The organism is Pseudoalteromonas sp. R3, from assembly GCF_004014715.1.
GTDB lineage: Bacteria > Pseudomonadota > Gammaproteobacteria > Enterobacterales > Alteromonadaceae > Pseudoalteromonas.
On the sequence record NZ_CP034834.1, the window covers coordinates 1,211,100 to 1,326,442 of the forward strand.

The window sequence follows — 115,343 nt, forward strand, 5'->3', positions numbered from 1 at the left end:
AGAGGAAGGTTCTTTATAAAAACAAAGTGCGCAGCTATATATGTACGAATTCTGTGTTTTATAAAAAGCTGACACAAGAGCCCTCTGTAAAAAGGGTCAATTCCAAGCCTTTTCGGCTAGAAGTAGAGCTGTCGAGTGTGGAGCCTGACCAAGCGATGGGGTTGTTGAGCTTAACCGGGAAAGAGTGTTCAGCCTATCGGTAAAAGGGAAAGGCCACCCGCAATGCGGGTGGCTGCAAAGATTTAGTCTTCTTTGTTGTCGGTTCTGTACTTCTCAAACCAGGCTAGGATATTGCCCACTTTACGTGCCAGGTTGGAGGGTTTAGCGGCAATACCATGATAGGCGCCCTGAATACGCACAAAAGCGCTGTCTACGCCTTGCAGTCGCAGCGCCCCATAATACTGTTCACTTTCGCTCATCGGTGTGCGGACATCTAGCTCGCCAGTCAGTACCATAGTGGGTGTCTTGACATTGCCAACCAGAGAAAGTGGTGAACGGTTCCAGTATTGCTGGTAGTCGTTCCAGGGCAGGTCACTAAACCAGTATTTGGTCATAAAGGTATAGATGTCGGACGCACCTATCATGCTGGTCCAGTTGATAACGGGCTTTGCAACAACCGATGCTTTAAAGCGATCTGTTTTGCCTATGATCCAGGCCGTTAAGGTCCCGCCGCCTGAGCCACCGGTGACAAATAAGTTCTCTTCGTCAACATACCCTTTTGCAATCACGCCATCGACCATATCCATCAGGTCGTTGTAATCTTCTGACGGGTAGTTCTTATCAATCTGGTTGGCAAAGTCAGCCCCCATAGACGTTGACCCTCTTGGGTTACCGTAAACTACGACGTAGCCTGCGGCTGCGAATAACTGGACTTCGGTTGAAAATTCAGGGCCATATGCGGTGTGTGGTCCGCCATGGATTTCCAGGATCAACGGGTACTTTTTGTTCGGATCAAAGTTAGGCGGGGTTACAATCCAGGCTTGCAGGCGTCTGCCATCTACACTGCTATTTACTTCCATCAGCTGGGGTTTATTCAGTGTTTTATGATCGAAAACGTCACTGTTCAGGTCGGTCAGTTGTGTCACTTTACCGCGCTTATTGACGACTGCCAGATCAGCCGGGCGTACACCGGTTGACTGAGTATAAACAATCTGGCCATTGTCGGTCACATCGTAATGACCTGATGTGTAGGGGCGTCCCAGGCTCATGCCGCCCAATGCATCGGTTTTGGTTTTGATTTTGCCAGACAGTGACACATAAGCGACGTGTTTTTTACCATCATTGTCGTGACTAAAATACAGCCCTTTACTGTTATCGGCCCATTTTACATTGCCAACACTGCGGTCCAGGTCGGGAGTGAGTCGCTGGATGTCAGAACCATCCGGGTTCATAACGTACAATTCGACAATCTGATTGGATTTGCCATTGTCCTCAAAGCCCGTGAAGGCCACTTTTTTGCCGTTCGGACTCATCTGAGGACCACTTTCGGGGCCTGACATATCGGTCAGTCTGGTGATCTTTGAACTCAGGATATCAATGGCCATCAAATCGCTATTGAAGACATCAAATTCTGCGTTTTCGCGGGTATTGGCCGACACGATGAGCTGTTTACTGTCGAGTGTCCAGGCCAATGAACCAGCGTAATCATGGGCGCCTGAAGTAATTTGTCTGGGTGCACCACCAATTGCTGGCACCACATACACCTGCATATTGCCAGGGCGTTTCATGCCCGCACCATCGCGCTGGAACAGGGTTTTGTCGATATATTGCGCATTATCAGCCCACTTGGCACCTTTTGGTTTAAAATCCAGGCTAAATAGTGGCGCAGACTTCCCGGGCGTAAACATTGAAAAAGCCAGCTGCTTACCATCAGGCGAGAAACTCATGTTGCTTGGTGTCATATTGACATCTGTGACTCGTGCTGTAAGGCCGGACTCCATGTCGCGTAGGTAGATCTGGACTTTGCCCTCTTTACTGGACAGGTATGCCATCTTGGTACCATCCGGCGAAAATACCGGGCTAAAGTGGTTTTTGGTATCTGATAGCAAAGGTAGGTGCTTTTTACCGTCCAGAGACACGGTCCACAGGTTTCTTCTCAGGCTGTCAGTCATGATATCCATGCTGCGTCGCTCATAGACAACCTGTTTACCATCTGGCATGACCACAGGATTGGCGGCGTATTCAATGTTGAATATATCCTGATAGGTGAGCGTGTTATTTATCTCTTGCTCGCTAGGTCCTTTTGCAAATACCGAACCTGTCAGGGCAAGTGCGATACAAGACGTCAAAATCGAAAGCTTAGTCATTGGCTTAGTACTCTACTCGTTATTGTTGTTGGCCGTTCATACACCTGTGAGCGAGTGAAACAGCCTCTCAGTACAAAGCCTATTTATGATATGTTGTAACACCTTTTGGAATAGATACGCGGTAAGTGGGCGAATTTATCCGATGTTTCACTTAAGTGCCGGGGAATAGGGCATTAAAAAGTTTGATATCTGCAAGTGTGGCAAGGTATCTTTCGCTCTGTTGTTTAGCCTGACGCGGTTTCGGGACGTCAGTGTGTGCAGGTGCATTTCAATTTCAGCTTCGGAGCTTTAAATATCAAAATGATGAATAGGTCATATCAATACACGCTGGCGGGCATCGCTGCGATTGTTTTATGGAGCGCCGTCATGGGGTTGGTACGTGCAGTGACTGAAATGCTGGGTCCGGTAGGTGGTGCAGCTTCTATCTACACCGTCGCGGCTGTATTTTTGGTTCTGGTCATGGGTGTACCAAGATTACGTGACTATTCGCCGCGTTACGTATTGATTGGGGGCAGCCTGTTTGTTGCCTATGAGATTTGCCTGGCGCTGGCACTTGCAATGGCAAACACCCGCCAGCAGGCGCTGGAGATGCTGGTGATCAACTACTTATGGCCTGCACTGACGGTGTTGATGGCGGTCATTACCAGCGGTAAAAAGAGCAGTATCTGGGTATATCTGGGGATCTTGCTGGCCTTTTTTGGAGTTGCCTGGAGTATCACGGGTGAACAAGGTATGACACCTGAACAGCTAATGGCTAATATTGCATCAAATCCAACGACCTATGCAATGGCATTGACCGGTGCATTTCTATGGGCTGTGTATTGTGTTTTAACCAAACGCATTGCCAACGGACAGAATGCGATTACCTTGTTCTTTTGGCTGACGGCGATGAGTTTGTGGGTCAAGTATACAGCCAGCGGTGAAACCCCTATGGTGTTGACCTTGGAATCTGTTGGTTTACTCCTGATATCAGGAGTAGCACTGGGCAGTGGATACGCGTTATGGAACTATGCCATTATTGGTGGCAACATGGTTTTGCTGGCGACCCTATCTTATTTCACCCCGGTACTTTCAACTGCTTTGTCTTCGCTGATCCTTGGGCTGGTACTGACGCAGAGTTTTATGCAGGGGGTGTGCATGGTGACCGCAGGCTCTTTGCTTTGCTGGTGGGTGACCAGAGCACAATTCAATGATTAAGTAACTGGGGCAGCAACAGAGTGTGGCAGTGCCCGCCCCATAAATTAGGGAGAAGTCGATTGCATCAGCTCAACGCATATTTGGTTAATACCTTTACAGAACAAGGCGCAGGAGGAAACCCTGCTGGCGTGGTTTTGCAGGCCGATGGACTGACAGACGAGCAAAAGTTGGCCATCGCACAGTCCGTGGGTTTTTCGGAAACCGCCTTTGTGTCAGCAGCCAGCGACGCTGATTTTACAGTGACTTTCTTTACACCCGCAGCTGAAGTCGATTTTTGTGGTCATGCTACCGTGGCCGCGTTTTCTGTGATGTTGGAGCAGGGCCTGATCACTCAGGGGCATTACGTGCAAAGCACCAAAGCAGGTCAACTTGGTGTAACAATAGAGCCTGATGGGCACATTGTGATGGAGCAAAATTTGCCGCAGTATCTTAAGCGCTTTGACTATGCTGAAATATCAGCCTTAATCGGGCTTGATACGTCTTTATTAGCGTCGACTCAATTACCCATTGAGGCTATTTCAACCGGCTTGGCGGACATTATAGTGCCTGTACCTAGTGGACATCTCGATAAGATCAAGGTCAATGATAAAGCGTTGAGCAACTTTTCTCGCCAGCATAACGTCATTGGCTTACATGCGTTTGAGTTGTGCGATGAAGATGAGACGTTCACGGCACGCTGTCGCAATTTTGCGCCTTTATTTTCGATACCCGAAGAGTCTGCTACCGGAAGTGCCAGTGGCGCTCTGGCGTGCTATCTGACTCAATATGTTTACCCTTTTCAGTCCAATCACTTTACCTTTGAACAAGGCCGTGTGATGGGATACCCCTCGCGCATTACGGCATCGGTTGAGTCAGACGAGCAGGGCATATCTAAAGTATTTGTTGGAGGTAAGGCGCAAATAACAGGTAAAAAAATACTTTCAATATAGCTAGGTTGCCATATTGAGTGTTTTCCAGAATCATTGGCTGTTGTAGCGAGTGTCGCTTATCGCTATCCCTTTTAAGTTTCTGTTTATTTAGGTAGTCTACAGCGGATTCAATTTTGGGAGGTGTGTCGCGATGAAGCGAATTCTTGTATGTGCTGGCCTGGGGCTGGCAGTAACGACCGGTGTTGCCGCCAAAGAGGTGATGACGCCGGAAAAACTCTGGCAGGTAAAACGTGTCAGCGCGTTGGGGCTCAACAAAGATAAAACGCATGTCATTTATAAAGTGACAATGCCCAGTGTCGAGCAGAATAATTTTGCCAGCAAGGTCTATCAGGTGCCGTTAAGAGGGGGCGCTTCTCAGCTTTTAGACGCTTATCAGGGACTGCTGTCAGACGATAAGATCTCTCCCGATGGCAGCAAAAAATTGTTCCACGAAGTGGTCGAAGTGGAGGCCGTGCTGGCAAGCGACAGGCACAAAGAGCTTTCTCAGGCTGATGCTTACGTGTTTGACGATTTGAACTATCGTCACTGGGACACCTGGAAAGATGGTAGCTATAAGCATGTTTTCTATCAGGATTTAAAAACTGAGCAGAAAGTCGACATCATGAAAGGGAAGCCCTTTGACAGTCCGACTTCACCATTTGGCGGTGCTAAGGACTATATCTGGGGTCCTAAAGGCGAAAATATCTATTATGTGAGCAAGAAGCTTACTGGCGCTGAGTATGTTTCCAGCACCAATACCGACATTTATCGTTATAACCTGGCAAGTCAACAGACCACAAACCTGACTAAAGATAACCCAGGCTATGACAAATATCCGGCTTTCTCGCCAAAAGGCCACCTCGCCTGGTTACAGATGACCACACCGGGGTATGAAGCGGATAAAAATGATATCATCGTCAGAGTTAAAAATAGAGATATTAACCTGACCAGACACTGGGATGGCACAGTAAACAGCTTTAAATGGAGTCATGACGGTAAGCATATCTACTTTGTGGCGCCAACCGATGGCACCATTCAGCTATTCCGGGTTTCAGTAACCACCAACCCTAAAGCCAGACCAGCCATTAAACAACTCACCAAAGGTCAGTTCGATGTTAACGGCATTGTAGCGGCACTGGATAAGCAGCTAGTGGTAACGCGCAACAGCATGAATCAAGCGAAAGAAATCTATCGCTTTGATCTGAAAAGCGAAAAGCTAACCGCATTGACCAAAGTGAATGACGCGTTTTATGCGGGTCTGGATCTGCCCACGGTTAAAAAACAAATGGTTAAGACAAAAGATGGCCAGGATATGCTGACCTGGGTTATCTATCCACCAAACTTTGATGAATCCAAGAAATACCCGACTTTACTGTATCTGCAAGGTGGCCCGCAGTCGGCGCTGTCGCAGTTTTACTCTTTCCGCTGGAATTTTCAGGTGATGGCGTCACAAGGTTATATTGTGGTTGCGCCAAACCGCCGTGGCATGCCGGGTCATGGTGTTAAATGGAATGAAGACATCACCCAGGACTGGGGTGGTAAAGTAATGCAGGATTATCTTGATGCCATTGATGAAGTAGCAAAAGCGCCTTATGTAGATAAAAAGCGCATTGCTGCGGTGGGCGCCAGCTTTGGTGGCTACTCGGCATTTTATTTAGCCGGTAATCACGAGGGTCGTTTCAAGTCGTTTATTGCACACTGCGGTATTTTTGATTTGCGCAGCATGTACGGCAGTACTGAAGAAGTGTTCTTCGTTAATCACGAATTTGGAGGGGCATACTGGGATAAAAATGCCGCGACCGACTTAACTTACGGTGCATTTAACCCAATCAGCCATGTAGATAAGTGGGATGCCCCTATGTTTGTTATTCACGGCGGTAAAGACTACCGTGTACCGCTGGAACAAGGGATCCAGGCATTCCAGGCTGCAAAGTTACGTGGTCTGAAAAGTCGTTTCCTCTACTTCCCGGAAGAAAACCATTGGGTCCTGTCACCACAAAATGGCATTGTCTGGCAGCGTGAATTCTTCAAATGGCTGGATGATACACTCTAATTAGTCCCCCTACAGGCCCGTTAATCGGGCCTGTAGAAGATCAAATCGCTTTCAGGATATACCAATTTACTTAATTAAGTGTTCTATTTTGAGGCGAGAAAATATGGTCGATAACACCGCTCCCGCGTCCTGCTATTGCTGAGGCACCTACATCCATATAGGCGAGGCAAAAATTTTGCTATTTAGTTAGTCTAAATGAGAAATTTTTAACACCGTTAGCGTCATATTGGCTCCTTCAAATTGAGCAAGTATTAAGTAAAATTGGTATTAGTTCGCTGCCTGACAGTTCTCAATTCTGCGCACGTTTTGCAGTGCATGATAGAGCTTTCGTTTATCGCTTTTGGTGAGGTTGGCGGTAACCAGCTCGCCATAAAACACAGGCCCCAGTTCCGGGGTGAGGTTGCCATGCCGGGCAAGGTGATGAGTCAGTACTTCAAGTATAGCCGTGCCTAACTGGTTTAGTGTGTTTCTCAGTTGAACCAGATCGGCGCCTTTATCAGGCACACCCTCAGCAAGCCATTGCGCCCGGTATCTGTACTGAATTGCCTTGGCTGCGTCCATTTGTGCCTGGAAAAATGCTTCCACGCTGGCCGTGTCCAGACATTGCTGGCGAGCTTGTTCCAGCGCATTTGAAAGCACCACGGCTTCACGAGATAAATCTTCAATGGGTCTGTGCTTGTGTGCTTTAAACAGTGCCACGCTCTGCATCTGAGCAAGACGCTGGTTGATATGTGAGAACAGCATTTTGGCAGAGTCGGTCCGTGTTTTTATCTGTGTATTGGCCTGCTCAACGACTTGTGCCAAAGCAGTGCGCGCTTGGTCCTCGCTGATTTGCTCAGGCCTTTTTTCCATCTTCATCAGTGCAAATAACGTGTGATTGTCTGCGTTGTCCTGAACACCCACTTCGCGCAGGGTCAGCTCTGGATAAACCGATTTGAGCGCACAACTGCCCACAGCCACGGTACCCTGTTCAAACTGACCTTGTGCCAGCATACGAGCTGCTTCGTTGGTACCCTTGGGCACGGAGATTGTTTGTCGTTGATGCGTGTTAAGCCATTGGCCAATTTGTTTTAGGGCGGCAGGATGAGACGCCACATGTTTGATTGGACTTAGCCGGTCTGCGCCAAAGACGCACATTTCGATAGGCATGCGCACCGCAGCGCTGAGCTCGGTGACCTTGTAGTTGCGCATCGCATTAACAATGGCCGGTACCAGCTGTCCATTGATGGTTGAATTGGCTAACGCACTGAAAGCCCAGGCCGTTTCCTTTACTGCTGCGGCATAGGTATTTTCCGGTGTACCGGAATACAGACGATGGTAAGCATCATTATGACGGCTTTCAAGCAAATCTAAGGCTGCGTGATTAAAGCTCCCGGGCCCTGCCTGAACATAGACAGGGGCGGCTTGACCTGTAAGCGTAAATAGCAGCGTTAATGATGCAGTCAGGCGAGAAACAAATAGCAATTTCAAAGGCTTTTTCCAGTGGTTATGCAGGCAAAGGCAACATCCTAGCAAAACCGTTACTCTCTGTCTCGAAAAGCATGTTTTGGTCTATACCTCACCACCGCTTCAGCACGAGTTAACTTATTGTTGCGATAATGCGCACAATAAAGGTAGGTCAGGAATGAACATGAGAATGAATAAAATACTTCTATGCAGCGCTGCAATAATCGCATTATCGGGATGTGAAATGAACAACACAGGCAAAGGTGCTGCGATAGGTGCTACGGCAGGCGCAGTGCTAGGAAAAGCAACTGGTAATCATAAGGATAAGCGTGTTGTTATTGGTGCAGCCGTGGGGGCCATTGCTGGTGCGGCAATTGGAAACTATATGGACGAACAGGAAGCCGCATTTAACAATGCACTAGAGGGCTCAGGGGTACAGGTGGTTAGAGAAGGCGAGCAAATACGCCTGGTGTTGCCATCAAATATCACCTTTTCTACAGGTCAGTCAGTTATTAACCCCGGGTTTCAAAAAACACTGGCAGGAATTGCTCGGGTAATGCACAAATACGACAAGACCTTGCTATCCATTATTGGTCATACTGACTCAACAGGCGCTGCGGGGTTTAACCAGGTACTCTCTGAACAGCGTGCCAACAGTGTGAAACAGTCGCTACTGCCCCTTCAGATACACCCTGACCGTATATACACTCAAGGTGCAGGGGAGTCTCAACCTATTGCCAGCAATGATACAGAGCAGGGCAGAGCACAAAATCGCAGAGTAGAGATTAACATCATTCCGAATCGAGCGTCATAAAACGGGAAGGGGCTGCGAGCTTTGAGCTATGCGTGACAAGCTTCCATCAGGATTAAGCCCAGCAGCTAGACTGGGCTCAGGTTCATCACATTACTCGAGGGTGTAATCTACCCGGATCACGCCATAGCGGATCCAGAAATCGCCAGTAAAAGGTTCGTGATAGCAAGTTAAAAAGAACGCATTGTGTGGATGGCCATTGTTATATCCTGTTTCAGAGCCCAAGTCTTCGTACACCCAGGCATCTACGATCCCACCGCCTTTTGTCAGTGTCATTGCATTCGTATTTTGTGTTTTGGTTCTTTTCTGACCTAATACGAGTTCGCGCATATAGTTTGTGTTAAAACAGGGGGCTTTTGTGTTAGATTTAGGAACTTTTTGTGATAGTTTATAGAAAGATAGACTTTAAGTAATAAGAAGTTTCAAACCAGGAAAACAGGAAAACTGCATGGAATCAACATTAAAAAAATTACTCCTAGTCACGTTAGCGTCAGCAACATTCAGTGGGGTTGCTGCTAATAAGGAAAAGCAACCACACCAACTGCGCGGTGCAAAGAATGATGTGCGTATCGTTGGCGGTGGAGAAACAACACCATTTGCCTACCCTTTTATGGGCAGTCTGCAGCTTTACGGTGGTCATCATTGCGGCTCCTCTTTAATCGCACCGAATAAAGTGCTGACCGCAGCACACTGTGTTGAGGCTTGGAATATCAGTGACTTTTCGGTCAAATTTGGCGGTCATGACCTCACTGTTGATAGCCAATGGGAGGTTTATCAAGTGACCGATATCGTAATGCATGAGCGGTATCATGATACCTACACATATAACAATGACATTGCGATACTGACCCTAGAGCAGCCAGTTCAGGGGATAGAACCAATCCAGCTTGCAGATCGTGCACTTAAAGACAGTTATGTCGAGGGTGAGAACTTTAAAGTCATGGGGTGGGGAGCATTGTACTCAGGAGGCCCATCGCCAGAGCAATTGCATGAAGTGGACGTGGCTTATATCTCAAACGAGGTCTGTAATGACGCCCAGCACTACAATGGCGATATTTCTGAGAATATGATTTGTGCCGGCTTTGATGAAGGCGGCAAAGACTCTTGTCAGGGGGATAGTGGTGGTCCTCTCATTGTCAATCGAAATAACCAATGGTTTCAGGTGGGAGTTGTCAGCTGGGGAGATGGATGTGCAGCCCCAAATAAGCCTGGTGTATACGCTGATGTAGCCATGCTTAACACTTGGGTAAATTTAAACCAGCATTACGTAGGGTTTGAATTTGCCGAGACAATTATTGCGGATAAACCGGGTGCCACTGTATCGGTTAGCTTAAAAAACAAGTCGCAAGATCCTGTGCAAATCACAGGTTTTCAGCTCACAGATCACGCTGCCGGAATGTTAGTTGGAACAGAAAATTGTACCGAAAAACTGGTAGAGCCAGGCCAGCAATGTAGCGTGTCGATAGTGGCTTCAGACAGTAACAAAGAAGGTCAATTTACCCTGGTCGCAGAGCTGGCCAGCCAGGACATTGCATCGAGAAGCGGGACCTTTAATTATGTGAAAGTACCGGCAAGCGATGCTGATATTAATGCGCATATGTCTTCTGAGCCCACTATACAGTGGTACACTGGCGGTGATGTACCTTGGTTGCTCGGCGAAGGTGTTACTGAGGGTAACGCTAAAATACCACTTTTAATCAGTGGTGATATTTCAGATCAAGCAGAAACCCCCAGCCTGACTGAGTCGTCTCAAAGGTCAATTTTGATTGCTGAAATTGACCATGATTTAGCATTGGGTATTGATTTTGAATACCTATTGTCATCGGAGAATGCCTATGACTTTTTCAGTGTTTATATTAACGGTGACCGAGTCTTAAAGAACTCTGGTGAATACGTCGCGTATGAAAAAGCATCATTTGATCTAAAACCAGGACCCAACAGCGTGGTATTTGAGTACCTTAAAGATTCTTCAGTGAGTGCAGGGACCGATAATGTTGCACTGAAAGCATTCAACGTCAAAATGCGTGAAAACCTGAGCCCGTCTATCAAGCTGGCACAAACCAGCTTCAGGGTGAGAAGTGGGATGAGCATGGACTTTAATGCAACAGGTACAATGGACCCCGAGGGGCACAACTATACTCTGGCCTGGACAGACATGACTGCACCTGAGGTAGTATTGAGTACAGACGAGGTATTTAAAGCTATCGCGCCTGCTGTAAGTGAAACGCAGATTCGTACTTATCAACTAACAGCCACTGACGAATACGGTGCAACTTCTAAACAAAGCATTACTGTCACCATAGACGAAAACAAGCATCCGGTGCTCAAGGTCGCGCAAACGAAATTCGATGTAAGAGGCGGGTTTGAATTTACTTTAGATGCAAGTGCTACCACAGACCCTGAAGGTGATGCCTTATCTTATACCTGGTTGAAACGCACTGGAGGTCAGCCAGTAAACGTTGGTGAAACCGCCATTGTAAAGCTCAAGGCTGATGAAGCCGATATTGGGAAAACTTTTATTTATGAACTCGTTGTAGAAGATGAGCTGGGTGGCGAATCAAGACGCCGGGTTGCCGTCGCGATTGTTGAAAACCAGGCACCTCAGATTACATTAACAGCAGAGTCAACTTCGGTGACATCGGGCGAGAATATTGAACTGAACGCGACTTCAGTCGACCCAGAAGGGGATGCACTAACCTTTAGCTGGGAGCAGCTATCTGGCAAAAGTGTCAGTGTATCGAGTAGTAGCGCTAAACTCAGCGTTGCGGCACCTTCAGTCAATCAGAACGAAGTGCTTGAATTTGCAGTTACTGTGACTGATTCCTTTGGGCATCATCAACGGAAAACATCAAAGTGACAGTGAAACAGCCAGAAAAAGACAGTGGTTCAGTGGGCTCATTTGCGCTTATGTTGATGTCTTTGGTGTTATTCACCCGTCGTATAAAGAAGTAGCCTGTAAGGGAGTATGTTGCTCTCTGCACAGAATGCAAACACCGCCATCATGGATGTGATGGCGGTGTTTTTTGTGGCAGCGCTATGCTGTTTTAAGCTAAATACTGCGCGGGTTGCGCTATATTGGCAGAGCCATGCTCTCACGCTGTTGTCTATCTGAACCTGGTTCTTATTGCGTTAGTAATCCGAATCAATAGTCACTCAACAACTTCAGTCAGCTACACGGTTGGGCTCACAGCCTGCTCCGACGTGATTTGGCAAATATTTTGCAACTTTTCTACAAAGCCTTGGTCTGGTTCATTGATAAAGTAATGCCCGCCTTGTTCTAGTTCAACGACATGATAATCTTCGGTAAATTGCTTCCAGAGTGCAGTGTTGTACAAATAGCCATCAGTCAACGGGTCATCTTTTGCTACTATGTTAAAGACGGGCAAGGTGAATCTGTTATTCAGATAGTGCGAGAGATACACCCTGCGGCACCATTCGGCTAACTGAGCGTCGCGACTAAAGCGCTTGATGATGCTATCCCATTGCTCACTTGTAAACGGGTGTTGATTAGTTTGCAGCCCTGCACTGAGCAGCAGGCTCTTAATGGTGTTGTGATCCAGAGGGAGCCTGCTCTTTGTGTCTGTATCCGTGGCAGGTAAATCTTGTTCTGATAAAGTAAAAGCGTTAATGATCAGCGTATTAACGTCTATGTTCTTTGCTATCAAGCCCTGAGTTAAAAGCATGGCAACAGCACCGCCCAGACAATGCCCCATCACCACAACAGGCAATGATATGCGTGCCTGAATGTCAAGAATACACTGTGCAAAGTAGTCCTGATAGTCTTCACTGGAGACCTCGGGGTAAGACAAGGTGTAAAGGGCTATCGACGGTGGTAGCTGCCCCATCAGCGGCCTGTATATAAGGCCATCAGCACCGGCATAGGGCAAACAGATCAACGCTACTTCAGCTGTGCTATCGCCACTTAACTGATGCAGGTAATCGCTCATCTTGCCGGGGTTGTCTGAGGTTGCCGTTTTTATCAGTTTTGCCATTTTGGATAATGTACTGTTGTTGAATAGCTTCATAACGCTCAGCTCGACCTGAAAAACCTGTCTGATACGGGTGCTGAGTTGGATCAACGAAAGGGAGTTGCCACCCAGAGATAAAAAGTTGTCGGTAAGTCCTACCTGGTCCTGTTCCAAGATTTCCTGCCAAAGTAAAGCCAGTGTGCGCTCTTGCGAGCTGACTGGTGCCACGTAAGAGCTACCTGTATCGCAGTTTGGTTCAGGTAACGCACTCAGATCAACTTTACCATTGATGGTCAGTGGTATGCTTGTTAACTGTGTATAACTATTTGGGATCATGTACCCCGGGAGCGAAGCTTGCATTTTTAGCGCCAACGTTGTTGAACAAAAAGTCTGTCCAGGATTAACAACAACATAGGCCGCCAGTTGAGGATTGTCCGAATTTCCCCAGGTGATGACAACGGCTTGTTTTACTCCTTCGATATCACTTATGCCCCGTTCTATTTCGCCGAGCTCAATACGATGGCCACGAATTTTAAGTTGGCTGTCTTTTCTGTGCAGATAAATTAACTCGCCTGAGGGTAACTGTCTGACCCAGTCTCCTGTTTTATAAAGGCGGGGTGTTACTTTGGCGTCCGGCAAGCCGCTATAAAAGGGGTTCTCGATAAATTGTTGCGTCGTTAACTCAGGTTGTCCCAGGTAACCTCTGGCAAGCCCGGGACCGCTGATGTGTAACTCACCGGGGCTACCAGTGAGCACTCGACGTCCATGACGGTCCAGCACATAAATACTACAATGATCTAGTGGCTTTCCGATATTACCCGGGCAAACTTGATAGTGCTCATCGCATTTGTGTACGCTGGTCCAGACGCTGTTTTCAGTGGGTCCATACTCATTGTATAGTGCAATATGAGGCAGCAGCGTCTGATGTTGTTGGTGGATGTCTCTACTGAGCGCTTCGCCGGCAAGTATAACCGCCTGTATGTGTAAAAGTGGTGCAATTTCGGTGATACTTTCAATAAGGACCTGATAAAGTGACGGTGTCATCAATGTATGTGTAATATGGTGTTCATGCAGCATAGTTTGAACTGTAGCCGGGTTGTGATTAGGGCAAATCACCAGCATGCCTCCACTACACAAAGTTCCAAATATCCCGGCTATGGCACTGTCGAACGCGTACTGGGAGACGAGTAAAAATGCTTTGTACTGACCATACAAGGCAGATCTGTATTGCGTTGAGTACACGATACTGGCATGTTCAATCATAACCCCTTTAGGCTTACCGCTGGTCCCCGAGGTGTATATTACATAAGCGAGATCATTATATTTACTGTGTGCTGGTAGAGGAGCTGCTGAATGTGCTTGCGCGCAATCCGTAGTGAGTATTAACGGTGGCGAAGGGAGCGTCTGGATAGTGTGTGTGAGTTCCTCGTACAACAGGTTGTGCGTAAGTACTAACTTTGATTTTGTATCCTTTATGATATGAATTGAGCGTGTGTGAGGATTCTTTGGTGAAATAGGGACATAGGCGCCGCCGGCCTTCAATACAGCGAGTTTAGCGATGATCATTTCAATACATGGCTCGTAATACAAGGCAACCAGGAAACCAGGCTGAGGGGGCGATTGCGTATATAAGCTCACTTCTTGTCTTATCGCGCGTGCCAGACGATTGGCTTTTTCATTAAGTGCCCGGTAGCTCAGGCTGTCCTGCTGATAAACCACCGCAATTTTGTCTGGGGTGTGCAGGGCCTGTTGCTCAAACAAGTCATGTAGCGTGTATTGATTGTTATTCCGGGCTGGACACAAGGTTTGTATTTCCGCCGGCAGCTCCTGGTCATCAGTTAATTTTTCGAGCAGCTGAGCGGCACTCAGGTAAGGGGCCTGTGTGCCAAATTCCATCAAGGCAAGCAAACGCTCAGAAAACTGTTCCGCTTCTTTTTCTGACATGTACGCTCTGGAATAAATCACTTTAAGGATCAAGTTATCATTAAAGTCGAAGTCTAGCAGGCGTACCGCAAGCGGCTGGGCTTGTTGTTGATTGCTTAATAAAAAGGACTGGGCTTTGGTATTCTGTTCCAGGTTTTCATGGTCATAGTGCTCGTAGCCAATGATGACGTCGGCCAGTCGTTCAGTCGTGAGCTCTAGCAACCGCGCTAGATGGCTCGACGGGTATTTGTGATGTCGAAATGCACTTGCCAGTGTCTGCGAAGCCTGTTCAGCGAGTGCCATAAATGAATATTCGCTGTTTGTCTCACACGTGATACAGGTTGTTTGGGCATACATGCCAACAACTTGTTTTTCGCTTCTTGTGCTACGTCCATGTACAGCAATACCGAGGTCAACGTTTTCGTTCTCAGTCATTTGTGTCAGTAGTATAGAGAGTGCTGCGCTCATTACAGCCAATGGGCTCAGGTTATGGCTTTGAGCTAGCTTCTGTATTTGCTGGTTTAAACCGGGACCTAATGGCAGATTAATTTCACCGTTACCTGATTGTTGATAATAGACTGGTAAGCGCATAACAGCCCTTCCTGAAAATTGCTTTTTCCAGTAGTCCTGATCCTTAGTGTACCTTCGACTGTTGAGATACCTATGAGCATTCAGAACACTACTATGATATTGAGGAATGTCATGTAACCAATCTGTGCTGAGGTTTTGTGTCAGGCAATGATAAAGTTTGTGCCAATATTCTACCAGCCGATAGCCACCCATGCCGTCTATGATGAAGTGATGAAATTGTACGAACAAAAAGTAGTTGTGCTCACCCAGCTTGAGCAGGCAAGCTTCAGAGGTATGGTTATTCATTAACGACATGGGTTGTGCGTTACGTTGGCGGATCCAATCAAGCGCTTGCTGCTCAGGGGATCCCAGGTGAGAAAAATCTTCAAAGGCCAGTGTGACCTGTTTATCATCTGCTATGCGCTGTTTAGGCAGACCGCTCGGTTGTTCAATGATTTCTATTCTAAGTGCATCAAGGTACTGGTGTAGCAGTTGCCAACATAGTTGCATCGTGGAAAAGTCTACGCTATATGTAAGTTTCTGATAACACGCTACATTATAGGATGGTTCATCCGGATAAAGCAGTTGATCGAGGTAAATGTTTTCCTGAGAAGGGTGCAAGGGTAACAGGTTTGTATGGCTGTCCACTGTATAACTCCATTTTGTTCAGTGTTAAAGACGGAGGCTAGCGCCGTCAGTGTATTTATAGGGTACAGACAGGATGTTAAAGTGATGTTGATTGAGCTATTTGGCCCTGAAATTACTACATTTGCAAATGAATAATATTATACAGCTATGAGGTTGTATCTGTTCTTGCGTTTACTAAAGGCGACTGAGCGGTTCAAATACGTAAAGTTTCCTTCTGTAAGTGATACGCACTTGCGCTTAATGACTTGTTTATATGTTGAACTGGTTTCAGCCAGTGAGGAAGGGCTGCTGGTATGCCATTATGCGCAAAATGAACAGTGTGATACTTCGACACAAAAGTTGTTAAGATATCGGCGACTTTAATCAGGCGCTATCACGTCACCTTGATAAAAAGCCGGATTTATCCGGCTTTTTCTTAAAAGCCATTTCAACCAGAACGAGTGTCTGGGCTCAGTTGTGCATCAATCATGTGCATTAGTAACATGGCTTTTTGCCATTGCTGTGTCAGCTGCCACATATCAGACAGGCCATTAATATTGACCACCATATTATCGATTGGCAGGGTCGCATTGGTACCGGCAAGGATCAGATCATCCTTAACGTCGTCATGCAGTTGTTGCAGTTGTCCAAGCTCGGCGTCTAACGTACTTTCGCTCATCGACTCAGCTGTCAGACTGGTTTTCATGAAATGCCCTAGCTGAGACTGATATTCCTGAAGCTGGGCGTGTAATTCAGGATGCTCTGACAGGTGCTTTTGTGGCTGCAGGTGAGCCAGTTTTTCAACGCAATGGCAGCAGGTAAACAGATAGTGCTCAACGCGCATCAGCTTTGCCAGCAGATCGGTAGTTTCCTCTGACAGGGCCGACTGCTCCACGGTGACAATAAAGTTGCCAATATGCTGACAGAGCTGCTGAATGGTTTGGATTTCTTGTTCAATGGCTAAACTATCCAGAGGTTGTAGGGACTTATCGTACTGCGCCAATAGTTTGTCGGCCACCAATTTAGTTTCGAGCAGTAATGCGTTGGTTGCCAGGGCGGGTGTTTGTGCAATGGTTTTATCCAAAAATCGTGGCCGGGAGGCGGTTTCTTCTGCGCTGCAAAAGCGTTTCATTAAAAAGCCTGCCAGGCGGTTATTGAGTCCAAAGATCAGCATCACGCCCAGCACGTTAAACAGAGTATGGAACAGCGCCAGTGACAGCGCCGGATCGGCGGTCAGGTTGAAAAAGCCAGTGATCTCAGTGATCAGATAAAACAGCACAGGTAAAATGGCAAAGGCTACCAAAGCGGTGAGCGCGTTAAATATGACCTGTGCCGCGGCGACGCGCTTAGCGTTGGATGTGGCGCCAATGGCAGCGAGCATTGAGGTAGAGGTAGTGCCAATGTTTGCACCTATCACCATAGCGCCGGCCGCGTACAGGCCAATCATGCCACTGGCTGCTGCCGTAATCGTCAGGGCGATGGACGCGCTGGATGATTGAGTCAATGTGGTCATTACAATGCCAACCAGTAAAAATGTCAGCATTCCGGTCAGTCCTTCGGCAGTGAACTGGCTCAGATCAAAAGTAGCAACTACATGTTCAAAGGCACCTTTAAGAATATCGATACCAATAAAAAATAAGCCAAAGCCAACCAGCGCCAGGCCGGCTGAGGCGAGCCTGGATTGCGGGCGCAATAGTTTCATCAGTGCACCTATACCAATCAACGGCAGGGCAATGGCTTGAATGTTAAATTTAAATCCGACAGCGGCAACCAGCCAGCCTGTGATGGTTGTGCCAACATTAGCGCCATAAACAATGCCCAGCGCCTGGTGCATAGTGATTAGGCCAGCGTTAACAAAGCCCAGTGAGGCAACAGTCACCGCGCTGGACGATTGCACCAGTGCGGTCATACAAAAGCCAGATGCAATGCCGCGCTGTGGTGTTTTGGTCCAGGTGGCCAGCACTTTGCGCAGCGATGATCCTGCGGCAAGTTTCAGACCGTCAGTCATCATGCTTATGGCGACGAGGAAAATTCCCAGGCCTCCGAGAAGGCTACCTATCAGTTGCAGTGTATCCATCATACTCAATCCCATGGCGGTGGCATGTTGCGTAAGGCACGCGCTGGCCACCTAATTTTACCTCCATCAAAAGTACCACGATTGATAAAATGGTCATTGTCGGAGGTCAATTTTTTAAACAGTTACATATATTTAGGGATATAAGCAGAACCGGGTAAAGTCAAGTTACCCGGTTTAAGCTGGTTGTCAGAACAGACTATTGAAAATCATCATGACTCGGGGGCTCCACATCATCATGGTTGCGGCGCCCACACCAATGAGTGTAATGACAGCGGCGAAGCTGATGGCAGCCGTGGCAAGCCATTTGGCTGTGTCTGTACGGCGTTTCTTGGCCCAGAAATAAAGCTCCGCAATAAACATGGGTAACAGGTAACACAGAAACGATAAAGTGATATCTGCCGGGCCATCCAGGCTACGGGTGTTACCGTTGGGACCCTGATTGATAACATACCAGCCCATCAGAAACAGGCGAAACGCCCATACGCCGTTAACCAGAATAAAGCTGTGGACAGCCCAGCGCTGGTGCGCTGCAAATTGTTTGTTTACTGCGCTGCGCCAGGCGAGCAGGATAAATACAGGGATCAACAGGCCATTGAGTGTGACGCCCATAGCACCTATATCACTGAGGCGGATACCCACACCCCAGGAAAGATACAAACCAGTCAGTGCACCACACAAACCGAAGAACAAAAACATTCTGCCATTATAGCGATGAAAACGCGGGTATTTTTTACGCACGCCGGGGGAAAGCTGAAAAATACCACTGATAGCCATAAATGCCGCAGGAATGATGTGGCCAAAAAACATGAAAGAGTTAAAGCTACCTGTACTGTCAAATCCCTGAGTTGGAGATACTTTGTCGGCTTGTTCTGCAGCCCCTATGAGCAAAGGAAGCGCATAAAGGCTGAGAATATAAATGGCAAAGGCCCACTGGCCCACAAGCGCAATCACAATCCAGGTTTTGAGTGCGCCCTGAAGGGTGTTATCTGCCGAAATGGACGGCGAGAAGTGTTCTTTTAATAAGGTTAGCATTGTAGTCACCACAATTTAACTGTTTGATTTAAGTGCTAATGTGGCATGTTATTCGTAAATCGTCGCACCGTATTTGAAAGTCGGCACATGGTTTTGGCTTTTTTGCCGAAGTTTAAATGTGCGCTTTGTAATGTTTTCTTACAACCGTACATTGAAGCAAGTTAGTGAAGTCATTATGATCACCATAGCGCATTACATTGAGTACTTGACTTATGACCCTGGTATCTTTTCATTATCTGGCACTTGCAATCTGCCTGGCTTGCTTGCTGATGCAACTGCGGGTTAAACAAAAACAGACGGCCCATATATTGTTCGCTGTATTTTGTGGTTCGCTGGCGATGATTGCCGCCAGGAAAATTACTGGCCATTCGGTCGGCGCTTATCAATACCTGATCGGTATGGGGGCATGCGCAACATGTAATTGTTACTGGTTATTGGCCCGAAGTATGTTTCGTAAACATCAGCCGATTGCACTGGTCCATATTGCTTTGGCTATCGTGATAGCGCTACTGGTGGTGATTAAACAGGGCTATTTGTTTGCCAATGCGCAATGGTTGTCTGTTGATAACAGTTTCACTGTGCTGACAGGTGTATTGTCTGAGCTCACAACGTTACTCTCATCTTGCGTACTGGTACTGACTTTTTGGGAGGGGTGCAGGGGCTTCAATGATTGCACCAGAACTGAAAAGGCACAGCGTGTGTTATTTTTGGCCACCTTTGGCCTGGCCGTGGGGATCAGCAAATCGATGCAGCCCTATGTTACTCAGTCACCCGAATTAAAAGACTGGACTGTCTCAATCATTACCCTGTTTGTGCTCGTGAGCACGCAAGCTCAGTTGTTGTGGCACTTTGGTTTATCCGGCAAACGCGGTAAATCTGGCTCAGCGCCGGAGTCTCGCGCTATATCTAATACGGAACCAGTCAATTGTAACAGCGATGGTGACCAGCTGCTTGATACGCTTAGCAGGCTTATTCATGAGGAACAGTACTACCTTCAACCCAATCTGAAAGTTGCTGACTTGGCCAGGGCGCTTGATGTGCCAGAATACAGAGTAAGTCGTGCGCTTAAACCACAACTAAAAGAAGCCAATTTTAACCAGTTTATTAACCGCCTGCGAATAGAGCATGCGCAAAAACTGTTACGAGACCCTGAAAATCAGCACTGGCCAGTACTGGTGATCGGGCTGGAAAGTGGATTTGCTTCGGTTGGGCCTTTTACCCGGGCCTTTAAATCCGTGACGGGGACGACTCCAAATCAATACCGTAAGCAGATGCAGGAAAATGAACATGCAGCGGTTATCCAGTAAATAAATGTTTGTATAAATAATTTTGTTCTAGGTGCGACTTGTGTCGCACTTTTTTTGTTGTTAAAGTGCGACACATGTCACACAAAAAGAAAAACAGCACAATATGAAACCCAATACTACTGAATTAGAAATCCTCAAACTGCTATGGCAACAGGAGCCTCGCACCGCCAAAGAAATTCACGATGCGATAGCTGAGCGATTTAATTGGTCCTATTCCTCAACACGCAAAACCCTGGAGCGCATGGGTGATAAAGGCCTGCTGGCCGTCGGAGAGCAAGGCAATAAAAAATCCTACACAGCCAGGGTAGAGAAAGTGCCCACGCTGGCAGCTTATGCGCAGGAGTTTGCCAAAAATGTATTGGAACTGGATGGACCGTTGCCGGTTGCCATGTTTGCCGACAGTCGCCTGATTGAGTCACAGGAGCTAGACGAACTGGAGCATCTGCTGCAATCTCTGTCTGAACAGGATAAACGAGGACAGTAGTATGACTTTGGCAACGTTGTTTGCAGTCTTAGGATCACTGCTACTGTGGTGTATTGTCAGTGCTGCCCTGGTAAAGGTTGGTCGCATGCTGAGTCGTTATCATCCGGCGTCTCCCGCTTTGTGGTGGGCTGTTCTGGCACTGAGTTTTGTGCCCTTTATTCCGTTGCCAGACATGGCGCTAAACGGCTCGATCCCAGTAGTACTTTATGACTTTGTTGAACCGGCGGGAAAGCTTCATTTAAGCACGGAATTATTGCTGGACACCAAGTATGAATGGGACTGGCTGTGGGTGTTCATTGCGCTGACATCGCTGCTTGCTATGCAAAGTATTCGCTATTTGGCGCGCTTACTCAACAAGTTTGCCAGCCTGCGCGCTTTGATGGCAAGTGCCGAGCCTCTGCAGGCAAGCCTTTGTGACTCACTCGTGCCTCTACCTCGTGTGAAAGGTCGGCAGATCCCCGTTTTTGTTTTACCGCTCAATTGCACGGCATTTGCTGCGGGTGTGCGTAAGCCCGTGATTGTCATGCCTCAGTATTTCACTACTTTACCTCAGCCCAAACAGCAGACCTTGCTGTTGCATGAAGTCACGCACCTCGCCCACAAAGATCACATTGCCATTATGGTTTGGCAGGTCGTGAGATGTTTGTTTTGGTTCAACCCGGCGATTGGCAAAATGGAAGCGGCGTTTATCAATGCTATGGAAGCGCGCTGCGATGCGCAAACCATTGAGTACTATGGTATTAACCGCCAGCAATATGCGGCGACCTTGTTGGAAGCGCTGAAACACAGCACATCCCACAAAACGCCCAATGCTGTAGCGGGGTTTGCTTCAGAGGCGCTGTCGCTGGCTGACTATAAAAGCAGACTGATACAGATAATGAAGCCGGTTAAAGCACGGCACCGATTTGTCATTGTGAATGTACTACTGATCGGTCTGTTCAGCGTGTTTATTTCTTACCAGGTAAAGCCTTTGTTAAGTCCTCAGACCCCGAACTGGCAGTGGCCGATGAGTGATTATGAAATCAGTGCTCACTTCGGTCACGTGTCGGCTTTTCGCAATCATAAACCTCACGGCGGACTTGATCTGGTTGCCGCAAAAGGCACCCCACTGGGTGCTCTGGCCACCGGCAAGGTGCTGGTCGCGGATGATACCAGTCTGGCGGCAAACTATGGCAAAACTGTACTGATCCAGCATAGCAATGGCTATCAGAGTTTATACGCTCATCTGGACAGCATTGCTGTGCAACCAGGTGAGTGGGTCTCAGCCGGAGAGGTTGTCGGTACCCTGGGAGACAGTGGCCGTGTTACAGGGGCGCATCTGCACCTGGAAATTCTGGCTGACGGAGAGCGCCTTGACCCGCTGAGCATATTTTCAAAGGATTAAATTATGAAATACCATCTGATGATCGCCATACCTGCGGGTATGGTGCTAAGCACACTTGTGTCTGAGTTACCTGAACAGGCGAGCGAAAAAGTAGAGCCAGCATGTACGTCGGTTATTGCACACGCCAAACCTGGAACACAGCATCTCACCTCTGAGCGAACTGTGTCTTTACAACCCGCTGAACATGAAAGTGCACCAAAGGTTGAACACAAGATCCTGACGCTTACGGCCGGTCAGTCATTTATTGCTTTGCTGAAACCTTTTGGACTAAATGAGCATCAGGCGTTTAAGTTGCAGCAATTGATGGCGCCAGAGATAAATCTGAGCCAGCTACAGGCTGGACAAAAGGTTCAAATCGGACTGACGGCGGAGCAGCTGAGTTCTGTTACATTGGCAACCGGATTTGCGCAGCGTCTGAGTGTTTCTATGGAGGGAGAGTGGCAAAAGCGCCTCTATGAGCTTGATACCCATTCAGCTCAGGCTGTTCATGATGTCGCTATTACTCAGAGCTTATATGAATCATCTGTAAATGATGATGTGCCGTTAGATGTCGTGAATCAGGCGATTACTGTATTTTCCCACTTTGTCGACTTTCAGCGTGAAATACATCATGGTGATGTACTTACGCTAATGTATGACAAGGCTGTGCTGGTTGTCAAAGATGGACTACACCAAAAGCTGGAGCAACCTGGTCAGTTACGCTTTGCCAGGTTGCAGAATCAGGGTGAAGATCTGACGGTATATCATCATGACGGGGGCAATGAACTGAGCGGTTTCTACTTTGCTGACGGTCGGCCTGCGCAGAGTTTTTTACTCAAAACACCATTAAACGGGGCACGTTTATCATCTAAGTTTGGCAGTCGCAAGCACCCTATTCTTGGCTATACCCGTTTGCACGCGGGTCTGGATTTTGGCGCTCCTGTTGGCACTCCTATTTTTGCCGCGGGTAATGGCACCATAAAAAAAGCGGGATGGGGAGGCAGTTTTGGTAATCGAGTGGTGATCCGTCATACCAATGGCTATGACACCCTATACGCACATCTCAAGGGCGTCGCAAAAGACATAAAGCCGGGTACTCGCGTCAAACAGGGAGAGGTGATTGGGTATCTGGGTAACACCGGATTGTCGCAAGCTCGCCACCTGCATTATGAGGTGCACAAAAATGGTAAACCGATTAATCCGTTATCGCTCAGACATGTTGAGCAGCAGCGCCTGAAAGGTGATGACCTGACCCAATTGCAAAAAGCAATTGCAAAGGTTCATAAAAACCCGGAGCTTGGTCAATACGTTACCAATATTTCTGTCACGGATAATTTGTAACTTTCAGAAGAGTAGAGTAGAGCATAGAACATGCTCTACTTTTTGGAACTGATAGATTATTGCTCAACCACGTAATGGCGATTGTTCAGCTCTTGTCTGAGCACGTTATTGTTCAGATAAGAGTAAGTCATCGGGCGGTTGGCTGCATCGACCTGACCGTGGTTCTCGACGGTGTTTTCTTTGATCTGGTTCGGGGTTTGCGTGTTCGTTGCATACAATTTGATGCCATAACTGCCAGGGTGGACTATCAGGTTTTCACTGTATACGTGTGCATCACCACCGGTTATAGTGCTGTCTTGCTGAGCTGGGTTACGAGCAAAAATACCATTTTCTCCGGCATACAGAATGCGGTTGTCATGGATTGTCAGCCCATCACCATCTAGCATCATACCGTTACCACCGCTGCGATAGATCAGGTTACCTGTCACTACGACATGGTCACCGCCAACCTGAATGCCGGTATTCTGATATTTAGGGTCAAACGGGCTGACGCCGGTGCGGTAAATCTTGTTATTGCGGATTGTCGCATCACCTGCCACCGAGTTGAGCTGAATGCCATCGGCACCAATGTTTTCCAGAGTATTGTTGTAAATATCTACATCAGTCAGCTTATGTGGATAGACAGTGGTTACAACACCATCACACTCCAGCTTGCGGCTCTTCCCTGTATAGCCGATGTACATACCTTCGCCTGTTTCAGTGTCATGGATATAGTTATGGTGAACGCGCAGTCCACGCATGGTGAAATTCTCCTGCCAGGTAGCCGGGTCACAGGTTGGATCGGTTTTAATCAACAACCCGGCAAACCGCGCGCGATAAATTTCAATGTTATCTATCTCAATATACTCGCTCAGCCCACCAATCCCGACTGTACCACCAAGGCGCATGCCGTAGCCTGTTTCACCGCGGCTACCAGTAATGCGTAGCTGAGATGATTTCTCAACGGCGATACTATACTCGTATGGACGCGTTGTGACTGTACCGTCTTCATTGCGGATCACCACGGGCTTGCCCGCTTCCCCATGCACATTACGAATGCGCAATGGGCCGCGTTCACCGGCAGCTAAACAAATCGTATCTCCGGCAACAATACCGAGTGTGTCACCATCCACCAAATGATGGCTGGAAGAAATGACGACATCACATTGTGCGCCAGCAAGTGCCTGAGGAATGTTGCACAGCGCCAGTGCGCCCGAGATCAGAGTTAACTTGAAGATTTTCGTGTTATTCATTGCTTCTTCCTTATTGAAGTCATGGTTACACTTATAATTGATTAACGAAGATACCATCATAAAATGCGTTAATATCCTGCCTGTCTGGGGGGGATCTGCCAAAAGCGCGAAATACACCGTTCGACACCTTATTTTTAAACAGGTACTGGTACAATTTACTGTGTCATCGACAGTATTCTACAGCCCAATGCTGACAACGCTATTAAGCAGACGGGTATCATTCGTTAAAATGCATTGTGCTATTAAATGAAATGCTTGTCTATTATTCAGATAATGTTTTGTTACTCATTTTGGATTAGATGATCCAATATTGCTAATTCATTATTGGTATTTATCTGTACCCAAAGTGGAAAGTGATCGCTCAGTTCATAGGTCCACTTACTCTCGGGAATGCCACTATCATCAAATAACGCAGCCATCAGACCGTCGGCGGCAAAGTCAATCACACCACCTTTGTCGGCATAGCTAAAGGCCAATCTGGCACGATGTAAAATCTGATCATAGCGTTTATTTCCTGCGCTTGCGGCGGTGTCATGGATATCGGCCAGAGCCAGCGGCATCTGTAGTCCGCTTGACTGAGTAAGTGCCTGATAGAAGCGGTCGCCAATGCGGGGAATGTTGAAATCGCCGACCACAATGAGATCTTCATCGAATACGCTGTCGGCGTTATCGACCCAGCGACTTTTGATCCACTCAGCAAAGCTTGCCAGCTCTTGCTCCCGGCCGGGGCGTGTACCCCAACGCGCATGCATAGCCAGCATCATAAAATCAAAATTGCCCGCTTTGAAAGAAGCCATATAAGGCGCACGCCACCAGGATTGCTCGCTGATATATTGGCCCTCTATTTTCTGCCTGTCGGGCTGCGCCTCAGCCGCCAGGCCGGTAAATTGCACCATGCGTTTGTCAAAGACAAAGGCGGTGCGCTCCCAGTTGCCACCAAAGTCACTTTGCCAGTCACTGATCACAAATTGCCAGTCGGGTCCTAGCAAACGCATCACCCGTTTAAAATCTGTTAAGTCGTCTCTGAGCTCTGTGATTGCAATTAAATCAAATTGATACAAAGTACGCGCAATAAGTGAAATCGCCAGTTCACTGCGTGGTCGCTTTCCAAAATCACGAATATTCCAGGTTGCGATGTTAAGGGTTTCGTCCAACATTGATGGTGGAATATCGCTCTGCTCAATACGTTCTACAAGCAGTTTGAGCTTTTTTGCGATACCTTTTGAAAGGGTGGTCAGTTCCATGATTTACCTTAAGCGATGATGAATAGATTCATAAAGTTAGACCAATATTGGGTAAATACCAATACATTCAGACCCGAGTGATATTTTTGATAGCGGGTTTGTGCAACAATGGTAAACTCCACAAATACACACGTCTCAGGAAAGATGATGAAAAAAAGACTACTGCTGCTTCCTTTAATTACCTTACTAGGCGCCTGCTCAGACAGTGAAGTCGGCGATGTATCCCTTGGTTTGTTTACGCTCAAAGACATCAAATTACACTCCATGACAGACCCGATTGTTACTGGGGTTACTTGCCACGTCGCCAGTGTTGAAGCCGATCTCAGTCTGTCGGACCCAAGCGACAGCTCCATTGCTTGTCGTCAGACAGGGGAGATTACACCGCAAATGATAGCGCAGATAGATAAGAGCAAATCTGGTGAAGTGGTGTTTAAACAGTCTAAAAGCGTGTTTTTCAAATCCATGAAAGTCAGACGGATATATGATGGCGAGCATCAAACCCTCATGTACTTGTCATATACAACCAAAGAGACCTCCGGGAGTTTTAAACACAGTTTATCGACTGTGCCGTTGTGGGGCACTCAGGCCTATTCAGAAAACCTTGTTGGTCAAAAATAATTAACTGAAATACAATAAGTTGAGTATTATGAAGCAGCTACTTACCACCCTGGCTATCATTGTGATGGTTTGGATTAGCCCCGCCCAGGCATTGGGTGAACGCCCGGATGTTGGCATCATACCTGCACCTGACTGGGTCGAGACGCAAACACTGGCAAAATTACCAGATACCCTGCACAAACCACTTCATTATCGGCTGGTGGACAAGCAGGTGAGTGATGTGACTGAGCAAATGTCTTTTTCTCATAATCGTTATGTATTTACTGACGCTGCAGGTGTTCAGGAAGGGAGCACCGTACGAGTGCGGTTTAACCCTGCGTTTCAGAAGCTGGTGTTTCACAACGTCACGATATTGCGAGAGGGGGAGGCGGTTTATCAGCTAAGTCAGCAAGACATTAAGGTGATCAACGCGGAAGATGATCAGCAAAACAATATGTATTCAGGCTTGTTTGATGCACTGATTTTGCTTCAGGATGTGCGCGTTGGTGACGAACTGGATGTGAGTTATAGTTTGTCTGGTACTAACCCGGTGCTGGGAGAGCGCTTCAGTTACTTTGATAATCTGGGGTGGCGTGTCGCTGTGGATTTACTGACCTTTAAGCTGACGCTGCCCGGAGATAAAAAAGTAGCGTATAAAGTGTTCGGCGACTCAAATGCCCAGGTGCAACACCAACAAAGCGATACCATGCAAACCTACACGGTGCGTGTGGAGAACAGCGTAGCGCATACAGTAGAGCACGAGCTTCCTGGCTGGTTTAGCCCTTTTCCCTATATTCAGTTTACTGAGTTCAATTCCTGGCTTGAAGTACAAGCCTGGGCGGCTGAGCTGTTCAAAGTAGATTCAGAGCTGAGCCCGGCGTTACAGGCGTATATTAATGAACTAAAAGCACTGCCTCAAGATCAGGCCATTGAGCAGGCGATTACGTTTGTTCAGGATGAGATCCGATATCTTGGCTTAGAGCTTGGTGTGAACTCGCATCAGCCTAATATGCCACATCAGGTTTATGAGAAACGCTTTGGTGACTGTAAAGACAAAACACTGTTGCTGAACACCCTGCTTAAGGCACTTGAAATCGAAGCGCAACCTGCATTGGTATCTACCGAAAAGCGAGACTACATCAATGAGTTTTTACCGACGCATAGCGCGTTTAACCATGTCATTACTTATTTTACCCTGGACGGACAGGAGTTTTGGGTAGACCCGACAATTAGCTATCAGGGAAACAGCCTGAACGCTTTATATCAGCCCGATTACGGAAGGGCTTTGTTAGTCGATGCGCAATCTGGTGCTTTGAAAGAAGTTGAGGTTAAAGTGGCACGCCATGGTATCGACATCAATGAAATGATCATTGCCCCTGATTATGTTTCGCCAGTGCAATGGCGTATTGAGTCACAGTATTATGGTTGGCAAGCCGAGCGTCTGCGTTATCAGCTGGCCTCTTCGCAAAAGAAGCAATTTCAGGAACACTCGCTGAATTACTACGCACAGTTTTATCCTGGGGTTCAGGTTAAAACCCCCATTTCCTTTTCGGACAATCGCCGCGACAATGTGATCACGGTTGTTGAGTCTTATTGGGTGCCCGATTTTTGGCAATCAGGAGACGCCGGCTCAGTTGAATTTTATCTTGGTGCTGGCAATGTCGGCCAGTATGTCAAACTACCTCAGACAGTCCGCCGTAAGCAACCGCTGGCAAAAGTATACCCAATGACAACGTCTCAACGGGTTACGTTGCTGATGCCTATGGACGTTGATTTCAGTGCGCTGGCTTATCAAAAGTCTTTCACTGATCCCTATATGCGTATTCACAGTGCAATGGAATATGATCGCCGTCGAGTGACTTTTCACAGTCAGTACGAGGCGCTCGCAGAATATGTGCCGGTTGAAGCGGTGCCCGCTCACCTGAGCAAATTAAAGCAGGCCAGCAAGTTCACCGGATTTGGTGGCTCGGTATCTGAGGTGACGACCAACCCGAACCACACCGTATTCAGAGATTTCGTCGACCAGATGGAACGTACGACTAAGATGAAGTTTGTTGGAGAGTCATTATGATGCGTTTAATTGGAACATTACTGCTGATCTTGATTACGTCCGGATGTGCATCAACCAAAAAAACGGTGCTACTTAACGACACTCAGTCTATTTATGATGCAAATAAAACGCTGGAATACGTGCTAAATGATCCCGACCCCCGCATGCTGTTGGACTTGATAGACAAAGAAGCCAGCGAAACTTATGCCAAAGATGAGATAGGCATTAGCGAGGAAGAGTTTGCACTGAACAGCGCCATTGTCACGATTGCCGCATTGAAAGGTCTGAGTCGTTTCGATCATGTTGTCTACTCACACAGTCGGACACAAGGGAACTACTGGTACAGTCATTATATCTTTTCCAATAACAACGGCAGTTATGCTCTGGTAGATCTGGTTTTGACCAAACAGGGGAAGAAACTGGTGGATGTCCACAATCATGTGTTTCGTTCCAGTGTCGTCAATTATCTGGGCGAATATGAAAAACATATTGAACAAAAAGGATATGATGACGCACTTACAAAAATAGAAGAGCAGATAGAGAATAATGATCCACAGTCGGCACTGGAACATTATCTGGCCTTGCCCGAAGAGGTGCGTATGCTTGGGGTCGTACATGAATCATTGTTTCGATTTATTAAGCGTTGTAGCTCAGAGGCATATCAAGCATTTTGCAACCGCGTTTTATCGGACAGTCAGCATGAGTACCAGGGCCTGCTAAGAGCAAATTTGTACAGCAACCTCAACGAGTATGCCAAGGCATTGTCTGAGTACGAGCAAGTGCCCGAAGCAATACGTAGCAGCGCGCCAATTTTAATGGAAGAGGCCGTTTTACAGGCCCGTCAAGGGAATAAGCGGGAGGGCTTTGCCCTGGCGCTAGATGCCCTATACCGAGCGTCGGGCCACTCCTATGGATACTTGATGTTACTACAGGTTTCTTTGTTCTCAGGTGAGCATGAGTTCTCGGCAGAGCTACTTTCTTTTATTAAGAAGACCTTTGAAATCCAATTTACCGAGCAGGAACTGGCAGATTTTAGTGGTGACAGTGGGTTTATTCAGTCTGATCAATACGCGCAGTTTAAGCTGAGCTATTTTTAACCTAATTGAAAAAGGAGTAGATAATGTGGATTAAGAATACGCCGCTGGAAGGCCAGTACATAAGGCTTGAGCCCCTGGCTCTTGAACATGTTGATGAGCTTAAAGAAGCTGTTGAGGATGGCCAAAGTTGGAAGCTCTGGTATGCAAATGTGCCGTCACCCCAACAGATGCAACAGTATGTCGAAAAAGCGTTAAGTAAGGTTGCAGAGGATCAGGTGACCTTCGTTGTAAGATCGATAGCAAGCGGGCACATTGTTGGTACTACCCGCTATTACGATATTAAGCCCGAGCACAAACGCGCTTCGATTGGTTATACCTGGTATAGCGCAGCGGTCAGGCGAACACCGGTCAACACGGAGGCAAAACTCTTGTTGATGACAAACTTGTTCGAAACGTGTGGTGCGTTGTCACTGGAATTCAAAACGCACTTTTTTAATCACCCGTCACGACAAGCAATCGAGCGTTTAGGGGCTAAATTGGATGGCGTACTCAGAAGTCATCAGATTTTGGCGGATGGCTCTGTTCGTGATACCGCCGTGTATTCCATTCTGGCCTCTGAGTGGCCAGCGGTTCGCAACCATCTTAAAGCAAAACTCACAGCCCGTTAAAACGGGCTGTGAAGCTCAAAGCGATGCCCGCCAATCTGGATGTCCTTAAATCTGGGCTCTACAATCTCAAAGTTACCTGACTTAATGGCATCCAGCAGGTCGTCCGACTGTTCACCATAGACTTTCTGATCCAGATAGCCTGTTTGCCAGCCTTGTACACCATTTACAGTGCCCAGGTAGAACACTCTGAGCTCAACTCTGCGCTGAGTCTTGGCAATGAACAAATATTCAGGCTCAGGTGTATTATCGAGCTCAATGGTGCGCAGCATTAGCTCTGAGGCGTCTTCAAACAAATGCGAGTTGTGTCTGGCAAAAGTCTCCAGAGCGGTCACTAAGTTCTGTGGTAGTGAATGCTTATCGTGCTCTGGCATTTCAATCAGATCCAATAAGGTTTGCGTCGTCAGTGGTTTTGTTTCCAGAGTCAGTGCAGTTTGGATCCGCCGCTTTAGTTGCTCGTCGCTGACTTCATGTTGTAGCGATTCGAGTGCAATCAGCCCTTTTTGTCCCAGCTCATTCACCAGATAGCGAGGGTCGAAGTCCGCAGGCTGGGTAATCCCGGCATTGAGGCGCTTTATCTGAGAGTTAACACTCAGACCTCGAAAATCCAGCAATGGCGTTTGGGTCGTTATCAGCAGCCCAAGCAGACACAAAGTCAGCGGTCGATTAACTGCGCTCAATCGCTTGTGCCAGTCGCGCTTGTGAGCGGCGAGTTGCCACACATAACCAAGACAAACAGCCATGCTAACGCCTGCAATCAGCACCGCCCAAAGTCGTGCCAGGCTTAGGCCGTATTGACCTATTCTGAGGTATAAACCCCAACCGCTGAGTGCCAGGTAGCAGGGCAAAAGGAGCAGACCTATTGCAATGAAATGGCGATACCACCGGCGCTGAGTTAACGCGTCTCCAGACAGGTTTAAGCACAATACGATGGCCCCGACCAGCACAAAGATCAGGCTACTTCCGCCGTTGTGCCAGAGTGTGTCTAACTCACTGAATAACACAGCCACGAAAAACAGCATGGCCACAGCGCTCAATACAGGTAATAACAAGGTGGCAAAGTTTCGACAAATGGCGAATAGCTGATTGGCGAAGTTGCTGCGACTGCGCGCCTGGATAACGCCAATGGCCTGGCTTAATGTAATGGCTGGGTAGAAAAACCAGGGCTCAGAAAACAAATCGGTGAAAAACCCGATTTCAATCACTTCAAACAAACTGGCCCATAACATTAACAACATCAGTACAGACAGCGTAAATAACTGCGCCGCAGCGAAAACCAATAAAAAGCGACCCAGCGAGGCGCTTAGCAAATCGTAGCTGGGCAACCAGTTTGCTCGACTGTTTTGAGTTATCCATGGCACCAGTAATACAGAGGCCAGAAACACGATCAGTGGGTAAGGCCAGGCCTGAGAAGGTAAAGGTGCGCGTTCAGGAAGCAGCTGGCTGCCCAGATAAAAGCCACACAGAGTGAATATCAGTGCATAGAGCCCCAGCTGGATATAAAACGACGCTCTAAGCTGAGCAAAGCTTGAAAAAATCAGGGTTGAGGGCACAAATATAATCAACGAATAGGCGGCAAACAGCCAGTGCGGTGATTGTCCTGGCCAAAACTCGAAGTTGACAGATTGATGCAGGATGATCAGAAAAAAGCTTTGCAGTAGTGCGACCAGTAGCAGTTTACGGCCAGCCAGCAATGGTTCCATAAGTTTCTCACAATATCAGTTCCTTGTTCCTGTCATTTAAACTTAACAGGGCTGAAATGCAAGTAAAAGAAGAACCCCAGTGAGTTAAATCTCTGAATTATGCAACAAAGCGTTTGACATATTATGTCTTGGTGTGGCAGATTGACTGTGTGGTAAACAGACATCATTGATGTTTGAACCTGTCAAATAAGTGCCTGAAGACTCTAGCTTAAATGGTGCGAAAGAATCTTCCCATGGTTAGATATGCTGTTTGTATTTGGGCATATGGTACCCCATTCTCACATGCGGCTATCTGGCGATTTAAAGCGGCGCTTTTTACGTTTGTTTACCAAGCTGGCGTTTAGCAGGTGTTATGATTGCCATTACCACGCTATGCTCCTTTCGTTTTCATAAACGCAACAATTGCCCGTGTAAGGAGGAAATATGGACTTTTTAAACACGGCCTTCACTTTTCCCACAGTGGTCTACTCTACATTACTGCTGATAGTACTACTGTTTTGGCTGATTTCTTTAGCTGGTTTTGCCGACCCCGATATGCTCGATGGCGATGCCGATATCGAAGTTGAGGGGGGGGCTGACGGCGGCTCGTTATGGCAAATGGGCTTTGGCGGCGTACCCTTAACCGTGTCAATCAGCTTAATCGTTGCACTGAGCTGGGTGGTTAGCTTTTACGCTCAAAAACTATTTGCGTATCTGCTGGGCGATGGTGTGATGTTTTACCTGACAGGCGGCGCTTTTATGCTGGGTAGCCTGTTCGTGGCGTTGCCGTTGGCTGCAGCTGCAGTGCGACCCCTGCGTGGCTTATTTGAAAGTCAGCAAACAAGCAGTAAAGATGCGTTAGTCGGACTGGAATGTGTGATTGCCACCGGAAAAGTCACCGCAACATTTGGCCAGGCGCGCGTTTCCTATGAGGGCAGCGAGCAGTTAGTCGAAGTCAGATGTGATGAAGAAAATACGTTTACTCAGGGTGATAAAGCACTGCTGATTGAACACAACGCAACAACCCATAGCTATACAATCGTCACCAACCCCTGGTGATGGCTCAATTTTAAACGGCGCCGGATAAGCGCCCGGGAATAACTTATAAAACTTATCAGGAAGAGATATGGAATTTTTAAATAACCTTGGACCTGTTTTGACTATCGCTGGTTTGGTCATCACCGTTGTTTTTGCAGTCATTATGTTAATTGGTAAATTCTATCGTAAGGTGGAACAAGGCCATGCCCTGATCATCAATAAAACGAAGAATGAGCCAGATGTTACCACCACAGGCGGCATTGTTTATCCGGTGATCCACAAGATGGAAGTGATGGACATTTCGACCAAACGCATGGTGCTGGAGCGCCGCGACAGCAGTGGTTTGATCTGTAAAGACAACATTCGTGCCGACATTGCCATTACCTTTTATATCCGCGTGAATGAAAATAAAGAAGACATACTGCGGGTAGCAAAACAGGTAGGGTGTGCGCGCGCGTCTGAGCCGGAAACACTGCAAGAACTGTTTGAAGCCAAGTTCTCAGAAGCACTGAAAACTGTGGGTAAACAGATGAACTTTGAGGAGCTGTTCACACACCGTAATGAGTTCCGCGACAGCATCAAAGAGGTGATTGGTCAGGACCTGTCGGGCTATACATTAGAAGATGTGGCGATTGACTATCTGGAGCAAACCTCAATCCACAAGCTGGATGCAAGCAATATTCTCGATGCGGAAGGTATTCGCCGTATCACTGAAAAAACCGCAGCGCAAAACGTTGAAACCAACCAGTTAAAGTGTGACGAGCAGGCGCAAATCGAGATCCAGAATCAGGCGGCACTGGAAAAAACGCTGGAAATTGAGCGTCAGAAAGAAGATGCCAAAGCGAAGCAAAAGCGTGAGATTGAAACCGTTCAGGCACGCGAAGAAGCCGAAGCTGAACGCGTCAAGCAAGAAGAGCGCCTGAAGTCTGAACAAGCGCGCCTTAAAGCCGATGAAGCAATCCAGATTGCAGAGCAGAACAGGCAGCGTGAAGTCGATATTGCTGAGCAAAATCGTCTGCGCGTGCTGGCCATTGAAGAAGAAAAAGTCGCCCGTTCGCGTGAAATTGAAGTCATTGAGCGTGAAAAAGAAACCGAGATCCTGCGCATTAACAAAGAAAAAGCGCTGGAAGTGGAGCGTAAAGAGATTGCAGATGTGCAACGTGACCGTGTTGCGGTTGAGAAAACCGTAGCCCAAGAGCAAGAGCGCATTAAAGACGTGCAGACACTGGCGGCTGCCGAGCGTGACAAGCAAGCCATTGTGATCCGTGCCCAGGCTGAAGCAGAGGAAGCTTTAGTGAAAGACATTGAAGCGGCAAAAGCACAAGAGCAGGCAGCAGAATTCAAAGCCCGTGAAATGGAAAAAATGGCTGAAGCTGAGCTGCGTATTGCAAACCAGCAGGCTGAGTCGAAGAAAATTCTGGCAGAGGCAATGCAGGTTGAAGCTGCTGCTTCAGGTCTGGCGGAAGCCGAGGTGATCAAGGCTAAAGCACAAGCCAACGCATTGCAGGGTGAAACAGACGCCAAAGTACTGCAGCAGAAGCTAGAAGCAGAGGCCCACGGTAAGCGCGATATTGGTCTGGCAGATGCCGAAGTACAAACTGCTATGGCAGAAGCCATGGAGAAACAGGGTGAAGCGGAAGCGATTAACCTTGAGCGCAGAATGTCGGCCGAAGCCAAAGGTCTGGAAGAGAAGCTACAGGCCCTTAATGCTATGGATAAAGATGCCCGTGACTATGAAGGCTTTACGCTGCAACTGAACCAGCAAAAAGAGTTGACGCTGGCGCAGCTGGAAGCGAACAAAGAAATTGCAGCTCACCAGGCACAAGTGCTGGCTAAGGCACTGAGCGATGCAGACATTAACTTTATGGGTGGTGACGGCCAGTTCTTCAACCAGTTTATGAACGCCATCACACTGGGTAAATCCATTGATGGTTTGGTTAACGAAAGCCAGACAATGCAGACCGTGTTTAAAGATCACCTTAACGGTGAGCGGAATCTGATGGATGACCTCAAAGGCGTGCTGGCAGGTGCCAATGCTTCGTCTGAGACCCTGAAGAACATCAATATGAGTAAGTTTTTCCAGCAATTGAGCAACACATCAGATGCCGAAAAACAGCAATTGCTTAGCCTGCTTGGCAATTCACTGAACGGTAATTCAGCTAAAAACACAACACAGGAATAAACCCTGCGCCGGGGCGTTGCCCCAATGTTTTTTAAGGTGCGTGATAGCGAACCGGTATTGCGCACCGGATATGATTACAGGAAAGTGATATGACGGAACCAACAAGCCAGGACACTGCATCACACAGCGCGCTGGAGCAGGGCTCCTATCAACTGATAAAGCGCCGTCTGAGTAACTTCGGTAGTGAGCTACGCACTCAGGTGGATGACCTCAATAGCCAGCGTGTTGATGCGTTTGGCAGCACTGAGCTGAAAGTACAGGGTCGTGCCCGGGTTCGCACTGAGCATAATTGTATTCCCAGAGACATAGTACTGATTGGCGACAAACTGATCTTTGCATACAACGTCTTTATGGGCCTCAAGCAAAGCACCCACGTCAGTGATGTATTTAGTGTACAAAAGCTGGTGCAGCAGGATGACCACTATGAGGTTGAACCTTACCCTTCAGAGACCAAGTTTCTGACCGACGCCCGCTTTTTGCGGGACTTTGAAGAGCTTTATACCTATTACAAAGAAACCCGTTTGCAGCACCTGTTTGTGCAAGGTGGCAAGCTGTTTGCGCTGTTCCAGATTGGTGACAGGCTGAGCGATGTCAGGGTATTCCGCTGGCAAATTGCCGCGGACAATACGCTCGACTATATCGACAACCGTGGTGAACGAGACATCTCAGAGCACAGCGGCTTTGATTTTGAATGGATTAAGACGGACCGTGCCCAGCATGAGGAAGGCCGACACCCGCACATTAATGTGCTCGACAAAGTGTTTGTCGAAACCGTTGGTGGCGACCTGACCATCAAAATAGAGAACAATACGGAAACTGGCGAAGGGATTTACAGCGAGCCGGTGGAAGACAGTAATCAGTCATTGGCAGACTGTGAGTTGTATTATGCTCAGGTGGGGGAATTGATCCTGCTCAGGGTATTACCCTATCGCGAAAAGCAGTGGCGTTACTTTATCTATAATTGCCGCAGTCAACAGGTAGTGAGACAGGATGCCATCGGTCAGGCTTGTGTCCAGTTGCCTGAAGACCACGGTATCATTTTCCCGGGTGGATACTATTTGCAATCCGGCCAGACGCGCTATTTTGAAGATAAAATAGAGGATTTGGAGTTTCATCGTCAGCTGAAATCGCCTAATGGTGAAGACGTGCTGTACGTTTTTTATGAGCCTACCGAAGGTCGCTATGCGCTGTTTGCCTACAACATCATCGAAAAGAACCTGCAAAACCCCATTTATTGTCATGGCTATGGCATTTATGAAGACGGTTTAACGCTGACCTTTAAAGCAGAGCAGGAAGAAGCTGAGCGGGTTCATCCCATCCAGATCTGGCAAAGCCCCTTTTGTTCAGCAGAGTTTGCAGCCAATGCGCCGGCACCCACAAGCGGCCTTGGCCGTATAGGCAACCCGGATCTGGTCAGGGCTATCTCTGATTTATACAGTGTCTGTAAGGCCATCAGTGAACAAAACCCCAGTGTCTTTCATTACGAGGATCTGATCTCCCATACCCGCGGAATACTTGACCGTTACCACTGGCTGGCAGAAGCGGATTTCAGCACCATTAATTCGCAGCTGCATGACATCTTTGAAACCTCAGAGCAGGTGCTGGACGAGTTCGAAAAAGTCAGCCAGATCCAGCAAAGTGCCCGACAGGCCGAAGCGGAAATTGAACAGGAAAGCCATCAGGTACTGCGTGAGGTACGCCCCGATAGCTTTAAACTGGCCAGCGAGTTTGTGGCCAGTCTGGATGCGCTGAAACTGCTCAAAGGGAAAGTGATCAGTCTGGAGGAAGTGAAATACATTAATCTGGATGTACTCAGTACCATTCAAAGCAATATTGATGAGCAGACTCGCATACTCAGCCATGCCACGGCGACTTTCCTGCAGCAGGATAAAGCACTGGCGCCGTATCATGAGCAGTTGCAGGAAATTAATGAGAAAAGTGAGCAAAGCGACAGTGTCACTGAGCTCAAAGGGTATCTTGGTTCACTGGAAACGCTGGGCGGCGAGTTGGATCTGCTCAACCACACCATGCTGGATCTGGAGATTGAAGACAGCCGGGTAAGAACCCAAATTCTTGAAGACGTGAGTGGCGTCTATGCGCTGGTTAACCGCGCTAAAGCGGCCGTTGAGATCCGCCGTAAAAGTCTCGGGAGTGTTGAGGCCAAGGCCGAATTTGCCGCGCGCTTTAAGCTGTTCAGTCAGAGTATCACCAGTGCCCTGAGTGCCGCTAAAACGCCTGAACAATGTGACGAGCAGCTCTCTCGGTTGCTTATACAGCTTGAGGAGCTTGAGTCTCAGTTCAGTGAGTACGATGAGTTTCTGAGTGAGATCCTGGCAAAGCGGGATGATGTTTACGAAAGCTTTGAAGCGCATAAGCAGCAGCTGATTGACGAACGCCAACGTCGGGCACTGAATCTGGCAACCGCAGCAGAGCGGATTTTGCAGGGAGTAAGCCGTCGCACCCAAAGCTTTACTGAGCTGGACCAGATAAACAGTTATTTTGCCTCTGACCCTATGATCAGTAAGCTGCGCAGTCTGACTCAGGAACTAAAAGAGCTTGGCGACGAGGTTAAAGCAGATGACATTGCCGCTAAGCTCAAAGCCAGTAAAGATCAGGGGATCCGTTCGCTCAGAGATAAACAGGATATCTATAGCGATGGCGGCAAAACCGTCAAAATCGGCAAGCATGGCTTTAGTGTTAATAAACAGGTGCTGGACCTGACGTTGTTGCCTCGAGATGACGAGTTAATGCTACACCTGACCGGTACCGAGTACTTCGATGTTATTCCCGATCAGCAAGCCCGTTCACAGTTGGCACAGGCCGCGGATTACTGGGCGCAAACCTTGCCTTCCGAAAGTGCAGAGATTTATCGCGGTGAGTTTTTGTCAGCGCAGATCCTGCGTGCGGCGCAACGAGGTGAGTCTGGCTTGTCGATGGAACAGCTCCAGCGTGCACAGCAAGAAGACTCGTTACTGACTTTAGTGCAAGCATTTGCTGAGCCCAGATATCAGGAAGGCTATGAAAAAGGCATTCATGACTTTGATGCAACCCAGATCCTGAGTGCGTTACTGAAACAGAAAAGCGAGCTGGGGTTGCTGATCTATCCCGCCAGCTGCCGGGTGATGGCGCAGCTGTTTGTCTCTGCGTTAGAGCGTGAGAAATTACAACCGTTGCAGCAACAAGCCACTCAGGCGCAATTGATGGCCACGACGCTGAACGATCCGCGCTTTAACCAGTTACTGATTGGTGAGCTAAGTGAACAACTAAACCATTTTGCAGCGCAGCTGGGTGATTACACAGGGAGTCTGGCGCGTTATTCTGCGCCACTGAGCGCTGAATATCTCATTCAGGTGTTGGCAAGCAGTAACGACCAGCCGCAGTTTGAAGTGCAGGCAGACGCACGTAAACTGGCGGAGCAGTTCCAGAGTATGGCTAAAGCCAAAGGCTTCTGGCAGACGCTGCAAGAGACCTTTGCTGAGTTAACCACCTTGTCAGAGAAGTGCCGCCTGGCGTCTGGCTGGCTGAGTGCTTATGGCGAGCAACATGACGCGAGCCTCGACTGTCAGATTGAAGCGGCGAATTACTTGTTGCTGGTTGAGCACAAAGCACTCAGTTATCAGGTGCGGGATGTTCAGACGCAGACGCACGTATCCGGTTTGATGGGGCAACACCTGCGTATTGAAGAGCAGACTCTGGCGCTCGATTATGCTGAGTTTTTGGCCCGGACCAGTGCTTACATTGAGCAGGCTTTACCTGCATATCAGCACTATCAGCAGTTAAAAGCCGATGTGCTGCAGGCGCAAAAAGCGCGTCTGCAACTGGAAGAGTTTAAGCCCAGACCGCTGAGCTCATTTGTGCGTAACCAGCTCATTGATAAGGTCTATTTTCCGATCATTGGCGATAACCTGGCCAAGCAAATCGGTGCCTCAGGCAGTGCTAAGCGCACCGATTTAATGGGCATGTTATTGCTGATCTCGCCGCCGGGATACGGTAAAACCACTTTGATTGAATATGTGGCAAACCGTCTGGGGCTGACCTTTGTTAAAGTGAACTGTCCGTCTATTGGTCATGATCAGGTCTCTTTAGATCCGTCGCAGGCAATCAATGCGACCGCCGCCAAAGAGATAGATAAAATCAACCAGAGCTTCGAAATGGGCAACAACGTAATGCTCTATCTGGATGACATTCAGCATACCAACCCGGAGTTTTTACAAAAGTTTATTTCGTTGTGTGACGGCTCACGACGCATTGACGGGGTATGGAATGGTAAGAGTAAAACCTACGACCTGCGTGGTAAAAAGTTTGCAGTGGTGATGGCGGGTAACCCGTATACCGAATCGGGTGAAAGCTTTAAGATCCCGGACATGCTGGCGAACCGGGCTGACATTTACAACCTGGGCGATACACTGGCCGGGTGTGAGCAAGAGTTTGCCATGAGCTTTGTGGAGAACGCACTTACTTCCAATGCAGTGCTGGCGCCACTGGCAAACCGCAATATGGCTGATTTGTACAAGCTGGTCCGAATTGCGCAGGGGGAAGACATTTCTCTGAACGAGCTGGAATATGGCTACTCTCAGGCACAGGCGAATGAAATTACAGCGGTACTTCAGAAGTTACTGGTCATTCGCGAAACCGTGCTTAAAGTAAACGCCCAATATATTGCCTCAGCAGCGCAGGACGATAATTATCGTACTGAGCCACCATTTAAGTTGCAGGGCAGTTACCGCAACATGAATAAGATGGCCGAAAAGGTAGTCGCCGCCATGAATCAGGCAGAACTGGAAAACCTGATCCGGGATCACTACCGGGGTGAAGCGCAAACACTGAGTAAGGGCAGTGAAGAAAACTTGCTTAAACTGGGTGAATTGCGCGATACCCTGACAGTACAGGAAAACGAGCGCTGGGCTCAGATCAAGGCGGACTATGCGCGCCTTAATCGGGCCAATGACGCAGGAAGTCCGGCATTGCTGGCGGTTGAGCAACTGGCTGAAGTGAGCGGGGCGTTGTCACAGATAGCGTCTCGTCTGGATAAAACGCAGTTAAGTCACAATTACAGTGAGCAGTTTGAAGGATTGCGAGCCATTCTTGGTGAACAGGGCGTGACAGCACAGCTGCAACAACTGACCCGACAAACTGAGCAGCCAGCCATCCTCACGGTGTTGGAGCAACTTGCTGAACAGCACAAGGCGCAAAACCAGCAACTACCGCATTGGCTGGAGACCATCACTGAGACAATAAACTCGGTCGCGCAGAACAGTGACCGCGTCACTCGTCAGGGGCAGGCTGAGCTCAAAGAAGTGCTCGAAGTGCTGGTGGCTTATCAACAGTCAGGGCAAAGCGAGCTGGTTCAGACACTGAGCGAGACGGTTGGTCAGGCGATGGCTCAAAGCGATCAGCTTGCTGCCAGCAATCAGGCAACGCTGCGGTCCGCGCTGGACTCAGTGCTCAGGCAGCAGCAAACCAACATGTCGGCTCAGGCTCAGGATATATCGAATGCACTGGCGCAGTCCGCTGCTGGGTTAGCGCATCATCAGAGCGCGCTGGATAACGTGCTGGCATCGCTGAGCAGTCAGCAACAGTCTGAACAGAGAAAGCAAAGTGATGCCCAGCAAGCACTGATTGGCGAATTAACCGCACAGCTGGCACGCATTCAGTCGGCTAATGTACAGGTAGATAACTACAGTGATGATGCCAGTGCCCAGGCGTTAGCAGCGGTCACTGAGTTACTGAGCCAAATGCATCAGGCGTCGCAGCAGAGTAATGATGCGGGGTTGCGGGCGCAACTCACAGAGATCCTTGATAAGCTTGAGAACTTGCAACTGGCGCCTGCTGATAGCAATGAACCAAGAGGAGAGAATCCTTATATGCTATAAGGCCGCACAGTGCGGCCTTATAAATTCTGCTTACTCCTCGCCTTCCGTGCTATTCGCGGTTGGTGCAGGAGTATCTGCCACTAAGCCCTGACTATCTCGGACGTTCTTTTGAACGGCAATTGCGGCATACAGGCTCATCAAATACGCGATACCATAAAAGCCCTTTTCACTGAGCAGTAGCTCGGCGCGCCACAGGGCAAATACCAGTAGCACTATGGCCAGAAGGGTGGAAGCCAGGCTCAAGACATAATACATGTTTGAGGTTGGGATTTGCTCCTGTCGGTCACGGATACACTTTTGCAGTGATACCGCAGAAAACAGGCCATACAGCAGGGCTATCAGGTAATACCCTTTTTCATTCAGTGCCATTTGCGCATTGAACAGGCCTATCAGGTAGCAGGCAATACCAATAAGCAGGGCAGCAACAGAGGCCAGTCTAAATGCTTTACTCGGTGCATAAGGGGTTGTTGTTGTCATACTGTGTTCTCCTAAAGCGGGTATTTCAGTTCAACCGGGCCATCCGGCGTCAGCACGGTACTGTGTGCCAGCAACTGATTGTTCTTTAGATAGCGGGCTATAGAGGTAAAAGTGGTGGTTTTGACCTTACCCTGGTGATCACTACTGTCTATGCCATCGTTAAAGAAGGAGCCCAGCGCCAGTTTAAAGCGGCTGACATTGAGTGTTTGCGGCTCAAAATAAGCTCGCGTATTCACTTTAAGCTGTGCCATGTCCGTGGTGTTATATAAAGCGGCATTGATCACATTCAGCGTGTGTTCGGTGCAATTTTGCTTCTGGTTGTTAAATGGGTTGGCTACCACTGAATAACGCGGATTATGGACCTTGGCAGGCACTCCCTGCGCAATTGCATCCAGTAACTTTTGTTGCAATGCCCGCGTGGGTATCGCAATGGCCGCTTTGAGGTCATGCACTGACCAGAAAAAGTCCGTCGGGTAATCCACTATCAGCTGGCTGGTGCCGGGGTCGTCGCTCAGTTGATATAAATTGTGAATAGCATAACCCTGCTTTTTCTCGCCATCTGTGGTCGTGAGTTCGGAGTAGACCGCCAGTGCAACATGGGTAAATTCTATGCCCTCAGGTAAGTCATTCTCGGGACGACCGACCCGGCCGATAACAAATACATGCGCGCCTTGTTGTGCGCTGTAGCGCTCAACCTGTTTGGCAAACTGAGCAATCTGGTTAGCTTCAAAGCGGGCTTCACCACTGTTTTGGCTGCCTGCAATCGTATGTGTGCTGGCACATATTGCTGCGGCCACGCACAATCCTTGTATCCAATTCATCATTACAGCTCCTCGTTAAGGGCTTGTGAAGGTGCAGGTCCTGCGATTAATACATCGTCACAAATGGGCAAAGGTTTTGGGTTGGCGGCATCAGATAAGCCTGCTGCGGCCTGGGTACTGGCAATACCTACTGAAATGGCACTGAATCCGATTATTGCGACGGGGATGGCAACAGCAACCATAGACACCGTTGCACCTTCAACGGCGCTTTCACCAACGCTAAGTGCACTGTACTTACTGGCCTGGCTACTATGATGGCTGGCCTGTGATGCATGGCTGTCATTGGCTGCTGCCTGCGTACAAACCATACTTAATAGTGCTGTGCATAAAACTGAACGAAGTAAGTGAGTCATATCTTTCCCTCCTGGTAAGCAAACCATGTGGTTTGCGTTGACTTGCTTTCCAATTTACCGGAGGGATTGAATTTGTATACTCAAAATTAATATGTATAGTAATTAGAGACTATAAGTATAGGAATTTAATACTTTGAGCCAGATCCCATTAATCACTTCAACGCTTAAACAGCTATTGAAGCAACACAAACTGACCTATAAAGAGGTTGCCAATGCACTGGATATGAGCGAGGCCAATGTGAAGCGGGTCTTTGCCAGCGAGCAGTTTAGCTTGCAGCGACTTGAGCAGATCTGTGATCTGATGCAATTGTCTTTGGCTGATTTGTTTGCGCTTGGAGAGCAAAAGCAATCACTTATCAGCCAGCTCACGCAGGCGCAGGAGCAGGAGTTGATGGAGAATCCAAAGCTCTTTTTAGTGGCTGTGTGCGTGCGTGATGGCTGGCAGTTTGAAGACATCATTTCGCAGTATCTGATAGATGAACTGGAGTGTATCCGCTTGCTGGCGCGTTTAGACAGTCTGAACATGATCCAGCTGCTGCCTAATAATCGTTATAAATCGCTGGTTGCTCAAGACTTTCGTTGGATCTCCGGCGGCCCGCTTGAGCGGTTTATCGAACAACAGGTGTTGACCAAGTTTTTACAGGGAGATTTTAACCGTGAGGATAGCTTTCGGTTTTATTTACGCGGAAGCTACAGTGATGCCACCATCAGTGTGGTACGGCGTCGTCTTGAGCAGCTCACCAAAGAAGTTGCTCAGCTTAACCAACAGGATGCACGGTTACCTCTGGACAAGCGTCAGAGTGTGGGGCTATTCATGGCGATGCGCCCCTGGCAACTGGGGTTGTTTAATGATCTCAGGCGGGATGATTAAAAACATATCTCATTAAGCTATGTCGACGAAAGGTTTCTTTGTTGTATTTAAATAGGTACGATGTCGGGTTTTTATTGACGATACAACATAGAACCCGGAGATACCATGATAGATATCAGCTCACTGCCTTTGTTTTTTACGACCATTTTCTTTTTGGTAATCAGCCCGGGCCCTGATCTGATTCTTTTGTCCAGTTACTCTGCTACAAAGGGGTTTCGAGCGGGACTCTTCATTGCGTTGGGTATTTTGTTTGCGGGTGTGATTCAGACAGCGTTGGTGGCTTTTGGCCTCGGGCAGTTAATGCAGACCATGCCGCTTGTGGCTTTGATTATAAAGATGATCGGGGCGGGCTATCTCGCCTACTTGGGTGTGAAGATGTTGCTGCATTGGCACAAGCATAGTGACACAGCGCAGCCAGAGAGGAGCGCTGCTATGACCGATTCAGACCTTAATGGGTTAGAGCTGATCAGGCGTGGATGCTTTAATAACTTACTTAATCCCAAAGCGTTGTTATTCTTCAGTTTGTTTTTACCTCAATTTACCTCTTCAGAGTATGCGATGACTACACAGTTAATTGTACTTGGGCTTCTGCTTAGTCTGTTTGCGTTTTTCATTAACCTGCTATTTGCTGCTGCTTTCAGTAATTTGGCAAAAACTATTGTAACACGGGCAAAAAGCATTAAGCGCTGGGCTGTGCACCTAGACGGAATTTTGGGTACTTTGTTTATTGTGTTATCGGCACGGCTAGTGTTGAGTAAATGAGAATTCATTATATGGTAATAAGCAACAATTAAGGTTGGGGTGTTCCTTAATTAAATACATTTTGTCTACTTTTCCCGGGGCGGTGAATAATATATTTCCTGAATCTAATCGAGAGAATACTTTATGTTTTAGCAAAGGTAACATGAATTTAATTGTAAATGACACGATATCATTGATTAATTTTTTCTAATTATTTAGTATTGCATTCGCTTGGCTCCAAAAGTAGAACAATAATTAAACAATAAAACATTGCCCCGACAATGTGGCTTGACGGACCTATATGGAATTTGAAACAACACTGACGCGCTCTGCGCATTACCTGAAACAGGCTTTGCCGATCATGATCCGTTACCGGATCCCACTGACCCCGTTAAATTATTCGATTTGCTACTGCTATGTTGTGGGGTCGCAGCCTGAATTGAATGTCGAGTTAGATCAAATTTTGGCGCGCTACCAGAGTTGTCCTCCTCATTTAGCCAGAGAGTTGTTTGACAAGTATCTTTCTCAGCAAGATTTGGCGTTGTTTCATGAAATATCTCATTCTTTTCAGGGCACCATAGATCAGGTTCAGAATGAAATTTCGCAAACGCTCGAGACGTCACAGGATTTTTCTGCGTTTTTATCTGAATGCCACTATGGGTTGCACAACTTGAAAAGGCAGGGATCTGAACACGATCCTCGTGCTTACGACGAAGTATTGGATTATGTATCCAGATTGACGCGCGAAGCAGTCATGATGCAGCAAAATGCGCTGGGTTTTCAGAATAAGCTGGAGGTGGCCTATGACGAAATCAAATTACTAAAAGAAGCTCTTTTTGCATCGCAACGAGAGGCCAGCACGGATAAGCTCACCGGCCTGCTGAATCGTGGTAAATTTGACGAAGATATTGTCAATTTCTGTACTCATCCGATGAGCAAGCAAAAGGTCTTGGTGTTTGTTGATATTGATCACTTCAAGCAATTCAATGACGACTTTGGTCATCAAAAAGGTGACGATATTCTTCGTAAAGTGGCCGAAAAGTTGGCGCATCATGCTCAGGGTCGTGGTGATGCATATCGTTATGGTGGTGAAGAGTTTTGCCTGACTTTATCACTCAGCAGTGTAAGTGAAGCGGTCAGTTTTGCTAATATGATCCGTCAGGATATTCGAAAACTTTCAGTAAAAGATAAGAAAACGGGCAATCCTATCAGGCAAATCACCGCCAGTTTTGGTATTGCACTACATAAAGAAGGTGCGCCATGGCAATCGCTTATTGAGCTGGCTGACAGGGCCTTGTATCTGGCCAAATCACATGGCCGTGACAGGGTAGAAGTGGCCGGTTAGTCGGCTACTGACACTGGACCTGCATAACAATTTCTGTCAGCAAAAAGAACCATTAACTTTCCTCATATATATTATTCCCCGAATTACATACGTTAATAAAAGTTTAATTTTCATTCATTTTGTGGTTGATTTTTGATCATATACTCATTAGCTTATTATTCGCTTTACCAAAAGGTCAGACGTCAGATGAGTGTCACATTTGTGCAATTTCGCCAGTAGGTAGTGTCGTGGCATGGCAAATTGCCGACTGATACAAGTTTGAAGGCTGGTCACAGAACACAATGATTTTAATAGGATTAAAGAGGAAATTATGCAGCACAAAATCAAATACTACCTGCGCCTGTCTTGGCTTTTCCTGCTAAGTTCGGTGGCATTTAATACGTTTGCAAGTGGTTACAAAGTTGTACTTATTCACGGTCTTCAGACCAGTCAGGTGACCTCAGGTTACCCAATTGATGTAACGGGCGATGGTGAGTCATACTGGTCAGAATTTTGGGGTCAACATGCTGATGTTCGCATTGACTGGCCTGCACTTGAGCGCATTGAAGGCAAGATAGCCAGTGACTATGTCTGGCCAAAATTAAAGCAAATGTCACAACAGGGAACCTGTCAGCCGGGTTGTATTCTGGTTACGCATTCAACAGGTGATTTAGTTGCCCGTTACTTACTGGATAATCAGGCGAACTGGCTGGAAAATGCAGGTATGACGCCTCTGAATATCGTTGCCACTTTTGACATTGCCGGAGCCGGTGGTGGTAGTGAGCTGGCCGACTTGGCTGTCAGCGTTGCACAGGGAACTGCGGGTCTGAACCCACTTCTTGAAGCGGCGATCAGAGCCTGGCTGGGTGGCTCTGTAGAAGGTCGGTTAGGTGTTTTGAATGATCTGAAAGTGAACAACGCAAGGCAAATAGCAGCGCTACCTGAAGCAAGAACACCAAGACTGCGTTTTGTTGCGGATGGCACACTGTTTCTCGGTGCAACCAAGCTTTTCTTAAAAGGAACAGACGATAGTGTCGTTGCAACACACTCCGCGTGTGGCGCAAGTCGTGCTGACGATTTTGGCAGCTGTAGCACAAGTATCGCTACCAGCGGAAAAATCGCGTCTCAAAGTGATGCTGTTAGTGGGTTCATGCCATATCACTACCCAATGTTGATGAGCGATAACTACGACCATTTCTCTGTGATCAATGACCGTGCAGAAGGCAAAGTGACCGCCGCTCAGACCAGCAAACAGCTGCTTGATGGCAATACCGTTAACTTTAATACTTACAACGAAGAAACGGGTGCCTGGTTCTGGAAAAGTACCTATCGTTATGTTGAAAACTCAGGGAATAACAGCCTGTCTCGTCTAATGCTTAATGCGATGCAATAGGAGAGAAAGGTATGAAGCCCCGGATGTTCATTATTCTGATGTTTGTGGCAATCGGGCTTGGTTACTGGTGGCTCAGCGGTGACGCTGAGCCTGCTCAGGTTCAAACCGAAACTAACAAAAATACGCCAGCGAAAGCGCCACTTGTTAAAAAAGCGAAAGCAGCTGCTGAGGTGGCGCCACAAACAACACCCCTGCAAAAACGAGACAGACATATTCCCGTGCAAATGACGGAAGCCGCAGAACACATTGCTCAGCATTATGAACAGCAATTGCAGTTTGCACCTTATTCACAGCCATTAACAGCGGCAGATGCTGACAGACTCAAGCCTAATCATTTTTATCCCGTCACCATTCCAACGCAGAATATAGACGAGGTATTGACGCTCAAGCTTAGCCAATATCGTTTTGTATACCCAGAGCCGATAGAGTTAGTACTAACGGGCAGCGATATATACAGCGCCACAGTAACGGTCAGCGAAGTCGACAGTAACAAAGTACTGACTACCCAAAGCTTGGTAGAACAAGAAGGCAGCTACACATCGCGTATTAAGGGAAAGAAAACATTTCCCAGGGAGCTACAACTGACTGTTCGCGCTCACGTCAGAGGAGATGAAATTCCCTTGGTGGCGCAGATCCACTATATGAAACCCAGTGCCGAATTACTTAACCTGGAACAGCCGCAGGTACAGGGCAGCGATCTGCTTGTATATGCCAGGCTTAAAGTGCAAGAGGCTGGGATCTATCGAGTCAGGGCTAATCTGTTTTCGGGCGATCAGCCATTGTCTCATGTTGTGGCGAGAAAACGCCTGAGTGAAGGAACGCAAATATTGCCACTTAAAATCCACCAAAGTGTTCTACCGCAGCATGCTTCAGCGCTTAAGTTAACAACCTTTGTGGTAGAACGTATGTCTGGTTCGCCGCAGGAGAAAGCACGCTATGGCCGCAGTAACGTGGATACCTATATGCTCGATGGTGTGGACTTATCTGAACTGAGCAGAGTGCCCTATACACCCACTGAGCAGGAACGACAAAAACTGGCATTTTTGAAACAGTTGGGTGCTCAATAAGCTCAACATTCTCTTGCATGTCCAGTAGAATAAGGCAAACCTGCGGATTGATTTGCTGCGTGACCAGACAATTAAAGGTCAACGCACACCTCAGGTATAAGTCCACGCAGCAGATTTGCCATTTTTCTTATGACTAAGCGCTTTGTAAGTACGTGATGCTCAATCACCGGGTTTGCTTGATCCTTGAGCGATTGTTCGCTAGTGTTTTTGTTCCCAATTTTGTTGATATGTTATAACGATGTAAGGATAGGTATGGTCGTCATCGAAAAGTTATCTCCAGCCCACATGGCTGTTGTTAAAATGATACAGCTTGCACCAGATCAAATTCGTTTTGCCGGCACACCGGACGAGTTTTTAGAAGACCAGTGTGATACTACACACTTACATGTCATCAAGCTCGATGATACTCTGGTTGGTTACTTCAAGCTTGATTTGGCTTATGACAAAAAATATGAATATTGTCCGGCTGGCGCTATTGGGTTACGTGCATTTGTAATTGATAAACAATATCAGGGTAAAGGGCTGGGGACTGAAGCGGTAAAAGCACTGCTGGCTTATTTGTTTGTCCACTATTCGTCGTATCATTGGTTATATTTGGGGGTCAATTGTCAAAATCTGGGCGCTTATACTTGTTATCTAAAAGCAGGGCTGGCAGTTTGTGATGATAAGTATCTGGGTGGCCCTGCGGGTCCGCAATATATTATGTATGGTAAAATCTCCTCCAGTTAATTGGGATGTATGAAAGGAAATCATATGGCCTGACTTATCTCGAGGATGTGTCCTTTCATCGCCTCATGGCTGTGATACGCAATTAACAACAGGGCGAGCGCTTCAACAGACACCCGGGACTGTGTCTCACACCACCGCTGTGCAGCCTTGGTTATATTCAGTTGCATGGAAAGCTTTTCGTTTGAGTGGTCTATACTTATACCATTGTCGGGGTCTGAGAAACTCTTCAGGGATGGGAACTGTATGAGTACCAACTATGTGGTGATTGTATTCAGTGGGCTGGTGGCTGTGTTTTTGAGCCTAATGATACAATTTTATTTCTTCGATGGTAGCCGTGGCCGTGAGGCTACGGTTAACAACATGGAGCTGGTCACTTACTCCACACAATGGGTTGATGCTGCTATTCAGCCGTTGCCACGCCTGGAACAGTATGATGTTGGCTGGGTCCAGCTTGGTAAAGCACTGTTTAAAAGTCCCTTGCTCTCAGCAGACAATACTACCTCATGCGCATCTTGCCATGATTTGTACAATGGAGGAGACGATGGGTTTCCGGTATCCGTTGGTATAAATCAGCAATTGGGCAGCCGAAATGCCCCGAGCGTGATAAACGCCGTGTTTAATTTCCGGCAGTTCTGGGATGGGCGTAGCCCAGACCTGACCAGCCAGTTGCCGTTACCTATTCATAATCCATTAGAAATGGCCAGTAACTGGTCTCAGGTTATTGCCAAGCTGCAGCAGCAGCCTCACTTTGTCAGTAGTTTCAGCGCGGTGTCAGATGAGGGCATCACGCCAGAAAATATCACTAAGGCCATCGTTGCATTCCAGATGTCACTGGTATCTGAAAATACCCCGATTGATGCCTATCTGCTCGGCGAAAAAAACGCCTTAACGGCGCAACAGCAACGCGGCTATCGTAAATTCGTGGAACTGGGGTGTGTGACCTGCCATCAGGGTCGCAATATTGGCGGCAATATCTATCAGAAAATGGGCCGCCTGGAGAGAATGCCCAATGAATTATTGAATGACTTTGGTCGTTATCAGTTAACCCGTAACGAGCAGGACAAGTTTGTATTCAAAGTCCCAAGTCTGCGTAATGTCGCCAATACCGGACCCTATTTCCATAATGGCTCGGTGGCTAGTTTGTCGGATGCAATAAAGCTGATGGCAAGAGGGCAGTTGGGTTTGGAACTCAACGAGGAGGATATCGCTGATCTGGAAGCTTTGCTGCAAGCTTTTTCAGGTGAACTACCGAGGTCATTGAAAGAGTGAAATACATACTTGAAGGGATAATTCTGTTACTGATTTGGTGGCTCGGTTCAAACGCGATTGGTGAATACCATCAGTTACGGGATATGCAGGCTACACTGGCTTTGAAGGAGCGGCTCAACAGAGCCACTAGTGAGTTATCGCTTGAAACTTTGTCAGCTATGGATAGCAATATTTATCATTTTGACAAGCATGCACAAAAGCAGCTTGAATTTGAAAGTATTTATAATGAGCTGGTGTCACAACAGCTGCTGAGTGAAGAGATGAATGTGGCAATATCGCACTTTCACGATGCCATTGATACTTACATGCAGCTCGCCTCTATGCTCAAAACATCATATCGCTATATTGCAAAACAAGAGTTAGAAAGTAGTACATTTTCACCACAAGCACAGTTAATTGTCAGTAGAAGTGCGGCACTGGTATCTAATCTGCAGGTGACAAATTCGCATACGGTCATTGAGCAGGTCCGTCAGCAACTTGCACAGTCTATGGTGACACTTGCTCAGCTTGAGCAGGAAAGACGTTCTTTCAGGGTCATGCGCTTACATATTGAGTTCATACTGGAAAATGCTTTGGCGGCTTCTAATTTACTGGTGCCAATACAAAACAGTAGCTTATCGACTGCTATCCTGGGGGAGACACAACAACTGAGCAATCAAGTCGATAGCGTATACTGGCAGATGATACACTCCGTTTTTTGGTTTCTTTTACTGGTATTTACGCTGATTTTAATCGTCTTATTACGGCTTATGAGCGGTTTGAAGCGTGCCAATGAACAGGCAAATCAGGCTGCTGAAACTAAGTCTTTGTTTCTATCTAATATGTCTCATGAGATCAGAACGCCGATGAATGGCATTATGGGGCTGACGGATATTCTTTTGTCCACCGAATTGACCAGTGTGCAAAGAAATTATCTGGAAAAAGTAAGGTTTTCGGCAAACGCACTGACGACCATAATCAATGATATTCTGGATTTCTCCAAAATTGAGTCAAAGAAACTCAATATTGAACAAATTCCCTTTCAGTTTGAGGAGCTGCTGGATAACTTACGCTCGCTGATCACACCCATCGCCAATACCAAAGGGGTAAAGTTGGTTTTTGATATCGACCCAAACCTCAATGAATGGTATATCGGCGATCCGGTTAGAATTAATCAGATAATGCTTAACTTTGCTTCTAACGCCGCAAAGTTCACTGAAGAGGGCACCATTACTTTAGCGGTGCACAGGCAACCCAAAGATGCCGCCAGTGACTGGCTTGAAATTTCGGTGAGCGATACGGGCATTGGCATAGAGCAGGACAAAGTTGCCGTGCTGTTTGAGCGTTTCACTCAGGCCGAATCCTCGACCACTCGGCGCTATGGAGGAACCGGACTAGGGTTGACCATCTGTAAATTACTCGCTGAGCTGATGGAAGGAGAAATCAGCGTAACCAGCGAGGTTGGCGTTGGCTCAACGTTTATGGTTCGCTTGCCGATGGCAACATTGAGTCATGCCCCAATGCCGAGTGAGAGAGCAGAAAAATCATGCTGGACGGCTCAATACTTATCGTGGAAGACGATCCGGTATATATGGAAGTCAGTGTTAATATAGCGTCTTCAGTTGGGCTGAGCGTAGCGCGTGCCCAGACTGGGGTGGAAGCTGAAGCGCGGCTGTCGGCCGAAACATTTGATATGTTACTGCTAGACTGGGTGTTACCCGATTGCGAGGCCAACGAATTATTAGAACGACTTGATGCCCTGGCGATACTGCCTGCCAAGGTCGTTATTTACACGGCACACACAGAGCAAAGCATAACCCCCAAAGTCGATTATCCTATATTGTATAAGCCCCTGTTAAAACGTGATCTAATCAGTATTTTTATTAAAGATAATCTTAATGAGGGCTCGCCTGTGAATGAGCCGGTGGCATCTACACCAACAGGTGCCACCGCAGAGAACCAAACATTTAGCGTGTTGCTGGTAGAGGATAATGAAATCAACCGCATTGTCGCCACCAAACTCCTTGACCGGTTTAATGTAGAAATAGTAATTGCACAAAATGGTCAGCAAGCGGTTGATGCAATCAAGGCATGTGATGGCGCGTTTGATTTGGTTTTGATGGATATTCAGATGCCGGTAATGGATGGAATGGAGGCCACACGCATTGTGCGAGAAATATACAGTAAGGAAGTGCTTAAGATTATTGCGTTAACTGCCAACGTAATGCAAAGCGAGGTGGATAAATATCTGAGTATTGGTATGAACGATCACCTTGGAAAGCCGTTTAAGACCGACGAGCTGGATAAAATATTGAACAAATATTTGTTCAATATACAATAGCGTCGCGTTTAGTTATGCAAATGTGCCAGAATAACCAATTGGTATAAATAACCACAAGGCCAGCAACTTGGCTCAAAAGAGACCAGAATGCATAATTTGAAACTGAAAGTCAGTTTTGCTGTTTTGGGACACTGATGGTGTTCTATTTTAGAGGCTAACAAAAGAGATAGATACGATGAAAAATGTGTTTTTTATGTTGTTTTTACTGATTTCCTGCGATGCTCTATCGGCAGAGCGGCTTGTGTCAAATGCCTCTGTGACGTCATTGAAGGTATATGAAACAAACGATGACTCTGTACGTGTCTGGATGCACATTAATGGCAGTGGCAGGGTTGGGCCCAATCCCGCAAATCCGGAAGTGACCTGTGAGTTATGGACCAACAGCTCATTAGTGCATGGGTCGGCATTGGCTGCATTAATGGGCAAGAAGAAGGTCAATATTTGGTATGCAGACAGAGGTGATAAATCAAACTGGTGTAAAGTGAAGGTCTTAGAAGTAATTGATAGTTAAATTAGAGCCACCCTGTTTTACGCCAGACTTGGCTGAGTAGCAGTATTTTAGTTAGTGTTACAAAAGCCATCTCTTAAAAAGCCAGTTAACGGATCAATGCAGCAAGACTTTAGTTCACCACCCAGTACATTCTTAGCCATGTTTGATTTCCATTAATTAGATAAGTGGACATTATACGTGTGCGACTGCAATGAAGTTTACTCTGAGTGGAATATGAAGGGCGCTCGATTTAGAGCCTGTACATCGAAGAAAAAAGTCGCATGACTTGGCTCAATTACATGCTACCGCTTTCTTATTTCGTGTTTGCTCCTGTAACTACTGAGCATAATGTTTTATCACGCAGTTTGTTACGCTATTATGCCCGTGACTTAGCTAAATTATGGATATTTTAATAAAGGATGTATCAAAGTGAAAGCCAATGAGTTTTATAGCCTGTCAAAAGAACTAGGCAGTGAGTATCTATTGCCGCTTGGGTTCAAGTTCAATAATGGCGGCTGGTACTTGGCTAACGATAAGTATATGTTGGCCTTTGAGCTAGCTAATATTTCTCATTCCCAAAGCATTTTTCTTAAATATCTGACAGTGGTTTTCTATAACTATGTTAAGCGTGAGGATTTTCAGGCGATGCAGCCGATGCAGCATGCTGATCACTATGGTCCGGTGCAGATAAATCCCATGCAACTTCCTGAGTATAAACAGTGGCAGTATACCAATGCGCACAATAGTCGTGGAGAAACATCAGCTTATTTCCCTCTGTACTATGGCGGACTTATTGAAGCTGAGCCTATAAAACAAGGTTTTTTTGTTAAAAAACAGTGGGAAATGCCAAAGGGGTTACTTCGTGGCTGGATCACTGAGCGTGGTGCCGATATCGTTACTGAAGAAGAAGCCAGAGAGTTGCTGAAAAAGGCGATGATCAACACCGCTGAGTATGTGTTTAAATGGGCTGATACACTAACATCACATGAAATCATCCGCCAGATTGAAGAAAATGGTGATGACTGGTTTGTCGAAAAGGAGTGGGTAAAAGCTTACAAACTGCACCAGGCATCGCAACTTCAAATGAGTCAGAAATGAAAGCTGGTACAAATGGGGTTGTTCAAGTCTTTGTCCAGCTTTGCCGTAACCCAGATATATGAGATCTGATGTGTTACCTAGTCTCACCCTTGCAACAGCAAAAACACGCCAAATAGTGCAATTGCGCCGCCGCATAACATAGCTTTGGTCACTGCTTCTTTGCGGATCAAGCTTAAGGTCATCACCATCAAAGGGGCTGTCGCAAAAATGGTTTGTGCGATTGCAGGGTCCGTGTTATTCACGGATATAAGTTGCAACCACAGGCCGATAAAGGTGCCGAAAAATACCGCGATAAACAACCAACGTTTACCTGATATTTGTTTTAGTGTCAGTGCTTTATTGAGATTGTGGGATTTCAGACAGGCAACCAGACAAGCAACAAATAAGGTGCCGGATGCAAGACGGATCAATGCGGCCCACAAGCTGCTTATTTCCTCGTTGTTTAATGCGCCTTTTGAGAGCACCATACCGGCGGCCTGACATGTTGCTGCCGTCAGCGCAAAGGATACGCCCAGCAGATAATGGGTTTTGTCCGGGAGCGGTTGAGCTTTATTAGGTTTTATCGCCAGAATAACACCAAAAGTTGTCACCGCGATGCCAAGCCAGGCAACAGGTCCGAGGTAAACTCCCAGAATCAGGATATTCAGAATGCCGGCAATGGCGGGGGCCAGGCTTTCAATCACCAAGGTACGTGCCGGGCCAATGTTTCTGAGTGCTGCAAAATAGGCGCTGTCACCAATGGCAATACCCAATACCCCACTGGCTATCAGCCAGGCCCAGCTTGATGATTGCGCTGGATATACTGTATCTTGCGCAACGAGCAGGCATAGTGCCATCAGTACAGATGCAATGACGCCTTTACTGACATTTAACTCGAATGGACTCAGATGGTGGCTAAACCGCTTGTATAAAAGGGTCGAAAATGCCCAAACAAGTGCTGCGCTGATGGCTGCACCTTCGCCTATTCCAATCATCTTATTATTCTTCTGCTGAACTAAAAGCGGCTAGTATACATAAATCACACGAAGGAGGCATGGTAGCAGCCTCAGCTGAATAAGAATCGTAAAAAAGTAACTAAAAAATGATTGACGTCGTGTTGAACTAAGTTTAATTTCGCTGCGATGTTTCAATGAGGGCCATACAGCATTTAGTCAACCCAAAATTAGGCAGAACTTACTCGCCTTGTCAGGCGTGTTTTTGTGTTTATAGAAATTTGGGAAATGGTTATGGCTGAGCCCTGTGCAATTAGCATTATTCCCCCTGTTGTCGTGTTAACACTGGCAATTATTCTTCGTCGTCCAATTTTATCTCTGGTGATTGGGGCTTTGGTTGGCCTGGCTTTAGTGGATATATCGGGCGTACTGGCAAACTTTGCTGCGGTATCGCTTAAAGTGATGGGCGATGAAACCATCGGCTGGCTGATTTTAGTGTGTGGCTCCTTTGGTGCCCTGATTGCGTTGCTGGTGCATACCGGTGGTGCGCTGGCTTTTGGCCGCAGTGCTTTGAAACTGGCCAAAGGACCCAAGTCGTCGCTACTGATGACTTATGTATTGGGCGTTGTGATCTTTATAGACGACTATCTTAATGCCCTGACCGTGGGTGAAACTATGCGCCGGGTGACCGACAAATTTAAAATCTCCCGAGAAATGCTGGCTTATGTTGTGGATTCTACAGCGGCACCTATCTGTGTGCTGGTTCCATTGTCGACATGGGCAGTATTCTTTGGCGGCCTTTTGGTTGATAACGGTGTGGCCCTTGAGGGGCAAGGGATCAGTACGTATATTACGGCTATTCCTTACATGCTGTACGCATGGGTGGCCGTGATTATGGTGCCGCTGGTGGTGCTGGGTGTGATCCCGCTCTTTGGCCCCATGAAAAAAGCAGAGCTGGCGGCGCGTGGCGGAGATCCTGCGTTGGCGCAAGTTGATCTTGAAGAAGTGCAAACCCCGGATCAGTATGCCGCAAAGGCGATAGAGCAGGAGTTTGAACAGGCAGATACCCAAGGTAAATTGTACAATTTCTTGCTGCCTTTGGGTTTGTTGGTAGCCTTTACAGTATATTTTGATATTGACGTGTGGAAAGGTTTGCTGGCGACGCTGGCAGTGACCATGCCGTTTTATCTGGCACAGCGATTGATGCCACTGGCTGATATGCTGGAGCAGATGATTAATGGGTTTAAATGTATGTTACCGGCCATTGGCACTGTGATTGCGGCATTTATTTTTAAGGATGTGTGTGACCAATTACTGTTACCACAGTATGTGATCAACACGCTAAGCCCCTACATGACGGCAGAATTGCTACCGGCAATGGTGTTTTTATCTATGGCTATTTTAGCTTTTGCAACCGGGTCGAGCTGGGGGATTTTTGCTGTAACTATTCCCATTGTATTGCCTTTGGCTGTAGCAGTTGACGCAAACATACCATTGGTGATTGGTGCATTGTTGTCGGCATCATCTTTTGGTAGTCAGGCATGCTTTTACTCAGATTCCACCGTGTTAGCGGCACAAGGCTCAGATTGTAACCTGATAAGCCACGCCATTACTCAGTTACCGTATGCGTTACTGGCAGCAGGCATTGCTTTCGTGGGTTTTTTAATAATTGCATAATAATATTTCAAAGATAAAGAGCGTTGCTGCCTTTCAATAACTGTAGTGGTATGCGTCCTTCTAACAGGGGGAATAAGGCAGTCCACTAAATAGCAAGGCTGAGTGCATTGATAGGTTGTTAAATTACACGTCTGATGGGGACGCTGCGTCTTTATCGGGTCAACGAAAACTCTTCTCAGCCGGATGTGCACTGAGAAGAGTTTTATGTACTGTGAGTGGTTATTTAATGTAATACCATAAAGCGTTTTGTTCCTGAGCACTGAAGCGTTCATCCGCATAGGGCCACACATCGAACTTAACGTCGAACTGGAACAAAGATGCGCCAGAGATCAGATAGCTCTCACCACGCGCACCGTATTTGGTGCCTAAAGCAATGTAAGAGTAGTCAAGCCCACTCAGGCTACAGCCATTTTGTTCATTCTGCCACAATACGTATGTGTCGTAAGGCGCTGCAGGACTCATCAGGTTTGAAGTCTGGCTGAGGTTAGCACAGTTACCATTGTCCAGCTTGGCCTTACTGATCATAGAAACGCGCTGGTGCTCATCTACGAACATCATACCTGTTGTCATGTTATCACGTGCGCTTTGCCACTCAGTAGTGCCGGTTACACCGATAGACTGAGGAACCAAAGGGGTGACGCTGTTAAGTGTATCCAGCCCGTCTTGGTGACTGGCAACCAGCATCCAGCCACCACCCAGGTGATTCATTTCACAATAAGCATCAAAGGCATCGTGACCGCCGTGGCCGTCGGGGTCAACCTGATAAAGGCCTGAAGCGGCGGATGGATTAGCTGCTTTGATGGATTCGCAGGTCGTGCCCTGAGCACTTGCGGGTGGTTCTACAGGATCAGTGATTTCACCTTTGACAAAGCCGCCATAGTATTCAAGTTCACTGATCACATGGTAACGGTGTCCCTGAGTTGAATCGATCTGCAGACGTATGTATTTGCCAACAGCGGGTTTGCTGAGCTTAATGGTTTGATCAAGCGATTTTTCGAGTGTAAAAGACTCATGATCGGTGAAAGTCTGACCGTCATATGAAACTTGCAACGTCACATCTTTAGGTCCCATGCCCGGATCTGATGCTTCTTTATACTGGACAATCCGGAATGAAGTGATGTAGGCAGCTTGGTTAAATGCAACCTGTAGCCAATGTTTTTCGTCGACGGTAGAGATCCAAATCCCCTTAGTCACTTTCCCAGGAGAGTCACTATTGATCAAGGTTCCGCTGTTGTAACCGTCAAATCCGCCTGCGGTTTTGTGATGTGAGTGAGTTCTGCTGGCTGTATATGATGCTTCAGTCAGGCCATTGGTGCCCAACAGAGCGATATTACCAAATTCACCGGTTTGTTCGCCTGGTTCAATAATATAGTCAACCGGCGCCTGATAGCGTAATGACATAGGATCAGAACCGTAGCGAGTGTTGTCTTGCGCGAACAACTGATTGCCAACTGTAAGCAGGCTGGTTAGTTCAAGCAAGTGAGCCGTTTCCTGATCTTTAGATTGCTCTTCCTGGATCAGTAAAGTACCCGGCTCGACACTCAGGCCGTCCTGATTAATGGCTTCCTGGCGCAATGTATAATAAAGGCCGTCAGTGTCCAGTGCGCCGCGCTTTTCCTGGCTAAATACGGCAAGGTAACCGATGGATTCTTCGCCATGTCCGTTACCGTCTTCCTGCTCCTGAAGCGTTACGCCAAAAGTTTGGCTGGAAGCACTTGAAACGCGCAGTGCAAATGCATCGCTTTCATTTTGGGATTGCGCGGTCAGTAATACATGGGGGGTGTGCTCAAAGCTCTCTTTGAAAAATACATGACTGCTACCACTTTGCATCGGGAATTTACCCGCTTCCCACACGCTGCCATCAGCTAGTGTGTGGCGGCCTTTTTCTATAACAAAGAAAGAGACCGACTCTTCACCGTGCACACCATCCAGATAAGGCCATTCTTTAAATTGCACATCGAAGCTGCTTGATGTCACGTTAGAAATGGATATCACACCAGCATCTTTGTCATTCATGGTTGGTACAGATGCAATAATAACCGGATCGGTATAGCCGTGAATGGCAACAGTTATAGGGTCGCTGGAAACTTTAATATCTTCGATGAGGGTAAATGCGTTGGCCATTGACGACATCATCAAACAGCAACTCAGAGCTATTTTTTTCATTGATTCATTCCTTTTATGAGAGTCTAATCGGGCGATTAGACATAAAATATTCTATCGCCATTGCATGGTACAAAACAAGGAACTAAATCAAGTTTGGAGCATAAGTGTTTAACCTTTATGCTGTTTGCGGTATTTTTTTGCCAGAAATTTGGGGTTAAGTGGTTAAAAGTGAGTCTCAGTAATAAGACTCACTGAAGTGGAATGATAGAAGAGCAGCTTATTCAGGTCTTGTCTTGGTAAACGGTGCTGTTATTCCCGAATACTCTGCACTGCCAAGGCGCGCCAGAGGGGCGGCTTTATCAGCCAGGACCTTAAGGCGTTGTTTGTGGTCCAGCTCGGTGACTTTATCGCTCAGATACAAGCTGACTATCTTCACAAACACCAGGTTTTGCGGTGTGTCGCCGATCTCCTGTACTTCATACAGCTCACACCCGTAGGCAATATCGCAGTGGGCGATCCGTGGCAGTGAAAAGCCGTTAAATTCAGCAAGCGCTATGTTGTTTGCAGAGACTTCCGATTCGCCATGGGGCAAAGTTGCGGCGGTTTGCGTCACTAACTCCGCATCCTGCTCAGAGGCAATGTGGATCACACAGCGCCGTGTGGCTTTGATGTTTTTCACTGTGTCTTTGATTTCTCCGCCTGGCTTTTTTCCTGCTGAAAACATCAGCAAAGGCGGGGCGCTGGATACCGCGGTAAAATAAGAAAAGGGCGCCAGGTTATAGTTTTGAGCGCCGGACTCGGTTAACACCCAGGCGATGGGCCTTGGGATCACTGTCTGAGTCATCAGGTGATAAATCTGGGTTGGCGAGAAGTCGGCAAAGTTCAGTTCCATAAAACACAAATATGCAAAGTTAAGGGACAACCATGGTGCCATACTAACCAACAGGAGGAAAGATGGGTTACACTCATGCCATCCGTGTTTTGGTTTGTTTTGGATATGTATATAAATCGCCAACCTTTTAACACCAGGCTGCCTTTGGTGTACCACCCCAACTATTCATTTAGTTTTGACCCGAATCACCGCTTTGTAATGAGTAAATTTGCTAATTTATATCAGCAGGTGAAGGCAATGGGATTGATTGGTGATAATGTGCATCAGCCTCAACTGGGCTCGCCAGAGCCGCTGGAAACGGTCCATTGTGACACCTACCTGTGGGACCTTTGGCGTAACCAGCTTTGTGCAAAGGCCATGCGGCGTATTGGCCTGCCCTGGTCTGAGCAGTTGATGGCAAGGACGTTTACAGCACCGCTGGGGACACTCAAAACGGCTGAACTGGCTTTACAACATGGCGTGGCCTGTCACCTTGCTGGCGGGACTCACCATGCACACTATGATTTTGGCTCCGGTTACTGCATGGTGAACGACCTGGCATTTACTTCTACAACACTGATTGAGCAGGGGAAGGTCGACAATGTGCTGATCTTTGACCTGGATGTCCATCAGGGAGATGGCACGGCAGCTATGTTAAAGCATCACCCTTATGTGTTTACCTGTTCCATCCATTGCGAAAAGAATTTTCCGTTTAGAAAACACAGTAGCGATCTGGATATTGGTCTTACGAACAACCTAAAAGATGCAGAATATCTGCATATTGTAGAAGACACTCTGAAAGGCCTGCTCGAAGACCTAAATCCGGATCTGGTCTTGTACGACGCAGGTGTGGATATTTGGGAACACGATGGTCTGGGCAAATTGGATATCAGCTGGCAGGGTCTGGAACAGCGTGACGCCCTGGTACTGAAAACCTGTCAGCAAGCAGGCGTACCGGTTGCCACTGTGATTGGCGGCGGTTACGACAAAGATCACCTGCGCCTGGCTCAGCGTCATGCTATTGTGGTTGAACAGGCGGCATTGCTTTAAACTCATTTATACGTGATTAAGGCTCAATTGAACAATAATTGGTCTGCACTTGTTAGTGAATAATTATAAAAGGAATAATATGAAGTACTTTTTGGCAATCATCTTACTTGTGATTTCAATGCAAGGCGCTGCACAAACTGAAAACAGGCAGCCATCGTTAGTATGTATGCAGTTGATCCAAATCGTAGATTCTGCATTCTCACACAAAAGCCAGGGGAAAACCAAACAACAAATGCTGGCCCCCTTACCATCAAAAGACGTATTAGCAGGTTATCCAAAGAGTATGTCTGCACAGCGGCTATTGGGTGAGCAGATGCTCGAGGTGGTTGCGGATATATATTCTCATGAAGCGCTGCCTAAAGTGGCATATTCAGCTTACCGCGCAGAGAGTTGTCATCGCAGCACCACAGGTCAGCCTGTCGTTAAAGATTTTGCAAAGGTAACCGCTCAACTATCACAGTGTGGCAGTTTAGAAAAAGAAGCGCAGTACAAATGTGGGTTTGAGCTTGCAAAGCCAGTGCTCTAATTGATACGCCACACTTGTCATCCCGGGCGCTTGCGACCCGGGAACCGCTTGACGCCACTCGGTTCTATAACCGGGAGGGTTTAGTCCAGAGTGATAAGTGCTCTATGCACTTATATCTAGCGGCTGGCGTTGATATCGCTCAACCTCTGACCCGAATCACTTCACCCTGCGCGCTGGCTATCAACCAGTTGTGCAAGCTCACTGCGGCTGTTGATGCCAATCTTGTCGTAAATACGGTACAGATGATTAGACACGGTTGAAGGGGCGACATCCAGTTGCCTGGCTACTTCTTTGAAAGTCAGGCCTTTGCATACCCATTCCACAATTTGTGTTTCGCGCTGACTTAACAGGTCTAATGGGCCCGGTATTCGCAATGTTACTATCATCAGCTCGCCCTGTGCTTTAAAAGAAACCGCCAGGTTATTGATCTGCGTTGTGGAATTGTCTTTGCCAATGGCAAAGGGCAGGGTAACGCCCGAGCGATTGGGAAAATACTCGTTGAGCAAAGTAACAAAGCGAGGCTGGACCTCGTGAAAACACCCGTTTAAGTCGCATATCGCAGATGCAGCGTGCTGCTTTGTGTGGAGTTCATTCCCCGCATGCAAGTGCAAAAAGAAAGCATGAGAGGCGGCATTGACCAGATGAAACACAAGTCGTTCCTGTAATTGACGTTCGCGTTCGGTAAATATCTTTGCTCTGTCAAAGCGGTATAAACTGAGCAGCGAATACAGACCATTGTCCTTGTCAAAATGTCCAGCAGCCAGGATACGTTCGATACCATATGGTTGAAACAATTGTCGGTATAAATGAGATTGATAAAAATCATCGTCAGCAATCACATCCTGCATATTAACCGGCTTACCCAGGTTATTAATCACGGCGTCTTTGATTGGGTTAATGGGCAGTGTTTTTTGCAGGTGACAGGCATAATGTTCATCCAAACCAATGTGGCAAACATAATGAAAGTGAATATCAGCACTGTTGCCACTGCCCCAAAATGCCGCATCAAAGTCGATGACTCGGGATAGCTGTTCTAACGCCCATACACGATATTCATCCGGCGGTATACGCGCGGCTTCACGGTAGAGTTTGCTGATAAAGGCTTCTGGATCCGAGGCGGCAAAATTCAAAGGGGTTGTCATAATGTTATTTTGTCCGTGTTGATAATACCTGTTGTGTTTATCTGTATTTTTACGCCGTTCTGGCAGTAAGCGGGTGGATGGCCATGCAATCGGCGTGTTTTTAGGTTAAATCTACTATTGGCCAACTCCGCTTGGCTGTTCACTATTGGCCGTCATAAATTTGAAGGGCCCAATATGAAACCTAATTATCAGCTCTCACCTGAACTGTTAAACAATCGCACACAGTTTAGTGCGCCATTTTTTCAGCGTTTTACACTTCGCCATGACCGGGCGCCACTGCAATTAAATACCCATATAAGCAAAAATTACTTATTTCCTACGTTTTACGGCGATGTCAGTTGCGCGATTGGGGTGTTCTTGTGTGACTACCAAAAAGCGCAGGCATTGTTGCCACACCCTGAGATGAAACCCGTGGCTATGCCCAAAGGGAGGGCGCTGGTTACGTTCTCATGCTATCAATATAAGCAAGTGTTAGGTATGGCACCTTATAATGAAATTGCTATGACAATTCCGGTGATGGTTGGCGCAGCGGTAAATGTACCTGTATTACCAATGATTGTACCTGGCTTCAAAAAGTTTGGTTTTTACGTGTTTCATATGCCGGTTACCTCAGAAGAGAACCGCATTCGCGGCCAGCAGATCTGGGGGTTGCCTAAAGCTGTTGAAACAGTAGAAATAGCAGAGGATAGTCAGTTCTCCACAACACAGGCCTATGATGGTGAAGACAAGCCATATTTTACGCTGCGGGTGCCGACGCAGGGCAAGGCGACGGCGTTTGATGTTTCGTCCAACCTGTATTCTCTGCGCGATAATCGTTTGTTGCAAAGTCCTACCCATTTTAAAGGCACCTTCAGGGTAAATAAATACCTCAGCCGGCTTTGGCAAAAAGGCGGGGATGATCCCAAAATGCTGATCCTGGGTAAGGGTCCCAGAGCGCAGATGCTTAAGTCGCTGGATATTGATCCGCAGCCGTTTCAGTTTCGCTATGCTGCAACAATGAATGCGTGTTTTGATTTGCCCAATGTGGATTATGTGGCGCCGGTGGGGTTGCGTTGAGGACTTGATATTGTGGCCTGATGAGGCCACTCGGATAACCAGGCCATACAGAGTTGGCCTGGTTGGTCAGCTTATAATGTTGCCAGTTTATTTGACAGTAAAGGTTCGGCTCTTGCCTGAGTAACTCTTTATTTTTCCACCCCAGCCGCTCTTCCAGTGGCCATTGTGTTTAATGCGATAGGTACCTGTGGGCATGGCCGGATTGATAGTCCATTCCAGCTGCGCGAACGAGCAGGCCATACAATCCGCCGCAGTATCGCGGATCCAGGTGAACTTAGTGCTCAGGTCATTATCAGTTAAGACGGTTGACCAGCTACCATTTTCATAGCGCTGCACCTCCATAAAGCTCGACATGGTTTTAAAGTTATTCTGAGGGTGGCCGGAGCGAAACTTCACCTTAACCGTATTACCACGCACGTAACTGCTGTTGGCATCATTCCAGGTTTGTCCGAATGACTCCCACAATCGTTTATCATCGTAAACCACACCAATGGCATAGACTTTTTGTTTGTTGGACCAGTCCAGCGGGCTCGGACCTGTGTCAAGGGTATCGCCGTTTACCAAAGCATTGGCAAGTCCGCTAAAAATTTGCCGATATGCCGCCAGGCTGTACTGACCAAACAAGGTATGTGCACCTTCGTAGTACTGGATCTGATACTCTTCTTTGGTTGTGATATATCCACCATAAGCATTGGCCAGCCCGGCAAAGACCACAGTGGTGATGCCACGAGGGGCAAGTGCTGCCTGTAAATCGCTGCGCAGGCGGCGCGCGGCCATGGTCGTCATTTCCCCCGGGATCCCCACAAGTGCCATATTGCCAATCTGAAAGAGCTGAAAAGGTAAGGTATCTGTATACAGGTGTGCGCCGGAGCCCAGTTGAGTGGGTAAAAAGGTGGGTTTAGGATACTGACATACCTCGTGGGTTTTGCTGCCCAGCACGTTTTTATCAAACCCGAGCAGGCCTGCAAAATCATTGATGAATTTAAACGCACCACCCACAGCACCAATCACCGTACTGCGATCCCAGCTGGTTCCTTCGTTATCCTGTGTCATGCCTTCAAATACACCCGACTGGCCAGAAGGACCATCATAGGTGGCACCCGCAGTCATTGAAAAGCCAATGGCGCCTTCACACAAAGACTGTGCTCCATTGCCCGTGTAGTGCCCCGAGATATTCAGGCCAGGTAACTTAACGTACTGAAAGCGTACGTCTAATGCACCACTGAGCATGTCTGTTGCATTGTTATAAAGGCTCAGCGCTTTGTTATATTGCTTGTTTGCCGATAGCGCAACGTTGGCTTCATTGCTACCCGCACAGCCATTTTCAGGACCGCATACATTGGGCGAAACATCGCCTTCTTCACTGTTGGCAAAGGCGGCAACAAACTGACCAGACAGTGGCCAGTTAGCCCCCTTTTGCTTTTCAAATAGCTGGGCGGCAACGCCTTTGTTGTCTCCGGTGATAAGGCGCTGGCTCTGGTTGCTCGACACATTGTGCACGCCAAACCAGTTGATCATACCAATCTCCTGGCCATTGCTTTTCACCAGCTTTAGCAAGGTCATGGTTTCATTAACTTGAGTGTCGTATTCGTCGGCATCTGGGTTTTGGTTGTAGGCGGTAAGATTGCGGTTCACTGCCGCGCCGGATAATTGCCCCTGATTGATGTGAATACTGCCTAAACCTCTGCTCAGATAGGCGTTACGGATGGACAGGTAGATACCATTGACTATGGTGTTGAAATTATCTTCGTCATAACCCAGCGCACTCATATTCAGCATTATATTGTGATCATAACCACCAGGCCCGACATGAACATGCGTTGCGCTGAGCATCACATTATTCTGGTTAAAAAATGGCGCAATTAGCGGGTCGCTTGCGATTTTTTTGAGCACACCCTGATGTACACCCTGGGTAATGCTTTGCAGATCTGCACTGACAAAGGTAACAAGCTGATTGGAATTTGGTTTGCCAATTACAAATGCACGAGACCAAAGGCGTGTATGTATCCCTTTGGTGGTTTGCCCAACATCGCCATAGCCTACCATGCCCCGATCGGCGGCCGGTCCGGTAATATCATAGATCCCAGAGCCAATGATCCAGTCACTATTTGCTTTTGTACCCAGGCTAACAAGCATCAGCGCTAAGCTGCTGACTCTAATCAGCCAGGTTTTATATCTTGCGTGTAAAGTAGTCATACTAATCCCCCAGCCATACCAGGCAGTACGGCTGTTTTCGTTCATTGTTTAGGATAAGCACCCATTTGGAATGGGTGCTTTTGATACTCGCGAGATTGAGGGACTATTAAATCTTGGTTATCAATGTAACGAAATAGTAATATTAACCTAACAAGCCGATACCGTGAGAGCTGACCATTTACGTTTTACGAGCGAAAATACAGTCACGGAAGCTGCCAGTCTATTTAGACAATAAATAAGCTTTGCCAGAAATCCACAACACTGCATTCCAGGCGGTAATATCATATCCAGTTACAAAACATGTTTTGCTAATAGGAACTGTTACATTGTAAAAAAGAGACGCGCGACGTGTTATGTAGAAGGGCTTTCACGGAACCTCTGTGCATTTACAGGCAGAGGTTATGAGTTAGAGACGTTTTGGAAAAAATATGATGAAGAAAGTAGCTTTTACACTGGTATTACTTATGGCTGTGCTACAAGGCTTTTATGCCATATTCGCCTATATCCAGCCCGTGGGTTTTTCTGACATTAGGGGCACTGCGCTGGCCTCTCCACAAGACCTGGACTGGATACACATATATGCATCTCGCACCTTGTTTATTTCTCTCATTATCGGTGTATTGTTATATTTCAGGAATTATCAAACGCTATTTTGGGCGGCACTTTTGGGCACTGTGATGCCATTAACGGATGGGTGGCTTGCGTACCAATCTGGAGCTGCCGCTGGTGTAATCGCCAAACATATTGCAACAGTCGTTTATTTGCTTGCTACAGCGTTGGTATTGCGCACTGTGGTGAAAAGAGAAGGTAGCTGAATGACTTTAAGCATTTCAGTATGGGTTACCCGTTTCCTATGGTAACCCACTTGATATGAAAAGTTAGTTACTTACCACATTAGATGCAGCAGATGCACCGTAACAAACCCCGCTACTCGTACAGGCTTTTACTCGATATTGCCGATTTCCCGAGCCCAGATTTGACCAAGACATACTCGATGTGTTTGGCGCACTGGAGTATCTAAAGTCGGTCCAATTATTGTTGTTGTACTTTATGGAAAGTACATATTGGTAAGCGCCAGGCACATCGTTCCAATCTACAACGATTGTATTGCCTATGAGCCTTGCCACTGGTGCATTGGGTGTACCCAGACGTGAACTGACTGTGGCCGTATTTGAGATGGGGGAAGGCTCTGAGCAACCGTAACTGTTACAGGCGATGACACGATAGCGACGATTTCCATCGTTTAAGTTTTGCCAGCCCATGTAAGACGCTGAGGCAGGGCTTGGAATATATTGATAGTCGGTCCAGCTGTTATTATTGTACTGAATAGCAACTTTATAGGTTGCACCACTAACAGGTTCCCAGTTTACATTCACATTGTTGCCTGAAACGGATGCATTGATCCAGCCAGGTGCATCTGGCACACCTGGTACTTCATATTCATAATCAACGCCTATGGTGTATTCGAAGTACATATAATCTTCACACTCAGCCGGGTTTCTATTGGCACATCGTAAACTGACACTGTTGTTTAGTTGCGCCTGCAGGTTGAATGACAGATTATCTAAGCGAACACCATTAAAAGGAAGGTGAACCGTTGAAGACCCTAACGAGTTTGCACCGTATGCCGACATAATGGCTTTAACCTGACCAGTTAACGGGTTAGATAAATAGGGGGAAGTTGCGCTAACCGTAAGAATATAATCGCCCAACAGCAGGCCCCGGGTCAGTATTTGTCTATTTGCATAGGCTGTAAAACTGGCGCGAATATTGGTGATGGTCGCATTGCCTGGGACTTCACAGCTCTCAGCGCCATAGGCGGAGTATTTGGCGGTCGTTACGTAGTCATTGTTGTCCCAGCTCATAGGCGGGGCGCCCGGTTGGGTTCTGGATATTTCACAATGTCCACTTTGCGTCGCTGCGGTGGCAGAGAAAGTGGGCAGGAGCCCGAGTGCCAGAGTAGCGCTCATACACAGCGCTGAAGCACAGCTTGGTAATAACTTAGAGATCATACTTACTTTCCTTTTAAAGTCTGTCCTAAAAATGTGAGGCTGGTAACTCTTGTCAGCCATGAGGGAAGTGCACTTTTAATAACAAAGGCCATTTGATGTTATATTAAAATATTCATCAGGCAATTGATTTAATCGGCATTCCAGATGCGAATTTTCGAAGTTGGAAAGCCTTGAGTGTTCATTACCAACAGACAAAAGACACTGAGTCATCACATTCTTGCAAGTTCGTATCAATATTGAGACAGTGAACTTACCTAACATCCAGACAAGGAATGACACCATTGGAATTTTGTTTTCTTGCCGAGCGGCCGGAGTTTAAGGCGCTGATTGCTCACTGGTATCTTGAACAGTGGGGCGCTATCGTGCCCGATGCTTCTTTGTCTTCGTTTGAAGACAAGCTCACTGAGTATCTGCAAACGGACGCTATCCCTTTAATCGTACTCTTGATGCAAGATAATGCGCCCATTGGCGCGGCTCAGCTGCGTTTTCATGAAATGACCATCTATCCGGATAAAACCCACTGGTTGGGTGGGGTGTATGTTGCCCCCATGCAAGAGGCAACAAAGCCGCATCGGCACTGGTACAAAAAATCGAGCAGCTTGCAGCCTCTTTTGGCGTCCGGGAATTGCATTTGCAAACCGAACAGCAAGACGGCGGGCTCTACACACGTTTAGGCTGGCAGGCTCTGGAGCGTGTGAATTATCGCGGCGTGGATGTGGTTGTGATGTACAAGCGTTTAGCACATTCGTAACGATTGGAGGGGGCATGATCACAGGATTAAACCATATCACTATAGCAGTCAGTGATTTACAGCAATCTATCCACTTTTATATGGACGTATTGGGCTTTACCGGTCATGTCAAATGGGAAACGGGTGCGTACTTATCAGTCGGTGAGCTGTGGTTTTGCCTGTCGAGCGATACTCTGTGTGCCAAAACGGACTATACGCACATTGCTTTTACAGTATCGGACGCGGACTTTTCCGACTATTGCCAGAAGGTGTTGGCTGGGGGCACAAAACAGTGGAAGCAAAATACCAGTGAAGGTGATTCTTTGTACATTCTGGACCCGGACGGCCACAAACTGGAACTGCACGCAGGCAACCTGAACAGCCGTTTGAACGCACTTAAAGTAAAGCCTTATAAGAATCTGGTGTGGCTCTAACTGAACGTCAGAACGCCGCTTAGTTGTGTGACCTTATAACACGTCGGGTTTTTATCTGCTTTTATCGCGTATCAAGTGACATCTGTGGCGCACTGCATAACTATGTGGCTCTTATTAAAACGACAACAATAGGAGGCTGTCTATGCCTTTTGGACTCAAACGTACTTTGCAATGCTCCTTGCTGGCGTTTGCAACATTACCCGTATTGGCGCAGGCAAGTGCCGGGCTACAGGCTGAAGATATTTTTGAGCTGGAGTATGCAAGCGATCCGCAGATTTCGCCCAATGGTGAGCAAGTGGTGTACGTGCGTAACAGCAACGATGTAATGAAAGATGCCAAAAGGCAAAATCTGTGGCTGGTGGATGCCAAAACAGGCGTCCAGTCTCCGTTGTTTTCTGACGAAAACCGCTACTATCAGCCGCGCTGGTCGCCCGATGGCAGTAAAATTGCTTTTCTGAGCGATGTGTCTGGCAGCACTCAGGTGCACGTGCATTATATTGCGCAAAACCGCACGGCTTTGCTGACTCAGTTACAGTCTGGGATAAGTGACCTGACCTGGTCGCCAGATGGTAAATGGCTGGCATTTAGCCAGAAAGTAGAAGAAAAGCCGGCGGTTATCGCAAAAATGCCAGCTAAGCCAAAAGGCGCGCAGTGGTCAGAGTCGGCCATTGTGATTGATAAAGCCTATTATCAGGCGGACGGGCGCGGTCTGGTTAAGCCCGGGTACAGACAAATTTTTGTGTTGCCAAGCGAAGGCGGTACGCCTCGTCAGCTGACTTCAGGTAACTACCATCACAGTGGTAAACTGGCCTGGCGCAGCGACTCTAAAGGCATCGTGTTCTCAGCAAACCGCATTGCTGACTGGGAATATAAACGCTTAGAAGGCGATCTGTTCGAGGTTGATTTTGCTGGGAAAATCACACAGTTGACCAATGCACCGGGTCGTGAGCACTCTCCAAGCTTTTCAGAAAATGGCAAGCAGCTGGCGTTTTTGAGCTCATCGGGCGAGCTGAACCCGTATCGCAATCACAAACTGAACATTATGAACTGGCAAAGCAAAGAGTCGCGCATGATTGCGAAAGACTTTGACCGTTCAATCCAAAGCCCAAGCTGGATAGGCAGCGCTAAGCTGGCCATCGCCTATGATGACCACGGTATGCGCAAGCTGGCCACCATTACCACCAAAGGTAAAATTAAAGATCTGACTGATACGCTGTCGGGCACCACGCTGGGCCGTCCCTATCTGAGCGGTCAGTTCAGTGCTAGCTTCGATGGTGAGATTGCTTTTACCAAAGGCTCAAGCTCGCGTCCTGCGGATGTGGCAGTGACAACCGGTAAAGGTAAAGTGAAGTCGCTGACTGCGCTGAACGAAGACTTACTGGCGCATAAAACACTGGGTAAAGTGCACGAGATCACTTACAAGTCATCGTTCGATGGTGAACCCATTCAGGGCTGGTATATCACGCCGCCGGATTTTGATCCGAGCAAAAAGTACCCGCTGCTGATGGAAATCCACGGTGGTCCACACCTGGCTTATGGCCCTCATTTCTCGGCCGAGCTGCAGCGCTATGCAGCCCAGGGTTATGTGGTGTTTTACGATAACCATCGTGGTAGTAGCTCATATGGTGAACGCTTTGCCATGTTGCTCAAATACAAGTACAGCTCAAAAGAAGACTTTGCCGATCATAACTCAGGTGTAGACGCCATGATTGCCAAAGGCTTTATCGACCAGAATAACCTGTTTATCGCAGGTGGCTCAGCGGGCGGTATTGCCACGGCGTATGCCATTGGCCTGACCAACCGCTTTAACGCCGCTGTTGTGGTTAAGCCGGTGATCAACTGGTTGAGTAAAGTGCTGACGGCCGACAGTGGTTTGGTGCAGATCCCCACTCAGTTCCCGGGGATGCCGTGGGAGCATGTTGACCATTACTGGGAGCGCTCGCCGCTGTCTCTGGTTGGCAATGTCACCACGCCGACTATGCTGATGACGGGCGAGGAAGACTTGCGTACCCCAATGGCTGAAACAGAGCAGTTCTATCAGGCACTAAAACACCGTAAGATAGACTCTGTACTGGTGAAAATTCCGGGCGCACCCCATGGTATTGCCGGGCGTCCTTCGCGGATGATCAGTAAAATAGAACACACGCTTGCGTGGTTCGAAAAATATAAAAAATAACGGAAAAGCCGCACAATGCGGCTTTTTTTAACGATGTAGTTCAGGAGTTTTAATGAAGTTTTTAAAAGGATTTGGTTTGGTAACTGCCTGTTGGTTGGGTACCGCAGCGGCCGAGGTTCAACCTGCCAGCGTTTACGATAAAGCCCGTGACAGAGCCATCCCGGTTGAGATCACTTATCCCGAGTCCCAGGCGCAATGCAGTGAAAAAGCCCCTTGTCCGGTGGCGTTCCTTGGCGCGGGCTACGGCATGTCGCATACTGATTACACCTTTTTAGCCAAAGTGCTGAATAAACACGGGTATCTGGTGGTCGCAATCGGACACGAATTACCGGGCGATCCGCCGCTTTCAGTCTCTGGTAATTTGTTTGAAACGCGCAGTGAAAACTGGCAGCGTGGTGCAAAAACACTGGCGTTTCTACACGGTGAATTGCAACGCAGCATAACAGGGTACGATTTTAATAATCTAACTTTGGTTGGCCACTCAAATGGGGGTGATATTTCTGCCTGGCTGGGTAATGAAGGCAAGCCCTATGTTAAACAGATCATTACCTTAGACCATCGCCGTGTGCCATTACCAAAAACTAAGGATATCAAGGTACTGTCTATACGTGCCAGCGACTTCCCGGCAGACTCGGGTGTGCTGCCCAGCGAAGCGGAGCAAGTCGAGTTTGGCAGCTGCGTGGTGACCATTCCAAAAGCACGCCATGATGATATTGCTGACTTTGGTCCAGGCTGGTTGAAGGATAAGATCACGCAGTTGGTGCAGTTACATCTGGATGGGAAGCCGTGTTCACAATTGCAAAAAGCGTAATTGCCTGATAGAAAGTACAGTGGCAGTGTGCGAGTCACACTGCCAATTCCAAAACTCACCATAATAATAAGAGCAACTTCAAATGAAATACTTATTGACCGTCCTGTTTACCCTGGTTTTTATCGGCGGCTGCACGTCAACTTCGCAGTCAGATCCTCAGATTAAAAACGGCTATGTTCAGATGCAATTCGATATTAACGAGCAAGGCAGGCCCGAGAACATCCGTATTATTGAGTCAAGTCACAATGGCTTATTTGACCAAGAAGCCATACGCTCACTAAAAGAATGGAAATATAACCCTAAAATTGAAAATGGCACACCCGTCAGGCAAACCAACCAAAAGGTGCAGCTGGACTTTGATATCAAAAATTAAGCAGACAGTTCGTAAACGAGTTTATTTCGTTTTGTTCCGCGCATAGGCAATGCGACGCGCGGTTCTTCGTTTAGTGCCTATTTGGGATTTGACTTTCATCGGGCATAACAATGCAGCAATAGCGGCCAACAGTGGAGTTATTACAGCGCCCAACAAAATCAAGTCGACAGACCGTATGGTAAAAGCAAAGATTGATACAAGCATAAGACTCAGGTTCATTGCGCCTGTTATCGTCCATAAAGCGCCTTTGTGAAGATAAAGTAGCGAACCACATAGTCTACAACGGACTTTTGTATCAAAGATGAGAAGCGATTTCTGCAGTGGAGAAATCCCATTTTGGGCACAATCAGGGCACTTCATTCACAATTCCCATTGAGCAAGATGAGTAATACCAATTTGCTTAATTAAGAGTTCTATCTTGAGGCGAGAAAATATCGTCGATAATAAGGCAAAAATTTCGCTATTTAGTTGTTCTAAATTAGAAATTTTTAACACCGTTAGCGGCATTTTTGCTCCTTCAAATTGAACAGGTATTAAGTGAAATTGGTATAAGATATTACTTTGATTTAACAGCAATTGATATGGGCGCTGAGCCCCGTTGCGTAAGCAGTTCGGGGCTTGTGCTTATTCGTCATTGAGTTCACTAAGCTGCTGTTCGACGCGCGCCAGCAAAGGTCCAAACCTTTTTTCGGCGGCGCGTTTATTCCAAAAGTAGATCCCCACCATGCCAAGCAGCACAATCAGGTAATACACTTGCATATGGCTCTCGAGTCGAATTACTCCTTCATCATCCATATTGGCGCCCAGCGTGATCAGCATGACACTGACAAAAATGGGGGCTATATACCACCATACTATGCCCTCCAGGAGTTGTTTTTGCTGAGCCAGCCTTTGCTGTTCCTGAGCCAAATATGCCCGGATGCTGTCATCTTTGCAGGGTGAAGTTCGTCTGGCTTTAAGCAGTTTATAAGGGATATACAGGCTGGTCAGGATAGCCAGAACACAGCCTGAAGACTGGACCCAGTTTAAGCTGATTGTGAGGCCGTACAGCCAGACAGGAATAAGCAATAATGAAATGGAGATTTCCATAAAATCGCGCACTTTAATATCTCGCTGATATTTCTTTGTTTTAGTCTTAAGCTCATCGATCTGCAATGCCAGTTTCGCTTCTGAGCTGCTGGTTTCAATTTGCTGTGCAAAGTTGTGCTTTAGATCATCCAGTTTCATGACTCGTCTCCTACAAAGTTTTGTTCAAACTCACGTTTAATGCGCTTTATTCGTGAGCGCACTGCGTTGTCACTTATCCCTAATACCTGTGCAATGTCTTCCGATTTCAGGCCATCCAGATACATCATCAGCACGCCGGCATCGATATCACTGAGCTTATCCATAAACTGATTTAGAATATCGGCCTGACAGCCAGCCTGTTCAGCTTGAGGTTGCTGTTTGCTGTGCCTCGTAATGGATTGTTTAATGTCATTATGTTTAATTCGGGTTTTAACAAAGGTGTTGGCCGTATTCAGCGCTACCTTATACACCCAGGTGCCGATGGAGGACTGCCCCGAAAAGCTTTCATAACTGCGCCACAATTGCAGCAGGATCTCCTGATACATATCATCGCGCTCACTGGCTCCGCCATAGCGCTCAGCTATGTATCGGATCCGCCCGTCGTTGTCAGCGAGCATCTGTTTGAATGAATGTTGTGTGTTCACTGTGTCCCTGCTTGTTGTTATTGATGATACTTAGTTAGTCGGCCACATGAGTGAAATGTGTCACAGCTTGGCAAAAAAGATAAGTGAATTTGGCTAAAAGCAGGAAATGTGCAGGGTTGCGGTGGAGCATGATGATTTACCAAAGCCCTGCCAGGAGGGCTTTGGTATTAGTACGCGGTTACAGTTTGCCCTCAGCCAGGCCAATGATAAAGCCATAGCTCAGCGCTATATCGTTGATGCGCTTAAAGCGGCCCGACGCACCGCCGTGTCCGGCTTCCATATCGGTTTTTAACAGCAAGGTGTTGTCGTCTGTTTTATACTCGCGCAGCTTGGCTACCCATTTAGCTGGCTCAAAGTATTGTACCTGAGAGTCATGCAGACCGGTTGTAACTAGCATGTTCGGGTAATTTTGAGCACTGACTTGATCATAAGGTGAGTAAGAGCGCATATAGTCAAAATAGACTTTGTCATTCGGGTTACCCCATTCATCATACTCATTGGTTGTCAGCGGTAATGATTCATCCAGCATGGTATTGATCACGTCCACAAAGGGCACTGCAGAGTGAACGCCATGATACAGTTCAGGTTCCTGATTGATCACCGCGCCCATTAGCAGACCGCCAGCACTACCACCACGGGCGTACAAACGTTTTGCATCGCCATAACCTGATTTAGTCAATGCCTTGGTGACGTCGATGAAGTCATTAAAGGTGTTTTTCTTATTGAGTTTTTTACCATCTTCATACCAAGGTCTGCCTAACGCCTGAGAGCCACGAATGTGGGCAATGGCATAAACAAAGCCCCGGTCCAGCAGGCTCAACGTACTGACTCGGAAGTAAGGGTCGCGAGTTGAACCGTAAGAACCATAACCATATTGCAGCAGTGGATTGGTCCCATCTTTTTTGAACATGGCTTTTTTGTAAACCAGTGTGACGGGGACTTTCACGCCATCTCTGGCTGTAATGAATAGACGCTCGGAAGCGTATTCATCGGCGTTGAAATCGCCCAGTACTTTGGTTTGCTTGCGCTGCGTTTTTTCCAGTGTATTCAGGTCGATATCATAGATGGTCTCAGGCGTAGTCATGCTCTCGTAGCTTACCCTGACAAAACTGCTGCCCAGCTCCTTGTTGCCAGTCATCTCTGCCATATAGGCCGGATCATTAAACGTCAGGGTTTTATGTGAGCGAGTTTTTAAATCAAGCACATTCAGAGTGCCTACACCTTCAACCCGTGATTGGTATACCAGATGATTGTCAAAAAGCTCAACGTCTTCCAGCTTGGCCTCAGGGTTGTGGGCAATGATGGTCTTCCATTTACGTTTATCCGACACCTCATCTTTGTGCGCTTTCATAAGCTTAAAGTTGACGGCATTGTCATTGGTATAAACAAAATAGTAGTCGCCCTGCTTGAGCACATTGTACTCATGCCCTTTGGTGCCAGGCAGCAGGCGATATGGCTTTGCTTGTTTGTTGTTGGCATCAATAACGGACAGACCCTTGGCTTCTGTGCTGTCGTGGACGATGTAAATTTCACTGCCGTCTTTGCTTCTTTCCAGGTAGGTGTAATAGGTATTGTCTTTTTCTTCATACACCAGCTCATCTTGTGACTGGTCCTGACCCAGCACGTGACGATACACCTGATAGCCGAGTAAGGTCACAGGGTCTTTCTTGATGTAATAAATACTGCGGTTGTCATTGCCCCACTGGATGCTGTCGGAGGCGCCTTCTAATTTGTCTGTGTAAACTTCTCCAGTTTCAAGGTTTTTCACACTGACCGTATATATGCGACGACTTAGCGTATCTTCTGCAAAGGCCATGAGCTTGCCGTCCGGGCTTACGCTTAGTGCACCCAGGCCGTAGTAAGCCTGGCCTTCAGCCCGCTCGTTGGCATCAAATAGTTGGGTAGCTTTGGTGCCGTCTGGGTTTTTACTGCGGTAGTAAATACGATATTCCTGATCGCCTTTTACTTCACTGAAGTAGTAATAGTCACCGCGTTTGTACGGCACACTGCGGTCATCCTTATCGATTTTATTTTTGATTTCTTCAAACAAGTCTTTGCGCAATGACTCGATAGGAGCCAGCTTTGCATCTGCATAGCGGTTCTCCTGCTCAAGATGAGACAGCACTTTCTCTGAACTTCGGGTGTCGTCGCGTAACCAGTGATAGTTATCAACCAGGTCATAACCATGGATCTGGGTGATGTGAGGAATTTTTTGTGCAACAGGAGGCTGAACTTGTTGCTGGCTTACTTGAGTGTCTGTGTTTTGTTCTGTCATAGTCTGGCTGCACGCGCTGGCCAGCATAATTGCACCTGCAATGGCGCTGAATTTGAGGGTTGTCATGTCTATCCTTTTTGACATTCGGGGTATGCCCGGTTGGTCAGTAAAATGAGTCGGTGCTCAAATGTGTTTAATTTGATTGTTGTCGGATTGTAATCTCATCTTTAACAAAAGTACAAAGGGCCTGAGATAAGTGGAGTGGTTTGGCGGGCAGGTGTAATAATTTGGCAAGGGCCAGCTCTGTGACGAGCTGGCATATCCTGATGTTAGCAGTTTTCGTTTTCTGCATTGAGGTTTTCTTTGGCTTTTTCACACAAGTCTTCGGCCTTGTTTTGTACATCTGTGATGGTCTCGTCAACGCGCTCGCCCGCGTCTTCTGCCGGGCCGTCAGAACAGCCAGCCAGGCCCAAAACAGTGATAAATAAAGTGGCTTGTAGTGCAGTAATCATGTTGTTCATAATGTGCTCCTTAATCAATTCAATGAGGTTACTTGTGGCTTACTATGCGTTTGGCTTTTTAATCACAGGCAGCACAAACGACAGCAAAACCAGGGCAATAAAAACAAAGAACAATATCTGTGCAATGCCTGCTGCGGCACCGGCGATACCACTAAAACCCAGAATGGCACTGATCAGTGCAAGTACTAAAAATCCGAGTGACCAACGTAACATGTGAACCTCCTGTTTGTGTGTAATCAGGCAGGGCCTGTGCCCTGCGTTATCAAAGGTGCGACCGTGACGCCCTAAGCAGTCAGCTCCTGCAGCGTTTTCATTTCGTTGTGACATGCTTGCATGCGAACCTGAACCTGCCTTAAGTCCTGAACACACTGAGGCGGCAATTGTTGCTCTAACGCATCGGCCACTTTTTCCAGCACCTTATCCTCTACTTCTTCCAGCTGCGAGATGTAGGTGTGTGTTTTGTCAGTACTCAATACACCCAGCACCTTAGTGTAATGCTCACGCAGCGTGACCAGCATGTCAGAGTCAGTTTCGCGCTCGCCTTCGTCAATCAGCGCGTAGGTTTGCAATTTCGAAATTGCCTGAACCTTTTCCGTGATCATTTTGTTGAAAATGGCACTGATATGCTCGTCGTCCACTTTTTCTTTGGCATCTTTGTAAAATTCAACACCACCATTAAGCACCTTTACTAACTCCTTTAAAGGTTCCATATCGTAGTTTGAATGTGTCATAGTTAAACTCCTTACTTGATTGCTTAAGTTTGTTTGTTACTTTAACTAATGCATGGCCTATACCAGTTTTAAATTTGATTAATATCAATGCGTTGTGGGTTTTAAAGTAAACGGGCGATGCAAGCTTTACCTTGTGTCTGTAACTTTTACGCTTAACTACTGTGTACTTCTTTCTCACCTTGCTGTTTGTGTGTTCGCTGGCGCATGTTGATTTGCATGTCCTCCAGATTAGCACCGCCTTTGGCATTAAAATCCAGCGTACGTATAGGAAAGGGAATAAGAATATCGTTTTCTTCCAGGGTTCTGTGGATTGCAATAATGGCTTTGTGGCGCATCTGCATAAAGCCAATCTCACCGGGATAGTCAATCCAGAACCACACCAGCAGATTGACAGAGCTGTCGCCAAACCCACAGGCATACACATCCGTTTCGTGTTGTTTTATTACGCCATCCAGAGCATTTATTGCGTCCACAATGACAGATTCGGCCTGCTCAATGTCATCGGCATAGGAGATCCCCACCTCAATTTCTATCCGACGAGTGGCCAGACGCGAGTAATTGATCAGCTCGTTTTTAAACAGGATCTTGTTAGGTACTATGGCCAGCTGGCCATAAAAGTTCTCTATTAAGGTATTGCGCAGGTTAACCCGACGGACCGTGCCGAAGGTGTCACCGGCTTCCACGACATCGCCAACCCTAAAGGGTTTACGGATGCCCATTACGACCCCGGCAATCATATTTTCGGTCATATCCTGAAAGGCAAAACCGATTGCCAGGCCGATGATGCCGGCCCCGGCAAGTAACGAAGCTACCGCTTTTGACAGCCCCATAATATCCAGCGCGAAGAAAAAGCCGATTGCAACCAGGATCATGCGGCAGATCCCCGCAATCAGTCCGGCAATCTGGTTTGACTCAAATAAGCGTTTCAGCAAAGTCAGTAGCCAGCGTGCAAGGAGTTTAGACAGGAACACAAACACAATAAAAATGAGTGTTGCAATGACCAGGTTGGGTAAATTCTTAATCGTCAGTTCGGCCCAGTGCACGAGCTTTTCATTGATGAGCGACCAGAAGTCTTGTGGGGTAAATGTAAATGACATAACGCCTCCTTTATATGTATCTGGTGATAGCAGCAGGGAGCGTGCCATTGGACTATATATTTAATTTCAATGGGTTAGTAAAAAGTGTGATGGTCTGTGTAGAATTTTCCAGTAAATAGTTCCACACCGGTATGTAAAATATACAGGCAAAAGGCTGGGGAATTATCTAACCATATGATTTTAAATGGCTAAATCGGTTGGCACGTAAGCTGCACCTGTCAAAGTGAACTCATCCACAAGGAGAATGATTATGAAACGCACAATTCTAACACTTGCTTTTGCTACGGCTTTTTCAACTTCTGCGGTTAATGCTGCTGACAATCAGTGGGAAAAAGAGGCCAGCGACGCCTGGATAGACGGTAAAGCTGAAGCCACTTTGTTATTCAATGGCAACCTGAATTCGTTCGACATCAACACAGATGTGAAAAACGGCGTGGTGGTCCTTACAGGTAAAGTAGACCACAGCGTTGATAAAAAACTGGCAACTGAGCTGTTGATCGGTATCGACGGTGTGAAAGAAGTAGACAACCGTTTAACGGTAGTACCAGAGGTACAGGATAAAGACGACGACGGCAATGCCGAGTCTGACTTTGTTGATGCCAAAATCGCGACAGTCATTAAAACCCGTCTGCTGTTTGATACTGACATCAGCGGTACCGACATCGACGTTGATGTCGACAATCAAACCGTCACGCTTACCGGTGAAGTCGAGTCAGACGCCGAGAAGCAGCTGGTGGTAAATATTGCGACCAATGCAGACGATGTGAAACGCGTTAACAACAAGCTGACCGTTATTGATGAACGCTCATAGAGCAACACAGTTACTCCGTTGACTTTTAGGCACGCTTAGCGTGCCTTTTTTATGCGTTGTGTACAATGGCTGCCAGGTCGGGAAGTGAAACGGGTTTTAGTAACACCTGGCTGACCGGGTAAGAGAGCAGGGCGTCTGGGTCGGGTTCACTGCCACTAACCACCACCAGCTTAGCTGAGCTTTGGCGCTTATGAACAGCCTCAACCAGCGCCAGTCCGGAGCCATCGGGTAAATTTAAATCTAGCATTACCACATTAAAGTCAGCGTGTTTGTCCAGCTCGCTCAGGCCCTCAGCGCAGCTGCCGGCAGCAACGACTTCACACTCTAATGACTCCAGCAAGAGCTTCATTAAGTTGCGCGCATCCGGGTCGTCTTCAACTAGTAAAATCCGCTTGCTCTTGGCGTTTGGATCGCCGTGCTGTGAGGTGAGCATGTTTTGTGCAGGCTGGGCGGATAAATAATCCTTTAAGCAGGATTCAAGCCGAGTAAGGTTAATGGGTTTGGTCAGGGTATCGTTAAAGCCGAGGGCTTTAAGGGTGTCCAGATTACTTTTCTGAGCTGCGGCGGTTAGTGAGATAATGGGTGTACTAATACCCTGAGCGCGCAGTTTAACAATGGCGTCTTTGCCGTTTAATACTGGCATGTGTAAGTCCATGAACACCAGGTCAAAGTCCGCATCAGCGTGAGTGAGTAAATCACAGGCAACTTTGCCATTTTCCGCATAGCTGACGTTGGCACCGGTGGCTGTAATGAGTTGCCCCAGCAACTGGCGAATTTCGGGCAAATCTTCAACGATGAGTACCTTGCCGGATAAATCGGTTACCCTGGCCGAAGGTCGGTTCACAGTGGTACCGAGCAGATCTAGCTGGCCAAGTTGTCCGGAACATCGGCCCGGCTCGATGGTAAAGCTGAAGGTACTGCCGCTGCCCACGCTTGATTCAACCTGTAAACTCCCACCAAGCAGGCGGATCAGGGCTGAGCTGATGGCCAGTCCAAGGCCGGCGCCTTCCTCAGAGCGCGTGGTACTGTCCTGCACCTGCTCAAAGGGCTTAAAAATATGTGCCAATTTATCCTGAGGAATACCAATGCCGGTATCTTCAATCGCAAAACAGAGTTTGCCTTCAGCTGCTGGCCGTACCTCAATTGAAACTTGCCCACTTGGCGTGAATTTTATGGCGTTGTAAACCAGGTTTATTAACACCTGCTTCAGCCGTTTTTCATCGGACTCGATATAGGCGGGTAAGGGCGCGTCGGTGTGAATTGCAAACTGAATGCTCTTTTTATCCGCAGCCATGGAAAACAGGCTGTGCAGATCGGCAAGCAATGAGGCCAGGCAGATCTCGCTGGGCTCAACTTGCAGGCTGTTGGCGTTGATTTTCGACAAATCCAGTACGTCATTAAGCAGATTTAGCAAATGCTGGCTGTTATTGTGAATGATAGACAGCTCTGGTTTGATATTGTCCAGCTCGCTGCGGGTCAGTAACAGATCGGTATAGCCCATGATAGAGGTCAGGGGAGTGCGCAACTCATGACTCAGGTGCGCCAGAAAGCGGTCCTTGGCGCGGCTGGTGGCCTGTGCCCGCAGCCGCTCCAGGCGCTCACTTTCAAGCTCCCGACGGGACAGAGCATAGCGGATCGCGCGGATAAAGCGTGGGCTGCTGATCTCAGATTTAAGCAAGAAATCTTGCGCACCCAGTGCTAAGGCGTCGGCGTCCAATACCTCGTCGGCCTGACCTGTGAGCATCATAAATGAGGTATTGATGGGCAGCGCTTTGGCGGCTTCAAGAATGGTCAGGCCGGTATGTTTGCCAAGCTGATGGTCGAGCAGGCAAAGATCGAATTGATCAGACTCAAGTGCCTGAAGCACTTCATCGAATTCACTGAGCCAGGTGACTTCAAACTGATAGTTTGGTATTTGCTGTAAGTAATCCAGTGCCAGTATATAGTCGTCTTCATCATCCTCTACCAGCAGTAGCTTGACCACCTGCGCATGTTGCATCTTTCCCTCCTAAGGTAATTCGACGATTTCGATCCAATACTTGCCCAGCTGACGCATCAGCTCCACCAGGCCATCAAAGTTCACGGGTTTGGAGATGTACGACGCGGCGCCAAGGTCATATCCTCTGAGTTTGTCTTCTTCTTCCTTAGAGGTAGTGAGGATCACCACCGGAATTGAGCGCAGCGTTGGGTCGCTCTTAATTTTGTGCAGCGCCTCACGGCCATCCATGCGTGGCATGTTCAAATCCAGCAGGATAATACTGGGCCGGGGGTGTTTGGTTTTGTCTTCGAACGGCGGCTCATTGTTAAGATACGCCAGCAGCTCAACACCATCTTGCACAAAGTTCAGGTTGTTTAACACCCGGCTTTCCTGCAGGGCGTCCTGAGTCAGCAAACGATCATCTTCATCGTCGTCTGCCATCAAAATATTAATGCGTCTGGTTGATAAGCTGCTCATCGGCGGTGTCCTTTAATGTGAGAGTGGAAGCAAGGTCGGGTATCAGGATCCGAAAAGTGGTGCCCTGGCCTTCAATACTGTGTGCGCTGATCTGTCCGCCATGGCGCTCAACAATGCGACGGCACACGGCAAGACCAATGCCTGTCCCTTCATAAGATTTGCGGGTATGCAGGCGCTGAAACGGCGTAAAAATTTTCTCATTGTATTCGGCGGCAAAGCCAATACCATTGTCGGTGATGTCAATTTCCAGCCAGTCACACTCAATGTCTTCAAGTAACTTGCTGGGAGCGGCGGTTTTGCTCATGGTAATGACAATTTGTGGCGGCACGCCTTCGCGGCGGAATTTAATGGCGTTAGATAACAAGTTTAAAAACAACTGGTGAAGCTGTATTGGGTCGCCTTCAATGGTCGGTAATGGGTCAACCTGAATGCGGGCATTGGCGTCGCTGATGGTTATCTCCAGGTCATCCAGCACAGTCTCTATGAGTGGATTAAGTGCGACGTCTTCGAAATCCTTTCCTTTGGTCGTCACTCTGGATAAGGAGAGCAGATCGGTGATTAGTACCGACATCCGCTTGGCTGCGTTGTCCATTCTGGACAGGTAATCTTTACCTTTGTCATCCAGCAGCGCTTCGTAATTGGCCTTGATGCGATCAGAAAACGCGCGAATTTTTCGAAGTGGCTCCTGTAAGTCATGAGAAGCGATAAACGCAAAGTCTTCGAGCTCGCGATTGCTGCGGGTCAGTTCATCCGCGTAAAGCTCCAGTGCCTGAGTACGCTCTTTTACTTTGTCTTCGAGTTGCTCATTGTAGCGTTCCAGCTGCTCTTTTGAGCGACGCACACTGTGCAGGTGCTTAATTAAAAACACCAAAAACAGGGTGCTGATCAGGGTGCTTAATACTGTGAACCAGATCAGGTTGTCTTTTGCGGTTTCCCGTGCCTGCGTCAGGCGCGCCATCAGCAGATTTCTGATCTCGGTTTCTTCTGCCATGATGGTGGCGTACAGGGTGCGTAAGTCAATCCCGGTACTTCGCACATCGTCCAGCATCCTGTGTGGTTCAAGCTGCTCATTGTCCCTAGCCTGCGCTACACTAGCAGACAGTGATTCAAATTTAATCTGAGCATGCTGAATGTAACGTTCCAGGCGCCGCTGCTGAGGGGGGCTTTCCGAACGGATCGTCTGAGCCTTGCTCAGGCTATGTTCAAATTTTTTCAGTGCAATCTGATAAGGAGCCAGATCGCTTTCGCGCTGGGAAATGAGATAACCTCGTTGTCCGGATTCGGCATTCAGAATGTCAATGTGCAGCTGATCGACCCTAAGCATGACTTCGCCGGTATTTTGCAAACTTTGTTGAATTCGGGCGATTTCGTCGGTGTTTCTTAATCCCAAAGAGGCCACTAATATAACTCCAGCCAGGATCAGCAGCGGGATTAGCCACACCATATTCTGCATACGGCGGGAGTAATTAAATGCGCGCACTGTAGCTCCCGTCAATCTTGCGTCATCAAGGTTTGGAGCAATTCGCTACACGCCTTGCTGGCTTTAATGATATCGTCGGCTGATTGCTGAATCTCAGCTTCTGAACCTGGCTTCTGGCTTAGGATCTTAATCAATTCTGCGTGCATAGAAATATGGTTGAGTGGCTTTCTGGCATCATGAATGAGCGTTGCTATATCAGGCTTGTCTGTCATCTTTCCCCCTCGCTTTACTTTGTTTCTTCAGGTGTTGATTGCTCATACGCATTCAGGCGGTTGTACAGTGTTTTAGTGCTGATCCCCAGCATTTTTGCGGCCAGAGTTTTATTGCCATCGACCGACTCCAGAGTCTGGTAAATCAGTTTTCGCTCGACCTCTTCAATGGTTTCTCCGACTTTAACCGGCGCGGACAGGGTTGTGGCAGATGTGGCTGGTGCCTGAGATGGAGCTTGAACGTCAGGCTCCTGAGCACTCGCGAATGGTGAGCTGACAATCTCATCTATCATCAGTGTGGTTGTATCGGGATCTGCCATAATAAATGCGCGATGAATACAGTGTTTCAGCTCTCGAATATTGCCTGGCCAGCTGTGTGCAGCCAGTACAGCATGAGCCTGCTCGGTGAGTTGATATTGTGTTTTGTATTCTTCATTGAGCTGGTGGACAAAAAACTCACTCAGCAGCGGTATATCCTGAGGACGTGCCCGCAGCGGTGGGATTTCAATGGGGAAGACGGCAAGGCGAAAATAAATGTCTTCGCGCAGTACGTTTTTTTGCGCGATTTCGGCCAGCGTCCGGTTGGTGGCAGATACCACACGACAATTGACCTCTATGGGCTTAGCCCCTCCCACCCGGGTAATGGTTTGCGTTTCCAGTGCCCTGAGCAGGTTAGGCTGCATTTCAATGGGCATTTCTGTGACTTCATCCAGGAATAATGTGCCATTTTGTGCCAGCTCAAATACGCCTTTCTTTTGGTTGATTGCGCCGGTAAAGGCGCCTTTTTCATGACCAAATAATTCGCTGCCGATCAGATCTTTGGCAATCGCGCCACAGTTCACAGATACTTGATCACCGCTGCACTGGCTGGCATTGTGGATGGCCTTAGCAACGACTTCTTTACCTGACCCACTTTCTCCCATTAACAATACGTTGGCATTGGTTTTAGCGACCCGATCTATCATAGTAACCAGCTTTTTCATGGCGGGCGAGTGGCCGATCAAGCAGCCAAAATGACGCTCAAAGGGATCGGTTTGGGTATGATGAGTGGCGGACTTTTTGTTTAATACGCGCTTCACGTCATCGGCTTCAATGGGCTTGGTCAGGTAATTGATTTGCTCGTCGCACATGCTGGCCAGTGCTGCTTTGACCGAAGGGTGGCCTGTTATCAGGGTAATTTGTGCTGATAATTTAAGGCTACGTATGTGATCTATGAGATGTAAGCCACTGCCATCGGGGAGCATAAAGTCGAGGAACAGGTGGTCAAAGCGCATATCAGTAAGCCACTGTTTTGCTTCGTCAATACTGCCTGCGGTGTATACATCACAGCCTATAAATTCAATGATCCGAGCGGCGATAGTCGTAAATTCATGGTCATCATCAACCAGCAGAACGGTCTTCATTCGGGATCCTTGTTAGTTTGAATGTGTCGACTCTGAAGCCATGATCCACAAGGAAGCCTGATTCACTTCAATGTTAAGGCTGTCGGCACTTTTTACTTCACCATCAATACTATACTGTATTTGCTCTGAGTCTGCGTGTAAAGTGACTTGCTTGCAGTGGGCGTGTGAAACGGCACTTTCCTGTGCTGCTTTACCAGATACGCCGGTGGCGATTAGCTGTGCCACACTCAGCGCACGAGATGCAGACTCTGGCTCATGACGGATCAGCGTTAGATCCAGCAAGCCATCCTGATAATCTGGTTCACCACCTCCTTGCGCCAGCACTGTGGTTATGGGAGCTGCGTTGGCGACCACCAGACTGGCAATATCCAAGCTTTGTTCTGGCTGATTATCTGTGCGCAATGTTACGTGTTGTTTATGTCCATCAGAGAGTGCATTGATAAAGCCACTGATGTAGGCCAGCTGGCCACTGCGATTTTTTTCGCTGCGATTGGCGTGCTCAATCATTTGTGCCTCAAATCCAAAGGCGGCAACCAACAGGCCCGTCTCGCCGTTGCAGGTCATGGTATCTATTTGTATGTGATGTTCACTCAAAAGCACGTCACAGGCACTGCTGACAGGATCAACTTTACTGCGTATCCCCAGCAGTACGTGTGCCAGCGCATTGGCTGTGCCAAGCGGAATAAAGCCCAATTTACATTCACTGTTTACCAGCGCATGAGCAACGGCGGTCAGCGTACCATCACCGCCACAGGCAATCAGGCGCTCTGTGTCTTGACTTAGCTTAGCGGCCAGCGCTGCAACGTCTGTGTCCTGTTCGGTAAAGTGCAGAACAAGCGTATACTGGCTGCACAGCAGGCCAATCACCTGGTTGTCGTATAAGTGCCACTTTCCGCCACCCGAAACAGGGTTGATGATTATCGGCAGGCGTACGCTTGGGGCTTCATGCACGCGATGCATGAGCGAGCTAAGACGGCGGTGTTGGTAACGATTTAAGCGCGCTGTCTGGCGTTTGCCATTGATAAATTGCATGGCATCATCCACGGATAAGGATGGGTCCTGCAGCATCAGGTAAGCAGCAACGACAAATACTGAGCGGCCACGTCCCAGCGCACAATGGACGACTACTTTCTTGTTGAGCTGATGCATCACGGTAATCCAGTTCAGCGCATGTCGCAATTGGGTTTCACTGGGAGTTTGATGGTCCAAAATGGGTATATTCAGGTAGTACAAGCCTTGCTCTTCGGCAGACCAGTTCAGGCCGTCGAATTCGGCAGTAACATCCAGTATTGCTTCAACTTGTTTGGATTGCAGCATGGGGATATCACTGGGAAACAAACGACAGGCTAAAAACAAGTTGTCTTTCACTTCTTGTACCGGTGGCACACTGTCCTGGTATCGTTGCCAGGCATTATAGAGCTGCGCCCCTATAAAATAGGGTAGCAGCAATACTTTGATATAAAATGGTACTTGCCCCGTGGTGCGTTTACGGAACAGTTCTGGTCTGTCTAGCGCATAAGCTACGTAGACGCAGGCAATAGACGCACTGAGCCAGATAGATGGCAAAAGCATCAAGTTGTTCAGGTTCAATATGATTAGTGGCAGGGTAAACAGCAGTAAAACAAGATAGTAGTGCGCTGTGCTCATGAATACTCCTAATGTGAGAGACTGATAGACACTATTCAATTTTCATTCCGCTTTGCAGGCCCTTAAAACAGCGTCTCCAGACTTCAGCGTAGGAGGGTTTTACAGAGTATGTAAAATTTACCGGCCTGATTATGAATTAATTGCTTGATTCTGATCATTAAGAACAGGGCAATTTAGTTGGTGAAATATTCATGAAGAAAATCAAGCATAGTGCGCAATCTCGTTGGCATAAACTCGGTATGCTTATAGAGCGCGTACATCGGCAGTGTATGACCTTGCCTGTCTTCAAATAATTTAATGAGCGTGCCTTCTGCCAGGTGTGTATCAACCATCCAGCTCGGCATGGCTGCAACGCCTAACCCTGAAAGGGCTAATTTAACAATCATTTCCGGACTGTCAGATCTGATATATTCATTAACAGTGTAGTGTTTGTTATCTAACTGCCAGATATTAGAGGGATTACTGAGAGCATAGGTGATGCATCGATGGGTTAAAAGTGATTCGGGGGTAGATGGCGTGCCATTCAGCTTTAGATATTGAGGCGCTGCGAAGTAGCAAGCATCGTGGTCCAGCAACTTCTTTGCCTTAAGCCCCGAGTCTTTTAGCGCTGAAGCCCGGATTGCAATGTCTACGTCCTCATTTATCAGGTCTACATGCTGATCGCTTACACTTACATCCAGAGTCACTTTAGGGTAGCGGTGCATAAACTCACAAAGCGGATCTGCCAGACGCTGCGTTGCGAAAGCACTGGGTGCAGAGATTTTAATATGGCCACTGATCTGTGTTTGTTCATCACGGATCTGGTGCTCTATTTCGCTCATAGTGTCGAGCAGCGATTGGCTGTATTTAAGGTATGTCTTTCCTGATGTGGTTAGTGCAATAGCGCGAGATGTTCTGTGAAACAGGGTAAAGCCAAGGTGCTGCTCAAGCCAGGCAATTTTTTTGCTTACCGCACTTTGAGTCATATTGAGCGCATTTGCTGTGTGGGTAAAGCTTCCTCTTTTAGCCACTTCAGTAAATAGCCTAATACAGGTCAGTTTGTCCATGGTCATTCCATTTTGGAATACATTCTAGGTAAACAATACTATTCATTGAGTTTAATTGGAATGCTTTAATGCTCCTCCTTAGCCCTATTAGGAGGATATTGATGGTTATAATTGCTACTTTGCTGGCTGTTTTCTTTACTCTGGCTGGCTCTCAAAAGATTTTTGCCTGGAGCGCTGGTGTGTTCAAAATACAAAGTGAATTTTTCAGGCGATACGGGCTTGGCAGAAGGCACATGTATGGGATCGGTATCATTGAATCGGCCGCTGCCGGATTGCTAGCCTTTGCTATAATCGCTGAACAAGAAAAAGCTTTGCAGCTTGGCTCGGTCCTAATACTACTGACCTCTGTTGGTGCATGTTACTTCCACTTCAAATATGACACATTCAAAGACGCCATTGCTGCGATACTAACCGGGTGCGGTTCAGTTTCCCTGCTCGTTTGTGGGTTACTGTAGTTCGCTAATGGGCGCCATGATGGAGCCCATTATTATTGATGACTTTACGCTCTGGCCAATTTCTTCAACGCGGAGCGGGCTTTTTTCTTGAGGCGCTCACTAAGCGTTTCGGTAATGACCTCGTTCAATAGCTGTTTTGCAACTGTGGTTTTGCTGCGATCTATCGCAATTTCGGCCAGCCTGAATTTGACCTGGCTTTTATCTGGCATATCGTAGTAGTGCGAAGCTTCATCCAGATACTGCCTTAATGCCGCTTCACCCTCGTCATGGTGTTTACCCAGTTGCTGGCTGAGTACACCAATGAGCACCAGTGAATGGTTTCTGGCTTTCTCCTGTTGAGTGGTCGCTGTTTTCATGGTCGCAGCTTTGCGGAACTGGCGTAAAGCTTCTTCGCTCTGGTCAAGCTCGTGATATACCTGACCCAGAGTGTAAAAGAATCTAGGCTCTGCAGCATATTGTTTCTGTCCGATGGCAATTAAGCGAGCGAACTCATCATGTTCACCTGTTTTACCTAACAGATGCAAGCGAGTAAGGAAGGCTTCAAAAGGGGCGATTTTTTCTAATTCGTTAATATGTGTCAAAGCGGCCTGTTCATCGCCTCCAAACATAGAAGGGGCATTGATATAAAACTTGATCAGTGCAGTGCGATATTCCGTATTACCCGGGGCCAAATCCACAGCTTTGATAAACGATGCTTTGAGCTTTTTAATATAACCAGAGACACTGAAAATACTTGCCTGCTCGGCAATTTTGGCGACCACTTCAACATGGGCAAAATAGAGCTCTGGATTGTTCGGGTGCTGAGCGAGTGCATCTTCTATATGCTGTAGCGCAACTTCATCTTTATCGCTTTTCAGCGCAATACGTGCCAGAAGCAGCGGCTTGTGATAATCAGAGGTCTGCTGTTGCAGCAAAAGAGACTGTGCGAGGCGTAGATTGCCTTTTTCAAATTCTGCCCGACCCTGTTCAATACTGGCAGTGGCTGTAGTGCTGCAAATTAGCAGTGCAAGGGCATGAGTCGTGTGTTATTCATGTGTATGTTTCCTTCTAAGTATCTAAAATAAATAGTGTTACTTTTTAAGCTGTCGCTCAGTGAACGTACTGGTTTGCGACTTAATTGACGGGGCTTCCGATTGGGTGTGCGGCAGGGGCATGCCAACGGATGGCCGTCCAGGCAATGGATAAAAGTAAGCTAAGTTGAATGGCGGCCAGAAACAGGTAAAAGGGAGCGGTTTCCACACCCCCCAGTACAAACACAAAGGTAAGCGGGACGGCCACAAGGTTACATAACCGGTTTATTCGGTAGCCGAGAAACTGGGATAAAAAAATCATCATAATGGGAATTTCGATGAGTACGGCGCTGATCAGTAGCAGTGGCTGTGATAGTTTGACTGAGCCGGAATAGCCACTCATCAATGTCTCAATGACGCCAGGCGTGATAAAAGCCGAGACAAAGGCCAGGATATCGGCATAAATCATATTGAGCATCACCAGCAACCAAAGCGTTGCAAGTTTAATGCGAATACGGCCATCGGATATTTCGCTAGCGGTTGAATTTGGGTTTGTCATACGTGGTTCCTTAGTTCATATTGGGGTCCATGTAAAAAGGTTTGCCCGGCTGTATCCAGGTAGCACTCAGACTAACTGCTCTGAGCTAAGGCGTCGTCCCAGCGTAAAGGCGCGGACAGATTTGCGAGAAATGAAAATTAAAAGTAGCTAAAACAAATAATTACGGATAACTTTGTTTCAACTGTCAGGGGAGAGAAGTGGCTGAAACTATTGTGATGGTACTTACGGCGATGCTAATTGGGCAAGTTGCCTTGAGTGTACCTGTGTTGCTAATAAAGCAGTCAACACGCGCTTATCGAATACCGCTGGTGGTATTTCTCAGTGCCTGTGGCGTGCTGGCCCTGAATGCAATCGTGCCGGTTGTAATACCTGACTGGTATCAGGCGTATACGGTTATTGGTTTTCCTATGCTGTTTGTGCTTTGCCCTGCATTACGCCTTTATATAGAGGGGATCACGACACACAAAAGTCGGACTTTGTATAAACTGAATCCAAAAAAGTTCGTTTTGTTATGGCCCGCAATAGTGGTTTCAAGCATCATTGCTACCTTGCCATCACAACAGCACCGGGCACTTTTTGTTACCGATGAAATACCTACTGGGTTACATGCTGTGGTACTGGCTGGTGCGATGCTGGCCCTGATATGTGCCTGGCTGGTTGAATGCGGATTGACCATAGTGGTATTAATAAAACACCTGATGGTATTCAGAACTGAACTAAAAGCTCACTATTCTAACCTTGATGACCCCAGGATATTCGCGACAAAACGGCTTATTTTTATGGCCATGTGTATCTGGGTTTTAGCGCTGAGCTGCGCTTTTCTGTCCAGCCTGTTTGGACATGCTATATTGACGCTTAGCGCTGAAATACTGACTGCATTGATACTTACCTGGAGCCTGACCTTTTTTGCCATGCAACAAACCACCCCATTGCTTATTCCTGCTTTGGATAATGAGGTAGACAGGGTGAATGCTCTGGATAAACCAAGTAGCCAAGATACACTCAATAAGTACCATAAATCGGCTCTGGATAAGGACCGCTCCGCCCGGATAGTCAAAAAAGTCACCTCAGCGATGCAGGATGATAAGCTCTATCTGGATGCCGATCTGACGTTACAAAAGCTTTCCGATGCAAGCGGCGTATCAGCCAACTACCTTTCTCAGGTGTTAAACGAAACACTGAAAGTGAACTTCTTCGATTTTGTGAATCACTGGCGCATCGAGGCTGCAAAAGCGCGTTTACTGGCTAGTAAAGACTCAGTGCTACATATTGCGCTTGAGGTTGGATTTAACGCACGCTCTTCATTTTATAAGGCATTTAAAAAGGAAACGGGACTGACGCCGAGTGAGTATAGGCGAGTCGGCAAGTGAATAGCTAATAATGATGAGCCACTGTCTTGTAAGCCTGTTATTGGGTATTCTGACTAAATGAGTCACAGGGAAATTTTCTATCATTGAATGTAAATCATACAAAAGTTAATGTAATCATAGGTTTATGAATTTTACATCTTGAGGTTGTTTCTTAAAAGGGTATAATTGGCTGGATTTATTTCCCTCTTATGCTTCAAGGATTAAGTTTAGCTCATGGAATCGTTCCGTTATTTTTCCCGTCTCTTTTTTATTATTCTGACTATAAATACGTTGGTTGCGTGTGGTGGTAGCAGCAGTAGCAATGAAGCTCAGCAACCCACCTTAAAGCCGATGGTCGTTGAGGTCACAGGTAATAAAGAAGTCGCAGAATTAACTTCGCACACCTTAACCTCAAGTGTTGATAACTCCTCTGGCGCAGTAACTTATCAATGGCATTATGAATCAGAACTGGCGCTGGACGTATCGGACCTGACGCAGTCGAGTCTGACTGTAACCAGCCAGGACATTGAAGCAGATGGTGATGCGGTGTTTACGTTAACCGTAACGGATGAGCTGGACAGGACAGTGCAAGCCAGTCATACCATTGTATTCAAAGCAGGTGAGTCGGTGACAGTTTCAGTAGTCGGTCCTGAAAAGATCACAGATGCTGACACCGTGACATTTGAAGGGCAGGCTGACGGTCTGGAGGTGGTCAGTTATCAGTGGCAACATGACAGCGAGCTTGAGCTAAACCTCTCAGGGCAAGAATCAGCGGTGTTGACGGTGGCAACACCTACATTGTCCTCACCTGTGGTTGTGACTTTTACCCTTTCGGTGAAAGATGTACATGGGCGTACTTATCAGTTTGCACACGTTGTCACATTTGCTGCAAACAGCACCGGACCATCAGACTCCGAGCCAAATAAAGCACCCATTGTCAGTATTGAAGGGGCTGACCAAGCCCGTGTGCAAGATACCGTAATACTCAGTGCGAATGCCAGCGACCCGGATGGGAAGATTAGTCAATACCAATGGTCTTCAGATAGCAGCCTGCCACTGCAATTGTCAAACGTTCACACACCTGAGCTTAGCTTTACTGTTCCTCAGATAAATGAACCACAGACTGTTACCTTTACGCTTGTGGTCAGTGATGATGAGGCGCTGTCGGCTCAGGCTACCCATTTGGTCGAGTTACTTCCTTTCCCAAATCGTTCCCCTGAAGTGACCTTGGTGTCCCCATTGGAAGTGATGGAAAACCACAGTGTGACTATTACCGCACAAGCGAATGATCCTGACGGTGAAATTAGTCACTATGAATGGGGCTACGAAGGCGATGTATCACTCAGTATTGGTGACAATACGGGGGCCGAGTTGGTGCTCAGCCACATGGACGTCAGGCAAGACACAGAGCTGAACATATTTGTCATCGTGACGGATGACGACGGTGCTCAAAGCCGTACAGAGACAAATATAACAGTACGTGCTCTGCCGGAGGTGTCCATAAACGTAGGGCCACAAGCTCTCATAGAGCAGCAGCCTGTCACCTTTAGCGCGCAACTTTATGACCCTCATAACCGGGTAGCCAGCTATACCTGGACACATAACGGTAAAGACCTGCTAAGTGCTGAAGGGGATCTTAGCGAGCAAATGACGTTGCAAAGTACTGATATTCAGGAAGACTTACCTGTTACAGTAAGTCTTATGGTCAAAGATACTCTGGGTAATCAGGTACAGGCACAGACAGAGCTGACAATTCAGGCGCTCAAGCATATGTTGACCATTTCAGGTGAGGTATTTGCTAAGGAACTCCCCGTCAGCAATACCCAAGTGACCGCACAGGTTGACGACGTCGCGCAGACTGTGGCTGTCGATGAAGCAGGGCGTTACGTCCTGACATTGGAGCTGGATGAGTCGCAAGCGAACGCCATGATTGTATTAACAGCACATCAAGAGAATAACCCCATGCGTGCAGCGGCTTCTGTGTTGGGGGAAGTAAAGCACCTGATTGCGCTTGGGGGGACGACAAGGTCCTGACAGAAGAGGAGTTGTTTGCTGTCAATATCAACGCGGCAACGACTGCAGAATTTGCGCTACTGCAAAGCGACCTGGGGCTACCAATCACCCAGCAGCAATTGCGTGAAGCGCGTGCGAGTTTAGACCCGACTGAAAAACGCGCCCTAACGGGGCTGTTTTATGACTTCAGTCGCGTGTCTGAACGAAATTTAAACCTGCCCAATGGTTATCCGGATCTTGTCGCCCTGGCAAAAAATTTACGCGCCACCAAACGTCAGTTACGTCAATACCAGCGTGAATATGGTGAAGCCGCTGACAGAGTACGCCATCAGGTTGCCCAAAACCCAAATTTGTTCGAGCCTGCCACAGCGGTGCCTGAGGGCCGCTATTTGTTGAGTGAACTGAGCTATTTCAATGGCTTTGCTGCGTCGCTGACATTGAATGAGGACGGAAGCGGTGTATTGAACGCAACTGAAAGCGTACCTTTTAACTGGTCGCAGGTGGAGTCAGGTATCCTGCTTACACTCAGCCGGTCACTTGGCATCTATCGCAACGGGGTTGCTGCGCAGCCTGATTATTTTGCAGAACAATTACACCTGTCACTGAGCAAAGACCCGGATGGCAACCTAGCTGCAAGCGTGAGTATACCTGGCAGCCAGAGTGCACCATGGTACACCCGTATGGTAGCCTTGGATGATTTATCGGCGTATTCAGCAAGTGACTTTTTTGGCCAATGGTCAATGAGCTTTGCTCACTCTGCAAGCCAGGAACGCCACTATGACATAAACCTGTTTAGCGATGGTTCGGCGCGCGTTGAATCGGGTGCTACGACTGATTTCACACACTGGCAGCTTCAGGGGGCGCAACTTGAACTTACCCTGGACAATGCACCTTACCGTATGTACATACTCAGAGAGTTTCCCCTCGGGTACCAGCTGCTGATTGAGTACGACGGAGAACAAGGTAAAGTCATGGTGCCAGGCGTGATGGTACGCCATCAAAAAACCAGTTTCGACGAGCTTAACTACACTCGTACCTGGAACCTGCTATTCAGACAAGGTGAAAGCGAAGTTTTTAGCATTGATGAAGATAATCACTACCATTACCTCTGGCGTCGCAATGTTTGGGGTGACAAACAAGACGGCAAGCTGGTGCAGCAACGTTTTGAATTTGCAGGCATAGATACTCTCTGGTGTGATGTATCTTTGTTACAGTGCGAAGCCAAACTAACCGCCGCGTATCGTCTGCTGAGCGTTCACGGCGACCTAATCGCAGTGGAGTATGCAACGGCCAGCAATCCGTTGAGTGCTGGGGTGTCTAAACGTCAGCTGTATGTGTTCGAGTTAAGCGATGATGTGCTGAGCACACCTCGATTGACCGATGGCATTTTTAAGGCCAGCAGCAGCGGTGCATTTGCCGGCACAGCCAGTTTATATGGCCTGACTGAACAAGGCGTGGTGCACCTGCAGGGAGGTCAGCATTGCGAACCTTTCTCTCCACAACCCTACTGTGCAGAGGCAATCTATATAGGTGAGCAAAAGTATTGGGCTTCTATGGCCGGTGAAGACATTAAACTTGTAACAATCGACCGTAGCACAACACGTTATTTAACACTGACCGATGCAGATCAGCAGGGTATCACTTTGTGTTTACGCGAAGATGTGGGCCTGCAGAGCTGTAATGAGACAAACTCGCTCTATTACCAGTTTTTAGCCCCAAATCTGGATATTGAGTATGTGGTGTCGGGTGAGGGGGCCTTACAGCCCTCGGTGAATACAGTGAGCTATAAACAAAGCTTTGAAACCTTGATTTTACCAGAGCGAGGCTTTGAACTTGACGAGATATCAGGTTGCCAGGGCGTGCTCAAAGAAAGCGACAATGGCACTTTACTGTATTCAGTGACTGAGCCCCAACAGAGCTGCACCATTAACGCAAGCTTTAAGCGTACCGCCCCACATGTTGGCAGGAATGTCGTGCTTGTGAATAATGGAGATGTCCCGCATAGCTGGTATATGGATATCCATCGCAATGGCACAGGCACTTTGACAACCCGAACACACGTTGTTGATTTTAAGATTACCCAACAGAGCGAGTCTGTCTATGTTGCACGTTTGAATGGCGGGCGAACCGTGTCTGTGCGCGATGGCCAGGGCAAAACGCACATTGTCACTGGATTTGCATTTGAGTATCAACCGGACGGTGCTTATCTGAGCTGGCACCATGACACTGTGTTCAAACGCACGGTATTTACGACTCAGATCCAGTTTGCTAAAGACCTTGAAGCGCTTGCTATCGATCCACAAGTATTGGCAGGACAATGGGCGCTGACTTTTGGCGAGTATGCCGAGTCGCAGCAAACACATACTCAGCAGCACTTGTTATTTAACCTGAATGCTGACCACACGGGTGAGCTACGTGCGGGAGAGCAGACTCCCTGGGCACAGCAACATGAACTGAACTGGTCGCTGACAGAGCAAAACCGACTGCGACTGTCTGCACGATCTGGCACCCTGATAGCCGAGTTTAAATTAATTCGTCAATCCAAATGGGGCTATCAGTTCGTGATTGAGGAAGTTAAGAAGACCAGCTCGGGATATCACAATGACTGGTTTCAACATGGTGCCGGTTTTGCTTATCAAGCGCGAAGCGCAGCCACTGCAACTGGCGCAACTGGCAGGTAAGTGGCGCTATCAGTCTGCGAATCAGAGTGATGGTTTTGAGTTGTATACAGATGGTACATACCGCACCAGTAAGTTTAATGGTGCAGAGCGGGCGTCTGTAAGTGGTTCGACTTTATCTGTGTCTGCCGCGTATAACACTGAGCTTGAGATGTTCGATCCGATTTGCAGTATCGATGACCCTCAGTGTGTATTGGGATACCACAAAACGTACACCGTACTCAGTAAGCAAGACGATACGCTATTTGTGCTGATCAATGAAAGCTTAAGCAATTCTGAAGCTGTGATCCGCCAGTTTGAACTGGATAACAACCCCGGTTTGACACAGTTTGAAGCGCAATTTTTCCGTGCTGAGCTTGAACTTGAAGTCGGTATTGATACGCCTTCTTCTAATTATTTATATGAAGTAACGGCACAGCAAACGCGCTACTGGCGATTCTTTGAACGACAGCATGAACAGGGCATCAAGCAGTATTTGTTTATTGAGGGAGAAGGTGCCACTGAGGTTGCTATTGAGCAGGGTAAACTGCTTTTTGGTGATGCACAGCAATATCAGCTTGAAATCATAGAGAGCACAAGCGAAGGGGTTTTGGTGTGCCGCTATGCGCGGGGCAATTACTGCCAAGTTGCTGATCAGCACTTTCTTCGCTACGAGGTACCAGCCTATGAGGTGACGTTAGATGTGGGCCCAGGCGGAGAAGTTGTAACCGACATATCCGGTTCTTACATATTATACGGCAGGCGGATAGGTGTTGAGATCTCATATCAGCAAGATCAGGTGTTGTCCTCTTTATCTGGGTGTGATTTGTCCTTTGACTATGAAAATGAGCGGGTGTTGCATTTTTATGGCCCAGGGATTGCCAGTGCTTGCCATATCAGCGCACGGTTTGAACCCTGGCTCGGCAGCCAATCTGCACGGCTGGAAATGACCGATCCGTTCCTGGGTGCCTGTGTTGATCAGTACAATGAGGCTCCCGACAGGCACATTGAGTTTAGAACGCATTTGTCCTGCGATGGACAAGATAATCTGACACTGACGGATATTTCAGGTCTGGCGCAGTTTTCGCAGCTGACCTCTTTGCAGCTGCGTAGTGCGGCACAGATCAGCCCGTCAGCCTTGGCCGAACTCAATACTCTGACTCAGATAACTGAGTTATCACTGAGTGATATTGCCATTACAGAATTGGACCTAAGTAGTATGAGCGGTTTAGAGAAGCTCAGCCTTGCGTTGCCTGAGCTTACAGCACTCACCTTGCCACAAAGGAGTGCACTGACCTCGTTGTCTATAACACAAGGCGGCCCGGCTGGTCTAGCACTGAGTGGGCAAACAAGTTTGACCAGGCTCGACCTGTCTGGCAGTGCAATAAGTCGGTTGGATCTCAGCGGATTACAAAACCTGACCTCGCTCCAGGCAAGCAACAGTCAGCTGGAAGAAATTACTTTTGTGGATGCGACTTTGCCAGTAGGAAAGCTGTGGCTGGACAACACGCCTCTGAGCCAGTTGGAGCTGAGCCGTTTTCCTCAACTGACTCACGCCAAACTCGACCATACTCAGCTGTCGGCTTTGGATATCACCGAAAATCGTGAAATATATCACTTGAGTGCTCAGCATACGCCGCTTGAGTACTTTGTTTCAGCGCGAAATGTGCCGCTGAAAAAGCTGATCTTGTCAAGCACACAACTGACCAGCATAGCGTTAACGACCATGCCAGCGCTGGATTGGTTAGAGATTGATAACGCACGTTTAACCACGCTGGATCTGAATGGATCGCACGTTGAGCACCTAAGTGCCAAGGGGAATCAGCTGACTTCGCTGACAGTGCCTGATGATGCTAAATTACGCCGCCTGTGGCTGGACGATAATCAGATAGCAAGTGTCAAGTTACCAGAGGATAATCCGTGGTTGTATAATCTCAGCCTGTCGGGTAATCAGTTGTCGACGTTTGAGACTTTGGGTCCCCAGAACCTGAATTCACTGGATTTGTCACATAATCCTCTGACGCAATTTGGTGTTAGGTTGAATTCTCGGCTACACACCCTGAACTTGTCTTACACGCAGCTCGAGGAAGTGGATATTGCGACTATGAATGAGCTGCGTACTTTAGTGATAAACCATACACCGATATCACAACTGGCACTTGAGGCACGGTTAAAGCACCTGGATATAAGTAATACCAAAGTGACTAAACTGCACCTGCCTGATGATATGGAAAACACAGAGATATATTTTGCAGGCAATACCCTGAGCAGTCTGACTGCAACAGGCAGTCAGCGAAATATCAGGCTATTTCTTGAAGGGAGCGAATTGAGCGACCAGGCCAGAGAGTTTTTGATCATTAATCAAGGGCAGATCCGGGGATTTCTGTGCCGTGATTTATCGGTACCGGCTGAATGTACGATCCTGACACATTAATGCCTGCGAGCCTTCGCGAAAGTCTCTGGTATTCGCGAAGGCCATTGCCAAGCTCAGTGGGTTGTGGGAGTGATACATACGTTTTACGAACTCAGTAAAACTTACACATTCCCAGCCCCAGCGATTGGCCATCACGCAATGCGTAGCCGTAGCGCTGGTAGAAAGCTTCTTTGCCGTGTGCCGCCAGCAATGCTGCGGTTGCGCCACTTTGACAATGTGCTGACAGGTATTGCTCAATGTTATCCATTACGATATGACCTAGGCCACACCCCTGATGATCCGGGTGCACAATGACGTCCTGGATGTAAAAGTACATATGCCCATCGCCAACTATCCGACCACAGGCAATCAGTTGCTGCCCCTTGCGACACTGCACCCAGTACAGTGAAGCTGCAATACTGGCTGCAATTTGCTCAGAAGCAGGGTTTTGCCAACCGACACTGGCGCGCAGCGCACTGAACTCAGTGGCTGCGGGTGGTGTATGTGAAATCTCCAGCTCAGTCGTCAACATCAAATCTGTCCACCAGTTGGTCGAGGTTATTGGCCAGCTCAACTAGTTGCGTTGCCCCGGCATGCAACGCATCGGCTGAGTCTCCCACTTGCTGCACCGACTGACTGACGCCCTGGATGCGAGACTGAGTTTCCTCGGCGGCCTCACCCTGAGCATTGGCTTGACGGGAAATATCAGCGATGATGGTCTTAACGCGAGAGACCGAGCTGGCGATGTCATCGAAAGCCTGATGAGCCAGTTCCGACTGTTCGATGGCTTGCTTAGACTCATCAACACTGGCGGTCATACGCTCAGAAACACTGCGGGTTTGCTCAATTAGTTTAGTCAGGACTTGTTCAATGTCCTGAGTTGCATCATGAGAACGCTGAGCCAGTGTTCGCACTTCATCGGCCACGACAGCAAAACCACGGCCTTGTTCGCCGGCACGAGCGGCTTCAATGGCAGCATTCAAAGCAAGTAAGTTGGTTTGCTCGGCAATGGTACGGATGACCTCCAAAATGTTGGTAATGTTATTACTTTCGTTTTCGAGCTTACTCATGGCGGTGGCTGAATCGCCAAGTGAATCATTGAGTTTGGCCACCTGAGTCACGGTACTTTGGATCATCTGATTACCGGTTTGAGTATGCTGTTCTGTGGTCGAAATTTCGTTGAGTGCATCGCCACAGTTATCACTGACCGTCATCGCCATACTCGCCATGGACTGCGTGGTATCCGTGGCGGTTTGTGAGGTTTTTTCCTGATGGCGGCACTGGTCCCGGATGTCGTTTATTCGTGACTGAGAAGTTTGCGCTTCACTATTGAGTGTTCTGGCGTTGTTTTGGATATCCTTAACCAGCGCATTAATTGAGTTTAGAAACTGATTAAACCAGGTTGCCAGCTCGCTGATCTCATCATTACCTATCACCTGTAGTCGTTTAGATAAGTTGCCCTCACCCTGGGCTATTTCTTTGAGGCCATCTGAAACCATTTCTATGGGGTAAACAATTTTGTTGGCCAGTACGATGGCGATGACCACAAACAAGGCCAGCATGATCACTGCGATAATGCTGATGCTGTAAGTCATGTTGTATGACGAGGTGAGGATCTCATCCTCTTCAATGATAGCAATAAAGGTCCAACCGAGTTCCTCTGAACGATAAAACTTGGCATTGAAGATTTATCCTGGTGTTCCAGTGTAATGAAAGGTGCACTCCCCGCGTTTCGGATAGCCTGATATCGGGCATCACTCAAATCACGAATGTTTTTAAAGTTATTATCAGCATTTTTGGGGTCTGCCAGCACAGTCCCTTGGTTGTCGAGTAACAGCAAATAGCCTGTGTTACCCAGTTTGATGTTGCTGACAATGTCGGTCAGTGTCGATAAGGTTACATCCAGAGACTGAACGCCGAGCATTTGGCCGTTTTTCATAATCCCGGTTGCAACGGATACCATCGCCTGTCCGGTAACGCCCTGATAAGGTTCAGTGATCACCACCTGAGATGGACTGGAGCTGACCTGCTGATACCAGGGCCTTTTACGCGGATCATAGTTGCCTAAAGGCTCGGCAGGATACTGAATAAAGCCACCATCACGGGTGCCCAGATAAACGAACAGCAGCTCAGGATGAGTTTTGCCAAAGGTGGTGTACAGGTCAAAAATTTCTGCTTCTGTCTTGCCGGAGCTCTCCGGCGTCATCATTTTCTCTGCACCAAAATAGGTGGTTGTGTCCTTGCCGACGGATTGCACGGTTTTACTTTGCGCTAAGAATCGGGCATTACTTTTCATCTGGTCAAAGAAGATGATAAACGCGTTTTCTATTTGTCGTATCTCGTTGACTGAAGTCTCTAAGAATCGGTCCAGTGACTCTTGTTTGGTGCGCGAGATACTCATGATGGATATTGCAAGAATTGGAATGATAACAGTCATTACAAAGCTTAAAATCAGCTTTTTACGCATTCTCATGGGCAACCACCTCGGTTTTTATTGTAATAATAGTGTAGTTGTGAACGGAGCAGATTGCTCCGAATTAGCCCAATTTATGGGCTTTCGGTTAATATTGCAAACTTATCTGGGTTGAACAAGGCGTACTGCAAGAAAAGTAACAGTGACTGGCGGGGACAGACGATGCGCGAAGTCATAGAAGTGCTCTTGCATAATCTGTCTGTTTGAGCAGGAAGTCATTGAATATTGTGTTTTTTCATTAGCTTATAAAAGTCGGAGCGGTTTCGTTGCGCCAGCTTGGCTGCCTGGGGCACATTATGCTGACACAAAGCCAGTACCCTGACGATATAGTCACGTTCGAACTGCCGTTTGGCATCATTGAGGCCGATAAACGCCTGACGGTCATCCTGAGTGGGTAAGGCATTTATCACACAGTCCTGCGAAACATGGGTGCCTGGAGTCATTGCTACGCAATATTCAATCACGTTGTGTAACTGGCGGATATTGCCGGGCCAGGCATAGTTTAGCAAGGCGGTCATGGCATCCGGCGAGAGGCGCTTTGGCGCTTTGCTCAGTTGTTTTAAAAACAGGTTGGCCAGTAAGGGAATGTCTTCAACTCGCTCTTTGAGCGCCGGCAGCGACAACTGCACAACGTTAAGCCGGTAATAAAGATCTTCTCTGAACGTTCCCTCACTCACGGCCTGAGCAATGTTCTTGTGACTAGCCGACAAGATCCGGACATTTACGGTTTGCTCATGCTGCCCACCAATGGGGCGTACCGTTTTTTCCTGCAAGACTCTCAGCAATTTTACTTGTAAGTCGAGCGGCATATCCCCAATTTCATCCAGTAATAATGTGCCCTGATCGGCAGCCTGGATCAGCCCCTGTTTATCTGTAATTGCACCGGTAAAAGCGCCTTTTTTATGGCCAAATAATTCAGATTCCAGCAGATGAGCGGGAAGGGCGCCACAGTTTATGGCAATAAATGGTCCTTCAGCATGGTTGCTTGCACGGTGAATGGCCTGAGCCGTCACTTCTTTACCCGTACCACTTTCGCCCTGGATCAGGATATTGGCCTGGCTGGGGGCGATGGCTTTAATTTGTTGTACCAACTGGCGCATGCTCGCGCTTTGGTGATACAAACCATGGAAATTATCCGGATCTGGCGTGTGTGACACACTTTTGTCTGGCACCGCTTTATTAATGGCAGCCAGCAGTTCATCACTGTCGATAGGCTTAGTGATAAACGCCGTGATCCCCTGCTGAATGGCATCAACGGCATCGGGGATGGAGCCATGCGCGGTCATCATGATCACGGGCAGTCCCGGGTAGTTCGCCTGTAGTTTTTGGTTAAGGGTGAGGCCGTCCATATTATCCATACGCAAGTCGGTGAGTACCAAGTCGATTGAGGTGTTTGTCAATTGTCGTAATGCAGCATGACCACTGCTGGCCAGCATAACCTCAAAGCCATGACTCTCCAGTCTCATTGCCAGCAATTCGCTCAGGGCCGGGTCGTCGTCGACCAGCATAATGGTGGTGTTTCGGGTTACAGGTAGAGGATCTTTGATGTCGGTTGCTGTGTAAAACATTATGGCTGCTCCTTGGATGTCTGAGGGGATTCATTCATAGGCACGTCCTGAAGCCTTTGTTGCTCTATGTCGACCAGCTCTTGTTTGAGGGTCATTAATGCCTGACTGGTTTGGCTCAGCTGCGATTGGATCTCGCTCAGTTTCGCGTTACTGCGATGCAGGCGGATTTTTTGTCCTCGCAGCACCTGAGAGTGTTGTTTCAGTGTGCTAAACCACAGGTGGTAGTGCTGTGGCCAGGGCTGGCTTTGCTCTATTGCAGCTATTGCCTGCAATTGTTTGGTGGTCGATACTGTGTTGCAGTAGCTGTGAATAAATGTATCAATAGCGGCCTGACCGATAAAACGTTCCGATTTGTTATGAGTAACGGGTAAATCCTGCTGGCATACCGTTAAGTAACGCTCAAGCAGGAACGTCAGAGTTGCATACTCAGGGCTTAGCGTTTTGCGTGGCCCGATAAAGCGGCTGTTGTTCTGATCCGGGCTCAGCTGACAACCGCTCAGACAAACAATGAGCAGTAAGCTCAACAATGGGGTTCTCATTTACTTTTTCCTTGTTTTGGCAAAGTTAAACTGAATTCACAGCCAGGGTGGGTATTTTGCCACCCTAACTGGCCGCCAAACTGGTTCACACATTCCTCGACAATGGCCAGCCCCAGTCCACTACCTGCAATTTGGGTGCTTTGCTTGCCTCTGACAAAGGGCTTAAACAAATGCTCAGCTTCTTGTGGGTCGAGTCCCGGTCCATCATCGCGAATATTGAACCGCCAATGAGTCGATGTGTCAGAGAACTCTATGACAATGTGAGTATTGGTATACTGAATGGCGTTACCAAGCAGGTGAGTCAGCGCCAGTTTGACAGGCATTTCGGGCAATTGAGTGAGTGCCGGGTTAAAGCGCCAGTCAATCTGAATACCTGCGCTTTGTAGCCGCTGTGCAAAGTGCTCCTCAAGTTGATCTTTGATTGCCTGGGCACTACAGCGTGCTTGTTGACTGTGTGGGTGGCTGGCAGCACTGAACGTGAGCAAGTCGTCAATAAGCTGAGTAAGTTTGCTGACGGACGTGCCCAGAATGCCGGTTACGCGCATTTGTTTGTTGTTCAGCTGCCCCAGGTGAGATGTATTAAGTAACTCAGTGCCCTCTTTGATGGAGGCCAGCGGGGTTTTTAACTCGTGTGAGACATGACGCAAAAAGGTCTCTTTTTGTTGCTTGCTGGCGGCCAGTTCATAGCGAACCTGTTCAAGACGCTCGCCAAGTTGTGTGAACTCATGGCTTCCCGACAATCGAATGGGTGTAGCGAACTCTCCGTCACCAACGACTGCGATGGCTTGCTCCAGCTGAAATAACTGGCGGGAGATCCGTTTTATCAGCCAGATACTGAGTGCAATTAAGACGGGTAACAACAGACTCAGTCCGATTAAAAAGCGCTGGCGGATCTTACTTTGTTGCACCAGCGCTTCGTCGAGCGTTTTATCGAGTGCCTGCTGTAGCGATTGTGACTCGCGGGTCAGGACAGTGACCATGGCTGACAAGGTTTTACTGTCGGGAGCCTGGGCCTGTGTCAGGGGCTGTTGCCAATTTGCAACGGCTGCATTTTTTTTCAGTGTGATGAGCAGTTTCGTGAGCGTTTTTTTACGCTTTTGCCAGTTTTCGTTGATGCTAATTTGTAATTTTTCACTTTGTAGCAGCTGGTTGTTCAACTGGGCTTTCTCAAGCGCCATAAGGGCATTTCTTAACTCATTAAATTCGGAAGTAACCTTCTGATTATTTGAATAAATATCTTGAACTTGTTGTTGTTGGTAGGCTACCGATTGAATAAACCACAGAGTAAGCAATAACAGCGGAACCAGAGCCAACAGCAGCGCCATCAGTGCCTGTTTCCACAACGCCTGAGAAAAAAATTGTTTGAGCGGCTCACGGGCGCGCTGCTCTGAGCTGGCATGCTGCATAAAATATCTGGCTTTATAGTGCGTTTTTGGTCCGATGTTGCTAAATGGCAACAGGTGTAAGTTATTGATTTTTAAAGTTGAGCCAAAAACGCAGGTTAATCAGTGTTGCCATTTAGCAACAAACCGCCTTAATCCCACCTGAACTTTTTTACCCACCTTTTATTAACTCATTGAAAATAAATAACTAAATAAAGCTGGCATCAAAGTTGGAATAGTCTTGTCAAACGCAGCCAACAAACCCCAGACGGTTTCGCGGCAGCAGCATTTACAGCAAATACGAAAAACAGAAGGAAAGTAACATGAAAACATCTATGACAATGATTGCGGCTTTGGGTCTGACTATGCTGGCAACCAGTGCGATTGCAGGCGGTGACTTCGAAAAGTATGACACAGATGGCGATGGCACTATCAGTCTGAGTGAATCAAAAGCCAATCCCAGATTGATGGGCCAGTTTAAAGATCTGGATAGCAACGGCGATGGCCAGCTGAGCAGAAGTGAATTTTCAGGCTTTAACAGCTAACAGGTACTCACATAGGAGAAGTTATTATGCAGATAAAACATGTACTTGTACTGACAATCAGTATGCTCACCAGCGCATTTGCGTTTGCCTCTGAGGTAGATTTTGCGCTACTGGACACCAACAGCGATGGGGTGATCAGTATGTCTGAAGCGAAGCAGGTCCCCGAGGTGGCAGAGGCATTCAGACGCCTGGACAGAAATCGCGACGACGCGCTGAGCGCCAAAGAATTTAGTCACTTTTAAGCCAATTTAGTGAGGAAATAATGATGAACAAACTAATGTTAAGCACAGTATTAATGCTGGCCAGCCTGGGCGCACATGCAGCAAGCAGCTCTTTTTCTTCCTTTGATACTGACGGTGACGGGTTTATTTCAAAGTCTGAAGCTGCTGGCTCAGAGACCCTGACGGTTATTTTCGACAAGCTAGACAGCAATGGCGACGGCAAGCTTTCCGAGCAGGAATTTCGCCAGTAACTGAATGAGTGCGATAAACCAAGTGGCGCCAATTTTGCGCCGCATCCCCCAAGTTTAGATAAAACAAATTTAAGTCTTAAGCTAAGGAGCTAAGTATGAATAAGTTAATGATCACAGCAGCACTAATCATGGTCAGCCTAGGTGCACACGCAGCAAGCACATTCTCATCATTCGACAAGAATGACGATGGATTTATCAGTAAGTCGGAAGCAGCTGTTTCAACTGAACTGAGTTCAGAGTTCGACAAACTCGACAGCAATGGCGATGGCAAACTCTCTAAGCAGGAGTTCCGCCTGTAACTGCCCGATATAACATAGGCACACTCCCAATTTTGTATTTTTTTACGCAACAGTCTTCATGGGTCCTTCCATGAACCAAGGCACCTATAAGGGTGCCTTTTTCGTTTGTCATGCTGTTGCTGCCAATTTATGCTCACTGCGCAGCAGACCATACATGTAGGCATCATAATAGCCATGGCTGAACTTAAAGTGCTGGCGTAAATGTGCCTCCTGCTGCATGCCCAGTTTTTGCATCAGGCGCCAGGAAGCCTGGTTTTCAACCGCGCAGAATGCACAGATCTTGTTTAGCCCAAACTGCGTAAAAGCAGCCTCTATAAGCGCGTTTGCAGCCTCAAAGGCATAGCCCTGGCCGATATATTTCTCGTTCAGGCGATACCCGATTTCAGCCGTTTTAGCGTTGTGGCACAAAAACTTATACATAAGTTCGCCGACCAGAACATTATCTTCGCGTCTGATAATGGCCAGCAGCAGCCGTTCATGTTCCTTTGCCTGCCAGGGGGCGCTGGCCTGGTCAATGCGGCTCTGGGCATCTGCCAGTGTCGCCGGCTCGCCAATATATCTGGATGTATCCGGGTTACGCCTGCTCTCGTAAACGGCTTGCAGATCTTGTTGTTGTAACGGGCGGATCTCGAGGCGGGGAGTGTTAAAGTAGAGTTTATTGAACATGACTGATCCCAAAAATAACGTCCTTAAATGTGTTCAAAGTGAGGCCGCTGAGTGCGTATGGTTTGCCAGCTTACTAACAGCAGTGCGGCGCACAATACGATCAACAGGGCGATGGTGTGTGTGTTGTCCGTCAGCCACTGGTTAACCAGCCAGGCTACCACAGAAAAAATCAATAATTCGATGGCCCCGACCAGCGCATTTGCCGTACCCGCCTGGTTGGGATGGAGCAGGCCGATTAAGTGCATGTAGCTGGGAAAATACCCGCCAAATACCAGCATGATAGCGGCATACGCCAGCAGTATGGCAAGTGCGCTGTCGCTGGCCAGCACAAAGGTCAACGCACTGAGTAATAATGCAGGCCAAAGCCATAAAACAATTTTGAGATAACTCACATGGCGCTGCAAAACCTTCGCGAATATTGCGCCCAATAACAGGCCGACCATAGGTAGCATCATGGCTTGCCCGGTCTGAACGGTGGTAAAGCCAAAGCGATCCTGAAGCAAGAACGGCAAATGCAGTTGGAGCGTTAAATATAAAAAGGTAGGCACCCATTTGAGACTGGCCAGAGAGAGAAAAACCTGACAGCTGACCATACTCTGGTAATGTCGGAGCAGGTTCAGCGGGTTTATTGCAATTGGCTGAGGCTTGCTTGCTTTTAGCAGGCTCATGCCAAACACCGTAATAAACAGGTAATAAGTTGCAAGCACGACAGACAGCCCCTGCCAGCCAAGCCAGCTGCTCAGTGTGCCACCCAGCAGTGGGGCAACAATGGCGGTGACACTGGCTGAGATGGCCACCGTCGCCATGGCACTTTTGAGCTTTGCGCCAGATAGGTGCTGGGCCAGTAAAGTACGGCTTATCAACACCGGCGATGCGGAGCCGGCGCCTTGTAAGATTCGACCGATTAAAAAGGTGCTGCTGTCAGGTGCTACGGCACATAACAGCGTACCGATCAGTAAGATCATTTGCCCGGCAATGAACAATGGCCGATCACCATATTTATCGCGAAGCGGGCCGACAGCCAGTTGCGCCGCCCCAAGCGTAATAAAGTAGCTGATTATCATGGCCTGGCTCATGCTGTTTGATAGCAACAGGCTATCTGCTATATCAGGCAAGACAGGCATATACACCTGGCTGACCAGCTGAGAGCAGGACATCAGTAAAACAGCGAGCATAGTAAACAAGTACACAGGCACTCCAGGCGCAGAGGATTTGACCCGAGCACTATACGCCGCTTTCATTGTCCTAAAAATAAGGTAATAATTAAAATACTATTTCCTACTAGGAATTAATTAAATGGATTGGTTAACGGCAACACGCAGTTTTTGTGTTCTGGCGGAGCTGGGTAGCTTTACTAAAGCGGCGCAGCACCAGGGTGTATCCGCGTCTGCTATGAGCAAACGCATTGACTGGCTGGAGAAGCACTTGGGGCAAAGTTTGTTTATTCGTACCACCCGGCAGGTTAACCTGACGGAACAAGGACAGAACTTTTTTCCTCGTGCCAGAGACTGGCTGGCGCAATTTGAAGCGCTGGTCGAAAGCACTCAGTCTGAGCCATGCGAACTTCAGGGTAGCCTGAAGATTGCGGCTACACAGGCAGTGGGCAGTAGTGTGTTAATGCCTAAGATAGAGCTGTTTTTAGCGCAATATCCGCAGATCACCATTCATCTGAACGTGCTGGCACCGGGCGAGCCACCGGATCTGCAACATGATGTGGTGATCACCAGATACAATGAGTCATTTGATTCCGTGTCTCACAAAGGCACTCGGTTGTTTGACTATCAGATGCAATTATTCGGTGCGCCTGAATATCTGGCACGCTGCGATGAGATAGCCAGTGTTGACGACCTGGCACAGCACAAAATGTTGCTGAGCAGCTATTATCACAAAGTTGGCGGGGTAGTGCTCGAAGATGGCCGACTGTTTGAATTCACAAATTATAATTTTGTGACCGATCATCTGGATGCCATTTTAAAGGCCGCTGTGCAGGGAATAGGTCTGTTATTTATCGCGCCCAGTTATATTGAGCGGGAATTAAGCTCAGGCGCACTGGTCCCCATTTTGCCGGATATTCGCTCTGAGGTAAAACAACTCTGGGCTTATTACCCCAAGGCCAGCTACACCCCTCGCAAAACCCGGTTGTTTATTGAGCACCTTAAGACCACGTTGTAATGCGGTGAAGGAGGAGATTTTCCGGCTTGAAAATGCCCTCACACCGCGTCATTTTTGGCAAACGAGCCGGAACTACTCAGTATTGAAAAGGGGGCTGAGGGTCAGTAGATCCCGCATCAAGTGCGGTATGACTTAGGTGTAGTGCGGGATGACTTAGGTGTAGTACTGCATGATGCAGGTGAAGTGTGTTAGGGCTTGCGAACGGTTATATCTGGGTCGTGAATTATGCTGAGTCAGGGCTTGTCGATTTTTCAGGTTAGTCGTTTGAACGAACTACCCAACTCGTCATCCGGCCAACGATCCGGGAACCACTTAGCAGTGAAAGGTAACTCAGGAGCGGACGGCCAGTAAATCCGCATCTAGGGAAGCGTCCAGAGACACACATGAGTCATACACTATGGCAGAACTGGCCGACAAAATAACGCCGGCCGAGCGAGTTAAAACCGGTAAGTCAGACCAATATTTAACTGGAACTGATTGAGCACATCGCCGTCAAAATGCCACGCACAGACATCCTCGTCGCTACCATCACAGCGCACCTTAGACGAGTTTTTGATAGACGAAGCCAGCCAGCGTAACTCTGTCTGTGCGCTGAACCCGGCTCCCAGATTGTATTTGAGACCGCCATAAAAACCTGCGGCAAAAAAGTGGTCGGGCTCTTCGAAGTTAGGTGTTACTTTATTCACACCAATCTGCGCTCCAATGTAACTGTCAAGATTATCAGTAATATCGACATCTATGGCGCTTTGAAACATCAAATACTCCATATCCACCTTGTAGATAGGGGAGTCCTCGAACTCAGTTTCGACCATACTGTAAAAAAAGCCGTAGCGCTTTTTATCCAGGTAGCGGTCAAAGCTTACCCCGAAGTGGTTTTTATCGGCCAGCTCAACCACTGCTTTTTGACTTGTATGTAAATCCTGGTTACTACTTTGGCCACCGTAGAGGGTGACACCAAAGCCTGTATTAGAAGCCATAGCAGAGCCTGAGAACAGCCCTAAACCAAGTGCTAACCACACATAGCTGCGCATAATAAATCCTTGTTATCTAGTGTGTTGTCGGATGAGTTTAATTGCCAAGAAAGTAACACGCCTTTGTATCTAATAACAGGCATTTAGCGACTTAATTTGCGCCGGATTGTAGATTTCTTTCATCAGCATTGGCACCGCCTTGCAACCTCAAGTACAATGTGGGTTTTCGATTGCAATACACCGGAACCTTCCCCATGGAAATCAAAGTAAATTATCTCGATAATCTTCGAATTGACGCTCGATTCGATGATTTTTCTGTCATTGCCGATCAGCCTATTCGCTATAAAGGTGATGGCTCGGCACCCAGCCCGTTCGATTATTTTCTGGCGTCGTCTGCGCTGTGTGCGGCTTACTTTGTGAAAGTGTATTGTAATGCGCGCGACATTCCGACCGACGGCATTCGCGTGGCACAGAACAACATTGTTGACCCCGAAAACCGCTATAACCAGATCTTTAAAATTCAGGTAGAGCTACCAGAGAGCATTTCTGAAAAAGACCGTCAGGGCATTTTGCGCTCTATTGACCGCTGTACTGTGAAAAAAGTGATCCAGACCGGTCCTGAATTTCAGGTTGAAGCAGTAGAGAGCCTGGATGACGATGCACAGGCTATGCTGATGGTTAACACTGAGTCAGATGCCAGCACTTTTATCCTCGGTAAAGATCTGCCACTGGAGCAGACCATCGCCAACATGACTGGCATTTTGTCTGATCTGGGCATGAAAATCGAAGTAGCGTCGTGGCGTAACATTGTGCCTAACGTCTGGTCTTTACATATTCGTGATGCCGCATCACCGATGTGTTTTACCAATGGTAAAGGTGCGACTAAAGAAAGCGCGCTGTGCTCGGCACTGGGCGAGTTTATTGAGCGCCTGAACTGTAACTTTTTCTATAACGACCAGTTCTTTGGTGAAGAAATTGCCAACGCTGAGTTTGTTCATTACCCCAATGAAAAGTGGTTTAAACCGGGTGAAAACGATGAACTGCCAAACGAAATCCTCGACGGCTACACGCGCGAAATCTATGATCCGGAAGGCGAGCTGCGCGGCTCAAACCTGATAGACACTAACTCGGGCAATGTGGAGCGTGGCATTTGCTCTATTCCTTACACCCGTCACAGCGACGGTGAAACGGTTTACTTCCCGTCGAATCTGATTGAAAACCTGTTCCTGAGTAATGGCATGAGCGCGGGTAACAACCTGTTTGAAGCCAAAGTACAGTGTTTGTCTGAGATCTTTGAGCGTGCGGTGAAAAAGCAGATCATAGAACAGGAAATCGTGCTGCCGGACGTACCTGAAGACGTACTGGCTAAGTTCCCGGGCATTGTGGCGGGTATTAAAGGGCTTGAAGAGCAAGGCTTCCCGGTTGTGGTAAAAGACGCCTCTCTGGGCGGCCAGTTCCCGGTCATGTGTGTGACCCTGATGAACCCGAAAACTGGCGGTGTGTTTGCCTCTTTTGGTGCGCACCCAAGCCTGGAAGTTGCGCTGGAGCGTAGCCTGACCGAGCTGTTGCAGGGCCGCAGCTTCGAAGGCCTGAACGACGTACCTAAGCCAACCTTTAACAGCATGGCAGTGTCTGAGCCGGAGAACTTTGTAGAGCACTTTATTGATTCTACCGGTGTGATCTCCTGGCGTTTCTTCAGTGCTAAGCATGATTATGAGTTTGTGGAGTGGGACTTCACGGGCACTAACGAAGAAGAGTGCGACAAACTGTTCGCCATTTTGAAAGATTTAGGTAAAGAAGCGTATATCGCTGAGTTTACCGATATGGGCACGGCGTGCCGTATTCTGGTACCTGGTTACTCTGAGGTTTACCCGGCAGAAGATTTAATCTGGGACAACACCAACAAAGCCCTGCAATACCGCGAAGATATTCTGAACATTCACTCGCTGGAAGACGAAGCACTGGCCGATTTGGTTAACCGTCTGGAAGAAAGCCAGCTTGATAACTACATCGACATCATTACTTTGATCGGCGTGGAATTCGATGAAAACACGGTTTGGGGTCAGCTGACCATCTTAGAGCTGAAGATCCTCATCTATCTGGCGCTGGGTGACATTGAAGCCGCTATTGAGCTGGTCGAAACCTTCCTGCAATACAATGACAACACCGTTGAGCGTGGCCTGTTCTACCAGGCAATGCACGCGACGCTGGAAGTGGCACTGGATGAAGAGCTGGAAATTGAAGACTACATCCACAGCTTTACCCGCATGTTCGGCAAAGAAGTGATGGACGCAGTGATCGGCTCTATCAATGGCGACGTGAAATTCTATGGCCTGACACCGACCAACATGCAACTGGAAGGTCTGGATAAGCACCTGCGCTTAATCGACAGCTATAAAAAGCTACACGCTGCACGCGCTAAGTTTGCCAAAGGGTAAATAGCTAAGTATTACTAAAGCCCGCAAGATTAACTACCGGCGGGCTTTAGTTGTGTATTGAGAGGAGAGCACTGAATTTGGGGTCCATCGAGCCGGGACTCTGGGATTATGTAAACAGAGTTTGTTCGCTACAAACTCGCTCCTTTTTCGCTTCAAATATGCTCACTCTATACAGTCATACCACCCTTGAGCCGGTATCTTCCAATGGCGAGTGGGTGTTTCAGTTTGAGTTATTCCCATCCACCAAGGCCAACGCAATTAAATATACAACCCTTGTTGATTAATCGTCTGCTCGGTCAATGCTTCATCCAGCCAACCCAGTTTTACTGGTGTCTGGTAAAGCCGGGGGTTACCTAGTTGTGGCCAGATGTGGCACAGTCCGGGTACAAAGACTTTAGCTGTACTCAGCGGAATGGGCGAGCGGGAATAATCCAGTGCCAGTGTTTCCATATCCAGGCTGTGTAGATGTTCAACAATGGCCAGAATGTCATCTTTCAGGTCACCGCTCTGAGTCAGTTTATAACTTCCCCTTGGTGCCTGTACATCAGGCAGCAAAAAGCGGTCGCCTGTAATGGCATCAAAATCAAACGGTGCACCATTTTGGTCCCGGATAGGAATGAGCTGACATAACTCAGTGAGCGCACGTTGCGCAGCCATTTCGGGTTTTAAATGACAGCCAAATCCAAATACATACCCCTGGGTTGCTTTGTTACGGCCAATCGCTGCCATGACGGGGACGCCGGTATCTACGGTAAGATCCAATACCCAGTAGTCGTGTTCAGCGGTGATGGTTTCGTGCAGCGGTGCCAGATAATCAGGGTCCAAACCACTTAACTCAAATTGCGGGCGCGGTAAGCGGTTGTACCACCAGATAGCGGTTGCATCACGCTCAAGCAATTCAAATAAAGCCTGTAAAATGGCCTCTTCCAGATTATTGCCTGCGGCACAGCCATTGGAATGCCATTTACCAAAGCGGTCTTCCTCAAACGGCGTGTTGGCAAAGCAACAAACGGTAGGCACGTAAACCTTTTCATCGAGCGTGAGCGACCACAGTGCGGTCCAATTGACGGCTTCCTCAGTATAAGGCAACGCAGCTTGCTTACGCTGAGATTCAGAATCTGCAGGGTCTGCAAAGCGCGCATACTGCTGCTCGCTGTAGGGCAGCAGCTGTGCAAAGTCATAATTGCGTGCATCAAGCTGTTGAACCTGTGCCACCTGACTTGGCTCATCGCCAATATACTGAGCGTTCTTGCGTTCTATTGCTTCACACAGAGCGCTGGCTTTGGACTGCTCGTGCGTGACGCCTTTGCCTAGCGTTTGTTGGACAAAATCAGCACCACTAATTTGCTTCGGAGCTTTCATCGGGCATTTGTAAAATCCTGAAGTGAATATCTTAATTGAGTCCAAAGGAGAGGACAGTTTAGTTTCAGGAAAAATATAACCCAGTTGGCGGCCAATAAATGGTACAAGTTTTTTGAGTGTGTCTTCTGCTTTATACGCTCTTGAACCACCATCTGCATCATAGGCGATTGGAGTGCTTTTAAGAGATAATTCATATGTGCTATTAGAGTGCGGTATACGCTCCAAATTATCGAAATTATACTTGGCAGATGAGCCATGCTGAATATCAAAAACCAACGCTTCAACGCAGTCGAGGGTATTAACTAGCGAGCAAAGCTGTTTTGGTATTTTCGGGAAAGACAGCAAGCGACCGTTACCTTTACCAAACTTATCCATAAAGAGGTCGAGTGGCCGGCTGGCAAAAATCCATGCCAAGTAACTCTCTAATTTGTCAGTACATGTTATAACCGGTGAAATATAAATGCTATTTTTATATACTTCACAAAACCTTAGGGGGAAATGTTCCTGCAAATTTGTTACTTTCCTAATATCTTCGATTAGTATGCAAGAGTTCTGCAAGTGTGACGATATACGCTGCCAGTTTTCTGCGAAGCTTTGTATGAAACAACTTGATCCATATATCCCTTCGATAAGTTCTGTTTTCGTACCTTGTAGATCAACCGCTTCAACTAGCCAGCCTCTTTTAGTCGCGTTTTCTACTTGATAATAAAAGTGGGCTAAAAGTTCGGCAGGAACACTTTTCGCCAGCTCATCAACATTTGTCAGGCTTTTGAAGTGTGAGAAGTAAGGGAAATTTTTGGCATCCAGAACAAATTCATTTGTTTGGCTGTTAAGCAAAACGTTATCATGCTTATCCGTAAAGATGCTGAATTTGCTATTAAACTTGAGTTTCATAATATAGTTATGCTTCTAAATTAAAGTGTTTTTGCAAAAACAGAATACTGAGGAAGTGGCAAACAACAATGTCTTCTGAAAAGTCTAGCTGAGTCTGATTTTTTACAACAGACTCAAAAAAAGCAATGACTTTATCTATATCGTAAATACCCAATTGCGATTCTCTGTTAGACAATTCATGTAATTCATCTAGCAGATAAAGTGTAATGTTTTTGGTTAAGTTAGTCGGAGCTAAAAAAGGTTTTTTGATTTGCTCTACATGCAAATGAGGGAAATTCACAGTAAATGCGTCTCTTAAAATTCTCTTATTTTTACCATTGTAATACTTGAAGGCAGTTGGGAGTGAATGAATGAAAGCTACTAACGAGTTATCCAGAAAAGGCTGACGACCTTCAATTGAGTTTGCCAACTCAGTTTTATCACCCAGGGCAAGCAAGTTATAGTCCTGATATACAGTGTTGTAGTGGAGCCATTGGCTGTATCCAATGGAGGACGTGACTATGTCGCTGTGCGGCGCGACTAAGTGCGTTGTGTAACAAGCCTCAGAGAAGTCTGCAGAGCGCAGTGATTTAAATAACTGAGCGTTTGACTTAGCGCTTATAGTTGCACTGGGCGTAAAATTCAATGCAGTCTCAAGTGTGGCTTGACCTTCAAAAAGCGGAGTAGGTCCACTTTGTTGTGTTAAAGGAGAGCTCAAATCATATTGGAAAAACTGATAGCCGAGCAATGATTCATCCGCCCCTTCTCCTGTTAGCGCAATTCTAATTCCGCTTTCTTTTACTTTACGGCTCAACAGATATTTGGCGGCAACATTTAAATTTGGCACTATCGATTCTGCGTGATAGATAGATTTTTCAAATGAACCAATGAGATCGTTGTGCTCTAGTGGAAGTGTATGGTGTTTAATTCCAATCTGCTTAGCAAATTTTTCAGCTGCCAAGCTTTCATCCAAAGGGTTATTGGGAAATCCGATGCTGAATGATTCAGCTTTGTCACTCAGTCTAGCTGATAAAGCGCTGATGTATGATGAGTCTATGCCCGAGCTTAAGTAACAAGCGAAACGCTCTTGAGGTATTCTTTTGTTAACGGCTTGCTCAAACTGCTGGCTAAACTCTTGCGTTGCCTGTTCGTAAGAAATATCACACGGTTCAAATAAATCGGGGTTAAAAGGGGATTGCTCGCAAAATGGGTAGCTTTTCAGTTCATTATTTGTGTGCTCAACTATATGACCAGGGGGACAGAAAAGACTCCTTTTACAAATGTTTCTTTGGCTCCTACTAAAAACCGTTCTTTTGCAACTAAATAGTGCTTATTCCATACTGCTGGTACACCTGCAGACAGTAGAGCTTTAATTTCTGAAGCGGCTATAAAATAATCATCATTATGGTAGTAATAGAGTGGCTTGCTGCCATTTCTGTCTCGGGCAAGGTATAGCCTATTGCTCTCTCTGTTGTAAGTACATAATGAAAACTCACCATCGAGACTCGCTACAAGCTGATTCCAAAAAGCTCTATACCTTTGAGTACATATTCGCTGTCAGAATTTGTTTGAAATACAGCTCCTTTTGCCTTTAGTTTTTCTCTGTCATTATATATCTCACCATTTACAGAAATTATCCATGGGGTATTATCGGACAGCATTGGTTGGGTTGCTATTTTGCCACCATTAATTGCCAGTCTATTATGACCTATGTAAGTGTTATGGTTTTTATCTGAATAGAG

At 47.5% G+C, this 115,343-nt stretch carries 99 protein-coding genes (2 of these 99 cut by a window edge); 51 read left to right on the forward strand and 48 right to left on the reverse strand.

Annotated features, from left to right (window positions below; genetic code table 11):
- Positions 1-203: the 3' portion of a hypothetical protein gene (locus tag ELR70_RS04410; RefSeq protein ID WP_054013483.1), read on the forward strand. It extends 235 nt beyond the left edge of the window; 203 of the gene's 438 nt are visible here — the last part of the coding sequence; its start codon lies off the left edge, out of view; its stop codon occupies positions 201-203.
- Between the two features lie 39 nt (positions 204-242).
- On the opposite strand, the gene ELR70_RS04415 is transcribed toward ELR70_RS04410, so the two are convergent.
- A complete protein-coding gene (locus tag ELR70_RS04415) occupies positions 243-2,306 on the reverse strand; it encodes a S9 family peptidase (RefSeq protein WP_054013482.1) in 2,064 nt (687 codons plus the stop codon).
- Between the two features lie 303 nt (positions 2,307-2,609).
- Here ELR70_RS04415 and yddG point away from each other — a divergent pair, with 303 nt between their 5' ends.
- From yddG to ELR70_RS04430, 3 genes are all read left to right on the forward strand, one after another.
- Complete coding sequence (yddG, locus tag ELR70_RS04420; protein ID WP_200908181.1) at positions 2,610-3,503, forward strand: aromatic amino acid DMT transporter YddG; 894 nt, start codon at positions 2,610-2,612, stop codon at positions 3,501-3,503.
- A gap of 59 nt (positions 3,504-3,562) precedes the next feature.
- Complete coding sequence (locus ELR70_RS04425; RefSeq protein ID WP_054013481.1) at positions 3,563-4,432, forward strand: PhzF family phenazine biosynthesis protein; 870 nt, start codon at positions 3,563-3,565, stop codon at positions 4,430-4,432.
- Positions 4,433-4,562: 130 nt separating this feature from the next.
- Entirely contained in the window at positions 4,563-6,464 is a 1,902-nt protein-coding gene (locus tag ELR70_RS04430) for a S9 family peptidase (protein ID WP_054013480.1), read from the forward strand.
- A 267-nt stretch (positions 6,465-6,731) separates the two neighbouring features.
- On the opposite strand, the gene aroQ is transcribed toward ELR70_RS04430, so the two are convergent.
- On the reverse strand, positions 6,732-7,934 hold the full coding sequence (gene aroQ / locus ELR70_RS04435; RefSeq protein WP_235577040.1) for a gamma subclass chorismate mutase AroQ: 1,203 nt from the start codon (positions 7,932-7,934) through the stop codon (positions 6,732-6,734).
- Positions 7,935-8,094: 160 nt separating this feature from the next.
- Between aroQ and ELR70_RS04440 the strand changes: the two genes are divergently transcribed.
- The gene (locus tag ELR70_RS04440) at positions 8,095-8,724 is read left to right on the forward strand and encodes an OmpA family protein (protein WP_082353059.1); all 630 of its coding nucleotides are present in this window, start codon (positions 8,095-8,097) and stop codon (positions 8,722-8,724) included.
- A gap of 90 nt (positions 8,725-8,814) precedes the next feature.
- Here the strand turns inward: ELR70_RS04440 and ELR70_RS04445 are convergent, their stop codons facing one another.
- Positions 8,815-8,997, reverse strand: coding sequence for a hypothetical protein (locus ELR70_RS04445; RefSeq protein ID WP_128064482.1), 183 nt, complete (start codon positions 8,995-8,997; stop codon positions 8,815-8,817).
- A gap of 172 nt (positions 8,998-9,169) precedes the next feature.
- Between ELR70_RS04445 and ELR70_RS04450 the strand changes: the two genes are divergently transcribed.
- Together ELR70_RS04450 and ELR70_RS24755 are read left to right on the forward strand one after the other, a co-directional pair.
- The gene (locus tag ELR70_RS04450) at positions 9,170-11,578 is read left to right on the forward strand and encodes a serine protease (protein WP_128064483.1); all 2,409 of its coding nucleotides are present in this window, start codon (positions 9,170-9,172) and stop codon (positions 11,576-11,578) included.
- 108 nt (positions 11,579-11,686) lie between these two features.
- Entirely contained in the window at positions 11,687-11,833 is a 147-nt protein-coding gene (locus tag ELR70_RS24755; protein ID WP_160317347.1) for a hypothetical protein, read from the forward strand.
- Positions 11,834-11,891: 58 nt separating this feature from the next.
- Here ELR70_RS24755 and ELR70_RS04455 read toward each other — a convergent pair whose 3' ends face one another.
- From ELR70_RS04455 to ELR70_RS04465, 3 genes are all read right to left on the reverse strand, one after another.
- Positions 11,892-15,830 (reverse strand): non-ribosomal peptide synthetase, encoded by a 3,939-nt coding sequence (locus ELR70_RS04455; RefSeq protein ID WP_054013476.1) that lies wholly within the window; start codon positions 15,828-15,830, stop codon positions 11,892-11,894.
- A 427-nt stretch (positions 15,831-16,257) separates the two neighbouring features.
- Positions 16,258-17,889, reverse strand: coding sequence for a Na/Pi symporter (locus ELR70_RS04460; RefSeq protein WP_235577039.1), 1,632 nt, complete (start codon positions 17,887-17,889; stop codon positions 16,258-16,260).
- 183 nt (positions 17,890-18,072) lie between these two features.
- Positions 18,073-18,918: a DUF2306 domain-containing protein gene (locus ELR70_RS04465; RefSeq protein WP_054013475.1), complete on the reverse strand. Its 846-nt coding sequence runs from the start codon at positions 18,916-18,918 to the stop codon at positions 18,073-18,075.
- 212 nt (positions 18,919-19,130) lie between these two features.
- Between ELR70_RS04465 and ELR70_RS04470 the strand changes: the two genes are divergently transcribed.
- From ELR70_RS04470 to ELR70_RS04485, 4 genes are all read left to right on the forward strand, one after another.
- Positions 19,131-20,225, forward strand: coding sequence for an AraC family transcriptional regulator (locus tag ELR70_RS04470; protein WP_054013474.1), 1,095 nt, complete (start codon positions 19,131-19,133; stop codon positions 20,223-20,225).
- Between the two features lie 103 nt (positions 20,226-20,328).
- The gene (locus ELR70_RS04475) at positions 20,329-20,709 is read left to right on the forward strand and encodes a crosslink repair DNA glycosylase YcaQ family protein (protein WP_054013473.1); all 381 of its coding nucleotides are present in this window, start codon (positions 20,329-20,331) and stop codon (positions 20,707-20,709) included.
- Position 20,710: 1 nt separating this feature from the next.
- Positions 20,711-22,093: a M23/M56 family metallopeptidase gene (locus tag ELR70_RS04480; protein ID WP_054013472.1), complete on the forward strand. Its 1,383-nt coding sequence runs from the start codon at positions 20,711-20,713 to the stop codon at positions 22,091-22,093.
- 3 nt (positions 22,094-22,096) lie between these two features.
- Positions 22,097-23,413, forward strand: a complete 1,317-nt coding sequence (locus tag ELR70_RS04485; RefSeq protein ID WP_054013471.1) for a peptidoglycan DD-metalloendopeptidase family protein — start codon at positions 22,097-22,099, stop codon at positions 23,411-23,413.
- 56 nt (positions 23,414-23,469) lie between these two features.
- Here the strand turns inward: ELR70_RS04485 and ELR70_RS04490 are convergent, their stop codons facing one another.
- Entirely contained in the window at positions 23,470-24,645 is a 1,176-nt protein-coding gene (locus tag ELR70_RS04490; protein WP_054013470.1) for a right-handed parallel beta-helix repeat-containing protein, read from the reverse strand.
- 281 nt (positions 24,646-24,926) lie between these two features.
- The gene (locus tag ELR70_RS04495; RefSeq protein ID WP_054013469.1) at positions 24,927-25,889 is read right to left on the reverse strand and encodes an endonuclease/exonuclease/phosphatase family protein; all 963 of its coding nucleotides are present in this window, start codon (positions 25,887-25,889) and stop codon (positions 24,927-24,929) included.
- Between the two features lie 147 nt (positions 25,890-26,036).
- On the opposite strand from ELR70_RS04495, the gene ELR70_RS04500 reads away from it, so the two are divergent.
- Genes ELR70_RS04500 through ELR70_RS04515 form a run of 4 tightly spaced genes read left to right on the forward strand, consistent with a single transcriptional unit; the run spans position 26,037 to position 30,241 of the window.
- The gene (locus ELR70_RS04500) at positions 26,037-26,507 is read left to right on the forward strand and encodes a CreA family protein (protein ID WP_054013468.1); all 471 of its coding nucleotides are present in this window, start codon (positions 26,037-26,039) and stop codon (positions 26,505-26,507) included.
- Between the two features lie 28 nt (positions 26,508-26,535).
- Entirely contained in the window at positions 26,536-28,557 is a 2,022-nt protein-coding gene (locus ELR70_RS04505) for a DUF3857 domain-containing protein (RefSeq protein ID WP_054013467.1), read from the forward strand.
- Positions 28,554-29,633, forward strand: a complete 1,080-nt coding sequence (locus ELR70_RS04510) for a hypothetical protein (protein WP_054013466.1) — start codon at positions 28,554-28,556, stop codon at positions 29,631-29,633. Before ELR70_RS04505 ends, ELR70_RS04510 begins: the two co-directional genes overlap by 4 nt.
- A gap of 23 nt (positions 29,634-29,656) precedes the next feature.
- Positions 29,657-30,241 carry a GNAT family protein gene (locus ELR70_RS04515; protein WP_054013465.1) on the forward strand — a complete coding sequence of 195 codons (585 nt, stop codon included), beginning with the start codon at positions 29,657-29,659 and terminating at the stop codon, positions 30,239-30,241.
- Here ELR70_RS04515 and ELR70_RS04520 read toward each other — a convergent pair.
- Positions 30,238-31,941, reverse strand: a complete 1,704-nt coding sequence (locus ELR70_RS04520; protein WP_054013464.1) for a DUF4153 domain-containing protein — start codon at positions 31,939-31,941, stop codon at positions 30,238-30,240. The genes ELR70_RS04515 and ELR70_RS04520 overlap by 4 nt on opposite strands.
- Positions 31,942-32,364: 423 nt before the next feature.
- On the opposite strand from ELR70_RS04520, the gene ELR70_RS04525 reads away from it, so the two are divergent.
- The 3 genes from ELR70_RS04525 to ELR70_RS04535 all read left to right on the forward strand — a co-directional run bounded on the left by ELR70_RS04525 (position 32,365) and on the right by ELR70_RS04535 (position 41,013).
- Entirely contained in the window at positions 32,365-32,979 is a 615-nt protein-coding gene (locus tag ELR70_RS04525) for an OB-fold-containig protein (protein WP_054013463.1), read from the forward strand.
- Positions 32,980-33,046: 67 nt separating this feature from the next.
- Positions 33,047-35,140, forward strand: coding sequence for an SPFH domain-containing protein (locus tag ELR70_RS04530; RefSeq protein ID WP_054013462.1), 2,094 nt, complete (start codon positions 33,047-33,049; stop codon positions 35,138-35,140).
- Positions 35,141-35,229: 89 nt separating this feature from the next.
- Positions 35,230-41,013 (forward strand): DNA repair ATPase, encoded by a 5,784-nt coding sequence (locus tag ELR70_RS04535; RefSeq protein ID WP_054013461.1) that lies wholly within the window; start codon positions 35,230-35,232, stop codon positions 41,011-41,013.
- Between the two features lie 30 nt (positions 41,014-41,043).
- Here ELR70_RS04535 and yiaA read toward each other — a convergent pair whose 3' ends face one another.
- The 3 genes from yiaA to ELR70_RS04550 are packed head-to-tail and all read right to left on the reverse strand — an operon-like array spanning position 41,044 to position 42,664.
- Positions 41,044-41,490 carry an inner membrane protein YiaA gene (gene yiaA / locus ELR70_RS04540; protein ID WP_054013460.1) on the reverse strand — a complete coding sequence of 149 codons (447 nt, stop codon included), beginning with the start codon at positions 41,488-41,490 and terminating at the stop codon, positions 41,044-41,046.
- 11 nt (positions 41,491-41,501) lie between these two features.
- Positions 41,502-42,314 carry a DUF2145 domain-containing protein gene (locus tag ELR70_RS04545; RefSeq protein WP_054013459.1) on the reverse strand — a complete coding sequence of 271 codons (813 nt, stop codon included), beginning with the start codon at positions 42,312-42,314 and terminating at the stop codon, positions 41,502-41,504.
- Positions 42,314-42,664, reverse strand: a complete 351-nt coding sequence (locus tag ELR70_RS04550) for a hypothetical protein (protein WP_054013458.1) — start codon at positions 42,662-42,664, stop codon at positions 42,314-42,316. The genes ELR70_RS04545 and ELR70_RS04550 overlap by 1 nt, the downstream gene beginning before the upstream one ends.
- A 133-nt stretch (positions 42,665-42,797) precedes the next feature.
- On the opposite strand from ELR70_RS04550, the gene ELR70_RS04555 reads away from it, so the two are divergent.
- The 6 genes from ELR70_RS04555 to ELR70_RS04580 all read left to right on the forward strand — a co-directional run bounded on the left by ELR70_RS04555 (position 42,798) and on the right by ELR70_RS04580 (position 48,789).
- On the forward strand, positions 42,798-43,535 hold the full coding sequence (locus ELR70_RS04555; protein WP_054013457.1) for a helix-turn-helix transcriptional regulator: 738 nt from the start codon (positions 42,798-42,800) through the stop codon (positions 43,533-43,535).
- A gap of 105 nt (positions 43,536-43,640) precedes the next feature.
- The gene (locus tag ELR70_RS04560) at positions 43,641-44,297 is read left to right on the forward strand and encodes a LysE family translocator (RefSeq protein ID WP_054013456.1); all 657 of its coding nucleotides are present in this window, start codon (positions 43,641-43,643) and stop codon (positions 44,295-44,297) included.
- Positions 44,298-44,577: 280 nt separating this feature from the next.
- Entirely contained in the window at positions 44,578-45,621 is a 1,044-nt protein-coding gene (locus ELR70_RS04565; RefSeq protein ID WP_054013455.1) for a GGDEF domain-containing protein, read from the forward strand.
- 310 nt (positions 45,622-45,931) lie between these two features.
- Positions 45,932-46,993 (forward strand): hypothetical protein, encoded by a 1,062-nt coding sequence (locus tag ELR70_RS04570; RefSeq protein WP_054013454.1) that lies wholly within the window; start codon positions 45,932-45,934, stop codon positions 46,991-46,993.
- A gap of 11 nt (positions 46,994-47,004) precedes the next feature.
- Entirely contained in the window at positions 47,005-48,060 is a 1,056-nt protein-coding gene (locus ELR70_RS04575; RefSeq protein ID WP_054013453.1) for a hypothetical protein, read from the forward strand.
- 252 nt (positions 48,061-48,312) lie between these two features.
- On the forward strand, positions 48,313-48,789 hold the full coding sequence (locus ELR70_RS04580; RefSeq protein ID WP_054013452.1) for a GNAT family N-acetyltransferase: 477 nt from the start codon (positions 48,313-48,315) through the stop codon (positions 48,787-48,789).
- Between the two features lie 20 nt (positions 48,790-48,809).
- Here ELR70_RS04580 and ELR70_RS24760 read toward each other — a convergent pair whose 3' ends face one another.
- Positions 48,810-48,956 (reverse strand): hypothetical protein, encoded by a 147-nt coding sequence (locus ELR70_RS24760; protein WP_160317346.1) that lies wholly within the window; start codon positions 48,954-48,956, stop codon positions 48,810-48,812.
- Positions 48,957-49,032: 76 nt separating this feature from the next.
- Between ELR70_RS24760 and ELR70_RS04585 the strand changes: the two genes are divergently transcribed.
- The 4 genes from ELR70_RS04585 to ELR70_RS04600 all read left to right on the forward strand — a co-directional run bounded on the left by ELR70_RS04585 (position 49,033) and on the right by ELR70_RS04600 (position 52,889).
- Entirely contained in the window at positions 49,033-50,058 is a 1,026-nt protein-coding gene (locus ELR70_RS04585) for a cytochrome c peroxidase (protein ID WP_054013451.1), read from the forward strand.
- Positions 50,055-51,650: an ATP-binding protein gene (locus ELR70_RS04590; protein WP_128064484.1), complete on the forward strand. Its 1,596-nt coding sequence runs from the start codon at positions 50,055-50,057 to the stop codon at positions 51,648-51,650. The genes ELR70_RS04585 and ELR70_RS04590 overlap by 4 nt, the downstream gene beginning before the upstream one ends.
- The gene (locus ELR70_RS04595; RefSeq protein ID WP_128064485.1) at positions 51,584-52,378 is read left to right on the forward strand and encodes a response regulator; all 795 of its coding nucleotides are present in this window, start codon (positions 51,584-51,586) and stop codon (positions 52,376-52,378) included. The genes ELR70_RS04590 and ELR70_RS04595 overlap by 67 nt, the downstream gene beginning before the upstream one ends.
- Before the next feature lie 175 nt (positions 52,379-52,553).
- Complete coding sequence (locus tag ELR70_RS04600; RefSeq protein ID WP_054013449.1) at positions 52,554-52,889, forward strand: hypothetical protein; 336 nt, start codon at positions 52,554-52,556, stop codon at positions 52,887-52,889.
- A 47-nt stretch (positions 52,890-52,936) separates the two neighbouring features.
- Here the strand turns inward: ELR70_RS04600 and ELR70_RS04605 are convergent, their stop codons facing one another.
- Entirely contained in the window at positions 52,937-53,029 is a 93-nt protein-coding gene (locus ELR70_RS04605) for a DUF2237 family protein (protein ID WP_235577038.1), read from the reverse strand.
- A gap of 268 nt (positions 53,030-53,297) precedes the next feature.
- Between ELR70_RS04605 and ELR70_RS04610 the strand changes: the two genes are divergently transcribed.
- The gene (locus ELR70_RS04610; protein WP_054013448.1) at positions 53,298-53,966 is read left to right on the forward strand and encodes a hypothetical protein; all 669 of its coding nucleotides are present in this window, start codon (positions 53,298-53,300) and stop codon (positions 53,964-53,966) included.
- Between the two features lie 83 nt (positions 53,967-54,049).
- On the opposite strand, the gene ELR70_RS04615 is transcribed toward ELR70_RS04610, so the two are convergent.
- Complete coding sequence (locus ELR70_RS04615; RefSeq protein WP_054013447.1) at positions 54,050-54,940, reverse strand: DMT family transporter; 891 nt, start codon at positions 54,938-54,940, stop codon at positions 54,050-54,052.
- A 252-nt stretch (positions 54,941-55,192) separates the two neighbouring features.
- Here ELR70_RS04615 and ELR70_RS04620 point away from each other — a divergent pair, with 252 nt between their 5' ends.
- Entirely contained in the window at positions 55,193-56,575 is a 1,383-nt protein-coding gene (locus tag ELR70_RS04620; RefSeq protein ID WP_054013446.1) for a Na+/H+ antiporter NhaC family protein, read from the forward strand.
- Between the two features lie 219 nt (positions 56,576-56,794).
- On the opposite strand, the gene ELR70_RS04625 is transcribed toward ELR70_RS04620, so the two are convergent.
- The gene (locus ELR70_RS04625; RefSeq protein WP_054013445.1) at positions 56,795-58,741 is read right to left on the reverse strand and encodes a discoidin domain-containing protein; all 1,947 of its coding nucleotides are present in this window, start codon (positions 58,739-58,741) and stop codon (positions 56,795-56,797) included.
- A gap of 217 nt (positions 58,742-58,958) precedes the next feature.
- A complete protein-coding gene (locus tag ELR70_RS04630) occupies positions 58,959-59,573 on the reverse strand; it encodes a flavin reductase family protein (protein ID WP_054013709.1) in 615 nt (204 codons plus the stop codon).
- A 105-nt stretch (positions 59,574-59,678) separates the two neighbouring features.
- On the opposite strand from ELR70_RS04630, the gene ELR70_RS04635 reads away from it, so the two are divergent.
- Entirely contained in the window at positions 59,679-60,602 is a 924-nt protein-coding gene (locus ELR70_RS04635; RefSeq protein ID WP_054013708.1) for a histone deacetylase, read from the forward strand.
- Between the two features lie 79 nt (positions 60,603-60,681).
- On the forward strand, positions 60,682-61,128 hold the full coding sequence (locus ELR70_RS04640) for a hypothetical protein (RefSeq protein ID WP_054013444.1): 447 nt from the start codon (positions 60,682-60,684) through the stop codon (positions 61,126-61,128).
- 161 nt (positions 61,129-61,289) lie between these two features.
- On the opposite strand, the gene ELR70_RS04645 is transcribed toward ELR70_RS04640, so the two are convergent.
- A complete protein-coding gene (locus tag ELR70_RS04645; protein WP_054013443.1) occupies positions 61,290-62,270 on the reverse strand; it encodes a LuxR C-terminal-related transcriptional regulator in 981 nt (326 codons plus the stop codon).
- A gap of 174 nt (positions 62,271-62,444) precedes the next feature.
- Here ELR70_RS04645 and ELR70_RS04650 point away from each other — a divergent pair, with 174 nt between their 5' ends.
- Positions 62,445-63,326: an acetoacetate decarboxylase family protein gene (locus tag ELR70_RS04650; protein WP_054013442.1), complete on the forward strand. Its 882-nt coding sequence runs from the start codon at positions 62,445-62,447 to the stop codon at positions 63,324-63,326.
- 87 nt (positions 63,327-63,413) lie between these two features.
- Here the strand turns inward: ELR70_RS04650 and ELR70_RS04655 are convergent, their stop codons facing one another.
- On the reverse strand, positions 63,414-65,522 hold the full coding sequence (locus tag ELR70_RS04655) for a neutral/alkaline non-lysosomal ceramidase N-terminal domain-containing protein (protein WP_235577037.1): 2,109 nt from the start codon (positions 65,520-65,522) through the stop codon (positions 63,414-63,416).
- Positions 65,523-65,950: 428 nt separating this feature from the next.
- Here ELR70_RS04655 and ELR70_RS04660 point away from each other — a divergent pair, with 428 nt between their 5' ends.
- The gene (locus ELR70_RS04660; RefSeq protein ID WP_054013440.1) at positions 65,951-66,337 is read left to right on the forward strand and encodes a DUF4267 domain-containing protein; all 387 of its coding nucleotides are present in this window, start codon (positions 65,951-65,953) and stop codon (positions 66,335-66,337) included.
- Positions 66,338-66,400: 63 nt separating this feature from the next.
- On the opposite strand, the gene ELR70_RS04665 is transcribed toward ELR70_RS04660, so the two are convergent.
- The gene (locus ELR70_RS04665) at positions 66,401-67,534 is read right to left on the reverse strand and encodes a fibronectin type III domain-containing protein (protein WP_054013439.1); all 1,134 of its coding nucleotides are present in this window, start codon (positions 67,532-67,534) and stop codon (positions 66,401-66,403) included.
- A gap of 589 nt (positions 67,535-68,123) precedes the next feature.
- Between ELR70_RS04665 and ELR70_RS25840 the strand changes: the two genes are divergently transcribed.
- The 5 genes from ELR70_RS25840 (at position 68,124) to ELR70_RS04690 (ending at position 72,058) form a co-directional block, all read left to right on the forward strand.
- Entirely contained in the window at positions 68,124-68,285 is a 162-nt protein-coding gene (locus ELR70_RS25840; protein WP_347232124.1) for a hypothetical protein, read from the forward strand.
- A gap of 14 nt (positions 68,286-68,299) precedes the next feature.
- Positions 68,300-68,698, forward strand: coding sequence for a fosfomycin resistance glutathione transferase (gene fos / locus ELR70_RS04675; protein ID WP_054013437.1), 399 nt, complete (start codon positions 68,300-68,302; stop codon positions 68,696-68,698).
- A gap of 142 nt (positions 68,699-68,840) precedes the next feature.
- Complete coding sequence (locus ELR70_RS04680) at positions 68,841-70,874, forward strand: S9 family peptidase (RefSeq protein ID WP_054013436.1); 2,034 nt, start codon at positions 68,841-68,843, stop codon at positions 70,872-70,874.
- A 52-nt stretch (positions 70,875-70,926) separates the two neighbouring features.
- Positions 70,927-71,685 carry an alpha/beta hydrolase gene (locus ELR70_RS04685; protein ID WP_054013435.1) on the forward strand — a complete coding sequence of 253 codons (759 nt, stop codon included), beginning with the start codon at positions 70,927-70,929 and terminating at the stop codon, positions 71,683-71,685.
- Positions 71,686-71,767: 82 nt separating this feature from the next.
- On the forward strand, positions 71,768-72,058 hold the full coding sequence (locus ELR70_RS04690; RefSeq protein WP_054013434.1) for an energy transducer TonB: 291 nt from the start codon (positions 71,768-71,770) through the stop codon (positions 72,056-72,058).
- A gap of 624 nt (positions 72,059-72,682) precedes the next feature.
- Here ELR70_RS04690 and ELR70_RS04700 read toward each other — a convergent pair.
- The 7 genes from ELR70_RS04700 to ELR70_RS04730 form a co-directional block, all read right to left on the reverse strand.
- A complete protein-coding gene (locus ELR70_RS04700; RefSeq protein ID WP_054013432.1) occupies positions 72,683-73,285 on the reverse strand; it encodes a hypothetical protein in 603 nt (200 codons plus the stop codon).
- Complete coding sequence (locus ELR70_RS04705; RefSeq protein ID WP_054013431.1) at positions 73,282-73,770, reverse strand: sigma-70 family RNA polymerase sigma factor; 489 nt, start codon at positions 73,768-73,770, stop codon at positions 73,282-73,284. Before ELR70_RS04705 ends, ELR70_RS04700 begins: the two co-directional genes overlap by 4 nt.
- Before the next feature lie 178 nt (positions 73,771-73,948).
- Complete coding sequence (locus ELR70_RS04710; protein ID WP_054013430.1) at positions 73,949-76,111, reverse strand: oligopeptidase B; 2,163 nt, start codon at positions 76,109-76,111, stop codon at positions 73,949-73,951.
- Between the two features lie 203 nt (positions 76,112-76,314).
- Positions 76,315-76,506 (reverse strand): hypothetical protein, encoded by a 192-nt coding sequence (locus ELR70_RS04715; RefSeq protein WP_054013429.1) that lies wholly within the window; start codon positions 76,504-76,506, stop codon positions 76,315-76,317.
- Between the two features lie 42 nt (positions 76,507-76,548).
- Entirely contained in the window at positions 76,549-76,719 is a 171-nt protein-coding gene (locus tag ELR70_RS04720) for a DUF1328 family protein (protein WP_082353057.1), read from the reverse strand.
- 71 nt (positions 76,720-76,790) lie between these two features.
- Positions 76,791-77,237, reverse strand: coding sequence for a PA2169 family four-helix-bundle protein (locus tag ELR70_RS04725; RefSeq protein WP_054013428.1), 447 nt, complete (start codon positions 77,235-77,237; stop codon positions 76,791-76,793).
- Between the two features lie 152 nt (positions 77,238-77,389).
- On the reverse strand, positions 77,390-78,334 hold the full coding sequence (locus ELR70_RS04730; protein WP_054013427.1) for a mechanosensitive ion channel family protein: 945 nt from the start codon (positions 78,332-78,334) through the stop codon (positions 77,390-77,392).
- 250 nt (positions 78,335-78,584) lie between these two features.
- Here ELR70_RS04730 and ELR70_RS04735 point away from each other — a divergent pair, with 250 nt between their 5' ends.
- Complete coding sequence (locus ELR70_RS04735; protein ID WP_054013426.1) at positions 78,585-79,145, forward strand: BON domain-containing protein; 561 nt, start codon at positions 78,585-78,587, stop codon at positions 79,143-79,145.
- Between the two features lie 49 nt (positions 79,146-79,194).
- Here the strand turns inward: ELR70_RS04735 and ELR70_RS04740 are convergent, their stop codons facing one another.
- From ELR70_RS04740 to ELR70_RS04770, 7 genes are all read right to left on the reverse strand, one after another.
- Positions 79,195-81,144, reverse strand: coding sequence for a response regulator (locus tag ELR70_RS04740; protein WP_054013425.1), 1,950 nt, complete (start codon positions 81,142-81,144; stop codon positions 79,195-79,197).
- Between the two features lie 9 nt (positions 81,145-81,153).
- Complete coding sequence (locus ELR70_RS04745) at positions 81,154-81,600, reverse strand: response regulator (RefSeq protein WP_054013424.1); 447 nt, start codon at positions 81,598-81,600, stop codon at positions 81,154-81,156.
- Positions 81,572-83,080: a sensor histidine kinase gene (locus tag ELR70_RS04750; protein WP_128064486.1), complete on the reverse strand. Its 1,509-nt coding sequence runs from the start codon at positions 83,078-83,080 to the stop codon at positions 81,572-81,574. Before ELR70_RS04750 ends, ELR70_RS04745 begins: the two co-directional genes overlap by 29 nt.
- Before the next feature lie 11 nt (positions 83,081-83,091).
- Entirely contained in the window at positions 83,092-83,292 is a 201-nt protein-coding gene (locus ELR70_RS04755; RefSeq protein WP_054013422.1) for a histidine kinase, read from the reverse strand.
- A 14-nt stretch (positions 83,293-83,306) separates the two neighbouring features.
- Positions 83,307-84,692 carry a sigma-54 dependent transcriptional regulator gene (locus ELR70_RS04760; RefSeq protein ID WP_054013421.1) on the reverse strand — a complete coding sequence of 462 codons (1,386 nt, stop codon included), beginning with the start codon at positions 84,690-84,692 and terminating at the stop codon, positions 83,307-83,309.
- Positions 84,693-84,704: 12 nt separating this feature from the next.
- Complete coding sequence (locus ELR70_RS04765) at positions 84,705-86,339, reverse strand: diacylglycerol kinase family protein (protein WP_054013420.1); 1,635 nt, start codon at positions 86,337-86,339, stop codon at positions 84,705-84,707.
- A 173-nt stretch (positions 86,340-86,512) separates the two neighbouring features.
- Positions 86,513-87,385 (reverse strand): LysR family transcriptional regulator, encoded by an 873-nt coding sequence (locus tag ELR70_RS04770; RefSeq protein ID WP_054013419.1) that lies wholly within the window; start codon positions 87,383-87,385, stop codon positions 86,513-86,515.
- 101 nt (positions 87,386-87,486) lie between these two features.
- On the opposite strand from ELR70_RS04770, the gene ELR70_RS04775 reads away from it, so the two are divergent.
- Positions 87,487-87,840, forward strand: coding sequence for a DoxX family protein (locus tag ELR70_RS04775; protein WP_054013418.1), 354 nt, complete (start codon positions 87,487-87,489; stop codon positions 87,838-87,840).
- 44 nt (positions 87,841-87,884) lie between these two features.
- On the opposite strand, the gene ELR70_RS04780 is transcribed toward ELR70_RS04775, so the two are convergent.
- Positions 87,885-88,754, reverse strand: a complete 870-nt coding sequence (locus ELR70_RS04780; RefSeq protein WP_128064487.1) for a hypothetical protein — start codon at positions 88,752-88,754, stop codon at positions 87,885-87,887.
- Between the two features lie 199 nt (positions 88,755-88,953).
- A complete protein-coding gene (locus ELR70_RS04785; RefSeq protein ID WP_054013416.1) occupies positions 88,954-89,409 on the reverse strand; it encodes a DUF6326 family protein in 456 nt (151 codons plus the stop codon).
- Positions 89,410-89,606: 197 nt separating this feature from the next.
- Here ELR70_RS04785 and ELR70_RS04790 point away from each other — a divergent pair, with 197 nt between their 5' ends.
- From ELR70_RS04790 to ELR70_RS04805, 4 genes are all read left to right on the forward strand, one after another.
- Positions 89,607-90,779: an AraC family transcriptional regulator gene (locus ELR70_RS04790; RefSeq protein ID WP_054013415.1), complete on the forward strand. Its 1,173-nt coding sequence runs from the start codon at positions 89,607-89,609 to the stop codon at positions 90,777-90,779.
- A 213-nt stretch (positions 90,780-90,992) separates the two neighbouring features.
- Entirely contained in the window at positions 90,993-92,792 is a 1,800-nt protein-coding gene (locus tag ELR70_RS04795; protein WP_128064488.1) for a hypothetical protein, read from the forward strand.
- Between the two features lie 11 nt (positions 92,793-92,803).
- Positions 92,804-95,452: a hypothetical protein gene (locus ELR70_RS04800; RefSeq protein WP_128064489.1), complete on the forward strand. Its 2,649-nt coding sequence runs from the start codon at positions 92,804-92,806 to the stop codon at positions 95,450-95,452.
- Positions 95,373-97,862, forward strand: a complete 2,490-nt coding sequence (locus ELR70_RS04805) for a leucine-rich repeat domain-containing protein (protein WP_128064490.1) — start codon at positions 95,373-95,375, stop codon at positions 97,860-97,862. Before ELR70_RS04800 ends, ELR70_RS04805 begins: the two co-directional genes overlap by 80 nt.
- 91 nt (positions 97,863-97,953) lie before the next feature.
- Here ELR70_RS04805 and ELR70_RS04810 read toward each other — a convergent pair whose 3' ends face one another.
- The 6 genes from ELR70_RS04810 to ELR70_RS04830 all read right to left on the reverse strand — a co-directional run bounded on the left by ELR70_RS04810 (position 97,954) and on the right by ELR70_RS04830 (position 103,827).
- Positions 97,954-98,373 carry a GNAT family N-acetyltransferase gene (locus ELR70_RS04810; RefSeq protein ID WP_054013413.1) on the reverse strand — a complete coding sequence of 140 codons (420 nt, stop codon included), beginning with the start codon at positions 98,371-98,373 and terminating at the stop codon, positions 97,954-97,956.
- A complete protein-coding gene (locus tag ELR70_RS25320) occupies positions 98,360-99,436 on the reverse strand; it encodes a HAMP domain-containing methyl-accepting chemotaxis protein (RefSeq protein ID WP_241566281.1) in 1,077 nt (358 codons plus the stop codon). Before ELR70_RS25320 ends, ELR70_RS04810 begins: the two co-directional genes overlap by 14 nt.
- Complete coding sequence (locus ELR70_RS25325; RefSeq protein WP_241566282.1) at positions 99,433-100,314, reverse strand: cache domain-containing protein; 882 nt, start codon at positions 100,312-100,314, stop codon at positions 99,433-99,435. Before ELR70_RS25325 ends, ELR70_RS25320 begins: the two co-directional genes overlap by 4 nt.
- 215 nt (positions 100,315-100,529) lie before the next feature.
- Positions 100,530-101,882, reverse strand: coding sequence for a sigma-54 dependent transcriptional regulator (locus ELR70_RS04820; RefSeq protein ID WP_054013411.1), 1,353 nt, complete (start codon positions 101,880-101,882; stop codon positions 100,530-100,532).
- Positions 101,882-102,421, reverse strand: a complete 540-nt coding sequence (locus ELR70_RS04825; protein WP_054013410.1) for a hypothetical protein — start codon at positions 102,419-102,421, stop codon at positions 101,882-101,884. Before ELR70_RS04825 ends, ELR70_RS04820 begins: the two co-directional genes overlap by 1 nt.
- Positions 102,418-103,827, reverse strand: coding sequence for a HAMP domain-containing sensor histidine kinase (locus ELR70_RS04830; protein WP_054013409.1), 1,410 nt, complete (start codon positions 103,825-103,827; stop codon positions 102,418-102,420). The genes ELR70_RS04825 and ELR70_RS04830 overlap by 4 nt, the downstream gene beginning before the upstream one ends.
- A gap of 299 nt (positions 103,828-104,126) precedes the next feature.
- Between ELR70_RS04830 and ELR70_RS04835 the strand changes: the two genes are divergently transcribed.
- The 4 genes from ELR70_RS04835 (at position 104,127) to ELR70_RS04850 (ending at position 105,119) form a co-directional block, all read left to right on the forward strand.
- Complete coding sequence (locus ELR70_RS04835; RefSeq protein WP_054013408.1) at positions 104,127-104,348, forward strand: EF-hand domain-containing protein; 222 nt, start codon at positions 104,127-104,129, stop codon at positions 104,346-104,348.
- 26 nt (positions 104,349-104,374) lie between these two features.
- Complete coding sequence (locus ELR70_RS04840; protein WP_054013407.1) at positions 104,375-104,590, forward strand: hypothetical protein; 216 nt, start codon at positions 104,375-104,377, stop codon at positions 104,588-104,590.
- A gap of 23 nt (positions 104,591-104,613) precedes the next feature.
- Entirely contained in the window at positions 104,614-104,820 is a 207-nt protein-coding gene (locus ELR70_RS04845; RefSeq protein WP_054013406.1) for an EF-hand domain-containing protein, read from the forward strand.
- Positions 104,821-104,915: 95 nt separating this feature from the next.
- Positions 104,916-105,119: a calmodulin gene (locus ELR70_RS04850; protein WP_054013405.1), complete on the forward strand. Its 204-nt coding sequence runs from the start codon at positions 104,916-104,918 to the stop codon at positions 105,117-105,119.
- A gap of 108 nt (positions 105,120-105,227) precedes the next feature.
- Here ELR70_RS04850 and ELR70_RS04855 read toward each other — a convergent pair whose 3' ends face one another.
- Together ELR70_RS04855 and ELR70_RS04860 are read right to left on the reverse strand one after the other, a co-directional pair.
- The gene (locus ELR70_RS04855; protein ID WP_054013404.1) at positions 105,228-105,785 is read right to left on the reverse strand and encodes a GNAT family N-acetyltransferase; all 558 of its coding nucleotides are present in this window, start codon (positions 105,783-105,785) and stop codon (positions 105,228-105,230) included.
- 23 nt (positions 105,786-105,808) lie between these two features.
- Positions 105,809-106,975 (reverse strand): MFS transporter, encoded by a 1,167-nt coding sequence (locus ELR70_RS04860; protein ID WP_235577036.1) that lies wholly within the window; start codon positions 106,973-106,975, stop codon positions 105,809-105,811.
- Positions 106,976-107,081: 106 nt separating this feature from the next.
- Between ELR70_RS04860 and ELR70_RS04865 the strand changes: the two genes are divergently transcribed.
- On the forward strand, positions 107,082-107,957 hold the full coding sequence (locus tag ELR70_RS04865; protein WP_054013403.1) for a LysR family transcriptional regulator: 876 nt from the start codon (positions 107,082-107,084) through the stop codon (positions 107,955-107,957).
- Between the two features lie 437 nt (positions 107,958-108,394).
- Here ELR70_RS04865 and ELR70_RS04870 read toward each other — a convergent pair whose 3' ends face one another.
- A complete protein-coding gene (locus ELR70_RS04870; protein ID WP_054013402.1) occupies positions 108,395-108,988 on the reverse strand; it encodes an outer membrane beta-barrel protein in 594 nt (197 codons plus the stop codon).
- A gap of 194 nt (positions 108,989-109,182) precedes the next feature.
- Here ELR70_RS04870 and ELR70_RS04875 point away from each other — a divergent pair, with 194 nt between their 5' ends.
- Positions 109,183-111,366 (forward strand): OsmC domain/YcaO domain-containing protein, encoded by a 2,184-nt coding sequence (locus ELR70_RS04875; protein ID WP_054013401.1) that lies wholly within the window; start codon positions 109,183-109,185, stop codon positions 111,364-111,366.
- 258 nt (positions 111,367-111,624) lie between these two features.
- Here the strand turns inward: ELR70_RS04875 and ELR70_RS04880 are convergent, their stop codons facing one another.
- The 3 genes from ELR70_RS04880 to ELR70_RS04895 all read right to left on the reverse strand — a co-directional run.
- Positions 111,625-113,142: a YcaO-like family protein gene (locus ELR70_RS04880; RefSeq protein ID WP_235577035.1), complete on the reverse strand. Its 1,518-nt coding sequence runs from the start codon at positions 113,140-113,142 to the stop codon at positions 111,625-111,627.
- A 487-nt stretch (positions 113,143-113,629) separates the two neighbouring features.
- Complete coding sequence (locus tag ELR70_RS04885; RefSeq protein WP_128064491.1) at positions 113,630-114,883, reverse strand: asparagine synthase C-terminal domain-containing protein; 1,254 nt, start codon at positions 114,881-114,883, stop codon at positions 113,630-113,632.
- A 226-nt stretch (positions 114,884-115,109) separates the two neighbouring features.
- Positions 115,110-115,343: the 3' portion of a hypothetical protein gene (locus tag ELR70_RS04895; RefSeq protein WP_128064492.1), read on the reverse strand. Its footprint extends 99 nt past the window's final position; 234 of the gene's 333 nt are visible here — the last part of the coding sequence; the start codon falls outside the window, past its right edge; the stop codon is at positions 115,110-115,112.

Excerpts from the sequence above, each read along its gene's own strand:
- ELR70_RS04415 (WP_054013482.1), bottom strand. The coding sequence starts at position 2,306 with ATGACTAAGCTTTCGATTTTGACGTCTTGTATCGCACTTGCCCTGACA.
- yddG (WP_200908181.1), top strand. The coding sequence starts at position 2,610 with ATGAATAGGTCATATCAATACACGCTGGCGGGCATCGCTGCGATTGTT.
- ELR70_RS04430 (WP_054013480.1), top strand. The coding sequence starts at position 4,563 with ATGAAGCGAATTCTTGTATGTGCTGGCCTGGGGCTGGCAGTAACGACC.
- ELR70_RS04440 (WP_082353059.1), top strand. The coding sequence starts at position 8,095 with ATGAGAATGAATAAAATACTTCTATGCAGCGCTGCAATAATCGCATTA.
- ELR70_RS04445 (WP_128064482.1), bottom strand. The coding sequence starts at position 8,997 with ATGACACTGACAAAAGGCGGTGGGATCGTAGATGCCTGGGTGTACGAA.
- ELR70_RS04450 (WP_128064483.1), top strand. The coding sequence starts at position 9,170 with ATGGAATCAACATTAAAAAAATTACTCCTAGTCACGTTAGCGTCAGCA.
- ELR70_RS24755 (WP_160317347.1), top strand. The coding sequence starts at position 11,687 with ATGTTGCTCTCTGCACAGAATGCAAACACCGCCATCATGGATGTGATG.
- ELR70_RS04460 (WP_235577039.1), bottom strand. The coding sequence starts at position 17,889 with ATGATGGATACACTGCAACTGATAGGTAGCCTTCTCGGAGGCCTGGGA.
- ELR70_RS04465 (WP_054013475.1), bottom strand. The coding sequence starts at position 18,918 with ATGCTAACCTTATTAAAAGAACACTTCTCGCCGTCCATTTCGGCAGAT.
- ELR70_RS04470 (WP_054013474.1), top strand. The coding sequence starts at position 19,131 with ATGACCCTGGTATCTTTTCATTATCTGGCACTTGCAATCTGCCTGGCT.
- ELR70_RS04475 (WP_054013473.1), top strand. The coding sequence starts at position 20,329 with ATGAAACCCAATACTACTGAATTAGAAATCCTCAAACTGCTATGGCAA.
- ELR70_RS04480 (WP_054013472.1), top strand. The coding sequence starts at position 20,711 with ATGACTTTGGCAACGTTGTTTGCAGTCTTAGGATCACTGCTACTGTGG.
- ELR70_RS04485 (WP_054013471.1), top strand. The coding sequence starts at position 22,097 with ATGAAATACCATCTGATGATCGCCATACCTGCGGGTATGGTGCTAAGC.
- ELR70_RS04490 (WP_054013470.1), bottom strand. The coding sequence starts at position 24,645 with ATGAATAACACGAAAATCTTCAAGTTAACTCTGATCTCGGGCGCACTG.
- ELR70_RS04495 (WP_054013469.1), bottom strand. The coding sequence starts at position 25,889 with ATGGAACTGACCACCCTTTCAAAAGGTATCGCAAAAAAGCTCAAACTG.
- ELR70_RS04500 (WP_054013468.1), top strand. The coding sequence starts at position 26,037 with ATGAAAAAAAGACTACTGCTGCTTCCTTTAATTACCTTACTAGGCGCC.
- ELR70_RS04505 (WP_054013467.1), top strand. The coding sequence starts at position 26,536 with ATGAAGCAGCTACTTACCACCCTGGCTATCATTGTGATGGTTTGGATT.
- ELR70_RS04510 (WP_054013466.1), top strand. The coding sequence starts at position 28,554 with ATGATGCGTTTAATTGGAACATTACTGCTGATCTTGATTACGTCCGGA.
- ELR70_RS04515 (WP_054013465.1), top strand. The coding sequence starts at position 29,657 with ATGTGGATTAAGAATACGCCGCTGGAAGGCCAGTACATAAGGCTTGAG.
- ELR70_RS04520 (WP_054013464.1), bottom strand. The coding sequence starts at position 31,941 with ATGGAACCATTGCTGGCTGGCCGTAAACTGCTACTGGTCGCACTACTG.
- ELR70_RS04525 (WP_054013463.1), top strand. The coding sequence starts at position 32,365 with ATGGACTTTTTAAACACGGCCTTCACTTTTCCCACAGTGGTCTACTCT.
- ELR70_RS04530 (WP_054013462.1), top strand. The coding sequence starts at position 33,047 with ATGGAATTTTTAAATAACCTTGGACCTGTTTTGACTATCGCTGGTTTG.
- ELR70_RS04535 (WP_054013461.1), top strand. The coding sequence starts at position 35,230 with ATGACGGAACCAACAAGCCAGGACACTGCATCACACAGCGCGCTGGAG.
- yiaA (WP_054013460.1), bottom strand. The coding sequence starts at position 41,490 with ATGACAACAACAACCCCTTATGCACCGAGTAAAGCATTTAGACTGGCC.
- ELR70_RS04545 (WP_054013459.1), bottom strand. The coding sequence starts at position 42,314 with ATGATGAATTGGATACAAGGATTGTGCGTGGCCGCAGCAATATGTGCC.
- ELR70_RS04550 (WP_054013458.1), bottom strand. The coding sequence starts at position 42,664 with ATGACTCACTTACTTCGTTCAGTTTTATGCACAGCACTATTAAGTATG.
- ELR70_RS04560 (WP_054013456.1), top strand. The coding sequence starts at position 43,641 with ATGATAGATATCAGCTCACTGCCTTTGTTTTTTACGACCATTTTCTTT.
- ELR70_RS04565 (WP_054013455.1), top strand. The coding sequence starts at position 44,578 with ATGGAATTTGAAACAACACTGACGCGCTCTGCGCATTACCTGAAACAG.
- ELR70_RS04570 (WP_054013454.1), top strand. The coding sequence starts at position 45,932 with ATGCAGCACAAAATCAAATACTACCTGCGCCTGTCTTGGCTTTTCCTG.
- ELR70_RS04575 (WP_054013453.1), top strand. The coding sequence starts at position 47,005 with ATGAAGCCCCGGATGTTCATTATTCTGATGTTTGTGGCAATCGGGCTT.
- ELR70_RS04580 (WP_054013452.1), top strand. The coding sequence starts at position 48,313 with ATGGTCGTCATCGAAAAGTTATCTCCAGCCCACATGGCTGTTGTTAAA.
- ELR70_RS24760 (WP_160317346.1), bottom strand. The coding sequence starts at position 48,956 with ATGCAACTGAATATAACCAAGGCTGCACAGCGGTGGTGTGAGACACAG.
- ELR70_RS04585 (WP_054013451.1), top strand. The coding sequence starts at position 49,033 with ATGAGTACCAACTATGTGGTGATTGTATTCAGTGGGCTGGTGGCTGTG.
- ELR70_RS04595 (WP_128064485.1), top strand. The coding sequence starts at position 51,584 with ATGCTGGACGGCTCAATACTTATCGTGGAAGACGATCCGGTATATATG.
- ELR70_RS04600 (WP_054013449.1), top strand. The coding sequence starts at position 52,554 with ATGAAAAATGTGTTTTTTATGTTGTTTTTACTGATTTCCTGCGATGCT.
- ELR70_RS04605 (WP_235577038.1), bottom strand. The coding sequence starts at position 53,029 with ATGGCTAAGAATGTACTGGGTGGTGAACTAAAGTCTTGCTGCATTGAT.
- ELR70_RS04615 (WP_054013447.1), bottom strand. The coding sequence starts at position 54,940 with ATGATTGGAATAGGCGAAGGTGCAGCCATCAGCGCAGCACTTGTTTGG.
- ELR70_RS04620 (WP_054013446.1), top strand. The coding sequence starts at position 55,193 with ATGGCTGAGCCCTGTGCAATTAGCATTATTCCCCCTGTTGTCGTGTTA.
- ELR70_RS04625 (WP_054013445.1), bottom strand. The coding sequence starts at position 58,741 with ATGAAAAAAATAGCTCTGAGTTGCTGTTTGATGATGTCGTCAATGGCC.
- ELR70_RS04630 (WP_054013709.1), bottom strand. The coding sequence starts at position 59,573 with ATGGAACTGAACTTTGCCGACTTCTCGCCAACCCAGATTTATCACCTG.
- ELR70_RS04635 (WP_054013708.1), top strand. The coding sequence starts at position 59,679 with ATGTATATAAATCGCCAACCTTTTAACACCAGGCTGCCTTTGGTGTAC.
- ELR70_RS04640 (WP_054013444.1), top strand. The coding sequence starts at position 60,682 with ATGAAGTACTTTTTGGCAATCATCTTACTTGTGATTTCAATGCAAGGC.
- ELR70_RS04645 (WP_054013443.1), bottom strand. The coding sequence starts at position 62,270 with ATGACAACCCCTTTGAATTTTGCCGCCTCGGATCCAGAAGCCTTTATC.
- ELR70_RS04650 (WP_054013442.1), top strand. The coding sequence starts at position 62,445 with ATGAAACCTAATTATCAGCTCTCACCTGAACTGTTAAACAATCGCACA.
- ELR70_RS04655 (WP_235577037.1), bottom strand. The coding sequence starts at position 65,522 with ATGACTACTTTACACGCAAGATATAAAACCTGGCTGATTAGAGTCAGC.
- ELR70_RS04660 (WP_054013440.1), top strand. The coding sequence starts at position 65,951 with ATGATGAAGAAAGTAGCTTTTACACTGGTATTACTTATGGCTGTGCTA.
- ELR70_RS04665 (WP_054013439.1), bottom strand. The coding sequence starts at position 67,534 with ATGATCTCTAAGTTATTACCAAGCTGTGCTTCAGCGCTGTGTATGAGC.
- fos (WP_054013437.1), top strand. The coding sequence starts at position 68,300 with ATGATCACAGGATTAAACCATATCACTATAGCAGTCAGTGATTTACAG.
- ELR70_RS04680 (WP_054013436.1), top strand. The coding sequence starts at position 68,841 with ATGCCTTTTGGACTCAAACGTACTTTGCAATGCTCCTTGCTGGCGTTT.
- ELR70_RS04685 (WP_054013435.1), top strand. The coding sequence starts at position 70,927 with ATGAAGTTTTTAAAAGGATTTGGTTTGGTAACTGCCTGTTGGTTGGGT.
- ELR70_RS04690 (WP_054013434.1), top strand. The coding sequence starts at position 71,768 with ATGAAATACTTATTGACCGTCCTGTTTACCCTGGTTTTTATCGGCGGC.
- ELR70_RS04700 (WP_054013432.1), bottom strand. The coding sequence starts at position 73,285 with ATGAAACTGGATGATCTAAAGCACAACTTTGCACAGCAAATTGAAACC.
- ELR70_RS04710 (WP_054013430.1), bottom strand. The coding sequence starts at position 76,111 with ATGACAACCCTCAAATTCAGCGCCATTGCAGGTGCAATTATGCTGGCC.
- ELR70_RS04715 (WP_054013429.1), bottom strand. The coding sequence starts at position 76,506 with ATGAACAACATGATTACTGCACTACAAGCCACTTTATTTATCACTGTT.
- ELR70_RS04720 (WP_082353057.1), bottom strand. The coding sequence starts at position 76,719 with ATGTTACGTTGGTCACTCGGATTTTTAGTACTTGCACTGATCAGTGCC.
- ELR70_RS04725 (WP_054013428.1), bottom strand. The coding sequence starts at position 77,237 with ATGACACATTCAAACTACGATATGGAACCTTTAAAGGAGTTAGTAAAG.
- ELR70_RS04730 (WP_054013427.1), bottom strand. The coding sequence starts at position 78,334 with ATGTCATTTACATTTACCCCACAAGACTTCTGGTCGCTCATCAATGAA.
- ELR70_RS04735 (WP_054013426.1), top strand. The coding sequence starts at position 78,585 with ATGAAACGCACAATTCTAACACTTGCTTTTGCTACGGCTTTTTCAACT.
- ELR70_RS04740 (WP_054013425.1), bottom strand. The coding sequence starts at position 81,144 with ATGCAACATGCGCAGGTGGTCAAGCTACTGCTGGTAGAGGATGATGAA.
- ELR70_RS04745 (WP_054013424.1), bottom strand. The coding sequence starts at position 81,600 with ATGAGCAGCTTATCAACCAGACGCATTAATATTTTGATGGCAGACGAC.
- ELR70_RS04755 (WP_054013422.1), bottom strand. The coding sequence starts at position 83,292 with ATGACAGACAAGCCTGATATAGCAACGCTCATTCATGATGCCAGAAAG.
- ELR70_RS04760 (WP_054013421.1), bottom strand. The coding sequence starts at position 84,692 with ATGAAGACCGTTCTGCTGGTTGATGATGACCATGAATTTACGACTATC.
- ELR70_RS04765 (WP_054013420.1), bottom strand. The coding sequence starts at position 86,339 with ATGAGCACAGCGCACTACTATCTTGTTTTACTGCTGTTTACCCTGCCA.
- ELR70_RS04770 (WP_054013419.1), bottom strand. The coding sequence starts at position 87,385 with ATGGACAAACTGACCTGTATTAGGCTATTTACTGAAGTGGCTAAAAGA.
- ELR70_RS04775 (WP_054013418.1), top strand. The coding sequence starts at position 87,487 with ATGGTTATAATTGCTACTTTGCTGGCTGTTTTCTTTACTCTGGCTGGC.
- ELR70_RS04785 (WP_054013416.1), bottom strand. The coding sequence starts at position 89,409 with ATGACAAACCCAAATTCAACCGCTAGCGAAATATCCGATGGCCGTATT.
- ELR70_RS04795 (WP_128064488.1), top strand. The coding sequence starts at position 90,993 with ATGGAATCGTTCCGTTATTTTTCCCGTCTCTTTTTTATTATTCTGACT.
- ELR70_RS04805 (WP_128064490.1), top strand. The coding sequence starts at position 95,373 with ATGACTGGTTTCAACATGGTGCCGGTTTTGCTTATCAAGCGCGAAGCG.
- ELR70_RS04810 (WP_054013413.1), bottom strand. The coding sequence starts at position 98,373 with ATGTTGACGACTGAGCTGGAGATTTCACATACACCACCCGCAGCCACT.
- ELR70_RS25320 (WP_241566281.1), bottom strand. The coding sequence starts at position 99,436 with ATGACTTACAGCATCAGCATTATCGCAGTGATCATGCTGGCCTTGTTT.
- ELR70_RS25325 (WP_241566282.1), bottom strand. The coding sequence starts at position 100,314 with ATGAGAATGCGTAAAAAGCTGATTTTAAGCTTTGTAATGACTGTTATC.
- ELR70_RS04820 (WP_054013411.1), bottom strand. The coding sequence starts at position 101,882 with ATGTTTTACACAGCAACCGACATCAAAGATCCTCTACCTGTAACCCGA.
- ELR70_RS04825 (WP_054013410.1), bottom strand. The coding sequence starts at position 102,421 with ATGAGAACCCCATTGTTGAGCTTACTGCTCATTGTTTGTCTGAGCGGT.
- ELR70_RS04830 (WP_054013409.1), bottom strand. The coding sequence starts at position 103,827 with ATGCAGCATGCCAGCTCAGAGCAGCGCGCCCGTGAGCCGCTCAAACAA.
- ELR70_RS04835 (WP_054013408.1), top strand. The coding sequence starts at position 104,127 with ATGAAAACATCTATGACAATGATTGCGGCTTTGGGTCTGACTATGCTG.
- ELR70_RS04840 (WP_054013407.1), top strand. The coding sequence starts at position 104,375 with ATGCAGATAAAACATGTACTTGTACTGACAATCAGTATGCTCACCAGC.
- ELR70_RS04845 (WP_054013406.1), top strand. The coding sequence starts at position 104,614 with ATGAACAAACTAATGTTAAGCACAGTATTAATGCTGGCCAGCCTGGGC.
- ELR70_RS04850 (WP_054013405.1), top strand. The coding sequence starts at position 104,916 with ATGAATAAGTTAATGATCACAGCAGCACTAATCATGGTCAGCCTAGGT.
- ELR70_RS04855 (WP_054013404.1), bottom strand. The coding sequence starts at position 105,785 with ATGTTCAATAAACTCTACTTTAACACTCCCCGCCTCGAGATCCGCCCG.
- ELR70_RS04865 (WP_054013403.1), top strand. The coding sequence starts at position 107,082 with ATGGATTGGTTAACGGCAACACGCAGTTTTTGTGTTCTGGCGGAGCTG.
- ELR70_RS04870 (WP_054013402.1), bottom strand. The coding sequence starts at position 108,988 with ATGCGCAGCTATGTGTGGTTAGCACTTGGTTTAGGGCTGTTCTCAGGC.
- ELR70_RS04875 (WP_054013401.1), top strand. The coding sequence starts at position 109,183 with ATGGAAATCAAAGTAAATTATCTCGATAATCTTCGAATTGACGCTCGA.